General features: G+C 67.9%; 109 protein-coding genes and 1 pseudogene (2 of these 110 running past the window's edge). 66 read left to right on the top strand and 44 right to left on the bottom strand.

Annotated features, from left to right (window positions below; genetic code table 11):
* On the top strand, positions 1–892 hold the 3' portion of the coding sequence (locus FS787_RS10605; RefSeq protein ID WP_144672523.1) for a DMT family transporter. Its footprint begins 140 nt before the window's first position; the window shows 892 of its 1,032 coding nt (coding positions 141–1,032); the start codon falls outside the window, past its left edge; its stop codon occupies positions 890–892.
* 59 nt (positions 893–951) lie between these two features.
* Here the strand turns inward: FS787_RS10605 and FS787_RS10610 are convergent, their stop codons facing one another.
* Positions 952–1,215: a hypothetical protein gene (locus FS787_RS10610; protein WP_056432770.1), complete on the bottom strand. Its 264-nt coding sequence runs from the start codon at positions 1,213–1,215 to the stop codon at positions 952–954.
* Between the two features lie 174 nt (positions 1,216–1,389).
* Here FS787_RS10610 and FS787_RS10615 point away from each other — a divergent pair, with 174 nt between their 5' ends.
* The gene (locus FS787_RS10615) at positions 1,390–1,662 is read left to right on the top strand and encodes a DUF2277 domain-containing protein (RefSeq protein ID WP_144672378.1); all 273 of its coding nucleotides are present in this window, start codon (positions 1,390–1,392) and stop codon (positions 1,660–1,662) included.
* A gap of 21 nt (positions 1,663–1,683) precedes the next feature.
* Here FS787_RS10615 and FS787_RS10620 read toward each other — a convergent pair whose 3' ends face one another.
* The 7 genes from FS787_RS10620 to FS787_RS10650 all read right to left on the bottom strand — a co-directional run bounded on the left by FS787_RS10620 (position 1,684) and on the right by FS787_RS10650 (position 8,913).
* On the bottom strand, positions 1,684–4,191 hold the full coding sequence (locus FS787_RS10620) for a cation-translocating P-type ATPase (protein ID WP_144672379.1): 2,508 nt from the start codon (positions 4,189–4,191) through the stop codon (positions 1,684–1,686).
* A 69-nt stretch (positions 4,192–4,260) separates the two neighbouring features.
* Positions 4,261–4,491: a heavy-metal-associated domain-containing protein gene (locus FS787_RS10625; protein ID WP_144672380.1), complete on the bottom strand. Its 231-nt coding sequence runs from the start codon at positions 4,489–4,491 to the stop codon at positions 4,261–4,263.
* A gap of 64 nt (positions 4,492–4,555) precedes the next feature.
* Entirely contained in the window at positions 4,556–4,879 is a 324-nt protein-coding gene (locus FS787_RS10630) for a metal-sensitive transcriptional regulator (RefSeq protein ID WP_395940341.1), read from the bottom strand.
* Positions 4,880–5,134: 255 nt separating this feature from the next.
* Positions 5,135–5,692: a DinB family protein gene (locus FS787_RS10635; protein WP_260982499.1), complete on the bottom strand. Its 558-nt coding sequence runs from the start codon at positions 5,690–5,692 to the stop codon at positions 5,135–5,137.
* 18 nt (positions 5,693–5,710) lie between these two features.
* A complete protein-coding gene (locus FS787_RS10640) occupies positions 5,711–6,223 on the bottom strand; it encodes a universal stress protein (RefSeq protein WP_144672382.1) in 513 nt (170 codons plus the stop codon).
* A gap of 39 nt (positions 6,224–6,262) precedes the next feature.
* Positions 6,263–7,474, bottom strand: a complete 1,212-nt coding sequence (locus FS787_RS10645) for an MFS transporter (RefSeq protein WP_313959654.1) — start codon at positions 7,472–7,474, stop codon at positions 6,263–6,265.
* Positions 7,475–7,533: 59 nt separating this feature from the next.
* Complete coding sequence (locus FS787_RS10650) at positions 7,534–8,913, bottom strand: NAD(P)-binding domain-containing protein (protein WP_144672383.1); 1,380 nt, start codon at positions 8,911–8,913, stop codon at positions 7,534–7,536.
* 89 nt (positions 8,914–9,002) lie between these two features.
* On the opposite strand from FS787_RS10650, the gene FS787_RS10655 reads away from it, so the two are divergent.
* The 4 genes from FS787_RS10655 to FS787_RS10670 all read left to right on the top strand — a co-directional run bounded on the left by FS787_RS10655 (position 9,003) and on the right by FS787_RS10670 (position 11,175).
* Positions 9,003–9,353, top strand: a complete 351-nt coding sequence (locus FS787_RS10655; protein ID WP_144672384.1) for a metalloregulator ArsR/SmtB family transcription factor — start codon at positions 9,003–9,005, stop codon at positions 9,351–9,353.
* 77 nt (positions 9,354–9,430) lie between these two features.
* Positions 9,431–9,631, top strand: coding sequence for a hypothetical protein (locus tag FS787_RS10660; protein ID WP_144672385.1), 201 nt, complete (start codon positions 9,431–9,433; stop codon positions 9,629–9,631).
* Positions 9,632–9,691: 60 nt separating this feature from the next.
* Positions 9,692–10,882 carry a sialidase family protein gene (locus tag FS787_RS10665; RefSeq protein WP_260982500.1) on the top strand — a complete coding sequence of 397 codons (1,191 nt, stop codon included), beginning with the start codon at positions 9,692–9,694 and terminating at the stop codon, positions 10,880–10,882.
* A gap of 5 nt (positions 10,883–10,887) precedes the next feature.
* Positions 10,888–11,175 (top strand): MoaD/ThiS family protein, encoded by a 288-nt coding sequence (locus FS787_RS10670; RefSeq protein WP_144672386.1) that lies wholly within the window; start codon positions 10,888–10,890, stop codon positions 11,173–11,175.
* Between the two features lie 5 nt (positions 11,176–11,180).
* Here FS787_RS10670 and FS787_RS10675 read toward each other — a convergent pair whose 3' ends face one another.
* The 3 genes from FS787_RS10675 to FS787_RS10685 all read right to left on the bottom strand — a co-directional run bounded on the left by FS787_RS10675 (position 11,181) and on the right by FS787_RS10685 (position 14,285).
* The gene (locus FS787_RS10675) at positions 11,181–11,417 is read right to left on the bottom strand and encodes a hypothetical protein (RefSeq protein WP_056428911.1); all 237 of its coding nucleotides are present in this window, start codon (positions 11,415–11,417) and stop codon (positions 11,181–11,183) included.
* Between the two features lie 181 nt (positions 11,418–11,598).
* Positions 11,599–13,293 (bottom strand): alpha-amylase family protein, encoded by a 1,695-nt coding sequence (locus FS787_RS10680; RefSeq protein WP_144672387.1) that lies wholly within the window; start codon positions 13,291–13,293, stop codon positions 11,599–11,601.
* Positions 13,290–14,285 carry a TIGR03885 family FMN-dependent LLM class oxidoreductase gene (locus FS787_RS10685; RefSeq protein WP_144672388.1) on the bottom strand — a complete coding sequence of 332 codons (996 nt, stop codon included), beginning with the start codon at positions 14,283–14,285 and terminating at the stop codon, positions 13,290–13,292. The genes FS787_RS10680 and FS787_RS10685 overlap by 4 nt, the downstream gene beginning before the upstream one ends.
* Positions 14,286–14,379: 94 nt before the next feature.
* On the opposite strand from FS787_RS10685, the gene FS787_RS10690 reads away from it, so the two are divergent.
* Complete coding sequence (locus tag FS787_RS10690; protein WP_144672389.1) at positions 14,380–15,456, top strand: ATP-dependent DNA ligase; 1,077 nt, start codon at positions 14,380–14,382, stop codon at positions 15,454–15,456.
* A 102-nt stretch (positions 15,457–15,558) separates the two neighbouring features.
* Here FS787_RS10690 and FS787_RS10695 read toward each other — a convergent pair whose 3' ends face one another.
* Complete coding sequence (locus FS787_RS10695; protein WP_144672390.1) at positions 15,559–16,878, bottom strand: MFS transporter; 1,320 nt, start codon at positions 16,876–16,878, stop codon at positions 15,559–15,561.
* Between the two features lie 225 nt (positions 16,879–17,103).
* Between FS787_RS10695 and FS787_RS10700 the strand changes: the two genes are divergently transcribed.
* From FS787_RS10700 to FS787_RS10755, 12 genes are all read left to right on the top strand, one after another.
* Positions 17,104–17,970 carry an IclR family transcriptional regulator gene (locus FS787_RS10700; RefSeq protein ID WP_144672391.1) on the top strand — a complete coding sequence of 289 codons (867 nt, stop codon included), beginning with the start codon at positions 17,104–17,106 and terminating at the stop codon, positions 17,968–17,970.
* Positions 17,971–18,120: 150 nt separating this feature from the next.
* Positions 18,121–19,002 carry a shikimate dehydrogenase gene (locus tag FS787_RS10705; RefSeq protein ID WP_144672392.1) on the top strand — a complete coding sequence of 294 codons (882 nt, stop codon included), beginning with the start codon at positions 18,121–18,123 and terminating at the stop codon, positions 19,000–19,002.
* Complete coding sequence (locus FS787_RS10710; protein WP_144672393.1) at positions 19,002–20,972, top strand: bifunctional sugar phosphate isomerase/epimerase/4-hydroxyphenylpyruvate dioxygenase family protein; 1,971 nt, start codon at positions 19,002–19,004, stop codon at positions 20,970–20,972. Before FS787_RS10705 ends, FS787_RS10710 begins: the two co-directional genes overlap by 1 nt.
* A 47-nt stretch (positions 20,973–21,019) precedes the next feature.
* Complete coding sequence (gene pcaH / locus FS787_RS10715; RefSeq protein ID WP_395940337.1) at positions 21,020–21,916, top strand: protocatechuate 3,4-dioxygenase subunit beta; 897 nt, start codon at positions 21,020–21,022, stop codon at positions 21,914–21,916.
* Positions 21,909–22,499 carry a protocatechuate 3,4-dioxygenase subunit alpha gene (gene pcaG / locus FS787_RS10720; RefSeq protein ID WP_144672394.1) on the top strand — a complete coding sequence of 197 codons (591 nt, stop codon included), beginning with the start codon at positions 21,909–21,911 and terminating at the stop codon, positions 22,497–22,499. The genes pcaH and pcaG overlap by 8 nt, the downstream gene beginning before the upstream one ends.
* 77 nt (positions 22,500–22,576) lie before the next feature.
* Positions 22,577–24,100: a lyase family protein gene (locus FS787_RS10725; protein WP_144672527.1), complete on the top strand. Its 1,524-nt coding sequence runs from the start codon at positions 22,577–22,579 to the stop codon at positions 24,098–24,100.
* Positions 24,093–24,911, top strand: coding sequence for an alpha/beta fold hydrolase (locus tag FS787_RS10730; RefSeq protein WP_144672395.1), 819 nt, complete (start codon positions 24,093–24,095; stop codon positions 24,909–24,911). The genes FS787_RS10725 and FS787_RS10730 overlap by 8 nt, the downstream gene beginning before the upstream one ends.
* Complete coding sequence (pcaC, locus tag FS787_RS10735; RefSeq protein WP_144672396.1) at positions 24,908–25,405, top strand: 4-carboxymuconolactone decarboxylase; 498 nt, start codon at positions 24,908–24,910, stop codon at positions 25,403–25,405. Before FS787_RS10730 ends, pcaC begins: the two co-directional genes overlap by 4 nt.
* Positions 25,402–26,661, top strand: coding sequence for a thiolase family protein (locus FS787_RS10740; protein ID WP_144672397.1), 1,260 nt, complete (start codon positions 25,402–25,404; stop codon positions 26,659–26,661). The genes pcaC and FS787_RS10740 overlap by 4 nt, the downstream gene beginning before the upstream one ends.
* A gap of 3 nt (positions 26,662–26,664) precedes the next feature.
* Positions 26,665–27,324 carry a 3-oxoacid CoA-transferase subunit A gene (locus FS787_RS10745; RefSeq protein ID WP_144672398.1) on the top strand — a complete coding sequence of 220 codons (660 nt, stop codon included), beginning with the start codon at positions 26,665–26,667 and terminating at the stop codon, positions 27,322–27,324.
* Position 27,325: 1 nt separating this feature from the next.
* Positions 27,326–28,042 (top strand): 3-oxoacid CoA-transferase subunit B, encoded by a 717-nt coding sequence (locus FS787_RS10750; protein ID WP_144672399.1) that lies wholly within the window; start codon positions 27,326–27,328, stop codon positions 28,040–28,042.
* 48 nt (positions 28,043–28,090) lie between these two features.
* Positions 28,091–28,906, top strand: a complete 816-nt coding sequence (locus FS787_RS10755; protein WP_144672400.1) for an IclR family transcriptional regulator C-terminal domain-containing protein — start codon at positions 28,091–28,093, stop codon at positions 28,904–28,906.
* A 6-nt stretch (positions 28,907–28,912) separates the two neighbouring features.
* Here FS787_RS10755 and FS787_RS10760 read toward each other — a convergent pair whose 3' ends face one another.
* Complete coding sequence (locus FS787_RS10760; protein WP_144672401.1) at positions 28,913–29,155, bottom strand: hypothetical protein; 243 nt, start codon at positions 29,153–29,155, stop codon at positions 28,913–28,915.
* Positions 29,156–29,386: 231 nt separating this feature from the next.
* Here FS787_RS10760 and FS787_RS10765 point away from each other — a divergent pair, with 231 nt between their 5' ends.
* The gene (locus FS787_RS10765) at positions 29,387–30,370 is read left to right on the top strand and encodes a diacylglycerol kinase family protein (protein WP_144672402.1); all 984 of its coding nucleotides are present in this window, start codon (positions 29,387–29,389) and stop codon (positions 30,368–30,370) included.
* A gap of 51 nt (positions 30,371–30,421) precedes the next feature.
* On the opposite strand, the gene FS787_RS10770 is transcribed toward FS787_RS10765, so the two are convergent.
* Together FS787_RS10770 and mscL are read right to left on the bottom strand one after the other, a co-directional pair.
* The gene (locus tag FS787_RS10770; RefSeq protein ID WP_144672403.1) at positions 30,422–31,264 is read right to left on the bottom strand and encodes an amino acid-binding protein; all 843 of its coding nucleotides are present in this window, start codon (positions 31,262–31,264) and stop codon (positions 30,422–30,424) included.
* Between the two features lie 63 nt (positions 31,265–31,327).
* Positions 31,328–31,816: a large conductance mechanosensitive channel protein MscL gene (mscL, locus tag FS787_RS10775; RefSeq protein ID WP_144672404.1), complete on the bottom strand. Its 489-nt coding sequence runs from the start codon at positions 31,814–31,816 to the stop codon at positions 31,328–31,330.
* Between the two features lie 201 nt (positions 31,817–32,017).
* Between mscL and FS787_RS10780 the strand changes: the two genes are divergently transcribed.
* The 3 genes from FS787_RS10780 to FS787_RS10790 are packed head-to-tail and all read left to right on the top strand — an operon-like array spanning position 32,018 to position 35,311.
* A complete protein-coding gene (locus FS787_RS10780; protein ID WP_260982501.1) occupies positions 32,018–32,977 on the top strand; it encodes an ABC transporter ATP-binding protein in 960 nt (319 codons plus the stop codon).
* Positions 32,978–32,996: 19 nt separating this feature from the next.
* Complete coding sequence (locus tag FS787_RS10785; protein ID WP_144672405.1) at positions 32,997–34,151, top strand: ABC transporter permease; 1,155 nt, start codon at positions 32,997–32,999, stop codon at positions 34,149–34,151.
* Entirely contained in the window at positions 34,148–35,311 is a 1,164-nt protein-coding gene (locus tag FS787_RS10790; protein WP_144672406.1) for an ABC transporter permease, read from the top strand. The genes FS787_RS10785 and FS787_RS10790 overlap by 4 nt, the downstream gene beginning before the upstream one ends.
* 26 nt (positions 35,312–35,337) lie before the next feature.
* Here the strand turns inward: FS787_RS10790 and FS787_RS10795 are convergent, their stop codons facing one another.
* On the bottom strand, positions 35,338–36,588 hold the full coding sequence (locus FS787_RS10795) for an aromatic acid/H+ symport family MFS transporter (protein WP_186329156.1): 1,251 nt from the start codon (positions 36,586–36,588) through the stop codon (positions 35,338–35,340).
* A gap of 187 nt (positions 36,589–36,775) precedes the next feature.
* Here FS787_RS10795 and FS787_RS10800 point away from each other — a divergent pair, with 187 nt between their 5' ends.
* From FS787_RS10800 to FS787_RS10815, 4 genes are all read left to right on the top strand, one after another.
* Complete coding sequence (locus FS787_RS10800) at positions 36,776–37,555, top strand: IclR family transcriptional regulator (protein WP_144672407.1); 780 nt, start codon at positions 36,776–36,778, stop codon at positions 37,553–37,555.
* 90 nt (positions 37,556–37,645) lie between these two features.
* Positions 37,646–38,836: a 4-hydroxybenzoate 3-monooxygenase gene (locus FS787_RS10805; RefSeq protein WP_144672408.1), complete on the top strand. Its 1,191-nt coding sequence runs from the start codon at positions 37,646–37,648 to the stop codon at positions 38,834–38,836.
* A gap of 116 nt (positions 38,837–38,952) precedes the next feature.
* Positions 38,953–39,345, top strand: coding sequence for a nuclear transport factor 2 family protein (locus FS787_RS10810; RefSeq protein ID WP_144672409.1), 393 nt, complete (start codon positions 38,953–38,955; stop codon positions 39,343–39,345).
* A 56-nt stretch (positions 39,346–39,401) separates the two neighbouring features.
* Positions 39,402–40,448: an FAD-dependent monooxygenase gene (locus tag FS787_RS10815; RefSeq protein ID WP_186329157.1), complete on the top strand. Its 1,047-nt coding sequence runs from the start codon at positions 39,402–39,404 to the stop codon at positions 40,446–40,448.
* Between the two features lie 32 nt (positions 40,449–40,480).
* On the opposite strand, the gene FS787_RS10820 is transcribed toward FS787_RS10815, so the two are convergent.
* The 3 genes from FS787_RS10820 to purB all read right to left on the bottom strand — a co-directional run bounded on the left by FS787_RS10820 (position 40,481) and on the right by purB (position 43,201).
* Positions 40,481–40,984 (bottom strand): GNAT family N-acetyltransferase, encoded by a 504-nt coding sequence (locus FS787_RS10820; RefSeq protein WP_144672411.1) that lies wholly within the window; start codon positions 40,982–40,984, stop codon positions 40,481–40,483.
* Positions 40,985–41,078: 94 nt separating this feature from the next.
* Positions 41,079–41,762: a histidine phosphatase family protein gene (locus FS787_RS10825; protein ID WP_144672412.1), complete on the bottom strand. Its 684-nt coding sequence runs from the start codon at positions 41,760–41,762 to the stop codon at positions 41,079–41,081.
* Positions 41,759–43,201, bottom strand: a complete 1,443-nt coding sequence (gene purB / locus FS787_RS10830) for an adenylosuccinate lyase (RefSeq protein WP_144672413.1) — start codon at positions 43,199–43,201, stop codon at positions 41,759–41,761. Before purB ends, FS787_RS10825 begins: the two co-directional genes overlap by 4 nt.
* 161 nt (positions 43,202–43,362) lie before the next feature.
* On the opposite strand from purB, the gene FS787_RS10835 reads away from it, so the two are divergent.
* Entirely contained in the window at positions 43,363–43,755 is a 393-nt protein-coding gene (locus FS787_RS10835; RefSeq protein WP_260982502.1) for a hypothetical protein, read from the top strand.
* An 83-nt stretch (positions 43,756–43,838) separates the two neighbouring features.
* Positions 43,839–45,203 carry a hypothetical protein gene (locus FS787_RS10840; RefSeq protein WP_144672414.1) on the top strand — a complete coding sequence of 455 codons (1,365 nt, stop codon included), beginning with the start codon at positions 43,839–43,841 and terminating at the stop codon, positions 45,201–45,203.
* Between the two features lie 42 nt (positions 45,204–45,245).
* On the opposite strand, the gene FS787_RS10845 is transcribed toward FS787_RS10840, so the two are convergent.
* Positions 45,246–45,632 (bottom strand): phage holin family protein, encoded by a 387-nt coding sequence (locus tag FS787_RS10845; RefSeq protein WP_144672415.1) that lies wholly within the window; start codon positions 45,630–45,632, stop codon positions 45,246–45,248.
* Between the two features lie 117 nt (positions 45,633–45,749).
* Between FS787_RS10845 and FS787_RS10850 the strand changes: the two genes are divergently transcribed.
* The 5 genes from FS787_RS10850 to FS787_RS10870 all read left to right on the top strand — a co-directional run bounded on the left by FS787_RS10850 (position 45,750) and on the right by FS787_RS10870 (position 52,600).
* Positions 45,750–46,868 (top strand): histidinol-phosphate transaminase, encoded by a 1,119-nt coding sequence (locus tag FS787_RS10850; RefSeq protein ID WP_186329158.1) that lies wholly within the window; start codon positions 45,750–45,752, stop codon positions 46,866–46,868.
* A 148-nt stretch (positions 46,869–47,016) separates the two neighbouring features.
* On the top strand, positions 47,017–48,264 hold the full coding sequence (gene pdhA, locus FS787_RS10855; RefSeq protein ID WP_144672417.1) for a pyruvate dehydrogenase (acetyl-transferring) E1 component subunit alpha: 1,248 nt from the start codon (positions 47,017–47,019) through the stop codon (positions 48,262–48,264).
* Positions 48,264–49,244, top strand: coding sequence for an alpha-ketoacid dehydrogenase subunit beta (locus FS787_RS10860; protein WP_144672418.1), 981 nt, complete (start codon positions 48,264–48,266; stop codon positions 49,242–49,244). The genes pdhA and FS787_RS10860 overlap by 1 nt, the downstream gene beginning before the upstream one ends.
* Positions 49,245–49,321: 77 nt before the next feature.
* Entirely contained in the window at positions 49,322–50,893 is a 1,572-nt protein-coding gene (locus FS787_RS10865; protein ID WP_144672419.1) for a dihydrolipoamide acetyltransferase family protein, read from the top strand.
* Positions 50,894–51,001: 108 nt separating this feature from the next.
* Positions 51,002–52,600 carry an AMP-binding protein gene (locus FS787_RS10870; RefSeq protein WP_144672420.1) on the top strand — a complete coding sequence of 533 codons (1,599 nt, stop codon included), beginning with the start codon at positions 51,002–51,004 and terminating at the stop codon, positions 52,598–52,600.
* A 41-nt stretch (positions 52,601–52,641) separates the two neighbouring features.
* Here the strand turns inward: FS787_RS10870 and FS787_RS10875 are convergent, their stop codons facing one another.
* The 3 genes from FS787_RS10875 to FS787_RS10885 form a co-directional block, all read right to left on the bottom strand.
* Complete coding sequence (locus FS787_RS10875) at positions 52,642–53,073, bottom strand: universal stress protein (RefSeq protein ID WP_144672421.1); 432 nt, start codon at positions 53,071–53,073, stop codon at positions 52,642–52,644.
* Positions 53,074–53,122: 49 nt separating this feature from the next.
* The gene (locus tag FS787_RS10880; protein WP_144672422.1) at positions 53,123–54,415 is read right to left on the bottom strand and encodes a PLP-dependent aminotransferase family protein; all 1,293 of its coding nucleotides are present in this window, start codon (positions 54,413–54,415) and stop codon (positions 53,123–53,125) included.
* Between the two features lie 136 nt (positions 54,416–54,551).
* The gene (locus tag FS787_RS10885; protein ID WP_144672423.1) at positions 54,552–55,115 is read right to left on the bottom strand and encodes an NAD(P)H-dependent oxidoreductase; all 564 of its coding nucleotides are present in this window, start codon (positions 55,113–55,115) and stop codon (positions 54,552–54,554) included.
* Between the two features lie 124 nt (positions 55,116–55,239).
* Between FS787_RS10885 and FS787_RS10890 the strand changes: the two genes are divergently transcribed.
* The 6 genes from FS787_RS10890 to FS787_RS10915 all read left to right on the top strand — a co-directional run bounded on the left by FS787_RS10890 (position 55,240) and on the right by FS787_RS10915 (position 63,411).
* Positions 55,240–55,836 (top strand): TetR/AcrR family transcriptional regulator, encoded by a 597-nt coding sequence (locus FS787_RS10890; protein WP_186329159.1) that lies wholly within the window; start codon positions 55,240–55,242, stop codon positions 55,834–55,836.
* A 353-nt stretch (positions 55,837–56,189) separates the two neighbouring features.
* Positions 56,190–57,176 carry an ABC transporter permease gene (locus FS787_RS10895; protein ID WP_144672424.1) on the top strand — a complete coding sequence of 329 codons (987 nt, stop codon included), beginning with the start codon at positions 56,190–56,192 and terminating at the stop codon, positions 57,174–57,176.
* A gap of 2 nt (positions 57,177–57,178) precedes the next feature.
* On the top strand, positions 57,179–58,204 hold the full coding sequence (locus tag FS787_RS10900) for an ABC transporter permease (protein ID WP_144672425.1): 1,026 nt from the start codon (positions 57,179–57,181) through the stop codon (positions 58,202–58,204).
* A gap of 8 nt (positions 58,205–58,212) precedes the next feature.
* Positions 58,213–60,480, top strand: coding sequence for an ABC transporter ATP-binding protein (locus tag FS787_RS10905; protein ID WP_144672532.1), 2,268 nt, complete (start codon positions 58,213–58,215; stop codon positions 60,478–60,480).
* 53 nt (positions 60,481–60,533) lie between these two features.
* Entirely contained in the window at positions 60,534–62,228 is a 1,695-nt protein-coding gene (locus tag FS787_RS10910; protein ID WP_144672426.1) for an ABC transporter family substrate-binding protein, read from the top strand.
* A 127-nt stretch (positions 62,229–62,355) separates the two neighbouring features.
* Positions 62,356–63,411, top strand: a complete 1,056-nt coding sequence (locus FS787_RS10915; protein ID WP_144672427.1) for a Gfo/Idh/MocA family oxidoreductase — start codon at positions 62,356–62,358, stop codon at positions 63,409–63,411.
* A 92-nt stretch (positions 63,412–63,503) separates the two neighbouring features.
* On the opposite strand, the gene ald is transcribed toward FS787_RS10915, so the two are convergent.
* Positions 63,504–64,622 carry an alanine dehydrogenase gene (gene ald / locus FS787_RS10920; protein ID WP_144672428.1) on the bottom strand — a complete coding sequence of 373 codons (1,119 nt, stop codon included), beginning with the start codon at positions 64,620–64,622 and terminating at the stop codon, positions 63,504–63,506.
* Between the two features lie 256 nt (positions 64,623–64,878).
* Between ald and FS787_RS10925 the strand changes: the two genes are divergently transcribed.
* The gene (locus tag FS787_RS10925; protein ID WP_144672429.1) at positions 64,879–66,099 is read left to right on the top strand and encodes a CdaR family transcriptional regulator; all 1,221 of its coding nucleotides are present in this window, start codon (positions 64,879–64,881) and stop codon (positions 66,097–66,099) included.
* Here the strand turns inward: FS787_RS10925 and FS787_RS10930 are convergent.
* From FS787_RS10930 to ptsP, 3 genes are all read right to left on the bottom strand, one after another.
* Entirely contained in the window at positions 66,096–66,365 is a 270-nt protein-coding gene (locus tag FS787_RS10930; RefSeq protein ID WP_186329160.1) for a hypothetical protein, read from the bottom strand. The genes FS787_RS10925 and FS787_RS10930 overlap by 4 nt on opposite strands.
* 74 nt (positions 66,366–66,439) lie before the next feature.
* Positions 66,440–66,862: a helix-turn-helix domain-containing protein gene (locus FS787_RS10935; protein ID WP_144672430.1), complete on the bottom strand. Its 423-nt coding sequence runs from the start codon at positions 66,860–66,862 to the stop codon at positions 66,440–66,442.
* Positions 66,863–66,944: 82 nt separating this feature from the next.
* Positions 66,945–68,630: a phosphoenolpyruvate--protein phosphotransferase gene (ptsP, locus tag FS787_RS10940; protein ID WP_144672431.1), complete on the bottom strand. Its 1,686-nt coding sequence runs from the start codon at positions 68,628–68,630 to the stop codon at positions 66,945–66,947.
* A 204-nt stretch (positions 68,631–68,834) separates the two neighbouring features.
* On the opposite strand from ptsP, the gene FS787_RS10945 reads away from it, so the two are divergent.
* The 4 genes and pseudogenes from FS787_RS10945 to FS787_RS10960 form a co-directional block, all read left to right on the top strand.
* Entirely contained in the window at positions 68,835–69,563 is a 729-nt protein-coding gene (locus FS787_RS10945) for a TetR/AcrR family transcriptional regulator (protein ID WP_144672432.1), read from the top strand.
* Positions 69,564–69,622: 59 nt separating this feature from the next.
* Positions 69,623–71,614, top strand: coding sequence for a PTS mannitol transporter subunit IICBA (locus FS787_RS10950; protein ID WP_144672433.1), 1,992 nt, complete (start codon positions 69,623–69,625; stop codon positions 71,612–71,614).
* Entirely contained in the window at positions 71,614–72,762 is a 1,149-nt protein-coding gene (locus tag FS787_RS10955; protein ID WP_144672434.1) for a mannitol-1-phosphate 5-dehydrogenase, read from the top strand. The genes FS787_RS10950 and FS787_RS10955 overlap by 1 nt, the downstream gene beginning before the upstream one ends.
* A 186-nt stretch (positions 72,763–72,948) precedes the next feature.
* Positions 72,949–73,095, top strand: a pseudogene (locus FS787_RS10960) (GNAT family N-acetyltransferase); the annotation flags it as partial.
* A gap of 95 nt (positions 73,096–73,190) precedes the next feature.
* Here the strand turns inward: FS787_RS10960 and FS787_RS10965 are convergent.
* The 3 genes from FS787_RS10965 to FS787_RS10975 form a co-directional block, all read right to left on the bottom strand.
* Positions 73,191–74,642, bottom strand: coding sequence for a sugar porter family MFS transporter (locus FS787_RS10965; RefSeq protein ID WP_144672435.1), 1,452 nt, complete (start codon positions 74,640–74,642; stop codon positions 73,191–73,193).
* A 189-nt stretch (positions 74,643–74,831) separates the two neighbouring features.
* Positions 74,832–75,308: a ribonuclease E activity regulator RraA gene (gene rraA / locus FS787_RS10970; RefSeq protein ID WP_144672436.1), complete on the bottom strand. Its 477-nt coding sequence runs from the start codon at positions 75,306–75,308 to the stop codon at positions 74,832–74,834.
* 70 nt (positions 75,309–75,378) lie between these two features.
* Positions 75,379–76,653: a thermonuclease family protein gene (locus FS787_RS10975; RefSeq protein ID WP_144672437.1), complete on the bottom strand. Its 1,275-nt coding sequence runs from the start codon at positions 76,651–76,653 to the stop codon at positions 75,379–75,381.
* A gap of 48 nt (positions 76,654–76,701) precedes the next feature.
* Here FS787_RS10975 and FS787_RS10980 point away from each other — a divergent pair, with 48 nt between their 5' ends.
* The 6 genes from FS787_RS10980 (at position 76,702) to FS787_RS11005 (ending at position 82,356) form a co-directional block, all read left to right on the top strand.
* Complete coding sequence (locus FS787_RS10980; RefSeq protein ID WP_144672438.1) at positions 76,702–78,018, top strand: MFS transporter; 1,317 nt, start codon at positions 76,702–76,704, stop codon at positions 78,016–78,018.
* Between the two features lie 191 nt (positions 78,019–78,209).
* A complete protein-coding gene (locus FS787_RS10985; RefSeq protein WP_395940339.1) occupies positions 78,210–78,773 on the top strand; it encodes a TetR/AcrR family transcriptional regulator in 564 nt (187 codons plus the stop codon).
* A gap of 297 nt (positions 78,774–79,070) precedes the next feature.
* Entirely contained in the window at positions 79,071–80,282 is a 1,212-nt protein-coding gene (locus FS787_RS10990) for an NADP-dependent malic enzyme (RefSeq protein WP_186329161.1), read from the top strand.
* Positions 80,283–80,395: 113 nt separating this feature from the next.
* Entirely contained in the window at positions 80,396–80,896 is a 501-nt protein-coding gene (locus FS787_RS10995) for a DUF456 domain-containing protein (protein ID WP_056429113.1), read from the top strand.
* Between the two features lie 38 nt (positions 80,897–80,934).
* Positions 80,935–81,924, top strand: a complete 990-nt coding sequence (locus FS787_RS11000; protein ID WP_144672440.1) for a hypothetical protein — start codon at positions 80,935–80,937, stop codon at positions 81,922–81,924.
* Between the two features lie 75 nt (positions 81,925–81,999).
* Positions 82,000–82,356 carry a nuclear transport factor 2 family protein gene (locus FS787_RS11005; RefSeq protein WP_260982503.1) on the top strand — a complete coding sequence of 119 codons (357 nt, stop codon included), beginning with the start codon at positions 82,000–82,002 and terminating at the stop codon, positions 82,354–82,356.
* Between the two features lie 42 nt (positions 82,357–82,398).
* Here FS787_RS11005 and FS787_RS11010 read toward each other — a convergent pair whose 3' ends face one another.
* Complete coding sequence (locus tag FS787_RS11010; RefSeq protein ID WP_144672441.1) at positions 82,399–83,049, bottom strand: LysE family translocator; 651 nt, start codon at positions 83,047–83,049, stop codon at positions 82,399–82,401.
* Between the two features lie 103 nt (positions 83,050–83,152).
* On the opposite strand from FS787_RS11010, the gene FS787_RS11015 reads away from it, so the two are divergent.
* A complete protein-coding gene (locus tag FS787_RS11015) occupies positions 83,153–83,608 on the top strand; it encodes an Lrp/AsnC family transcriptional regulator (RefSeq protein WP_144672442.1) in 456 nt (151 codons plus the stop codon).
* 9 nt (positions 83,609–83,617) lie between these two features.
* Here the strand turns inward: FS787_RS11015 and FS787_RS11020 are convergent, their stop codons facing one another.
* A complete protein-coding gene (locus FS787_RS11020; protein WP_186329173.1) occupies positions 83,618–84,076 on the bottom strand; it encodes an Lrp/AsnC family transcriptional regulator in 459 nt (152 codons plus the stop codon).
* 401 nt (positions 84,077–84,477) lie between these two features.
* On the opposite strand from FS787_RS11020, the gene gluQRS reads away from it, so the two are divergent.
* Genes gluQRS through FS787_RS11035 form a run of 3 tightly spaced genes read left to right on the top strand, consistent with a single transcriptional unit; the run spans position 84,478 to position 87,062 of the window.
* Positions 84,478–85,374 carry a tRNA glutamyl-Q(34) synthetase GluQRS gene (gene gluQRS / locus FS787_RS11025; protein WP_144672443.1) on the top strand — a complete coding sequence of 299 codons (897 nt, stop codon included), beginning with the start codon at positions 84,478–84,480 and terminating at the stop codon, positions 85,372–85,374.
* 9 nt (positions 85,375–85,383) lie between these two features.
* Positions 85,384–86,058, top strand: a complete 675-nt coding sequence (locus FS787_RS11030) for an HD domain-containing protein (RefSeq protein WP_144672444.1) — start codon at positions 85,384–85,386, stop codon at positions 86,056–86,058.
* Between the two features lie 2 nt (positions 86,059–86,060).
* Entirely contained in the window at positions 86,061–87,062 is a 1,002-nt protein-coding gene (locus tag FS787_RS11035; RefSeq protein WP_144672445.1) for an NADP-dependent oxidoreductase, read from the top strand.
* Between the two features lie 11 nt (positions 87,063–87,073).
* Here FS787_RS11035 and FS787_RS11040 read toward each other — a convergent pair whose 3' ends face one another.
* The 10 genes from FS787_RS11040 to FS787_RS11085 form a co-directional block, all read right to left on the bottom strand.
* Positions 87,074–88,390, bottom strand: coding sequence for an ATP-binding protein (locus tag FS787_RS11040; RefSeq protein ID WP_144672446.1), 1,317 nt, complete (start codon positions 88,388–88,390; stop codon positions 87,074–87,076).
* A 121-nt stretch (positions 88,391–88,511) separates the two neighbouring features.
* Positions 88,512–90,095: an amino acid permease gene (locus tag FS787_RS11045; protein WP_186329162.1), complete on the bottom strand. Its 1,584-nt coding sequence runs from the start codon at positions 90,093–90,095 to the stop codon at positions 88,512–88,514.
* Between the two features lie 27 nt (positions 90,096–90,122).
* The gene (locus tag FS787_RS11050; RefSeq protein ID WP_144672447.1) at positions 90,123–91,538 is read right to left on the bottom strand and encodes an aspartate ammonia-lyase; all 1,416 of its coding nucleotides are present in this window, start codon (positions 91,536–91,538) and stop codon (positions 90,123–90,125) included.
* Positions 91,539–91,546: 8 nt separating this feature from the next.
* Positions 91,547–92,587: an asparaginase gene (locus FS787_RS11055; protein ID WP_144672448.1), complete on the bottom strand. Its 1,041-nt coding sequence runs from the start codon at positions 92,585–92,587 to the stop codon at positions 91,547–91,549.
* Between the two features lie 72 nt (positions 92,588–92,659).
* Positions 92,660–93,367: a FadR/GntR family transcriptional regulator gene (locus FS787_RS11060; RefSeq protein ID WP_144672449.1), complete on the bottom strand. Its 708-nt coding sequence runs from the start codon at positions 93,365–93,367 to the stop codon at positions 92,660–92,662.
* A gap of 92 nt (positions 93,368–93,459) precedes the next feature.
* On the bottom strand, positions 93,460–94,062 hold the full coding sequence (locus FS787_RS11065) for a DUF305 domain-containing protein (protein WP_144672450.1): 603 nt from the start codon (positions 94,060–94,062) through the stop codon (positions 93,460–93,462).
* Positions 94,063–94,184: 122 nt separating this feature from the next.
* On the bottom strand, positions 94,185–94,736 hold the full coding sequence (locus tag FS787_RS11070) for a hypothetical protein (protein ID WP_144672451.1): 552 nt from the start codon (positions 94,734–94,736) through the stop codon (positions 94,185–94,187).
* Between the two features lie 193 nt (positions 94,737–94,929).
* Positions 94,930–95,886: an L-lactate dehydrogenase gene (locus tag FS787_RS11075; RefSeq protein WP_144672452.1), complete on the bottom strand. Its 957-nt coding sequence runs from the start codon at positions 95,884–95,886 to the stop codon at positions 94,930–94,932.
* A gap of 16 nt (positions 95,887–95,902) precedes the next feature.
* Complete coding sequence (locus FS787_RS11080; protein WP_144672453.1) at positions 95,903–96,646, bottom strand: glucose 1-dehydrogenase; 744 nt, start codon at positions 96,644–96,646, stop codon at positions 95,903–95,905.
* A 259-nt stretch (positions 96,647–96,905) separates the two neighbouring features.
* Positions 96,906–97,523 (bottom strand): uracil-DNA glycosylase, encoded by a 618-nt coding sequence (locus tag FS787_RS11085; protein ID WP_056429157.1) that lies wholly within the window; start codon positions 97,521–97,523, stop codon positions 96,906–96,908.
* 207 nt (positions 97,524–97,730) lie between these two features.
* Between FS787_RS11085 and FS787_RS11090 the strand changes: the two genes are divergently transcribed.
* The 4 genes from FS787_RS11090 to FS787_RS11105 all read left to right on the top strand — a co-directional run bounded on the left by FS787_RS11090 (position 97,731) and on the right by FS787_RS11105 (position 102,383).
* On the top strand, positions 97,731–98,120 hold the full coding sequence (locus FS787_RS11090) for a GntR family transcriptional regulator (protein WP_260982504.1): 390 nt from the start codon (positions 97,731–97,733) through the stop codon (positions 98,118–98,120).
* Complete coding sequence (locus tag FS787_RS11095) at positions 98,117–99,067, top strand: ABC transporter ATP-binding protein (RefSeq protein ID WP_260982505.1); 951 nt, start codon at positions 98,117–98,119, stop codon at positions 99,065–99,067. Before FS787_RS11090 ends, FS787_RS11095 begins: the two co-directional genes overlap by 4 nt.
* Complete coding sequence (locus tag FS787_RS11100; RefSeq protein ID WP_186329163.1) at positions 99,064–99,753, top strand: hypothetical protein; 690 nt, start codon at positions 99,064–99,066, stop codon at positions 99,751–99,753. The genes FS787_RS11095 and FS787_RS11100 overlap by 4 nt, the downstream gene beginning before the upstream one ends.
* A gap of 542 nt (positions 99,754–100,295) precedes the next feature.
* Positions 100,296–102,383 (top strand): beta-glucosidase, encoded by a 2,088-nt coding sequence (locus FS787_RS11105; protein ID WP_144672455.1) that lies wholly within the window; start codon positions 100,296–100,298, stop codon positions 102,381–102,383.
* Between the two features lie 23 nt (positions 102,384–102,406).
* Here the strand turns inward: FS787_RS11105 and FS787_RS11110 are convergent, their stop codons facing one another.
* Entirely contained in the window at positions 102,407–103,873 is a 1,467-nt protein-coding gene (locus tag FS787_RS11110) for an HNH endonuclease signature motif containing protein (RefSeq protein WP_144672456.1), read from the bottom strand.
* Between the two features lie 99 nt (positions 103,874–103,972).
* Here FS787_RS11110 and FS787_RS11115 point away from each other — a divergent pair, with 99 nt between their 5' ends.
* The gene (locus FS787_RS11115; RefSeq protein WP_144672457.1) at positions 103,973–104,482 is read left to right on the top strand and encodes a hypothetical protein; all 510 of its coding nucleotides are present in this window, start codon (positions 103,973–103,975) and stop codon (positions 104,480–104,482) included.
* A gap of 10 nt (positions 104,483–104,492) precedes the next feature.
* Here the strand turns inward: FS787_RS11115 and FS787_RS11120 are convergent, their stop codons facing one another.
* A complete protein-coding gene (locus tag FS787_RS11120; RefSeq protein WP_144672458.1) occupies positions 104,493–105,989 on the bottom strand; it encodes an amidohydrolase in 1,497 nt (498 codons plus the stop codon).
* A 471-nt stretch (positions 105,990–106,460) separates the two neighbouring features.
* On the opposite strand from FS787_RS11120, the gene FS787_RS11125 reads away from it, so the two are divergent.
* From FS787_RS11125 to FS787_RS18145, 6 genes are all read left to right on the top strand, one after another.
* Entirely contained in the window at positions 106,461–106,763 is a 303-nt protein-coding gene (locus tag FS787_RS11125) for a hypothetical protein (RefSeq protein ID WP_144672459.1), read from the top strand.
* Entirely contained in the window at positions 106,760–107,815 is a 1,056-nt protein-coding gene (locus FS787_RS11130; RefSeq protein ID WP_144672460.1) for a zinc-dependent alcohol dehydrogenase family protein, read from the top strand. The genes FS787_RS11125 and FS787_RS11130 overlap by 4 nt, the downstream gene beginning before the upstream one ends.
* Positions 107,812–108,258, top strand: coding sequence for a flavodoxin family protein (locus FS787_RS11135; protein ID WP_144672461.1), 447 nt, complete (start codon positions 107,812–107,814; stop codon positions 108,256–108,258). The genes FS787_RS11130 and FS787_RS11135 overlap by 4 nt, the downstream gene beginning before the upstream one ends.
* A gap of 57 nt (positions 108,259–108,315) precedes the next feature.
* Positions 108,316–110,127, top strand: a complete 1,812-nt coding sequence (locus FS787_RS11140; RefSeq protein ID WP_144672462.1) for a DUF4389 domain-containing protein — start codon at positions 108,316–108,318, stop codon at positions 110,125–110,127.
* Between the two features lie 274 nt (positions 110,128–110,401).
* On the top strand, positions 110,402–111,238 hold the full coding sequence (locus tag FS787_RS11145; protein ID WP_144672463.1) for a DUF4397 domain-containing protein: 837 nt from the start codon (positions 110,402–110,404) through the stop codon (positions 111,236–111,238).
* A 552-nt stretch (positions 111,239–111,790) separates the two neighbouring features.
* Positions 111,791–112,113: the 5' portion of a class F sortase gene (locus tag FS787_RS18145; RefSeq protein WP_260982506.1), read on the top strand. It continues 76 nt past the right edge of the window; 323 of the gene's 399 nt are visible here — the first part of the coding sequence; it begins with the start codon at positions 111,791–111,793; its stop codon lies off the right edge, out of view.

Consider the following 112,113-nt stretch of genomic DNA (forward strand, 5'->3'; position numbering starts at 1 on the left):
CTGGACCCCCGGGGCGGCAGTCACCGCCCGCCTCACCGGCGCCGCGCTCATCCTTGCGGTTCCCGCCATTTCGGCACTACGGGGGCGCTGGCACCAACTCAGGGACAACTGGCTCACGGTCCTGCTCTTCGGCTTTATCGGCGTCGCGGCCTGCCAACTGTTCTACTTCAACGCCGTGGCCAGGCTCTCGGTAGGGGTGGCCCTGCTCCTGGAATATCTCGCTCCGGTGCTAATCGTGCTGTGGCTCTGGGCTGCCAGCCGCCGGCGCCCGCGGCCCCTGACTATCTCCGGAACCCTGCTGTCCCTGGGCGGGCTGATCCTGGTCCTGGACCTCACGGGAGCGGTGAAGATTGACCTTATCGGTGTGCTGTGGGGGATCGCGGCGGCTGTCTGCCTGGCCATCTATTTCTTCATCACGGCCAAGGAAAATGACACCCTCCCCCCGATCGTCCTTGCCTCCGGCGGGCTGATGGTGGGCGCCGTCACCATGTGGCTCGCCGCCGCGACCGGGCTGCTGCCGATGGCCTTCAGCACCGCCGACACGCGGCTGGGCCCCTGGGTCACCCCCTGGTGGGTGGCCCTGGGCGGGCTGGTGGTGCTGGCCACCGTGCTGGCTTATGTCTCGGGGATTGTGGCAGCACGGGCTCTCGGTTCCAAGGTGGCATCCTTTGTCTCGCTGACCGAAGTGCTGTTTGCCGTCATCTGGGCGTGGCTGCTGTTGGGTGAACTGCCCGGACCCATCCAGCTTCTGGGCGGGCTGCTGATTGTCGGCGGCGTTGTGCTGGTCCGGCTGGACGAGCTCCGGACGCGGACCGGCGCCGGTGCGGAAGCGGTGCCGTCAGCGCTCGACCATGCGAACGACGTCGAACCCGTGCCGTCAAAGGGGAACTGACACAGACCGGCCCGGACGCTGCTGCGTCCGGGCCGGTCCGATATCTGCGGGTTTCCTGCTTAGCGGGAAGCGCTTTCCTGCTCGGTGGCGTTGCGGCTGGCCTGCTTGCCGGCCTCCTGCAGCGCCTGGGACACCTTCGCCAGGGCGGCAACGTGCTGGCCGTTCCATTCGCTGCGGAACTTATCGGCGTCCGGGCCCTTCCAGTCGGTGCCCTCGAGCACCTTGGTCAGCAGCGACTTCTGCTTGTCGATCTCGGATGAACCGGCCTGCAGCTTCGTCCCAAGAGTCTTGAGCTGAGCAATGTCTGCACCCCAAATAGCCATTCGAAAAATCTCCTCAAGTGGTAGAAACGGACCCGGCGCCGCCGGCGTCCCCTCGGATTCCGGCTGCTCCGGAAGATCCAGTGCCCCCAAACTATCCTGCTGGCCGGAAAACTGTCGATGGGCAGCCCTCCCCATGCCCTCGATCCCCGACGCGAGGAGCCCTAGCATGGAGATATGTGCCGAAACATCCGGACCCTCCATAATTTTGAACCGCACGCCACCACCGCCGAGGTGGAAGCGGCAGCGCTGCAGTACGTGCGCAAGATCAGCGGCAGCACCAAGCCCTCCAAAGCGAACGAGGAGGCCTTCACCCGTGCCGTGGAGGAGATTGCCCACGCCACCCAGCACCTGCTCGACTCCCTGGTGACGCACGCCCCGGCCAAGGACCGCGGGGAGGAAGCTGCCAAGGCGAAAGCCCGGGCAGCTGTCCGCTACGGCGCGGCCTGAGGGCATCCCTCCGCAGGGCGCCTACTTGCCGAAGCTGCGCAGCCGCAGCGAGTTGGCCACCACCAGCACGGAGCTGGCCGCCATCGCCGCGCCCGCGATCATCGGGTTGAGCATGCCCAGGGCTGCCACCGGAATTCCCACCGCGTTGTAGAAGAAGGCCCAGAAGAGGTTCGTTTTGATGGTCCCCAGCGTCCGGCGGGACAGTTCAATCGCCTGCGCGACCTGGCCGAGATCGTTGCCCATCACCGTCAGGTCGGCCGCCTCGATTGCCACATCGGTGCCGGATCCCATCGCGATGCCGAGGTCCGCCTGCGCCAGCGCCGCGGCGTCGTTGACACCGTCGCCGGCCATGGCCACCGTGGCGCCGGCGGCCTGCAGCTTCCGCACGGCCTCGACCTTGCCCTCCGGCAGTACCCCGGCGAACACGTCCGCCGGAGCGATCCCGACGGCGGCGGCCACCTGTGCGGCCACCGCGGCGTTGTCCCCGGTCAGGAGGATCGGCCGCAGCCCGAGCCCGCGGAGCCGTGAGATCGCGGCCGCGGAGCCAGGCTTCACCGTGTCGCGCAGGCTGATGATTCCGGCCGGTTCCCCGTCCACGGCCAGCCAGACCGCGGTGGCCCCGGAGCTTTCAGCCCTGCTGAACGCCTCCAGCTGCTCGGTGTCCGGGACGATGCCGTTCGCCTGCAGCCATCCCGTGCGGCCGGCTGTTACGAGCCGGCCCTCGACGGTTCCCTGGACTCCGCCGCCGGGTGCGGAACGGAAGTTGACGACGGCCGGGAGGACCCCGGCGCCGGTGCCGGTCGCTGCGCCGGGGTGTTCGTCTCCGTGTTCGGCCGATCGGGCGGCGGCGGCAACGGCGCGCGCGATTGGGTGCTCGGAGGCATCCTCCACCGCTCCGGCCAGCCGCAGGACCTCCGCCGGGGTGGCGGTCCCGAACGCCGCGGTGCCGTCGACGGCGAGGTGGCCGGTGGTCACGGTGCCGGTCTTGTCCAGCAGGATGGTGTCAACGGTCCGGGTATCCTCGAGGACCTGCGGGCCCTTGATCAGGATGCCCAGCTGCGCGCCCCGGCCGGTTCCGGTGAGCAGCCCCACCGGGGTGGCCAGGCCCAGGGCGCAGGGGCAGGCGATGACCAGCACGGCGACGGCGGCCGTGAACGCGGCACGAAGGTCGGCGTCGCTGACCTCAGGTCCGGCCGCCAGCAGCCAGCCGCCGAAAGTCACTGCGGCGATGGCCAGGACCACGGGTACGAACACGGAACTGATCCGGTCCGCGAGGCGGGCGATCGGCGCCTTGCCGGACTGGGCCTGGGATACCAGCCGGCCCATCTGGGCCAGTGTCGTTTCGGCGCCGACACGCGTGGCCCGGACCAGCAGGCGGCCGGAAGTGTTGATGGTGGCGCCCGTGACCGGGCTCTCCGGGCCGACTTCCACGGGCACGGATTCGCCAGTGACCAGCGAGGCGTCGACGGCGGAGGAACCTTCGACGACGATGCCGTCCGTCGCGATCTTCTCGCCGGGGCGGACCACAATAACGTCGCCCACGGCCAGCCGATCGGCCGGCAGCCGCTGCTCCCGGCCGTCCCGAAGGACCGTGGCGTCCTTGGCGCCGAGGTTCAGCAGGGCCTTGAGGGCGTCTCCGGCCTTCTGCTTGGCATTGGCCTCCAGGTACCGGCCCAGCAGCAGGAAAGTGGTGACCACCGCGGCGACCTCGAAGTACAGCCCGCCGGAGGCGGCCATGCCTTCCATGCCCTCCATCCCGGGCGGGTGGTCCGTCATCCGCGGGTCCGTGAAGAGCTGCCAGGCCGAGAAGACGTAGGCGGCCGTCACGCCGATGGAGACGAGTGTGTCCATGGTGGAGGAGAAGTGGCGGGCGTTGATGGCGGCGGCCCGGTGGAAGGGCCACGCCGCCCAGGTGACCACGGGCAGGGCCAGGATTCCCGCCGCCCAGCCCCAGTTCGGAAACTGGAACGCCGGGAACATCGAAATGAGGAACACCGGGACGGTGAGGATGGCCGCGACCATCAGGCGCGGGCGGAGCTTGGCTGCTGCGGCCGACGCGGTGTGGTCACCAACCGCGGCTCCACCGGAGACACGCTCCGCGTGCTCGGTCGTTCCTCCCCACCGGCCCCCTGACCTCGCAAGCTCGGTCAGGGAACCCTGCCGGCGTGGCCCGACCTTAGACGCACGCTTCCGCGTGCCCCCGGCGGCGCCGCTCGGGGATGGGTCACCGATGCTTGCAGCCGACGTCTCTTCGCCGACAGGCGCTGGGGGCGGGCTTGGATACCTGGGCGGGCGGACTGTGGCCTTGTAGCCTGCTGCCTCCACCGTGGCCGTGATCTGGCTGTCTGTGATCCCTGCGGGGACTGTGACCTGGGCCGACTCCAGGGGCAGGTTGACTGAGGCCGTGACGCCGTCGAGTTTTCCGAGCTTGCGTTCGACGCGGCTGACGCAGGAGGCGCAGGTCATGCCGTCGATGTCGAGCTCGATCACCCGCGTTCCGGGCTGGTCCAAAAGCTGCTCTCTACTCACCGTGTTTTTCCCTGTCTGCTCTGGTCTTCCGCGCTGTGTGCTGCGGCTGTGTGTGCCTGCGGCGGGTGGTCAGGCCTCGTTGGCCACCACCAGGTAGCCCGCTTCGGCAACGGCTTCGCCGATCTCGGACTCGGACAGGGCTCCGGCCGATGTAATGGTGACGGTGGAAACGCCGCCCGAGTTGAGGTCGACGTCGACCTTCTCTACCCCGGCGAGGGCTTCGAGCTCCTCGCTGACGGAGGACACGCAGTGGCCGCAGGTCATGCCGGAAACGTTGACGGTGGTGGAAACGGTGCTCATGGCTTGCTCCTGGTTCGTGGGCGGCTGGTTCATCAGCCCGATGGTGTGGTGAGTGGTGTTGCCGCTACCGCAGCAGGCGCCCGATGGCATCGGTGGCCTCCTTGACCTTGAAGTCGATGGCCTCAGCCCGCAGTGCCGCGTCCGGTTCGGCCGCGGCCCCGACAACGCAGTGGCCGATGTGCTCCTCCACCAGCCCGAGGCTGACGGCGTGGAGGGCCTTGGTGACGGCGGCGACCTGGGTGAGGATGTCGATGCAGTACTTGTCTTCATCGACCATCCGGGCGATGCCGCGCACCTGGCCCTCGATCCGTTTCAGCCGCAGCAGGTACGCCTCCTTGTTGGGGGAGTAACCGTGCTGCTGATGCGGTGCGGCATCGGCGGCATCCATGACGGGGACTGGGGCTTCGGACTCGTTCATAAGGACAACATATACCCCAAGGGGGTATGCCGCAAGTACCCCATGGGGGTATTTGCGATCTGGTGCGGCGGGACGCCGGGCCACAAAAAAGCTCCGGAGTGCGTTATTGGGGGATACGCACTCCGGAGCAGTCTTTGGGCAGGCGCCCTATCGTTCGCGCCCACGAATTAAAGCTTACTTGGCGGTAGGCAGGGAAAGGAAGCGCCCCGAATAAGTACTTTCGCTTTATTTTCGGTCGGCCTCCGGCGCCCCCGGCCCGACGTTCCAGGACAGCTGGGTCGCATGGAAGTCGAAGTGCGCCACCGGGTACGCGTAGACGTCCGCGAGGGTCATGCTCTCCGTGAAGAACGGGTCCCAGCGGGTTGGGAAGTGCATCCGGCATGCCAGCCCGGCCTCCGTTTCCCGCCGCAGGCGCCGTTCCAGCGCCGAGCTCACCCGGCGCAACTTGGCGGCCATCCGCCGGTGGTTGAAGATTCGTGCGCCTCCCTTAGATCCCCAGTAGTTGATGATGTCGAACGCTACGGTCCCGGCATTCAGCAGCCAGGCGAAGCCCCGGTTGACGAAATCAGGCAGCCGTCCGAAGATCCGCACGAGCGGAAGCAGTGCCAACACCACGATGTAGCCGAACACCATGTGGTAGAGCAGCTCCTCGTTGGTCCATCGGGTGCCTGCGCTGCGGCGGTGGAGCGCTTCGGGCGGGATGAGCGCCAGGGTGGTCTCCAGCTCCGTGCAGTTGCGCCGATAGGCGGCAGTAACGGCCTCGGCGTCCAGGGGGCCGGTCACGCTGGGTCAGACATCATGTCAGGCGCCGTGCTTGGTCCGGTGGTGTATCGCGGTCCTGACCGGAACGATGAGGATGGGACGGTCCTGATGGTGGCTGAGCCACGCGGCCACTGAACCGTTAAGGGCGGCGGAAATCCGGTGACCCAGGCCGGGTTCAGGTGTGCCCACGATGATCATCGCGGCGCCGACTTCGGCGGCCAGCCTGCCCAGTGCCCTGGCCGGATCTCCGGCCAGCGTCCGCAGGGTCCACTGGATCCCCTGTGCATCGCAGGCCAGGCCTATGTTTCTCCGCAACTCCTGTGTGACGGCCCGGATTTCGGCGTTGTCCGTCTCCGGGTGCAGTGAGAGCCGGTGCGCGGACCGCGCGGGGTCCCACTCCACGAGATAGCTTGCCTCATCCACGTGGGCGCAGATCAGCGGGGCGGCGAGTTTCGAGGCCAACGAAGCGGCAGACTGCAGCACCTCTGGGCTTTGCCCCGGGAGCACGCCGACCACAAGGGGCGACGGACCACTTGGGCGTTCGGCAGACATACTCAATTGTGGCGCCGGTCCTGGGCCGGGAACAGGGACTTACTTCCCGGTCTTGCCGCCCGCCAGGGGTACCGAATCTGCCCGGTTAGGCCCCGGTGACCGGTTGGGGGACGCCGCCTCGGCGCGGGGCACGAATCCGGCGATGATGGCGGCGATGCCGGCGGCAGCAGCGGCGGCGTATGCCATGGCTGTGTAGCTGCCCAACAAGGCCGCCAGCGCGGGGCCCGCAACAGGCGCCAGCGCAGTCACCGCGGTCAGAGGCGCGGCGAACCGCCCCTGCAGGGCGCCCAGATTGGACATGCCCCACCGCTCGGCCACGATCGTTGCCTGCAGCAGCGTGTGGCAGCCACGGACCGCACCGGCAAGCACTCCCGCCGCGATCAACAGCCCCGGGGGGCCGGGGAGAACGGCGAGCGAGAGGACCGCACCGGCGCCGGCGCCGGCGATGGTGGCCAGCCGGGCGCGGACCGGAATGCGCGCGAACAGAAGGCGCCCGCCCACCTGCCCTGCCCCCACCAGACCCAGCCCCAGGGCGGCACCGGCATAGCCCGCACCTTTTTCCATAAGCAGCGGAATGATGTTCAGCGTCACCGTGTAAAGACCCAGGCACAACAGCACCATGAGGGCCTGGAGTCCCAGGAACTCGGGGCTCCGGGTGACGGCACGAATCCGGAGGCGGTCGCGTCCCGGCCGGGCGGGGGATGCTGCGGACGGCCAGGAGCGGTTGAGGAAGAGTGCGTGCAGCGGGACCGTAATGAGCCCCAGCAGCGCCGCGAGGACCAGGAAAGTGCTGCGCCAGCCGACGGCGGCGGTGAGTCCGGCGGTGAGCGGGGCGAAAATTGTCGAGGCAAAACCGGCCACCAGGGTCAGTGTGGTCAGTGGGCGGACCCTGTTGCGGCCGTACCAGCGGCTGATCACTGTGAAAGCAGGCTGGTAGAGGACGGCGGCCTGGGCCGTTCCGGCCAGGAGCCACGCAGCGGCGAACAGCGGCAGGTTTGGGGCCAGCCCGGCCAGCCCGAGCGCCATAACACCAATCAGCGAGCCGGTGACCATGAGGGTCCGCGGCCCGGTGCGGTCCAGGATCCGGCCCACCGGGATGCCGGCGAGGGCGGACACCAGCAGTCCGGCGGAAAACGATCCGGTGATGAGGACGGGATCCCAGCCGGTGTCCTCGCTGATGGGCCGCACGGCGGCGGGCAGGGAGTAGTAGAGCAGGCCCCACCCTGTGGTCTGGGTGATGCACAACGCCACCAGCCCGCCCCGGGGAGCCCCGGCAGCGGCAGGCCGCGGAGTCCCCGGGGCGGCCAAGGTCAGTCCGCCGAGCGGCCGTGCGCCAGACCGGTGGGGAACCCCACCAGCACGGGTTCCGGGGTGCCGCAGCAGCCTCCCGCCGTCTCCAGGATGGGATCGGCGGAAACGGCCGGGATGTCGCAGCTGGTGCCGGCATCGGAGGAGCAGACGCCGGTTTCCGGAAGTTCGAGCAGGACGGTGTCCGCGGCCTCGCGGTCGCCGGCCAGGGCGGCCGCGACGGAGCGCACCTGCTCGTAGCCGGTGGCCAGCAGGAAGGTGGGAGCCCGGCCGTAGGATTTCATCCCCACAATGTAGAAATCCTTGTCCGGGTGGGCCAGCAGCCTGGCGCCGTGCGGCGCCACTGTGCCGCAGGAGTGGAACTCCGGGTCGATCAGCGGACCCAGTTCACGCGGGGCCTCGACGGCCGGGTCCAGCTCCAGCCGGAGTTCCCGCAGGATGTCAAGGTCCGGGCGGAATCCGGTGCACGGCACTACGACGTCTGCCCCGAGGGTGCGGCCGTCGGCGGAGCTGACAGTGACGCCCGCAGCCGACGCTGTGAGGGCGGTGATCCCGAAGCCGGTGTGCAGCTCCACGGTGCCGGCCTCGACCAGGCGGCGGAGCCGGCTGCCCAGCTGCCCGCGCGCGGGAAGCCCGTCGGCGTCGCCGCCGCCATAGACTTTCTCGGCGGAGGCGCCCCGCACGGCCCAGAGGATCTTGGTGTCCGGCTCCTGCTTCGCCAGGTCCGCAAGGTTGATCAGGGTGTTGGCGGCGGAGTGTCCTGCGCCCACCACGAGGACCCGTTGTCCTGCAAACCGGGCGCGCTCGCGGCCCAGGACGTCCGGGAGCGCGGCGGAAATCCGCTCCGCGGCGGCAGCCTCGCCCGCCGCCGGCAGCCCGGAGGTGCCGAGCGGATTGCGGGTGCTCCACGTGCCGGAGGCATCAATGACGCCCGCGGCACGGTACTCGCGGACTTCTCCGCCCGCGTGTTCGACCCGGAGCAGGAACGGCGTGGTGTCGCGGCCGCGGCTGTGGGTCTTATCCATCCCGAGCCGCGTCACGGCCACGACGCGGGCGCCGGTGTGCAGCCGGCCGGCGATGGCCGGCAGTGCGGCGAGGGGTGCCAGGTACGAATCAACGAGTTCGCCGCCGAAGGGTAGCGCCGTGGGGCGCGGTGCCTCCCAGCCGGATGCAGTGAGCAGCCGCGCGGCAGCAGCATCGACGTTGAACCGCCAGGGCGAGAAGAGCCGGATGTGGCGCCATTGTTCGATCGCGGCCCCCGCCGTCGGGCCGGCCTCGAAGATCAGCGGCTCGATGCCGCGCTCCAAAAGGTGGGCTGCCGCGGCCAGGCCGATCGGGCCTGCTCCGATGACGGCAACGGGAAGGTTCGTGTTAGCAGCCATTGTGTCCCTCTCCAAATATTGATGATTATCGATATGCCGAGTATCGCCCCATATATCGACGCCTGTCAATATAGGTGCATAATGGATGTATGACAGCACTCCAGATTGTTGAGCCAGCGTCGGCGGCCGCGTGCTGCACCTCGTCCGGGTTGCCCGTCCTGGGCCCCGAGGAGGCGCAGGGCAAGGCCCAGCTCTTCAAGGCCCTGGCCGACCCGAACCGCCTGCGGCTGCTGTCCATCGTCAAAGCGTCCGACGGCGGAGAGGCCTGCGTCTGCGATCTCACCGAACCCCTGGACCTCGGTCAGCCGACGGTATCCCACCACCTCAAGATCCTGGTCGATGCCGGCCTGCTGCACCGCGAAAAGCGGGGGACCTGGGCCTACTACTCCCTGGTGCCCGGCGCGCTCGAGCGGACCGCGGGCGTGCTCGCTGAGCTGTAGGCCGCCAGAGCCGGGCGGCTCTTGAACAGCTGCGGTACGGGGCCTAACGTTGAAGAACTGAGGAAAGGGTGACCGCCGTGGAGATCTTCATGTGGTGGCTGGATCTGGATCTGGCGAGCAAGGAGTGGCTGCGGGAAAACCTGCGCGCCGAAGAGTTGCCGCTGCCCGTGCTGCAGGGGATTGCCGAGGCCGGCGGACCCCACCCGGATGATGTGTCCGGTGTCCTGACCGACGCCGACTGGGACTTCATCGAGACTCAGTCGGAATTCGTCGACTGACAAAAACGGACCCGATCCGGCGCGGGAAAACCATTGCGGCCATCTTCCCGGGGTGGTTGCATGGGGGGCATGGCTACCGCAGAGAGTTATGTCCTGGCGATCGGCACCAAAAAAGGCCTCTGGCTGGCGACGAGCCCGGACCGCAAAGACTGGTCCCTTTCCGGCCCGCATTTCCTGATGAGCGAAGTCCCCAGCATCGGCATCGACACCCGTGACGGCCGGACCCGGATCCTGGTCGGAGTCCGTTCCGAGCACTGGGGTCCCACCGTTTTCCACTCCGATGACCTGGGTGAAACGTGGAACGAGCCCGAACAGGGAGCCATCCGCTTCCCTGAGGGCACCGACGCGGCCCTGGAGCGCGTCTGGCAGATCCATCCCGACGCCGAGTCCCGTCCCGGCGTCGTCTGGGCCGGCTGCGAGCCGATCTCGGTCTGGAAGTCCACCGACGGCGGCGAACACTTCGAACTGAATCGCGGGCTCTGGGACCACCCGCACCGCGGCGAATGGGGGGCCGGTTACGGCGGCGCCGCGGCGCACTCGATTGTGGTTGACCACACCGGAGAGAAGGTCCACGTCGCGATGAGCACCGGCGGTGTCTACCGTTCCCTGGACGGCGGGAGCTCCTGGGAGCCGCGCAACAAGGGAATCTCGGCCTACTTCATGCCCGATCCCAACCCGGAATTCGGCCAGTGCGTGCACAAGATCGCGGCCGATTCCGCCGTCGAGGGCCGCCTCTACGCGCAGAACCACCACGGCGTCTACCGCAGTGACGACGACGCCGAGAACTGGGAATCCATCGCGGACGGCTTGCCGGCGGACTTCGGTTTCGTGATGCTCACCCACCCCGGGCGGGCCGGCACCGCCTGGGTGATCCCGCTCAAGGCTGACGGCGAGCGGATCCCCCCGGAGGGCAGACTCGCGGTCCACCGGACCGACGACGCCGGCGCCACCTGGAAGCGCTTGGATGCCGGACTCCCCGAAAAGGAATTCAATGCCGTCCTTCGGGACGCCGCCTGCGTTGACACGGCAGAGCCGGCCGGCGTGTACTTCGGGACCCGTGGCGGCAGCGTCTACGCCAGCGCCGACGAGGGCGAACACTTCGCCGAGGTGGCCTCGCACCTGCCGGACGTGCTGTGCGTTCGCGTCGCGGCCGTGTCCGGCGCCGGTTTGTCGGAGGCCGCCCTGTCGGATGCAGCCTTGTCTGGGGCGTCGTCCGGGTCCGCGTCGTCCGGGTCCGCGGCGGGCGCCTGAGTCGCGTGCCCGGAATCAGTGTGGTGCTGCCCAGTGTGCTCCAGCCGCTGGCCGGCGGGCAGTCCTTCCTGACTGCGCCCGCCGACTCGGCGGTGACGGTGGAGGGTGTGCTGGACGAGGTGACCGGGCAGTACCCGGCGCTGTCGAGGCGGCTGCGGGATGAGACCGGGGCGATCCGACGCTACGTGAATATATACGTCAACGGGAATGAAATCCGCCGCCTGCAGGGCCTGGCCACCGAGGTTCTACCCGGCGGGGAGGTCCTGATCATCCAGTCCGTCGCGGGAGGCTAGACGCCTCAGGCGACCCGCCAGAGGCTGCACTCGTCCGTGTTGATGGCTTTCCGCGTGCCGGACTGCCGGTCCATGATCCAGACGACGCCGATTCCCGGCGCGGTTTCCTGGACGCTGCCGCGGCGGATCACAACGTCGTCGTAATTCGGGCCGACCTTCAGCCGGGCCTCGATCTCGTCGCCGCGGTGCAGCTGATCCAGGGCACGGATACGGGTTACATGGGCGTTGGCTTCCTTCAACATGGCGGGGCCTCCTGGACTGGAGAGTGGTGCCTGCTCTTGCCGGCACTTCCAGTGTCCTGCGCCAATGTTGCCGCCGCGTTTCGGCCCGGTAAGACGTGGGTAAGCGTCCGACGCCGGGGGAGTTACCGGCGCCGGGCCGGGCGTGGATTATGACGGTCAAGGTGGCTGGGGGCCCGGCGGCTCAGGGCATGTAGCGTTCGCCCGGGTGCTGGACCCGGAACCACCGGTAGCCGTACCGGCCCAGCTCCAGCTCGAAACCGCCGTCGTCCGCCAGTTCGATGTCCTGGCCGTCCAGGAGGTCCCGCAGGTAGGCGCCCTCGAAACCGGACGCCGCGTCAGCAGCCGGGCTGACGTTCGCGGCCACCGAGGCTGGTTCCGCCCCGAAGTTGTGGGCCAGGACCACCGTGGAGCCGCCCCACGAACACCGGTGCAGAAGAACCTTCGCGGCGGGCTGTTTGATGAGCTCGTAGTCGCCCCACCCCAGTTCGGGGCTTTCCCGGTAGCGCTGGATCAGGGTTGCCATGAAGTTCCACAGCGACTCCGGGTCCCGCTTGGCAGCGGCGGCGTTGACGGTCTTCGGCCCGAAGTAGCCGTCCACCACCTGCGCCACGAGGTCCTTTTGGGCGGCGGTCGAGAATCCGCCGTTTTCGGTGTCATTCCATTGCATGGGGGAACGCACGGCCGAGCGGCCCTTCGCCGAGAGGTCCTCTCCCATGCCGATTTCCTCGCCGTAGAAGAGCACCGGCGTTCCGGGCAGCGCAAACAGCAGTGAATAGACCATCCGGATCCGGGCGGGGTCGCCGTCGAGCATGGTGGGCAGCCTGCGGCGCAGGCCGCGGCCGTACATCTGCATGTCCTCGTCCGGACCGAACGCGGCAAAAACCTCCTCGCGCTCGGCATCGCTGAGCTTGTCCAGGGTCAGTTCGTCGTGGTTCCGGACAAACATGGCCCACTGGTTGTCCGGATGGATCTTCGGGCGGGAACTGAGTGACTTGGCCAGCGGCCGGGCGTCCTCCCGGGCGAGGGACAAGTAAAGGTTTTGCATGGACAGGAAGTCGAACTGCATGTTCAGCTCGTTCCCGGCCGCGCCGCCGAAGTACTTCTGTTGCTCCTTGTAGGGCACGTTGACCTCGCCCAGCAGCAGACCGCTGCCGTTGCGGCGGTTGAGGAAGCTGCGGAGCGCACTGAGGTAGTCGTGCGGGTCGACCAGCGCCGAGTCTTCCTTGGACGTGCCCTGCAGCTCAAGGAAAAACGGGACCGCGTCCAGGCGGAAGCCGTCCAGTCCCAGCTGCAGCCAGAACCCCATGGACTTGGCGATCTCGTCCCGCACCTTCGGATTCGCCACGTTGAGGTCCGGCTGGTGCTTGGCGAACATGTGCAGGTACCACTCACCGGTGGCCTTGTCCTGGGTCCAGATGGACGTCTCCTCGCCGGGGAACACCACCTGCTCCGACGTGTCCGGGGGCGTGTCCTTGCGCCAGACGTAGTAGTCGCGGAACGGGTTGTCCACCGATTTGCGGGACTCGACGAACCAAGGGTGCTTGTCCGAGGTGTGGTTGAGGACGAAGTCCGCGATCACGCGCATCCCCCGGTCCTTCGCGGTCCGGATGAACTCCACCACGTCGCCCAAATTGCCCAGCCGCCGGTCCACGCCGTACAGGTCCGTGACGTCGTAGCCGTCGTCCTTGTCCGGAGTGGGGTAGAAGGGCATGAGCCAGATGCACGTCACGCCCAGGGCCGCGAGGTAGTCCACGCGCTGGATCAGCCCGCCGAAATCCCCGGTGCCGTCGCCGTCGCTGTCGAAGAACGTCTCCGGGTCCAGGCAGTAGATGACGGCGTTTTTCCACCAGAGGTCCGAGGTCTCAGCGATCCTCACAGCAGCACCTCCCGGCCCTGCCGCGGGCTCCCGGACGCGCGAAGCTGCGGGAGCACGTGTTCCGCGAACGTGTCGATGAACGGCGCCTGCTCCTGCCCCACGAAGTGCAGGTACAGCTCATCGAAGCCCAGGTCGATATATTCGGCGAGCCACTGCGCGTGCTGCCCGGTATCCGCGGAGATGTTCACCACCTTGCGGACCTGGTCCTCGCCGACGTCGGCGCTGACGCCGTCGAAGTGGGCCGCCGTCGGGAGGTCCCAGGGGATGGGCGGGGTAAAGACGTTGCTGCGCCACTGGTCCAGGGCCACCGCAACGGCTTGCTGTTCCGTGGGCGCCCACGACAGGTGCACCTGCAGCACGGCCTTGCCCCGGCCGCCGGCGTCGCGGTAGGCAGCGAGCATGTCCTTCAGCTTCGCGTGCGGCTGGTTGACCGTCACGAGCCCGTCCGCCCAGGCCGCCCCGCGACGCGCGGTTTCCACGCTGACGGCAGGAGCGATGAGCGGCGGCTTGATCTCCGGCACATCCCAGATCCTGGCCTGCTGGACGGTGACCAGGCCGTTCCGGGTCACTTCCTTGCCGTCGTGGAGTTCGCGGATGATCTGGACGGATTCCTCGAGGCGCTGCTGCCGGGTCGCCTTGTCCGGCCAGACCTCCCCGGTGACGTGCTCGTTCATGTACTCGCCGCTGCCCGGCGCCAGCCAGAACCGGCCGGGGAACATGTCCGCGAGCGTGGCGGACGCATGCGCGATGATCGCCGGGTGGTAGCGCTGCCCGGGCGCCGTGACCACACCGAAGCGCAACTTGGTGGTGGCCAGGGCTGCCCCCAGCCAGGACCAGGCAAAGCCGGAATGCCCCTGCCGGGCGGACCACGGCTCAATGTGGTCCGAGCACATGGCGGCGTCGAAGCCCGCCTGCTCGGCCAGCTGCACGTCCTTGAGGAGGCGGCCGGGGCTGATCTGTTCATGGGATGCGTGGAAACCGAGGGTAGCCATTGTTCATGTCTACCGTCGACCCGGCGGGTTGTCGAGGAAGGCCTGCCCGGCCGGCCTCTGGCGGACGGCGCCAGGCGGGACCAGAATGGGGCCTATGCAACTGCCCCTGATGCCCCCGGTAGCGCCCATGCTGGCAAAGGCTGTGCCGTCCCTGCCCGACGGCGCGCTGATGTTCGAGCCGAAGTGGGACGGGTTCCGGTCCATTATCTTCCGCGACGGCGGGGACGTGGAGATCGGCAGCCGCAACGGCAAGCCGCTGACCCGCTACTTCCCGGAACTGGTCGAGGCGCTGAAGGCCAACCTCCCGCCGCGCTGTGTGCTCGACGGCGAGATCATCATGGTCGGGGCCTCCGGTGACCGGCTCGACTTCGACGCCCTGCAGCAGCGGATCCACCCCGCCGCGAGCCGCGTCCGGCTGCTGGCCGACCAGACACCGGCGAGCTTTGTCGCGTTCGATCTGCTGGCCCTCGACGACGAGGACTTCACCGGGCGGCCCTTCGCCGAGCGGCGCGGGGCCCTGGAACGCGTGCTCGCCGGGAGCGCGGCGCCGATCCACCTAACCGCCGCGACCCGGGACCGGGAAACCGCCGGGGAATGGTTCCACCAGTTCGAGGGGGCCGGGCTGGACGGGATCGTCGCCAAACCACTGGACGGGCCCTACCTGCCGGACAAGCGCTCCATGTTCAAGATCAAGCATGAACGCACCGCCGACTGCGTCCTCGCCGGGTACCGGGTGCACACGTCCGGCCCGGACCGGGTGGGTTCGCTGCTGCTGGGACTTTATGACGACGCCGGACGACTCGCCAACGTGGGCGTGGTGGGGGCCTTCCCGCTGCAGCGCCGCAAGGAGCTTTTCGAGGAACTTCAGCCGCTGGTGACCAGCTTCGAGGACCACCCGTGGGACTGGGCCCGGCAGGAGGCCGGCAGCCGTACACCGCGCAACGCCGAGGGCAGCCGGTGGAGCGGCGGAAAGGACCTCTCCTTCACTCCCCTTCGGCCGGAGCGGGTGGTGGAGGTGAAGTACGACCACATGGAAGGCGAGCGGTTCCGCCACACAACGCAGTTTGTGCGGTGGCGGCCGGACCGGGACCCGCGTTCATGCACCTACGAACAGCTCGAGGAGCCGGTCAAATTCGATCTGGCCGCGGTGCTGGGTACCGCAGGGGACTGATCCGGCCCTCCGGGGACACGGAAAAGCCCGGCGTGTCCCGAGGAACACGCCGGGCTTCCGGAGGTGTGGCCCGGAGCAGCCGGGCCGGAACGCTGAATGCGGCTACTTGATGCCGAGCTTCTTGGTGGGAATCTTGAAGGATTCCTTGGCGGTCAGGGCCGAGACGGCCGAGATCAGGCAGATGACAGCGGTGAAGATGCTGATCTGGACCCAGCCCCCGGGCTTGGTGCCGCCCATGGCTGCCACGATCGCCGGGGCGAAGCCTGCCATCAGGAAACCGAGCTGGGTGCCGATGGCCAGGCCGGAGAAGCGGACCTTGGTGGTGAACATTTCGGCGTAGAACGCGGGCCAGACAGAGTTGGCGGCGGCGTAGCCGAAGGAGAAGAAGCCGATGGCGGCCAGGAACATCAGCGGCACGCTGCCGGACTCGAGGCTGAGCAGGAACACCGGCGTCAGGACGGCGCTGGCGACGGCGCCGTAGATGAAGACCGGCTTACGGCCGATCCGGTCCGCGAGCATACCGAAGAGCGGCTGGGTGCCGAGGGCCAGGAAGTTCGCGCCGACGACGAGCCACAGGGTGGTGGTGCCGTCCACGCCGGCGACGTTCTTGGCGTAGGCGATGGCCAGCGTACCGAACACGGTGGAGACGGCCGCGATGAAGGCGCAGGCGACGACGCGGAGGACATCGCGCCAGTGGTGCTTGAGCAGGTCCGCGACGGGGAGCTTGGAGATCTGGGCGTTCTTCTGCGCTTCCTCGAACGCCGGCGGTTCGTGCAGGGTGCGGCGGATGAAGAACGCAACAACTACCACGACCGCGCTGAGCCAGAACGGGATGCGCCAGCCGATGCCGTACTTGATCTCGTCCGGCAGGGCCAGGACGGGGATGAAGACGAGGGCCGCGAGGATCTGGCCGCCCTGGGTGCCCGTCAAGGTCCAGGAGGTGAAGAAGGCACGGCGGTTGTCCGGGGCGTGTTCCAGCGTCATGGACGAGGCACCCGCCTGCTCGCCGGCAGCGGAGAGGCCCTGGCAGAGCCGCGCCAGCACCAGCAGGGCCGGGGCCCACCAGCCGATGGTGTTGAAGTCCGGCAGGCAGCCGATCGCGAACGTTGAGGCGCCCATCAGCAGGAGGGTGAACATAAGGACCTTGCGGCGGCCCACCCGGTCACCGAAGTGACCCAGAATCACGGCGCCCACCGGCCGGGCGACGTAGGCGAAGCCGAAAGTCGCGAAGGACATGATCGCCGCGTTGGCGCCGGCGTCGGGGAAGAAGACCGTGGGGAAGATCAGCGCGGCGGCGGATCCGAAAATAAAGAAGTCGTAGTACTCGACGGCGCTCCCCAGGAAACTGGCGAGGGCTGCCTTCTTCGGCGTCCCGGCCGGTGCGTCCGTGCCCGGCGTCGTAGACGGGAGTGTCTGGCTCATGGTGTTCCTTTGTGTGACGACATTGTCGCGGATGGATCAGGAAGGTCTCGGCCGCCGCTGGCTTTAAGTGTGCGGCCGCAGAAGTTTCGTGGAAAGACCCGGACGAGTAGCCACATGGTGGGAGCTACTTGTGCGATATAGCAATCATCACTGTGAGGCCGGTCACCTGTCAAGAAAAATAATCACTATCTAGAAATAGCTCTCACCATGTGAGAGCATTGAGCTATGAGTGTGAATCAAGACACAGAATTGCCGGAGGCCGCCGCCGCCCCTCCAGCCCCTGCCGCCAAGGGCGCAAAAGCCCCGCGAAGTGGGTCCAAGGGAGGTTCGAAGGAAGATTCCCGGACGGACATGGTCGGCAAGGCCCTCGGTCTGCTGGTCCTGCTCGGCGACGAGCCCCGCGGTGCCAGCGCCGCGGAGCTGTCCCGCAGGGCGGAACTGCCCTTCAGCACCACGTACCGCCTGCTCGGCTCCCTGACCCGGGACGGTTTCGTGGACTACGAGCCGGACGGGCGCCGCTACCACCTGGGCCTGCGGATCTTCCAGCTGGGGCAGCGCGTGTCCAACCACCACGGGTTCGCCGGAACCGCCCTGCCGATCCTGCGGCGCGTCACGGAAGAGACGGGCGAGGCCACCATCCTCTCCGTGCGGGACGGCAATCACCACCTGACCGTCAACAAGGTGGACGGCCCGCAGACCTTCCGCGTCACGAGCGACCCGGGACACCTGGGCGCCCTGTACACCACCTCCGTCGGCAAGGCGCTCGTGGCCTTCGCCGACGACGCCACCCGCAGCCGGCTTGTAGACGAGCTTGAACTGGAGCCGCTGACCGAATTTTCCATCACGGACCGGGAGGCGTTCCGAGCGGAGATCGAACTGGTCCGCCAGCGCGGCTTTGCCGTGATGGACCAAGAGAACGAACTGGGCATGCGGGCTGTCGCCGTTCCGGTCTTCAACGCCCAGGGCACCGCCTTCGCCTCCCTGGCCACCGCCGTCCCGGTCTTCAGGATGAGCGTCGAGGCCCTGGTGGCCCTGGTTCCGTTGCTCCAGTCGGCTGCGGCCGAGCTGGCCGCCCGGCTGCCGCAGCAGTGAGGCGCCCATGAAATGTCCCCCGTTGTTCGCTAGTAGAACAACAGTGCAACATGCGAACACTTGCGGTACTGTAATTTCCAACACCCGGCCCGCGGCCGTCGCCCCCTGCGAACCCGCCCGCCGAGTGCCGTTGTCAAAGGAGCTATACGGATGAGCAACCGAGCAGAGTCCTTCCTCGTGGGCCTGATAGGCGACGGCGTGATGCCGTCCCTCACGCCCCCCATGCACGAACGCGAAGGCGATGTGCAGGGCCTCCGGTACCTCTACCGCCCCATCGACCTCACCGAACTGGGACTTCCCGGCCAGAGCGTCGGCGAGCTCCTGACCGGCGCCTACCGCCTGGGGTTCAACGGACTGAACATCACCCATCCATGCAAACAACTGGTGCTGGAGCATCTGGACGAGGTCACCCCCGACGCCCGGCGGCTCGGCGCAGTCAACACGGTGACCATCCGGGACGGCCGTTTCATCGGCCATAACACCGACTTCTCCGGGTTTGCCGCCGCCCTCGCCACCGGCCTGCCCGGAGCCAGGCTGAACCGTGTGGTGCAACTGGGCGCCGGGGGTGCCGGCTCCGCCGTCGCCTACGCCCTGCTCACCGCCGGCGTCCGGGAACTGGACCTGGTGGACACCGATCCCGCCCGCTGCGCGGCCCGTGCCACGGAACTGGCCGGATTCTTCCCGGACCAGCTGGTCACCGCCCGGTCGACGCCGGAGCTTCCGCAGCTGATGCCGCTGGCCGACGGCCTGGTGCACTGCACCCCGGTGGGCATGGCCGCCCACCCCGGCGTCCCGCTGGACATGTCCCTCGTGACACCCCGGCACTGGGTGGCGGACATTGTGTACCGGCCGATCGAGACCGAACTGGTCCGTGAAGCCCGCGCCAAGGGCTGCGAAGTGCTCGACGGCGGCCGGATGGCCGTGGGACAGGCGGCTGACGCCTTCCGGATCTTCACCGGCCGGGAGGCCGACGCGGACCGGATGCGCGCGCATTTCCTGGAACTCGTCGCCGCCGAAGAGGTGGCCGCCTGATGCGCACGGGAATCGCCACCGTCTGCCTCTCCGGCACCCTGCGGGAGAAGATGCAGGCCTGCGCCTCCGCGGGTTTCGACGGCATCGAAATCTTCGAACAGGACCTCGTCACCTCCCCGCTGAGCCCCGAGGACGTCCGCACGATGGCCGCGGACCTGGGCCTGACCCTGGATCTGTACCAGCCGTTCCGCGACTTCGACAGCGTGCCGGAGGATCTGCTGGCCGCCAACCTGCGCCGCGCGGACGCCAAGTTCCGCCTGATGTCCCGCCTGGGCATGGACACCATCCTGGTCTGCTCCAACGTTGCCACCGCCAGCATCGACGACGACGGGCTCCGGGCCGAACAGCTCGCGGCCCTCGCGGCCCTGGCCCGGGACCACGGCGTCAAAGTGGCCTACGAGGCACTGGCGTGGGGGAAATACGTCAACGACTACGAGCACGCGCACCGGCTCGTCGCAGCCGTGGACCACCCCAACCTGGGCACCTGCCTGGACTCGTTCCACATCCTGTCCCGGGACGCGGACACCGCCCCGATCGAATCCTTCAACCCGGAGAAGATCTTCTTCGTCCAAGTGGCCGACGCTCCCAAGCTGTCCATGGATGTGCTCTCCTGGAGCAGGCACTACCGGGTGTTCCCGGGCGAAGGCCAGTTCGAGCTCGCCAAGTTCATGGGACATGTGGTCCGGGCCGGCTACACCGGCCCGGTGTCCCTGGAGGTCTTCAACGATGTGTTCCGGCAGTCCGACGTCGAACGTACCGCCGTGGACGCGATGCGGTCGCTGATCTGGCTGGAGGAGCAAAGCGCCAAGTGGCTGGACGCGCAGCCGGCCGCCGGAAACGGCGCGGGGGGTGCCGGCACCGCTGCGACGGGCCGCCGCCGGTACGCGATGGAGCTCGCCACGCTTCCGCAGGTGGCCGAGCCCGCGGGCTTCAACTTCGCCGAAGTCAGGGCGGCGGACACCGCCGGCCTGGAAACCCTGCTGGGCCAGCTGGGATTCGATTTCAACGGGCGCCACCGGACGAAGAACGTGCAATTGTGGACCATGGGCCACGCCCGCGTGATCATCAACGAGGACCCCTCCCAGGAATCCCGCACCTCCGGGGCAGCGATCGCGCCCGCCATTTCCGCCCTGGGCTTCGACGTCGATTCCCCCGTCGTCGCCGCCGCCCGGGCCCAGCAGCTCAAGGCCCCGGCCGTGCCGCGCAAGAGCCAGGCCGACGAGGAAATATTCCAGGGCTTCGCCGCCCCGGACTCCACCGAGATCTTCCTGTGCCAGGGCAGCCCCGACGGGACCGCCGTGTGGACCCGCGAATTCGGCGAGGGGCGCGAAGCCCCCGCCGGCACGGCAGGGTCCCGGAATGCGGTCATCGACCACGTCAACCTCGCCCAGCCCTGGCAGCACTTCGACGAGGCTGTCCTTTTCTACACCAGCGCCCTGGCCCTGGAGCCGCAACCGTACGCGGAAGTCGCCAGCCCCACCGGTCTGGTCCGGTCCCAGGTGATGCTCACCCGCGACCGCGGCGTCCGCCTCGTGCTGAACCTGGCCCCGCTGATCCAGCGCGAAGGCGCCGCCCCGGACGGAACCGCCGGCCCCGGCCCGGAGGACACCGGCCAGCACCGCACCTACCAGGAACACATCGCCTTCGCGGTGGATGACCTCGTCGCGACCGCCCGCGCCGCCAAGGGACGCGGCCTGGACTTCCTCCGGATCCCGGCGAACTACTACGAGGACCTCGACGCCCGGTTCGGCCTGGACCCCGCCTTCCTGGCGACCCTCCGGGAGCTCAACCTCCTCTACGACCGCGACGCCGACGGCGAATTCCTGCACTTCTACACCGCCACCGTGGGCAGCGTCTTCTTCGAAATGGTGGAGCGCCGCGGAACCTATGACGGCTACGGCGCGCCCAACGCCCCGGTGCGGCACGCCGTGCAGTACGACCACCTGCATAAGCTGACCCCCACCCGCTGACCAGACTCCCTGACCGACAACACCCACACCCACGAAAGGAGGCTGCTGTGCCTGAAGAGTTCAACCTTGAAACCTATAACGCGGATCCGCTCACCGAGGACGTGTCCGACGCCGCCACGGAGGCCGCACCAAAGACCTACGCCCCGCTGGACGCCGCCGCTGAGTCGCAGGCCGATCTCAGCGCCGAAATGAAGGCCCTCGGCGACGCCTACGCCCAGGCCCTCAGGAACGGCGCCCCGGCAGAGATCCAGCCGCGGCTGGACTACGCACCGTACCGCAGCAGCGTCCTGCGCCACCCCACCAAGGACCTGCATCACGCGGACCCGGAGACCATCGAGCTGCACTCTCCCGCATTCGGGCACATGGACGTGCACGCGCTGGAGGCGGACCTCACCATCCAGCACGGCGGGGAACCGCTGGGCGAACGCATCGTCGTCTCCGGCCGGGTCCTCGACGGCGACGGCCGTCCGGTCGCAGGCCAGCTCGTCGAGATCTGGCAGGCGAACTCCGCCGGCCGCTACATCCACAAGCGGGACCAGCACCCCGCCCCGCTGGACCCCAACTTCACCGGCGTCGGCCGCTGCATCACCGGCGCCGACGGCTCCTACAGTTTCACCACCATCAAGCCCGGTGCCTACCCGTGGAAGAACCACCTGAACGCCTGGCGCCCGGCCCACATCCACTTCTCCCTGTTCGGCCAGGAGTTCACCCAGCGGATTGTCACCCAGATGTACTTCCCCGGTGACCAGCTCTTCCCGCTGGACCCGATTTACCAGTCGATCGTGGACCGGGACGCCCGCGACCGGCTCGTCGCCACCTACAACCACGAGCAGACTCAACCCGAATGGGCCCTGGCCTACAACTGGGACATCGTCCTGACCGGGTCCAAGCGGACCTGGACAGAGAACGAGGCCCTGGGCGCAGAAGGAGACGACCATGAGTAACCCCACCAAACTGATTCCGACCCCGGGCCAGACCGTGGGCCCGTTCTACGGCTACGCCCTGCCCTACGCCAAAGACCGCGAACTGCTGGCCCCCGGCTCCCCGGGCTCCATCCGCCTGCAGGGCACTGTCTACGACGGCGCCGGTCACCCCATCCCTGACGCGATCCTGGAAATCTGGCAGGCCGATGCCGACGGCAAGGTCCCCAACCGCACGGGCTCCCTGGTCCGCGACGGCTACACCTTCACCGGCTTCGGCCGCAGCGCGGTCGGCAACACCGGTGTCTTCACCTTCACCACGGTGAACCCCGGCCCCACCGAGGAAGGCGCGGCACCGTTCATCGCCGTGGCGGTTTTCGCCCGCGGCCTCATGAACCGGCTCTTCACCCGGATCTACCTGCCGGAGGACGAGGCCGCCCTGGCCGCCGACCCCCTGCTCCGCTCCCTTGACCCGGAGCGCCGCAGGACGCTGATCGCACGCCGCGACGCCGACGGCGGCCTGACCTGGGACATCCGGCTCCAGGGCGAGGGAGAAACCGTGTTCCTTGATTTTGAAGGTGCCGGCCCCGAGGGCGCCTCAAAGTGACCCCTCATGAAAGCAACGGAGACACGGCGGGCAACGCCGGCCTCCAGGGTGACTTTGGACTGCATGGTGACTTTGGACTGCACGGTGACTTTGGACTGCTGAGTCCCGTCTCGGCGTCGCCGCTCGTGGCGGCGCTGACCGGGGACCGGGCCGTCCTGGCCGCCATTCTCCGGGTGGAGGCTGCGTGGGCCACGGTCCTGGAAGGCGCGTCCCTGGCGCCCGCCGGATCCGCCGCAGTGGTGGCCGTGGCCGCCGATGTGAGCCGCTACGACCTCCCGGACCTTGCGGTGCGTGCCCAGGGCGGCGCCAACCCGGTGATCCCGCTGCTGGCGGACCTGCGCGGGCAGGTTGCGGCCCTTGATACCGCGGGGATCGGGGCGGGACAGGCCGTGCACACCTCGCTGACCAGCCAGGACGTGCTCGATTCAGCCCTGATCCTCCTCGCCAGGGACGCCGTCCGCGGTCTGCTCACCGAGCTGAAGGCAGCGACGGCGGCGCTGGCCGCCCTCGCGGAACAGCACGCGGACACGCTCTGCGTGGGCCGCAGCCTCACCCAGCACTCCCTGCCGTTCAGCTTCGGGCTCAAGGCGGCCCAATGGTTCCACGGCCTCGCCGCCGCCGCACGCCGCCTCGAGGCGCTCAAGTTCCCCGTGCAGACCGGAGGGGCTGCCGGGACACTGGCGGCCGGCACCGTCCTGACGGCGGGCTCGGACCTCAGCCCCTTTGATCTGTCCGACCGGCTGGCCGCAGAACTCGGCCTCGCCGCCGTGCCGGCCCCGTGGCACACCAACCGCCTCGCCGTCACATCCCTCGGCGATGCCCTGGCCGCCGTGACCGACGCGGCGGGAAAGGTCGCCTCCGACGTGCTGTTCCTGAGCCGCCCGGAGGTCGCCGAGCTCGCCGAGCCACGCGCCGCGGGACGGGGAGGGTCCTCGGCCATGCCGCAGAAGCAGAACCCGGTGCTGTCCGTGCTGGTCCGCAGCGCCGCCCTGCAGGCCCCCGGCCAGGCCGCCCAGCTGCACCTGGCTGCCGCCAACTTCAACGATGAACGCCCCGACGGCGCCTGGCACAGCGAATGGCCGGCCCTCCGCCAGCTCCTCCGCCTGGGCCTCGGAGCCTCCGTCCAGCTGCGGGAACTTGCCGAAGGCCTGCAGGTTTTCCCCGGGGCCATGCGGCGCAACCTGGACCTTGCCGGACCGCTGCTGCTCAGTGAAGCCGTCTCGGCCGCGGTCGCACCGCTCCTGGCCGGAAAGTCTGCGGCCGGACAGTCAGGGGCCGGACAGTCCGCCGCGGACGGCAAGCGGCTGCTGCAGTCCGTCGTGGACCAGACGCTTCAGGTCCCGGCCGCCGAACAGGCCGCCACCTACCGGCGGCTGCTCCGCGACGCTGTCCCGCCTGCGCTGCTCTCCGATGCCCGGCTCGAGGAACTGCTCGATCCGGCCAACTACCTCGGCCAGGCCGCCGACATCTCCCGCCGCATCCTCGCGGCCTACCCGGACTACAGCGCCAGCGCCAGCGCCAGCCACGCCGACGCCGACGCCGACGCCGGAGTCCACACGCCGTTACCGATCCCCGACCTGAACGGAGCCTCCCGTGGCTAGACCCACAGTCAAGGCAGTACTGCTCTCGCCCCAGCGCCCGCTGGGGGACAAACCCCTCCTCGTGGCCGGCCCCTCCCTGGGCACGTCCACGCTGCTGTGGGCCCAGGCCGGCGCCCTGCTCGGGGACGACGTCGACGTTGTCGCCTGGGACCTGCCCGGGCACGGCATCTCACCGGCCGCGGCGGAGCCGTTCACGGTGGCCGACCTGGCCGACGCCGTCGTCGAATTGGTCGATTCGATCGCTCCCGGCGCGCGGTTCCACTACGCCGGGGTCTCGCTGGGCGGTGCCACCGGGCTGCAGCTGGGCATCAAGCATGGACACCGCCTCAAGAGCCTGTCCGTGCAGTGCGCCGGGGCCAAACTGGGCACGCCGGAGGGCTGGCTGGAGCGTGCGGAGACCGTCCGCACGCAGGGAACGCCGGTGATGATCCAGGGATCGGCCCAGCGCTGGTTTGCACCCGGCTTTATGGAGCACCAGCCCGAACTCAGCAGCCGCCTGCTGCACAGCCTGCGCGACGCCGACCGCTTCAGCTACGCCTTCTGCTGCGAAGCCCTCGCCGGCTTCGACGTCCGGGACCAGCTGGGCAGCATCAGCGTCCCCACCCAGGCCCTCGCCGGGGCCCTGGACAATGTTGCCCCGCCGTCGATGGCCGCGGAGATCGTCGAAGGAATCACTTCCGGCGGCGGCACAGCGAACGCGGCGACCCTCGAGGGTGTGGCCCACCTGGCCCCCTTCGAGGCCCCAGGCCACGTGGCCGAACTGCTGCGCAGCCTGATCACCTGGACCGAATCCACCGGAGCAGGAAAATGACGGGCGCAGATCTCAGCGGCGCGGCGCGGACCGGGCCGGAACGGCATGGAGCAGTCCAGCCGGACGCCACCAGTCAGGAGATCTACGACGACGGCATGGTGGTCCGCCGCGAGGTGCTCGGCACCGAACACGTGGACCGCGCCAACGCCGCCAAGGATTCCTTCACCGAGGACTTCCAGGACATGATCACCCGGATCGCCTGGGGCGGCATCTGGACCAGACCGGGCCTGAGCCGCCAAATGCGCTCGGCGGTCACCCTTACCGCCATGGTGGCCCACGGGCACTGGGAAGAACTGGCCATGCATATCCGCGCCGCCATCAACAACGGCCTGAGCCGGGATGAGATCAAGGAAATCCTGCTCCAGACCGCGATCTACTGCGGCGTCCCCTCCGCCAACACCGCCTTCAAGACCGCCCAGCAGGTGTTCCAGTCGATGGACACCCCCGCCAGGGACACTACAGAAGTCGACACAGGATCGGACAAGACGCCGTGAACCAGGCCTACATCTACGATGCCGTCAGGACCCCCTTCGGCAAGTTCGGCGGCGGACTCGCCGGCGTCCGTCCGGACGACCTCGCCGCCCACGTGATCCGCGAAGCCGTGAAGCGTGCCCCGGACCTCGACGTCGAACGCATCGACGAGGTGGTCTTCGGCAACGCCAACGGCGCCGGCGAGGAGAACCGCAACATCGCCCGGATGGGCACCCTCCTGGCCGGGCTTCCCGTGTCGGTTCCCGGCACCACCGTCAACCGGCTCTGCGGCTCGTCCCTGGACGCGGCGATCATCGCCTCCCGCCAGATCAACACCGGCGACGCGGAGCTGATGCTGGCCGGCGGCGCCGAATCCATGTCCCGCGCCCCCTGGGTGCTGCCCAAGACCGAGAAGCCCTACCCGGCCGGGGACATGACCCTGGTCTCCACCACCCTGGGCTGGCGGCTGGTCAACAAGGCCATGCGGCCGGACTGGACCGTGTCCCTGGGCGAGGCCACCGAGCGGCTCCGCGAGAAGTACGGTGTCACCCGCGAGGCGCAGGATGAATTCTCGGCCAACTCGCACAACCTTGCCGCCGCTGCCTGGGACGAGGGGTTCTATGACGGGCTCGTCACCCCGGTCCCGGGCACGGACCTGGTCCGCGACGAAGGCATCCGCGCCGGATCCACGGCGGAGAAGCTCGCCGGCCTCAAAACCGTGTTCCGGACCGACGACGGCACCGTCACCGCCGGGAACGCCTCCCCGCTGTCCGACGGCGCCTCCGCGGCCTGGCTCGGCTCGGAAAACGCCGCGGGGATCCTGGGGATGGAGCCGCTGGCCCGCATCGCCGGCCGCGGCGCGCACGCCAACGATCCGCAGTTTTTCGGCTACGCCCCCGTGGAAGCCGCGAACAAAGCCCTCGCCAAAGCCGGCATCGGCTGGGACCAGGTGGGCGCCGTCGAACTCAACGAAGCCTTCGCCGCGCAGTCCCTGGCCTGCATCAATGCCTGGGACATCGACCACTCCATCGTGAACCGGCACGGCGGAGCCATCGCCATGGGCCACCCGCTGGGCGCCTCCGGCGGCCGCATCCTCGGCACGCTCGCCCGTTCCCTGCAGGCGTCCGGGCAGCGCTGGGGCGTCGCCGCGATCTGCATCGGCGTCGGCCAGGGCCTCGCCGTCGTGCTCGAAAACGTCACCTCATCCGCCGCCCCGGCAAAAACATCGTCGAAAACACCGGCAGAAACGCAGCCGCCGGCAAAACCAGTAAAGGGCTAGGACATGCTGAACTTTCCCGAGACCGTCAACGAGGCCGTCGCGGGCATCCGGGACGGCTCCACCGTGATGATCGGAGGATTCGGCAACGCCGGTCAGCCGTTCGAACTCATCGACGCCCTGATGGACTGCGGCGCCAGGGACCTCACCGTGGTCAACAACAACGCCGGCCAGGGCGACCAGGGCCTCGCGGTGCTGATCAAGGAAGGGCGGGTGAAGAAAATGATCTGCTCCTTCCCGCGGCAGTCCGACTCCTGGCACTTCGACGCGAAGTTCCGCGCCGGCGAGATCGAACTCGAACTCGTCCCGCAGGGCAACCTCGCCGAACGGATCCGCGCCGCGGGCGCCGGGATCGGCGGCTTCTTCACCCCCACCGGCTACGGCACCATGCTGGCCGAAGGAAAGGAAACCCGGATCCTGGACGGCCGCGGCCAGGTCTTCGAGACCGCCATCCACGCCGACGTCGCCCTCATCAAAGCGCTCACGGCCGACGGCAAGGGCAACCTCGTCTACCGGAAGACAGCCCGCAACTTCGGCCCGATCATGGCCGCCGCGGCCAAACACACCATCGTCCAGGTGTCCCGGATCGTCCCCACCGGAGACCTCGACCCGGAAACCATCGTGACCCCCGGCATCTACGTCAACAGCATTGTGAAGGTGGCCTGACATGAGCATCCAATCCAATGGCCAGGCAGGAATCCACGCAGGAATCCACGCCGGCATCCAGACCTCCGACAAGCCGCTGGGCCGCGATGACCTGGCCCGCCTGGTGGCCCGGGACATCACATCCGGGTCCTTCGTGAACCTCGGTATCGGCCAGCCCACCCTGGTCTCCAACTACCTCGAGCCGGAGCAGAACATCACGCTCCACACCGAGAACGGCATGCTCGGCATGGGCCCGGAGGCCACCGGCGGCCAGATCGACGGCGACCTCATCAACGCCGGCAAGATCCCCGTGACCGAACTGCCCGGGGCGTCCTACTTCCACCACGCCGACTCCTTCGCGATCATGCGCGGGGGGCATCTGGACATCTGCGTGCTGGGCGCCTTCCAGGTCTCCGCCACCGGCGACCTCGCCAACTGGCACACCGGCGCCCCGGACGCGATCCCGGCCGTCGGCGGAGCGATGGACCTCGCCACCGGCGCCAAGGATGTCTTCGTCATGATGACCCTCCTGACCCGCGAGGGCGTCTCCAAGCTCGTCGAAACGTGCACCTACCCGCTGACCGGCGTCGGCTGTGTGACCAGGATCTACACAGACAAGGCCGTCTTCCTGACCGGCCCCGACGGGGTGCAGGTCCGGGAAACGTTCGGCTGCACCCTCGAAGAGCTGCAGGCCATGGTTCCGGTGCCGCTCACGGCCGCGTCCGCCGCCGGAACCTGAGCACCTGTCCGCACGGATAAAGTGGGGCGGGACCGGGAGGCTAAGGAAATGATCGACGCAGCAAAGGGCGCGCGGACCGGTGACGGGCCGGCGGCCAGTGACCAGTACGTGCAGTCGCTGGCGCGCGGGCTGGCGGTGATCCGCGCCTTCGACACGGACCATCCGAAGATGACGCTGACCGAGGTGGCGGCGCGGACGGACCTTACCCGGGCCACCGCGCGGCGGTTCCTGCACACGCTCGTGGAGCTGGGTTACGTCCGCACCGACGGCAAGATCTTCGCCCTGACCGCCAAGGTGCTGCAGCTCGGCTACGCCTACCTGTCGGGGCTGTCGCTGCCGCAGCTCGCCCAGCCCCACCTCGAGGAGCTGTCGCTCCAACTGGGGGAGTCGACGTCGGCCGCGGTGCTGGAAGGCACGGACATCGCCTACATCGCCCGGGTGGCGACGCGCCGGATCATGACCGTGGGGATCACTGTCGGGACCCGCTTTCCGGCCTACGCGACGTCGATGGGCAGGGTGCTGCTGGCTGCCCTGCCGCCGGCCCGGCTGGAGGAGTACCTCGCCCACGCCGACATCCGGCCCCTGACCCCGCACGCCATTGGAACACGGGAGGGACTGCTCGCGGAGCTGGCCACCGTCAGGGCGCAGGGATGGTGCCTGCTTAACCAGGAGCTCGAACCCGGGCTGATGTCCGTCGCCGCTCCGGTCCATGACGGTCCCAAGGTGGTCGCCGCCATCAACGTGTCATTGCAGGCGCAGTCCGTTGCGGCCCGGCCTGACCCGGAGGCCTACCTGGACTCGGTTCGGACGGCGACCGTGGCCACCGCCGGACTCATTTCGGCCGACCTGTCCTCCGGACGCTGACGCGCTTCAGTTGGGACTCCCCGAGACCGGCGCGGTGGACACCGTGATGGTGACGCCGGCGGCGTCATCGTCACGGATCTTGAGGTGCAGGTCCCTGCCCACCAGCGAGGCATGGATGTCCTCACTGTCCGCGGGGGCGAGCTGCTCGGCCAGCCGTGTGACCGCCAGCGCCATGGCCCGGCCCCAGTCGTGGGGATCCGTGCTGGACGCCCCGGCCTCGGCCGAGTAGTTCTCCTGTGCTTCGGACATGTGCTCCCGCTTTCCGCCCTTGGAGCGCGGCCTGTCAGGCTGATCCGGACAGGCGGCCGGCCCGGCAGGTGGCGAAGGCCGGCAGGCTCCAGTACTTGAGCATGCCCAGTCTAGTGACCCCGGCGCGCGAACGTCCACGGTCCGCGCCCCGGGCTGCGGAAGTTACGGCCGGAAGCCCGCTAGGATTTCAATCCGGGACACTCCACGCCCCCACTTGCCTCGAAGGACGCCATGCCAGAGAAAAATCCCGCGGTCGATAGCAATCCTGCGGCCGCCAGCCAGACTGTGCGCGACAGCACAACCCCGGCCCGGCGCGCCGCCGTCGTCGTCAACCCCGCCAAATCAGGCGGTGAGGAACTGAAGGGCGCAATCCTCCGGCTGTGCGAGACGCAGGGCTGGGCCGAGCCGCTCTGGCTCGAAACCACGGTCGAGGACCCGGGAGCCGGCCAGGCCCGCGAGGCGCTGGAGGCCGGCGTCGACGTCGTGATTGCCGCCGGCGGCGACGGGACCGTGCGCTGCGTCGCGGAGGTGCTCGCCGGTACCGGAACGCCCATGGGCCTGGTGCCGCTGGGAACCGGAAACCTGCTGGCCCGCAACCTGGGTGTGGACATTACCGATCCGGTGTCCGCCTGCTACGACGTGTTCAACGGCAGCGACAAGGCCATCGACGTTGTTAAGGCCCGGCTGAACCGCTCCGACGACGAACAGGTGTTCCTGGTGATGGCCGGACTCGGCTACGACGCCGCCATTATGGCGGACACCGTCGATGTGCTCAAGGACCGCATGGGGTGGCTGGCGTACGTTGAGGCCGGCATCCGCAAACTCCCCGGCAAACCCGTAAAGGCAACCATCAGCGTCGACGGCGGCCATCCCGTCCGCCGCAGGATCCGCAGCGTAATGATCGGCAACTGCGGCCGGATCATGGGCGGGGTGGAGATTTTCCCGGACGCCAAGGTCGACGACGCCGTGCTGGATCTGTTGGTACTGGCCCCGCGGGGCCGGTTTGGCTGGCTAGGCGTTGTTGCCGGTATCTTCGGCCGGAACAAGAGTGAGACCGAATCCGTGGAGTACTTCCAGGGCAAATCGGCCGAAATCACCCTGGAACATGAGCAGGAGTTCCAGCTCGACGGCGACCACCTCGGCACCGGGACCCACCTTGTGGTGACCGTTGAGCCGGAGGCCTTGAAGATCCGGATGACCGCCGCAGCGGTGTAAGGCCACCCCCCCCCGGGCATCCCTGCCTGCTGGTCGTCCCGCGTCCTTCCGTCACCGGTCAGAGACGGCGGGACGGTGCGCGAGGATCTCGGCCAGCTCGGCCAGCCGGTGGGCCCGGGCGGATTCCGCCGGGGTGAAGGGCTCCCCGGCACGGCTGAAGGTGATGGGACCGTGCCAGGCGGTCGGGATCCGCAGCACGCTCCCGTCCACCGGTACCGGACCGGCAGGTTCGATCCGTGCGCGCAGCAGTTCCGCCACCGCCAGCGGCAGTTCCTCCGGGTTGGCGGCGATCCTGGCCGCGAGGCTCAGCGCCCCGGTTTGCCCGTCGGCCATTGCCAACGCCGTGGTGGGCCAGACATGCGGATCGCCTCCGCCGCCCTCGCGCAGGGCCTTGAGCAGTTCCGCTTCGCGCAGGTCGCCGGGCGCGGACAGCACAAACTCGTCCAGCACACCGCCGTGGACCGGGTGGACATGGATACTGAGGATGTTCGTGTCCAGCCGAGCCAGCGACTGCGTGAGTTTCTGCAGCGAACCGGGCCGGTCCTTCAGCACGGTGCGGGCCCGCCACAGGGCCGGAGCGGCGCCGAGCCGGCTGCGGTGCCGCAACGCCGGGGCATGCAGCCAGGTCCGGAGCATCCGCGTCGCGGAGGGTTCCGCCACCCAAATGACCAGGATGGTGGCGGTCAGCGTGAGGACCAGGACCTTGGCCGCATAAGGCAGGTGCGTTCCCACTACGGCCGCATGGACCATCAGCTCGATGGGCAGCATCACGGCGACATTGGCCAAGGTCAGCCGGGTTTTGGTGGGTTCGGGCATCTGGCCGCAGACTTCGCAGCTCAGCTCGGAGGTTGCCGGTGTTCTGCCGTGTTTGGTGCCGCGGGCGGAGGGCTTCATGGGTCCCATGATGTCCGCGCGCTGTTACGGGCCCATTGCCGGCCCGTGACAGTTTCGTTCGGCCTACCGGCTGCGTTCGCCAGCGGCCTCGACGACGCGGTCGACCGACCGTTCCGGGGCGGTGTGATCGCCCGTCCGGCCGTGCTCCGGGCCGGCGATCTGCGTCAGCAGGTCACGGATCTCGGCCAGCAGGGCCGTGTCCGCCGGGACCGGTTGCTCGTCCGGCTCCGCAGTGGCGAGGCGCTTCTTGACTCTGTGGTTGATCCGGTTCATCGGCGCCACGAAGATGAAGTACACGACGGCGGCCGTGATCATGAATGTGACGAACGCCGTGATGACTGCGCCGAAGTCGAGGAAGGTCTTGTCGTTCCCCGGCAGGATGGGGAAGCCCAGCCCGTTGGTTTCGACACCGCCGGCCGTCGCAATGATGGGGTTTACGATGTTGGCCGTGAACGCGCTGACCAGGGCGGTGAATGCGGTGCCGACCACCACGGCGATGGACAGTTCAATTACGTTGCCGCGCAGGATGAAGTCCTTGAATCCTCTGAGCATGGGGTCCTCCGTGTGCCTTGATGTAACTCGGTGTGCGGTGACCCCGGCGCGGGGGATCAACCGCTAGACGCTATCACTTCCGCGGCCTTCCGGGCTTAAAGTCGGGCGGGTCCAAGTGCCCTGTCCCGGCGGCGCCCCGCACGGAAGGCTAGTCTGGACACGACGGCGCAGGGGGACTGTGCAAGCCGACTGGGGGGTGCTGTGGAAGTTGCCGAGGTAACAACCAAGGACGTGCTGGATGTCCGGGGGCTGGTCAGGCGCTACGGGGACCTGACCGCCGTCGACGGTGTTTCCTTCCACATCCGTGCCGGGGAAACCTATGGCCTGCTGGGACCCAACGGGGCGGGAAAAACCACCATCATTTCCATGGTCGCCGGCCTGATTCCGGCCAACGAGGGCTCCGTCCGGGTGGCGGGCCTGGACATGACCCCGTCCGAGACGGAGGCCAAGCGGATCATCGGCCTGGTCCCGCAGGAGTTGGCCATCTACCCGGACCTGACGGCCCGGGAGAACCTGAAGTTCTTCGGCCGGCTGCAGGGACTCACAGGCAAGGACCTCACGCGGCGCACCAACGAGGTACTGGAACTGATCGGGCTGAGCGACCGTGCCGGCGACCTGACCAAAAAGTACTCCGGCGGTATGAAACGCCGGCTGAACATTGGCATCGGACTGCTGCACCGGCCCGCGCTGCTGATCCTGGACGAACCGACCGTCGGAGTGGATCCGCAGTCCCGCAACTCGATCCTCGAATCCGTGGAACGGCTTTCCGTCGAAGGCATGGCGGTCCTCTACACCACCCACTACATGGAGGAAGCCGAGCGGCTCTGCGACCGGATTGCCATCATCGACGAGGGCCGGTTCCAGGCCGAGGGCACCCGGGACCAGCTGATCACCCTGACCGGCGGGGTGGACCGGATCAACCTCCGCGGCGGCGGGAGCACGTCCCGGGCCGCGGAGGCCCTGAGCGCGCTGCCGGCCGTGCAGCACGTCGACAGCGACGGCGCCGGACTTATGCTCACCGTCAGCGACGGACCCACGGCACTCGCGGGGATCGTGACCGGCGCCGGTGACGCCGGGATGTCCGTCACGTCCGTGGAGATCGTCCGGCCGGACCTCGAATCCGTTTTCCTGCACCTCACCGGCAAAGCGCTGAGGGACTGAGATGTACGGCCTGTGGACCATGGTCGCGAACGACCTGCGGCAGCGCATCCGGGACAAGTCCGTCTTCATCTTCTCCCTCATCGTCCCACTCGCACTCATGGGAGTGCTGAGCCTCGTGTTCGGCGGCCTCGGCGACGACACCGTTGATCTGCAGCCGGCCACCGTTGTGGCCAGCGCGGACGACGCCGACCAGTTGGGTGCTGCGCTGCTCGGCGCCGTCGAATCCCTCGAGATCATGGACGTGACCATCAAGCGGGCCCCGGCTGCGGATGTCCGCGACGAGATGCAGGCCAGCGGCGCCGAGCTCGGCATCATCATTCCCGAGGAGTTTAGCGACGCCGTGCTGTCCGGGCAGGCCGCATCGGTGCAATTGGTCCAGGGCAGCGACGCGACGCTGGAATCCGGCGTGCTGATCTCCGTGGTCCAGGGGGCCGTGGACCAGATAGCCGCCGGCACGGTGACCGCCGCAGCCGGCGGCATTGCGGAGCTGCCGCACCAGGATCTCGCGACGCTTGCCCAGCAGGCCGCGGCCGGTCCGCCCCTGCTGACCCTGACGGAGGGCCAGGCTGCCGCCGAACAGCTCTCGCCCCGCGGCACGCTCGTCGCGGGCCAGGCCGGGCTGTTTCTGATGTTCACCGTTGGTTTCGGCGTGTTGGGCCTGCTCGCGGAGCGGGAACAGGGCACGCTGGCCCGGCTGCGGTCGATGCCGGTCACTGCCGGCACGGTGATCACGGCCAAGGCCTGTACCGGCTTCATCCTGGGCGTTGCTGCCACCACCGTCCTGCTGACGGCCGGCTCCCGGCTGTTCAACGTCTCCTTCGGCTCTCCGCTGGTGGTGGCAGCCCTGATCCTGTGCGTCGCCACCGCCGCGACCAGCCTCACGTTCGTGGTCGCCCGGCTGGTCCGGACGGCCGAGCAGGCGAACGTGGCACAGTCCATCCTGGCGATGGTGCTGGGGATCGCCGGCGGTGCCTTCTTCCCGGTCCAGGGCACCGGCTTCGCCGCAACGCTGCTGGACCTCAATCCGATCGGCGCATTCATCCGGGGATTGGGGATCTCAGCCGGCGGAGGAACCCTCAACGACGTGATGGGTCCGGTCGCGGTGATGCTGGCCTTTGCCGCAGTCGGGCTCGTCATTTCGCGCTTTCTGCCGGACTGGGGGGCGCAGGCATGAACACCCTGACCGCGATCGCCGCGGTGGAACTGCGGCGCTTCCTGCGGGACAAATCGAACATCTTCTTCGTCTTCATCTTCCCCCTCATGCTGATCCTGCTGCTCGGATCGCAGTTCGGTGCCGGCAGCGGCCAGGCCCGGGTGACCATCTCCGGACCCGGTTCCGCCCTGGCCCAGGCCCTGACCGCGGAGCTTGAGGCGTCGGGAGCCGACGTCACGGCTACCGGCGCGGACACGGCGCGGACGGACCTCAGCCGCGGACGCGCCGACGTCGGGCTATTCCTCGACGACGCCGATGCGGCGGCGTTCGACGCTGGGCGGCCGGCGGAGCTCGACGTCGTAATGGCGCCGGAATCCGCGGCGCAGGCCGTGCTGCAACAGGTCCGCACCGCCGTGCAGGCGGTGGGCCTGGAACGGGGCCAGCTTGCCGCCCTGAGCGGTGCCGGCATTCCCCAGGAACTGGCCGGCACGGCCCTCGACCAGGCCGCCGCGGAGGTGGCGGTGCCGACCGTGGAAATTGTGGACGCGAACGATGTCGAGCAGGAATTCCGGGGACTGGGCCGGTTCGACCTGGGCGCCTCGCAGCAACTGCTGCTCTTTGTGTTCCTCAGCTCGCTCACCGGTGCGGCGACGCTGATCCAGGCGCGGCGCTATGGTGTGGTGGGCCGGGTCATGTCGGCCCCGGTCTCCAGCGGCCAGGTGGTGGCCGGGCAGGCGCTGGGACGGTTCGCCATCGCCTTCGTCCAGGGCGGCTTCATCATGGTCGGCACGGCGCTGCTGTTCGGCGTGGACTGGGGCAATCTGTGGCTGTCCGGCCTGGTGCTGGTGCTCTTTTGCGCCGTCTCGGCTGCCGCCGCGATGATGATCGGCTCGGTGATGGACAACGACACCGCCGCAGCGGGCGTCGGCGTGGGCGGCGGGCTGGTGCTGGGCGGCCTGGGTGGCTGCATGGTGCCGCCCGAGTTTTTCCCGGAAACCCTCGCCGCGATCTCCCTCGCCACGCCGCACCGCTGGGCCTACGATGCGCTTGCCGACATCCAGCGGCACGAGGGTACCTTTGCGGATATCCTGCCCCAGCTGGGAGTCCTGGCGGGCATGGCCGCGGCGCTGCTCGTGCTGGGCGCCTGGCTCCTGCGGCGAAGCCTCAGCCGGGCCCTCTGATGGCCGGCGCGCCGCAGCCTGGCGGACTAGATTTCCGCGGGGGCGGACTCCCTGGTGACCTCAGCAGCTGCCGGCTCGCTGTGCGGGATCCGCTGCGGCACGATGGCCAGTGCGGCCACGGCAATCAGGGCCGCTGCGGCGAAGACGTAGAAACCCCAGGGGTAGGCGATGCCGGCGGCCACCAGGGTACCGGTGACGGCGGGACCCAGGATGGCGCCCAGGCGGCCGACGCCCGCGGAGTAGCCCAGGGCGGTGGCCCGCAGCCGGCTGGGGAAGAGCTGGCTCACCCAGGCGTAGACCAGGACCTGTGAGCTGAAGACGAAGACGCCGGTGACGAAGACAGCCGCGTTCAGGAGCAGCTCATTCTGCAGCTTGATGCTCAGCACGGCCAGGAGGACGGCCGAGAGGCCGAACCAGAGCAGGACCACTTTCTTGGCGCCGTGCTTGTCCGCGAGGACGCCCGCGATGACGAGCCCGACGACGGCGCCCACGTTGAGCACCAGCAGCTGCCCGATGCCGGCGGCGATGGAGTAGCCGGCGGAGGCCATCAGCTGCGGAAGCCAGGTGTTCAGGCCGTAGACGAGCAGCAGTCCCATGAAGGACGCGATCCCGATTCCGATGGCCACCACGGGGTAGGGCTTCCTGGCGAGGTCGCGGAAGCCCGCCGCCTTCTCCGGTTCAGCGGCCTGGCGGACCGGCGGCAGGGACTCGGGCAGTTTGAACCACAGGAACGGAAGCAGGGCCAGCCCGGCCGCGCCGCCGATGATGAACATCATCCGCCAGTTCGGGATCAGCACGAGGGCTAGGAGGGCCGTGAGGACAGCGCCGACGTGGTACCCGGTCATGGTCCTGGTGGTGGACCGGCCAGCCGACCCCTCCTTGGTGGCGTAGTCGTTCATGTAGGCCAGCGCCGCGGGCAGGCACGCGCCGAGGCCCACGCCGGCCAGCAGGCGGAAGATGCTGAACACCAGAACGTTGGGGGCGATCACGATGGCGAGCGTAAAGAGGGAGAACCAGGCAACGCAGGCGATCAGCAGCCGGCGGCGGCCCAACCGGTCCGAGAGCGGCGCGATGAAGAGCGCGCCCAGGCCCACGCCCACCAGGGAAATCGTGGCGGCCAACGTGGCTCCGACGGCGTCGAACCCGAGTTCCTGGGTTTTGATGAGTGTCGGAATGACGGTGCCCAGCACCACCAGGTCGAAACCGTCCAGCACCATGGCCAGCCAGCAGAGCCAGACAGGCCAGCGGGAAGTTCGGTCAGCGGACGTCATTGGCATGGCAACCTCGGAGATAGGGCTCGGCGTCGAGCGGGCACGAAGGCGAAGGGTTGGGCGGCGGGCTTCCGGTGCGCGGCAACGTGCATCCGGGCAGCATCCGACCTGAGAGTTCTATCACCGGCGGGTGTAACGTAGAACACCTCAAACCATTCAATGGAATGTGGGCTCCGCCCGGAAAGTAGGAAGCGTGGCCAATTCGGGCTCCGGGGACTCCGTGGTGGACCGCGTGGTGCGGGTCATCGCAGCTTTTCCGGAAGGCTCCAATGTCCTGCAGTGGACGGAACTGGCCACCCGGGCCGGGCTGCCCCTGACCACGGCGCACCGGTTGGTCCGGCAGCTTGCCGGGCATGGTCTGCTGGAGCTGGGAGCCGGCGGCTCCGTGCGTCTGGGGCTGCGCCTGTGGGAGCTCGTGAACCGGAATTCGCCCACCTTGGAGCTCCGGCAGGCGGCCCTGCCGTTTATGGAGGATATCCAGCAGGTGCTCAACCAGAATGTGAACCTGGCCGTGCTGGACGGCAGCGAGGTGCTCTTTGTGGAGCGGCTGTCCCGGCGGGGTTCGGTGGCGAACCGGGCGCAGGTGGCCGGACGCATGCCGGTGCACGTGTCCTCCGCCGGGCTGGTGCTCATGGCCCACCAGCCCAGGCAGGTGCAGGCCGGGTACGTCGAAGGCTTCGCGGATCCCACCGGAAGGCTGACGGTGGACGAACTCCGCCGCCTGCTCAGCGAAGCGGCCCACCAGGGCTATGCCCAGCTGGTCGGCGTGGTGGACCCAGACACCCGGGGCATCGCCGTTCCGGTGACGGACCGGAAGAAGCGCACGGTGGCCGCCATCGGCGTCGTGGTCCCTCTGGATGAGGCGCGCCTGCAGGCGCTGGTGCCCGCCCTGCAGACAGCGGCCCGGGGCATCGGACGCCGGCTGGGTGAAACACAAAGCGCCGCGGAATTCCGTTCAACGGAATTCCTGTAACGCGGGTCCTCCTTCCGGCGCCACACTGATAGCGAGCAGATCATCCGGCCCGGACACCAAGCCGCGGCCCCGCAACGGAGCGAGGACACCATGGCGAACCGCAAAGCCATCACTACCCAGGTCGCCATCATGGGGGCCGGCCCGGCAGGGCTGATGCTGTCCCACCTGCTGGCCCAGGCGGGGATCGAATCCACCGTGATCGAGCTCCGCAGCCGTCAGGAAATCTCGGAAACCGTCCGGGCCGGCATCCTGGAGCACGGCTCGGTGAACCTGCTGGTGGACAGCGGAGTCTCGGACCGGGTCCTGCGTGACGGCGACCGGCACGACGGGATCGAACTGCGCTTTGACGGCGAAAGCCATCGGATCGACTTCAAGGAACTCGTGGGGGAGTCGGTCTGGCTGTACCCGCAGACCGATGTCTTCATTGATCTCGCCGCACGACGCGAGGCCGACGGCGGCGACGTCCGGTACGGCGTCACGGACACCTCCCTCCATGACCTCGAGGGCGCGCCGAAGGTCTGGTTCACCGACGCGGACGGCGTGGACTACGAACTCCAGGCGGACTTCGTCGCCGGAGCCGACGGGTCCCGCAGCCAGGCCCGTTCCGCGATCCCCGAAAACCGGCGTCAACGGTACGTCCACGAATACCCGTTCGCCTGGTTCGGCATCCTCGCCGAGGCGCCGCGCAGCTCCGATGAACTGATCTATGCCAACTCCGCGAACGGCTTCGCCCTGATCAGCCAGCGGACCGAGACCGTCCAGCGGATGTACTTCCAGTGCGATCCGAACGAGGACGTCAACAACTGGAGCGATGACCGGATCTGGGAAACGTTCCGCAGCCGGGTCAACGGCAACGGCTTTGAACTCAAGGAAGGGCCCGTCATCGACAAGACGGTCCTGAAGTTCCGCAGTTCGGTCCTCGCCCCGATGCGGCACGGCAGGCTCTTCCTCGCCGGCGACGCGGCGCACACCGTCCCGCCGACCGGGGCGAAAGGCCTGAACCTGGCGCTGAACGACGTCAAGGTCCTGTTTGAAGGCCTCGACAGTTTCTACAAGACCGGAAACGCCGCGCTCCTGGATGGATACAGCGGCCGTGCCCTGGACCGGGTCTGGAAGGCGCAACAGTTCTCCTACTGGATGACGTCCATGCTGCACACCCCGGCCGGCGCGGACGGCTTCGCCCGCGCCCGCCAGCTTGGTGAACTCAACTCGGTGGTCTCCTCCCGCCACGGCCGGGCCTACCTCGCCGAGGCCTACACCGGCTGGCCGGCGCCGCACTAGGACGTCTGCCGGAACTCCGGAGGGAGTACATATTTCCATCGACACGCTCCGTGGCCAGGACTAGCCTTGAACCGTCCCAGCACGACCCGACAAGGACGACGGAGAGGTGTCCAATCATGGGAACCGCAGAAAATGTTGAATTGGTCCGGCGGGGGTACGAGGCCTTCAACGCAGGGGATATGGCGACCCTCAGCGAGATATTCGCGGAGGACGCAGTCTGGCACGCGGCCGGAGGCGGCGTGCTGTCGGGAACGAAGCAGGGCCGAGACGCCGTCCTGGCGTACTTCGGCGAGTTGGGAGCGCGCAGCCAGGGTTCATTCCAAGCAAACGTCCAGGACATTGTCGGCGGGGAAAAACACACAGTCGCAATTCAGCAGACCCACAGCGAGGGCAACGGCAAGACACTCGACTCCGGCACCGTCGTTGCGTTTGTGGTCCGCGACGGAAAAATTGCCGAGGGCCGCGAGTACTCCGAAGACACCGCCAAATGGGACGACTTCTGGGCGTAACAGCGCGCATGGCCACTGACGTCCGGCCGTGCCGGCGCTGGCCGTAGACTCTGGGCATGGAGGCTCTTTCGGTCGTGGGCGGCGGCATCGCAGGGCTGGCGCTGGCCGCACACGTTGACCCCCGCCGCTTTCAGGTGACTATCCACGAGCGGCGGGAAGAGCCGCCGTCGGTGGAGACGTCCCTGGCCATGTGGCCGGAGGCCCAGCGGGCCCTGCAGAAGGTGGGTATCCTCCCGGCGGTCCGTGCGGCCGGCCAGGACTTTGGCGGCATGGCTCTCCGGGACGGTTCCGGGAACGTCCTGCTCCGGGCCGGGGCGCCGGGCGTTATCGGAGTGTCGCGGGCGGACCTGCTCCGGCTGCTTGATGCTGCGGTGCCTGCCTCGGTGCTCAGGGCCTACGGGCCGGTCACGTCACTGCCGGGTCCGGGTCCCGTCGTCGGCGCCGACGGCGTGCACAGCATCGTCCGCCGGAGTGTCTGGGGTGAACGCGCCAGGGCCAGGCTGAGCCCGTATCTGGCGTTGCGCGGCATCATCGACGTGCCGGTTCCGCCGGGCGGCGGCGGTGAGTATTGGGGCCGCGGGCAGTTGTTTGGCATCACTCCCGCGTCCCGCGGCCGCACCTACTGGTACGCCTCGTACCGCTCGGGGCTGGGCCCCGGAGGGATCGACGTCGACGAAGCCCTGGCCCTGACCCGCGCGCGTTTTGTCGGCCGCGCTGACGGCATAGACCAGGTCCTGACGGCGGCGACGCCGGGGGAGACGCTGGCGCAACGGGTCTGGACGGTGCCCTATCCGGGCAGCTACCGGCGGGGAAATACGGTGCTGGTGGGGGACGCTGCACACGGCATGATGCCCAACCTGGGGCGCGGCGCCTGCGAGGCCCTGATCGACGCTGTCACCCTCGCGGAGTTGCTCAACACCCGCCCGTTCCCGGAGGCCCTGCAGGCGTACAACCGGCGGAGACTGCTGCGCAGCCAGGCGTTGCGCGTGGCGTCGACCGCCATGGCCCGGCTTGCACTCACCGAAAGTGCCCAGCCCCTGCGCGACGGGATCCTGCGGCTGGCCGGCAGGGGTCGGGGCGGCGCTGCCGGCGCCGAGCGTTGACGCTGACCGGTGACGCCGACCACCGGCACCGCTTAGGCCATGGCGGTGTGCGCTGCGCTGTGCGAGTCGATGGCCTTCGCGTAGCAATAGGAATGTTCCACCCCGACGTACGGCCCGAAATTCGGCACCGGCGTGAAACCGGAGTTCTCGTAAAACTGCCGGCCGTCGGCCTGCACGGAGCCCGCCTCCGCCCTGATGGACGTGATGCCCAGGGAATGGGCATGCGCCTCAAGCGCCGCCAGGATGGAGCTGGCCACCCCCGAGCCGCGGGTATACGGCAGTACGTAGAGCCTCTTGATCTCGGCCGTGTGCTGGTCCAGGATCCGCAGGCCGCCGCAGCCCACGGGCTGCCCGGACGCCTTGTCGTGGGCGACGAGGAACACTGCCGTGTCAGCCTCCGACGGCGGCGGGCCGGGTTCGTGGTCGCTGGTGCCGAAACGGGCATCGAGTTCGGCCTGCTGGGCCGCCCGGAGGTCCGCCCCGACCGGGTTGGCCCAGGTGACCTGCCGGATGTTGAGCCGCGGGTTGGTCTGCATGGCTGCCTCGCTTCGCCGAAGGGTTATGCAGATTAAGGCTAGGAGCCGCCGGTTTCGGCCGTGTTTCCTGTGCGTTAGGATCCGGAGAATTCGGCTACAGTGTGCCGCCGGTGGGGTCCTCCGCCGTCGGGTCCACCAGCGCCAGGCCGCCCACGGGACTGTCGTCCCAGTGGATGAGCCGCCAGCCGGCGTCGGGGTCCCCTTCCAGGGCCACGATGCCGGTGTTGGCGAGGACGTGGCGTGCCGCGAAGCCCGCCTCCATGTTGCTGGCCCGCAGGCCCGCCCAGACGCGGATCGCGGCGCCGTGGCTGACCACGGCCACCGTCCCGGCAGCACCGGACGCTGCTGTGCCGGATGCCGCTGCGGTGGCGATCCGCGCGATCGAGGCGTCGTAGCGTTCGAAGAAATCGTGTCCGCTGGGACCGCCAGGCATCCTGCGGTGCAGTTCCCCGTCCGCCCAGCCGAACACCGTCCCGAGGTAACGCAGGTGCGATTCCTTGTCGGTGAGCTTCTCCAGGGAGCCTGCTTCGATTTCGTGCAGGCCCTCCAGCACCTCGACCTCCAGGCCGCGGACGCTGGAGAGCGGCGCGGCCGTGATCTGGGTGCGGATCAGCGTGGACGCGTACAGGCGGTCGATCTGCTCATTCGCCAGCGACCGCGCCAGCGCGGCGGCCTGCCGTTCGCCGAGCTCGGTCAGTCCGGGCCCCGGGTGGGCGGTGTCCAGCTGGCCCAGTACGTTGCCGGGCGTCTGGCCGTGGCGGATGAGCAGGAGCCTCATGCGAGGTGGTCCACCAGCTTGTCCGCGATGCCGGTGTACTTGCCTGGGGTGAGCGCCAGCAGCCGGGCTTCGGCGTCCGCGGACAGGCCCAGGCTCTGGACGAACTCCTGCATCCTGGCCGCATCGACGCGCTGCCCGCGGGTCAGGTCCTTGAGCCGCTCGTAAGGGTTTTCCATGCCTTCGACGCCGGCGATGGCCTCGGCGCGCATGACCATCTGGATGGCCTCGCCCAGGACTTCCCAGTTGGTGTCGAGGTCCGCGGCCAGGACGTCCTCCGCGACCTTCAGGCGGTCCAGGCCCTTGGCCACGTTGGAGATGGCAAGCAGCGAGTGGCCGAAGGCCACACCGATGTTGCGCTGCGAGGAGGAGTCGGTGAGGTCGCGCTGCCAGCGGGAGGTGACCAAGGTGGAGCCCAGGACATCCAGGAGGCCCGAGGAGATCTCCAGGTTGGCCTCGGCATTTTCGAAGCGGATCGGGTTGACCTTGTGCGGCATGGTGGAGGAGCCGGTGGCGCCCGCGACCGGAATCTGCACGAAGTAGCCGATCGAGATGTAGCTCCAGATGTCCGTGCAGACGTTGTGGAGGATCCGGTTGAACCGCGCGACGTCGGCGTACAGCTCCGCCTGCCAGTCGTGGCTTTCGATCTGGGTGGTCAGCGGGTTCCAGCTCAGTCCCAGGCCTTCGACGAAGCCCTGGGCGACCTGCTGCCAGTCGGCGCCGGGAACCGAGGCCACGTGGGCGGCGTAGGTGCCGGTGGCGCCGTTGATCTTGCCGAGATATTCGGTCCGGGCGATGCGGTCCAGCTGGCGGGTCAGGCGGTGCGCGATGACGGCCAGTTCCTTGCCCAAGGTGGTGGGGGTGGCCGGCTGGCCGTGCGTGCGCGAGAGCATCGGCACGGCACGGTTGGCTTCGGCCATCGCGGTGATCTGCGCGACGAGCTTCCGCGCGGCGGGCAGCCAGACGTCCTCCACGGCGCCCTTGATGCCCAGGGCGTAGGACAGGTTGTTGATGTCCTCGGACGTGCAGCCGAAGTGGACCAGTGCGGTCAGGTGTTCGATGCCGATGCCGGGCAGCCGGCGGCCGATATAGTACTCGACGGCCTTGACGTCATGCACGGTGACGGCCTCGATGTCGGCCAGTTCAGACACCGATCCGGCGTCGAATTCAGTGACGATCGCGCGCAGTTTCTCCTGCTGGTCCGCGGTCAGGGGCCCGGCGCCGGGCAGCACGTTGTTGCCGGTCAGGTGGATAAGCCATTCAACCTCGACGGCGACCCGGTCCCGGTTGAGGGCGGCCTCCGAGAGGTAGTCGACCAGCGGCGCGACGGTGGACTGGTACCGGCCGTCCAGCGGACCGAGCGCGATCTGTTGTGAGGACGCGGCGAGGGCCAGGCGTCCGGACGGCGTGCGGGTATCAGCTGTGGCGGCAGTTTCAGGCATGCCACGATTCTTTCACGAAGTCCCGCCGGGCCTTAAGCGCGGCGGTCCATGTGACTTCCCGGCTGCGGGTGCCCGGTCCGCCCCGGGTCCCTGAGCGGAGTTGTCCACATGGCCGGGACGGGAACTTCAGGGGGCCAGCAGGAGTCCCTAATGTCGGTGGTATGTCCACGAGCGCCGCCAGGACCGGGAGAACAGGAAGCACAGCCGGCACGGTCAGTACCGCCAGCACCGCGAATTTCGGCAGCACGGCCGGCACCGCATCAGAGGGTGCCGTGATGGCCACCGACGCCGTGGCCTGCGCATCGCGCGGCCACGAGGTCCAGCAGCTTGCAGCCCGAACCGCCGCATGCGTGGACCACGTCGACGCCGCACTGGCCCGGCTGGTCAGTGTGGAACTGCAGAGCTGGCAGTCCCCGGCAGGCCGGGCCTACCGGACGTCGCTGTCATTTCAGGCAGCCTCCCTGCGCCGCAGCCGGGCGGCCCTGCAGGAGGCTGTCGCCGTAGTCCTCCGGCACGCCCAGAACGTGATGATGCCCCCGGGGCGTCCGGGCTGATGGCCGAATCCTCGCCGGCGGGCTCCGGGAGAGCACCCCTGCCGGTTGCGCCGGAGGACGGGGCGCTCAGAATCCGTGGCGGTGTGGGCGGACTCAGTTTCCAGTTCGAGGAGCTGCTGGCCGGCGCCGCGGCCCTGGACGGGATCGTCCGGGAGCTGGCGGCGGTCGAAGTGGAGGCCGACTCGGTGCGGCGTGCCCTGTTCCCCTACCAGACCGACGCGTATTCCAGCGGCAGCCAGGCGATTGTGGCAGTCGGGGAAGGAACCCGGGCCCTCCGCCGCGTCCGCACAGAGCTGGAGGGCCTCGCCAGCGAGGTCCGCGCCAGCCATCGGGAGTACGAGTTCACGGAGGCCCGGAATGCCCTGCTGCTGCGGATTGGCCGCACCGGTCCGGCGTACGGTCCCTTGTGGGGACTGTTCGGCCTGCCTCCGGTCACGGTGCGGGACACGGTGGAGGACGCCGTGGCCCAGGCGCCCGCGAGGCTGGCGCTGCTGCTTGGCCTGCCGGCCGGGTTGGCCGCGTTCGAGGGAGCGGACGGCGGAGTGCGGGCCGCGATCCGTGGAATGGCGGCCGCGCCGGGATTGGAGTTCCTCCGCCCCCGGCCGGTCCGGATCGCCGGCAGGGAAACCCGGACGGAGGAGGTTGACCCCTCACCCGCCGGGTTGCTGCTGCGCGCGGCGGCCGTCGGTCGGAACAGCGGGGAGATCGAGGTCCTCCAACTGGGGGAGCCCGGCAGCCGTGCCTGGGCCGTCATCATTCCCGGCACGCAGCTGGACGGACTGCCGCCGGGCACCAACCCCTTCGACGCCGGCGGCATCACCGAGGGACTCGGCTACGACTCGGCGGAGACCGCCGCCGCCATCCGCAGGGCCCTGACGGACGCCGGCGCCGAGGCGGGCGACCAGGTGGCCGCCGTCGGCTACAGCCAGGGCGGCATCCATGCCATGAACCTTGGCCGGGACAAGGCGTTCCTGGCCGAGTACGAGCTGAAGTTCGTCCTCACGGCGGGTTCCCCGGTGGGCGGGATCGAGCCCGTGGACGGCATTGGCAGCCTGCATCTGGAGCATGAAGCGGACTGGGTGCCCGGAGCGGACGGGCTGCCCAATCCGGACACCAGGGACCGCGTGACTGTCACCTTGACCGGGCCCATCCCCGGCCCTGAATGGCTGGAGCCGGGGATGGGCCCGGGCCACGCCATGGAACGCTACGCCGCCGGCGCCCGGGACATTGCGGCGAGCCGGGATCCGTCACTGCAGGCGTCGACCGCCGCGCTCGCGGCCGTACTCGGTGCGGGTGGCACAGCTACGGTGACGCGCTTCTCGCTCCGGCGCGACGCGATGCCGGCGCACCGTGGGGCTACGGTGGCTCCGGGTGCTCCTGTGGCTCCGGGGCCGCGGCGGAGGCCGGGAGGGAAGCCCACACCCAGCCCGCCGCAGCCCGCGGCTTAGCCAGGTTGAACGCAGTGGCTTACCCGGTTCCTCGCTGCTGTCTTACCGGTCGAGTGCCGGCAGAAAACTGGCCACGAGGGAGACGGCGCTAATGATGAGGGCTGCGAATACCGCGGTCCAGAAAAAGGTGTCAATGGTGAAATTCACCGTGGTGTAGCTGCTGATCCAAGACGTCAGGTAGAGCATTCCAGCATTGATGACAACCGTGAAGAGGCCCAGGGTGAGGATGGTGATCGGCAGCGATAACAGGCTGACAATGGGCTTGACGAAGGCATTGACCAGGCCGAAGATCAATCCGATGAACAAGTAGCCCAGAACAATCGCCACCGTGCTGTTGCTCTGGGTGGTGATATCGAGGCCGGTGAGAATCCAGCAGGCGATTGCCAGGGCCAGTCCGTTGATGATGACCCGCACGATGAATGAGCTCATGGGGCCATGCTGTCATATCTCTCTCTGCCGGCGGCAGGGACCATATCCCCCTCTTTCCCCTGTTCCGGCAGATTGAGGCAGACAAGTGCGGCGGGGACCCGAAGTAGGCTGGTTGGCATGACTTCATCAGAGAATACGGCCGGGGGCATCCGGCCCCGCCCGGTGGTAGACCTTCTTCCCCGCTACGCGGCCGGCAAACCGCCGGTCCCCGTAGAGGGCCTGGTCAGCTACAAGCTTTCCTCCAACGAAAACCCGCTCCCCCCGATCCCTGCAGTGCAGCAGGCCATCGCGGCGCAGACCGACTTCAACCGCTACCCGGATCCGCTGAGCAGCAAGCTCCGCGGATCGCTCGCACGGTTCCTGGACGTTCCGGCCGAGGACATCGTCACCGGCGCCGGGAGCCTGGGTGCACTCAACCAGCTGCTGGCCACCTTCGCGGGGCAGAACGACGACGGCAAACCCGACGAGGTGATCTACGCCTGGCGCTCCTTCGAGGCGTACCCGATTTGCGTCGGGCTTGCCGGCGCCGAGAGCATCCGGGTCCCGCTGACCGGAGACGGCCGCCACGACCTCGATGCCATGGCCGAAGCGGTGACCGCGCGCACCCGCATGATCCTCCTGTGCACCCCCAACAACCCCACCGGCCCGATCCTCACCACCGAGGAGACGGAACGCTTCATCAAGCGGGTTCCCGCCGACGTCGTGGTGGTCATCGATGAGGCCTACCAGGAGTTCGTCCGCGACGAACACGCCGTCGACGGCATCGAAATGTACCGGAAGTACCCCAACGTGGTGGTCCTGCGGACCTTCTCGAAAGCTCATGGCCTCGCCGGGCTGCGGGTCGGCTACAGCGTGTCCCAGCCCGACCTCACCCAGCACCTGCGCGTCGCGGCCACGCCGTTCGCGGTGTCCCAGATCGCCGAAACCGCGGCCGTGACCTCCCTGGAGCATTTCGAGGAGGTTGTAGAAAGGGTACAAAGCCTGGTGGACGAACGGGACCGCGTCACCGCCGGACTGCGGGACCTGGGCTGGTTCGTACCGGAGGCCCAGGGCAACTTCGTGTGGCTCAATCTGGGTGCCGACAGTGTGGAGTTCGCCGCCCTGGCGGGCGAGCGGGCACTCTCCGTTCGCGCCTTCGCCAACGAGGGCGTCCGGGTCAGCATCGGCGAGACCGAGGCCAACACCCGCTTCCTGGAACTCTGTGCGATCTATACAAAACCGCCGCGGCGTTCCTAGCGCTTAACATGACGGCCGCAGCCGGCCGGCTGCGGCTAAAGTAAGGGACGAGTAAGCCAAAATATATGCCGGCCCGGGAATGTATAACCGGTCCGGCATGTATCCCAGCGATTGCGGCGCATTCGGATGCGGCAAGCAAGGAGACGGTATGGGCGCCACACATCTGCCCTCTACCGAGTTCGACGGAACCGACATTGAGGACCGGCTCGAGGCGGAGGCCGAAGCCCGCCTGGGCGATCCTGCCGAGCCGATGGTGCAGCTCCTCGCTCCCGACGGCACCCTGGGCTCCGACCCCGTTTTCTCGGAATACGCCGAACGGCTGAACCCCGAGGATCTGCGCGGATTCTATGCCGACATGGCGAAAATCCGCCGCTTCGACGTCGAGGCCACCGCCCTGCAGCGGCAGGGCCAGCTTGCCTTGTGGGTTCCGCTCACCGGACAGGAAGCCGCCCAGATCGGCTCCGGCCGGGCCAGCCAGCCGCAGGACTACATCTTTCCCACCTACCGCGAGCATGGCGTCGCCCTGACCCGCAACGTGGACCTTGCCGAGTTGCTGCGCCAGTTCCGCGGGGTCTCCAACGGCGGCTGGAACCCCAAGGACACCAACTTCCACCTCTACACCCTGGTCCTCGCGGCCCAGACTCCGCACGCCGTGGGCTACGCGATGGGCATCCAGCGCGACCAGAAGTTCGCTGCGTCCGCCGCCATCACGGACGGAACTCCCGGCCAGACGGCAGAGCCCAAGGCCGCTGTGATGGTCTACTTCGGCGACGGCGCCAGTTCCGAAGGCGACGTCCATGAGTCCATGGTCTTCGCCTCCTCCTACAATGCCCCGGTGGTGTTCTTCTGCCAGAACAACCACTGGGCGATCTCCGTCCCCAGCTCCGTGCAGACCCGTGTCCCGCTGGCCAACCGGGCCAAGGGCTACGGCTTCCCGGGCATCCGGGTGGACGGAAACGACGTCGTCGCCGTCCATGCCGTCACCGAATGGGCCCTGGAGCGTGCCCGCCAGGGCGAGGGTCCCGTGCTGATCGAGGCCTTCACCTACCGCGTCGGCGCGCACACCACGGCTGACGACCCTACGAAATACCGGGAGTCCGCTGAGGAAGGCCGGTGGCGGGCCAAGGACCCGCTGGAGCGCCTGGAGAAGTACCTCCGCGCCCAGGGACTGGCCGACGATGACTTCTTCGAGCGGGTCAGGGCTGACGGCGACGAGCTCGCCGCGTACGTCCGCAAGACCACCCATGACCTGGAAACTCCGGACATCCGGACCGCCTTCGCCAACACTTACGTGGAGGCCCACCCCCTGGTGGCCGAAGAGCTGGCCTGGTTCGAGGAGTACAGCGCAGGATTCGTGGACGAGGCGGAACCTGCAGACACGGAGGCGGCCAACTGATGACCACCATGACCATTGCCAAGGCCATCAACGAAGGCCTCCGCGCCACGCTCACCAACAACCCCCGCGCCCTCCTGATGGGCGAGGACATCGGACCCCTGGGCGGTGTCTACCGGGTCACCGACGGCCTCATCGCGGAGTTCGGCGCCGACCGCGTCGTGGATACCCCGCTGGCGGAGTCCGGGATCATCGGCACCGCCATCGGCTTGTCCCTGCGCGGCTACCTGCCTGTGTGTGAAATCCAGTTCGACGGCTTTGTGTTCCCGGGCTTTAACCAGATCACCACCCAGCTGGCCAAAATGCACTCCCGCAGCAACGGCAACCTCACCGTGCCGGTGGTCATCCGGATCCCCTATGGCGGCGGCATCGGCTCGATCGAACACCACTCGGAGTCCCCGGAAGCGCTGTTCGCCCACACGGCCGGCCTGCGCATCATCACCCCGTCCAACCCGCACGATGCCTACTGGATGATCCAGCAGGCCGCCGACTGCCAGGACCCCGTGATCGTCTTCGAGCCCAAGCGGCGCTACTGGCTCAAGGGCGAGGTGGACACCGAAACCCCCGGAACCTCCGCGGACCCGTTCAAGGCCCACGTGCTCCGCGAGGGCACGGACGCCACCGTGGTGGTCTACGGTCCGCTGGTGCCGGTGGCCCTGGCCGCGGCCAACGCCGCCGCCGAGGACGGCCGGAGCGTCGAGGTGATCGACCTGCGGTCCATCTCGCCGATCGATTTCGACACCGTCACGGAATCCGTCAAGAAGACGGGCCGGCTGATCGTGGCCCACGAGGCCCCGACGTTTGGTGGGATCGGCGGCGAAATCGCGGCGCGGATCAGCGAGCGTGCCTTCCACTCACTGGAGGCACCCGTCATCCGCGTGGGCGGCTTCCACATGCCCTACCCGGTGGCGAAGGTGGAGGAAGACTACCTGCCGGACATCGACCGCATTCTTGAGGCACTGGACCGTGCGTTCTCCTATTAATTGCGCCTTTTCCTACTGACTGCGCCCTTTCCTGCTGACCGGTTCCCCCTGAGGCGCCTTTCCCCAACAAGGACAACATGACTCTCCACAAGTTCAACCTCCCCGACGTGGGCGAAGGGCTGACCGAGGCCGAGATCGTCGCCTGGAAGGTCAAACCCGGCGACACGGTGGCCATCAATGATGTCCTGTGCGAAATCGAGACCGCGAAGTCCCTCGTGGAACTGCCTTCGCCGTTCGCCGGCACCGTTACCGAGCTGCTCGTGCCCGAGGGCCTGACGGTCGACGTCGGGACCGCGATCATCAGCGTCAGCGACGCGGCCCCTGCCGCGGCGGACGCCGCCGTCGAGCCTGCCCCCGCCGCGGAGGCTCCTGATGTTCCGCTGTACGGGAAGCTGGAGGCGGATACGTCCGACGCCGGTGACTCGGCCGGGCGCCCGGCCGGCGGCCCCCTGGTGGGCTCCGGTCCGAAGGCTGACGCCGTCAAACGCCGCCGGCGGGTTGCCGCGCCGACGGCGACGCCGGCTGTGTCGGCCGCCACCGCCGAGCCGGCCCCGCTCGCCGAGCCTGTGCCGACGCCTGCCGGGTTCCCTGGCCGAGCTGGCGAGGTTGGGGAGCAGGTGGGGGTCGAGGCGCACGACATCTGGATCAGCCCGGAGGCCGTCGCACACGCGGAGCGTCCGGAAGCCCCCGGTTCCGCCGAAGCCATTGACCAGCGCCCCACCCTCGGCGGCGCCATCAGCGGACTCGTCAACAGGGTCCTGGCCAAGCCTCCCGTGCGTAAGATCGCCCGGGACCTCGGCATCGACCTGTCCGACGTCGTCCCCACCGGCGCCCGAGGGGAAGTGACGCGCGAGGACCTGGTCAGCTACCAGGCCCAGCGTGACGCGGAAGTGGACAAGGCGGACACGTTCTGGGGCAAGACCGGCCGCCCGCAGGAACAGCGGATCGAACGGATCCCGGTCAAGGGCGTCCGCAAGGCCACCGCGAGGGCCATGGTCGAGTCTGCCTTCGCGGCGCCGCACGTGAGCATCTTCGTCGACGTCGATGCCAGCCGGACCATGGAGTTCGTCAAGCGGCTCAAGACCTCCCGCGATTTCGAGGGCATCAAGGTTTCCCCGCTGCTGATCCTGGCCAAGGCTGTCATCTGGGCCGCGGCCCGCAACCCCAGCGTCAACGCGACCTGGGTGCACAACCCGGACGGCAGTGACTCCGCCGAGATCCACGTCAAGCACTTCATGAACCTCGGAATCGCCGCCGCAACCCCCCGCGGGCTGATGGTCCCCAACATCAAAAACGCCCAGGATCTCTCGCTCAAGGAGCTGGCCCTGGCCTTGAACGACCTCGCGACAACCGCCCGCGCGGGCAAGACCCAGCCGGCCCAGATGCAGGGCGGCACCCTGACGGTCACCAACATCGGCGCCCTCGGCATCGACACCGGCACGCCGATCATCAACCCCGGCGAGGTCGCCATCGTGGCCTTCGGCACCATCAAGCAGAAGCCCTGGGTCCTTGACGGAGAGGTGATTCCGCGCTGGATCACCACCCTCGGCGGCTCCTTCGACCACCGGGTGGTGGACGGCGACCTCTCGGCACGTTTCATGGCAGACGTTGCGTCGATCCTGGAGGAGCCCGCGCTGCTGCTCGACTGAGCGCGCTGGTGACACGCGTCAAGGCCGGCCTGTCCCGGACGGTCCGCCGGCACTAGAGTGGCACCAGCCGCCGCCAGCCCGGCGGACGCGGATCAAAGGAGATGTTGCGTGTTTTCGAGCCCGTTCCCCGATGTGGAAATTCCCGATGTCAGCCTCTACGACTACCTCTTCGGCGGCCTGGCGGAGGCGGACCTGGACCGGATCGCCGTCGTGGACGGCACGAGCGGCGCGGAGACCAGCTACCGGACCCTGGTGGGGCAGATCGACGCCGTTTCCGGAGCCGTGTCGGCGCGGGGCCTGGGCGTCCACGGCGTCGCGGCAATCCTGTGCCCCAACATTCCGGCCTTCGCCGTGGTTTTCCACGGACTCCTGCGGGCCGGCGCGACGGTCACCACCGTCAACTCCCTGTACACGGCGGATGAGATCGCCCACCAGCTCCACGACGCCGGAGCCGAGTGGATGTTTACTGTCTCGGCCCTCCTCCCCGCCGCCCGGGACGCCGCCACGCGTGCCGGAATCCCGGCGGACAGGATCGTCGTGCTCGACGGCGCCGCCGGCCACCCCTCGCTGCGGGACCTGCTGGCAGCCGGCGCCCCGGCGCCCGACGTCGCGTTCGATCCCGCCACCCACGTGGCCGTCCTGCCGTACTCCTCCGGGACCACCGGCCGGCCCAAGGGGGTGATGCTCAGTCACCGTAACCTTGTGGCGAACGCCGAGCAGTCCCGCGGGCTGCTCAAGGTCACCGCGGAGGACCGGCTGCTGGCCCTGCTGCCGTTTTTCCACATCTACGGACTGACCGTGCTGCTGAACCTCGCCCTGCGCCAGCGCGCCTGCCTCGTGACGATGCCGAAGTTTGATCTGGCCGAGTTCCTGCGGATCATCCAGGACCACCGGTGCAGCTACCTCTTTATTGCCCCGCCGGTGGCCGTGGCCCTGACAAAGCACCCGATGGTGGCCGACTACGATCTCAGCTCGGTGCACACAGCACTGTCCGGCGCGGCGCCCCTCGACGGGGAACTGGGCGGCAGGCTGGCCGAACGCCTTGGTTGCCGGGTACTCCAGGGCTACGGCATGACCGAGATGAGCCCGGTGTCCCACCTGATTCCCGCTGACGCCGCGGAGCTGCCCGTCAGCTCGGTCGGATACACCGTCCCCAACATGGACTGCCGGCTGCTGGATCCCGCCACCGGGGACGAGATCGACATGCCGGCCGAGGGCACCAGCGCGCCCGGCCACCTTCTCTGCCGGGGACCGAACGTGATGCTCGGCTACCTGAACCGGCCCGGGGAAACGGCGGACACGCTCGACGCCGACGGCTTCCTGCGCACCGGGGACATCGCCACCGTGAACGCCGATGGCGTGGTCACCATCGTCGACCGGCTCAAGGAACTGATCAAGTACAAGGGCTACCAGATCGCTCCGGCGGAGCTGGAAGCGCTGCTCCTCACGCACCCCGGTATCGCCGACGCCGCGGTGATCGGAACGTCCGACGCCGACGGCCAGGAGGTGCCTATGGCGTTTGTGGTGCGCCAGCCCGGAGCCGACGGCGAGCGGCTCGACGAGGCCGCCGTGATGGACTTCGTGGCGGCCAAGGTGGCGCCCTTCAAGAAGATCCGCCGGGTGGACTTCATCGACGCCGTGCCAAAGTCCGCCTCCGGCAAAATCCTGCGCCGGAAGCTCAAGACGGCTGACGCCGCAGCAGGATAGTCCGGCCGCTGCCCGGCTGGCGGTCCAGCGGCCCTGGACCGCTAGTCGGGCACGTCTGTCTTGGCGATGTAAACGTCGCAGGGGGCGTTGTGGGCCACGGAGTTGGCAACGCTCCCGAGGACACGCCCCAGCCCTTTCATCCGGCGGTTGCCGACCACGATCAGCTGTGCCTCGGAGCGGGCCGCTTCTTCGATGAGAGCTTCGGCCGGCTTGCCTCGGGCGGCCGCGTACGTGACATGGACTGCAGGAGTGCGCAGGCTGTCGGCGACGCTCCGGGCCACCTTCTCCGCGTCCCCGGCGTCGGAGACAATCCACTTGTCGCCGCCGCTGCGGTAGACCTCTGTCCTGTCGCTGTCGAACGCGCTGACCACGTGAAGGGTGGCCCCGAGCGAAGCGGCCAGATCGCGTGCGGTCTGCGCGGCCCTCAGCGCAGTCTCGCTGCCATCGACGCCGACAACAATAATTCCGGTCATGAAGTGCTCCTTGGGATCAACGAACGGCTGGCCGTAACAATGCTTCAGGCTACAGCGCGGCGATGGCTTCCCGCAGGACTGGAGCCAGCCGGCGGACCCCTTCGCGGATAATTTCCGGCGGGACGGCACTGAACGCCAGCCGGATCTTGTTGGAGGGCTCATCGGAATGGGTGAAGGCCGCGCCCGGAATGAAGACCACCCCGGCGTCGATGGCCTTCTTCAGCAAGGGGTAGGTGTCAACACCGTCGGGCAGGGTGACCCAGATGAAGAATCCACCTTCCGGCCGGGTCCAGCTCAGGCCCGGCGGCATGTACTCGTCGAGGGCCGCCAGCATCGCGTCGCACCGTTCCTTGTACAGCCCCCGGTAGGTCTCGATCTGGCCGCGCCAGTCGTAGTCGCGCAGATAGGCGGAGACCAGCATCTGGTTGAGGGTCGGCGGGCACAGGGTGACCGCTTCGGACGCGAGGTAATAACGGCGCTGCAGGTGCGCCGGGACCAGGGCCCAGCCGATCCGCAGGCCGGGAGCGAAGATCTTGGAGAAGGACCCCATGTAGATGACGTCGTCCGGGTTGGCGGCCCGCAGCGGCGTGAGCGGCTTGCCGTCAAACCGCAGTAGTCCGTAGGGATTGTCCTCCAGCACCAGAATATTCGCATTGCGGCATGTATCAACAACCTGCTGCCGCCGCTCCGCGGACAGGGTGACGCCGGAGGGGTTGTTGAAGCTGGGGATGGTGTACAGGAACTTGATGTTCTTGCCGGCCGTTTGCAGGGCGGCGATTTTTGCCTCAAGGAGGTCCGGAATAATGCCGTCACCGTCCATCGGCACGGTGGCGACCTCCACCTGGTAGGCCTCGAAGGTGTTGAGTGCGCCGACATAGGTGGGATCCTCCACCAGCACCACGTCGCCCGGGTTGCAGAAGACCTTGGTGGCGACATCCTGCGCCGACTGCGAACCCGCGGTGATCACCACGTTCTCCGGTTTGGCGTCCAGGATCCCTTCCGCGGCCATGACTTCGCAGATCTGGGTGCGGAGCTCCTCGGTGCCTTGGCCCCCGCCGTACTGCAGGGCGGTCATGCCCTGTTCCGCGATGATCTTCGCGGCTGTCTGGCCGAGCCGTTCCAGCGGCAGGGACTGGAGGTACGGGCTTCCGCCGGCCAGGGACACGAGGCCGGGGCGCAGCGAGATGTCGAAGACATCGCGGACTGCCGATTGCTTGATATTTGCTGCGCGCTCCGAGAACAGATCCTCGTGGCGGTGGGCGGACGTAGCCGCACGTTCGATTGCGTCAATTGCCTCGGCCGGAAGTACTTCTGCGGCGGCATCAAGTGTTTCGTGGGTCACATCTCCCAGAATACAACCCTTGTTGTTGCATGGGAAACTTTTGTTTTCCCACCACCGCGGATTGGCTACGTAAACGGACAGCCGCCACGTGGATCCACGTGGCGGCTGTCAGAAATCGGCGCGAAATCGCCGGGGCTTATGCCGCGGTGGCCGTGCGGGATTCTTCCAGCGCGTCGAAGACACCCTTGATCTGCTCCACGACCTCGGCGTCGTCCTTGGGGTGGACCTCGGCGAAGCGGACCATGGAACCCGGGACGGCCAGCTTGACGTCCTCGAGGACGCGGGCGCCGGCGATGCCGACGGCCTTGCGGGCCTCGTCCTGGGCCCAGACTCCGCCGAACTGGCCGAAGGCGGTGCCGACGACGGCGGTCGGCTTGCCGTTCAGGGCGCCGGCGCCGAACGGGCGGGACAGCCAGTCGATGGCGTTCTTGAGCGAGGCGGGGACCGTGCCGTTGTGCTCCGGAGTGACCAGGAGCAGGGTGTCGGCGTCATTCGCGGCGGCGCGCAGGGCGGCGGCGGCGGCCGGGACCCGGCCCTCGACGTCGATGTCCTCGTTGTAGAACGGGATGTTGCCGAGGCTGTCGTGGATGAGCACCTTAACCTGCTCCGGCGCGTTCAGCTGGATGGCCTCGGCCAGCTTCTGGTTGGTGGAATCGGCGCGCAGGCTGCCGACCAGGGTGAGTACGGTGTTCTTGGTCATGTGAACTCCTTGGTATCGCGCCGCGGGTGATCCTGCGGCTGGCTGATCGTGGAGGCTTTGCCGGCCTTCACTGATCAAAACGGACTGCGGTCCGCTTCTATTCCCCGGGGCTAGACTGTGCGGTGTGAGCTCAATCCCAATGCGCCCGGGCCTGGAGCCAGAGCGCCGCGACGCCGCCCGGAACCGCGAGCTGCTCCTCCGTGCCGCCCGCGAACTTATTGAGGAGTGCGGGGCCGACGGCCTGACCATGGGAACGCTGGCGCAGCGGGCCGGCGTGGGCAAGGGGACGGTGTTCCGGCGGTTCGGCAGCCGGGCCGGGCTCATGATGAGCCTTTTGAGCGACGCGGAGGCCCACTTCCAGGGGCGCTTTATGTTCGGTCCGCCCCCGCTCGGCCCCGGCGCGCCGCCGCTGGAGCGGCTTATTGCCTTTGGCGAGGAGCGGATCACCTGGGTGCTGGAATTCGGCGAGCTGGCCCGGGCCGCGGACGTGTCGGCCTACAACCGGTTCGACGTGCCGGCGGCCGTGCTCTGGCACCGGCACCTGGAGATGCTGCTGCGGGAAGCGGGAGTCACCACGGATCCCTGGCTCATGGCCACGTCGCTAAGCGCCGTCCTGGAGCCGGAGCGGATCCTGCATGCCGTCCGCGTGCACCACGTAGCCCCGGAACGGCTCGCCGCGTCATGGCGCGAGCTCGTCTCGCGCGTAGTGCGCGGCGCCTAAGCAGGTGCGGATCGCCGGCTCGCGAGGATCAAATCAATTCACCTGAATTATTCATAACGATCTGATACCTGACTGCCGGAACGCCGGTCCGACGTCGCCTGATGGCGATATCGATGTGATAGTTTCCTCTGGAATGTGACCTGCAACATAGCCCCCCAGGGCCCGCCGAAAGGCCTGCAGGCGGCCAGATACCCGCTGGCCCAGATCCCGGATCGGCGGCGGTAATCCCCTGCCGGACGGGGACTACGGAAGGATCAGGTAGTGAATCTTGTCAGCAATCCCGCGCGCGGCGAGGCTGTTTCAGCCGGCCCGGCGGGCACCGCACAGGCACCGGCGATCCAGAACTAGTCCCCATGCTCCGATACCTCGCCAAGCGCGCCCTCACCTATGCCTTCATGATCTTCCTGACCACCACCGCCGGGTACTTCCTGGCCGTGAACACCCTGCAGCCGGCGCTGCTGGAGCAGGAGCGGATCCCGCGGCCCACCCCCGAGCAGGTGGCCAACTCCTTCCGGCTCAAGGGCCTCGATCCGGAGCTCAGCCCGTGGGAACGCTACGTCGAGTGGCTCACGGCGATCGTCACCCGCTGGGACTGGGGGCGCAGCCCCAGCGGCGCGTTCATCAACGCCGAATTCGGCGATCGGGTCTGGATCTCCACCCGGCTGTTCCTGGCCTCCATCATCCTGACCCTCATCATCGGCATCGCCCTGGGCGTCTACACGGCGGCCCGGCAGTACAAAGCCTCGGACCGGGTCATCACCTCCTACAGCTACCTCGTCTATATCGTGCCCGCACCGATCGCCTACTTCCTGGTGCAGCTCGGAGCCATCAACATCAACGAGACGGTCGGAGAACGCATCTTCTTTGTCACCGGCATTTCCACGCCCGGGCTGGAGGGGGACGGCTGGGCGCAGTTCGTGGACATGCTGGCCCACTACGCGGTACCGACCTTCGCGATCACGATCGTGGGCTGGGGGGCCTACCAGATCGCCCAGCGCCAATACCTCCTGGACAACGTCAACGCCGACTTCGTCCGGACCGCGCGGGCCAAGGGACTCACCCGCAACCAGGCCATCAGCCGGCATGCCCTTCGCGTGTCCTTCATCCCCGTGGCACAAAGCATCGCCTTCACGATCCCAGCCATCTTCGCCGGCGGATTCTTCGCTGAAAAGATCTTCGCCTGGCACGGCGTCGGCTCCTGGAGCATCGACGCGATCGCCCTGCAGGACGTCAACGCCGCGACGGCGACCCTCGCCTACGGCTCCGTAATCTTCGCGATCGGTGCGATCCTCGCGGACTTCGCCACCACGCTGGTCGACCCGAGAGTGCGGGTGCAGTAACCATGACAAACCTCAACACCATCGACCCGGCCGCCGTCGCCGGCGAAGCCAAGATCGAGAACAACGACGTCGTCATCGCCAAGTCGACGATCATCCTCCGCCGCTTCCTGCGCAACAAGACAGCCGTCGTCGGCCTCGTCATCTTCGCGGCGCTGACCCTGTTCTCCCTCATCGGCGGCTTCTTCTCCAGCTGGGACAAGGAGACGATCGACCCCTTCAGCATCGGCATGCCGCCGTCGGCCGAGCACCTGCTGGGCACCTCGCAGGCCGGCATTGACCTGTACGCCCTCACTGTCGAGGGCGCCCGGGTCTCGATCCTGATCGGCCTCGTCGTCGGCCTCGTCTCCGTGCTGATCGCGGCGGTGTACGGCTGCACCATGGCCTACTTCGGCGGGAAGGTGGACAAGGTCATGCTGTTCATCCTCGAGGCCCTGATCATGATGCCGGCACTGCTGGTGGTGGCCGTGGCCACGAGCGGCGGCGGCAACGGCCTGCAGGAGAGCCTGCCCAGCTGGCTGCTGCTGATCATCGTCCTGCTGGTCTTCAGCTGGATGGGCACGGCCCGCCTCATCCGTTCGCTGTCGATGTCCCTGATGTCGCGCGACTTCGTCAAGGCGGCCCAGTACATGGGAATCCCGCCGCGGCGCATCGTCTGGCGGCACCTCGTCCCGAATATCGGCTCGCTCCTGGTCCTTGACATCACCCGCGGAGTCACCGGCGCGATCCTGGCCGAGGTTGCGTTCTCCTTCATCGGTATCGGCATCAAGGTCCCGGATGTGAGCCTGGGCGTGCTGATTGGCCAGGCCACGTCCCAGGTCTCCACGTTCCCGTGGATGTTCTGGGTGCCGCTGACCGTCATGTTCCTGCTCACCGGTTCGCTGGCCATGATGAACGACGGCCTGAGGGACGCGTTCGACCCCAGCTCCAGCTCCATCGGCAGCGCCGGGAAACGCGCCCGCGGCCAGGGGAGGACCGGCAGGAACCAGAAGAACGCCAGGACTGGCAAGACACAGGAGAAGGCCTCATGAGCCACGAAATGACTGCCAGCGCCGAATCCTCCGAGCTCTCCGCCGCCGGCCTCTCCACTGCCGAGCGCCTTCACGTCGCCGGCCTGCACGCGCCGGGTGATGCCCCCACGGATGCCGTGCTGTCCGTCCGTGACCTGAACGTCCGCTTCAACACGGAGAACGGTGTGGTCCACGCCGTCCGCGGTATCGACTTCGACCTCCGTGCCGGCAGGACGCTGGGCATCGTAGGCGAATCGGGGTCCGGGAAGTCCGTTACCTCCATGGCCATCCTGGGCCTGCTGCCGGACACCGCCGAAATCACCGGTTCGGTCCGGCTCCAGGGCAAGGAGCTGCTGGGCCTCAGCGACAAGGCGATGTGCCGGCACCGCGGCCACGACATCGCCATGGTCTTCCAGGATCCGCTGTCGTCCCTGACCCCGGTCTACACCGTGGGCGCCCAGATCATCGAGGCGCTCACGGTCCACAACGCCAACATGAGCAAGCAGGCAAAGGAAGCGCGCGCCGTCGAACTCCTCGGCATGGTGGGCATTCCCAGCCCGAAAGACCGGCTCAAGGCCTTCCCGCACGAATTCTCCGGCGGCATGCGCCAGCGCGTGATGATCGCCATCGCGATCGCCAACAACCCGCGTGTGCTGATCGCGGACGAGCCGACGACGGCGCTCGACGTCACCATCCAGGCGCAGGTCCTTGAGGTGCTGCACACCGCGCAGGAGGAAACCGGCGCCGCCGTCGTCATGATCACCCACGATCTGGGCGTCGTCGCCGGTATGGCGGACGACATCATGGTGATGTACGCCGGCAAGCCCGTGGAGACCGGCAGCGTGGATGACATCTACTACAACCCGCGAATGCCGTACACGATGGGCCTGCTGGGCGCGGTGCCGCGCGTCGATGTGGCCGAGAAGACCTCGCTGGTACCGATCGAGGGCCTCCCGCCGAATCTTGTCCACACACCGACAGGCTGTTCCTTCGCGCCGCGCTGCCCGCTGGCTGGCGACGCCTGCCTCGAGGGTGAGCCGGAGCTGTGGCCCGTCGCCGGGGCCGGCCTGGACGGCGGCCTGCAGCACAAGGCTGCCTGCATCAAGACGGATTCCCTCGGCGGTGACGTGGACGTCCGCGAGATCTTCCGGGCCCCGGCCGTTCCGGTGTCAGACTTTGACGCGGTCCCGCGCGCCGAACGCCGGACCGTGCTGGAGCTCCGCGACGTGCGGAAACACTTCCCGCTGATGAAGGGCGCCCTGATCAAGCGCCGGATCGGCACCGTCAAGGCCGTGGATGGGCTGAGCTTCGATATCCGCGAAGGTGAGTGCTTCTCGATTGTGGGCGAGTCCGGCTGCGGCAAGACCACCACCCTCCTGGAAATCATGGAGTTCCACAAGGACCAGGACGGCGAGGTGGTGATCGGCGGGCTCAGCAACAAGCAGGCCGCGGACGCCAGGACGAAGGGCGCCATGCGCAAGGAACTCCAGATGGTGTTCCAGGACCCCACCGGCGCCCTCGACCCGCGTTTCACCGTGTTTGAGGTGCTGTCCGAGCCGCTCGAGAACGCGGGCATGGCCAAGCCCCAGATCCGCGCGCGGATCATGGAGCTGATGGAACTCGTGGGCCTCCAGCCGGACCACGTGAACCGCTTCCCCAACCAGTTCTCCGGCGGCCAGCGCCAGCGCATCGGCATCGCCCGTGCCCTCGCCGTGAACCCCAGACTGGTGGTCCTGGACGAGCCGGTATCCGCCCTGGACGTGTCCGTGCAGGCCGGCGTGATCAACCTCCTGGACAAGCTCCGCGCCGAACTCGGGCTGAGCTACCTGATGGTGGCCCATGACCTCTCCGTGGTGCGACACATCTCCAACCGTGTAGCGGTGATGTACCTGGGCAAGATTGTGGAGATCGGCGACGTCGACGCCGTCTTCGACAATCCGCGCCATCCCTACACCCGGGCCCTGCTCTCCGCGATTCCGGTCCCGGACCCCGTCCTGGAACGCACCCGCGAACGGATCATCCTGCAGGGGGATCTACCTTCCCCGCTCGAGGCGCCCAAGGGTTGCAACTTCGCCACCCGCTGCCCGGTCTTCGCCGCGCTGCCGCCGGCCAAGCAGGAGAAATGCCTCACCCTCGAGCCGCCGTTGGAAGCGGCGACGGCTCCCGCCACGGCCGCCGGTCACCGGACCGCCGGACTCCCGGCCGCACCCGCGGCCCCCACAGACCAGCACTTCGCCTGTTTCTACCCGGACGGCGAACTGGACGCGGACATGTTGGTTGTCCACGAGTCCCTCTGACGCACCAAACCGCACCTGCATCACAACTCGCACAAGGAATGAAGGGGATCATTATGAAGAATCTGACCAGGATCGGCGGGGTGGCCGCCGTCGCGGCAGCACTCGCGCTGACCGGCTGCGGCGGAGGCGGCGCCACCACTTCCGCCGAGAGCGCCAAGGCTCAGGACGCCTCCGGCGACATCAACAAGCTCATCAGCGTCAACGCCAAGAAAGCCGATGAGCTGAAGCAGGGCGGCACCGTGACGCTGCCGGTCGGAAACATCGGCCCGGACTTCAACGGCTTCTCCAATGCGGGCAACTCCGCGGACAACACGGAACTGCACTACCCCATCGACGAAGCCGGCTACGTGGGCTGCTGGAAGCTCGACTTCGACGGCAGCACCAAGCTGAACACCAACTTCTGCGAAGACTTCCAGAGCGAGGTCAAAGACGGCAAGCAGACCATCACCATCAAGATCAACCCGAAGGCCGTATACAACGATGGCACCCCCATCAACGCCGAGACCTTTGTGAACACCTGGACCATGCTCAACGGCAAGAACAAGGACATCGACATCGTGTCCTCCGGTGCCTACGAGTTCATCGACTCCGTGAAGGCCGGAAGCAGTGACAAGGAAGTCATCGCAACCACCACCCAGCCGGTCTACCCGCTGAGCGACATCTTCGGCGGCTTCATCCCACAGGCAGTCAACACGCCGGAGCTCTTCAACACCGGTTTCTCCGGGGAGATGCACCCCGAGTGGATGGCCGGCCCGTTCAAGGTCGAAAAGTACGACTCCGCGGCCAAGACCGTCTCCATGGTTCCGAACGAGAAGTGGTGGGGCGAGAAGCCGGTCCTGGAAAAGGTGATCTTCCGCCAGCTCGAGGCAAGCGCCGAGATCGCCGCCTTCAAGAACGGCGAAATCGACATGGCCGACGGCCGCACGCTGACCAAGTACAAGCAGCTTGAAGGCACCAAGAACTCCGAGGTCCGCCGCGGCCAGCGCCTATTCGCGGGCGGCCTGAACCTCAACGCCATGAAGGCCCCGTTGACTGACGTCGCGGTCCGCCAGGCGATCTTCACCGCCGTCGACCGTCCGGCCGTCCGCGCCGTGCGTTTCGGCGGGCTGAACTGGGAAGAGGAAAGCTCGGGATCGATGATGCTGATGCCGTTCTCCAAGTACTACCAGGACAACTACCCGGTCAAGGAAGCGGGCACGGACGCGGCCAAGAAGGTCCTGACCGACGCCGGCTACGCGCCGAACGCCAAGGGCACCATGGAGAAGGACGGCAAGGCCGTTTCCTTCAAGATCACGAACTTCGGTGACGACCCGACGTCCCTCGCCACCGTGCAGACCCTGCAGAAGCAGCTTCAGGCCGCCGGCATGGAGGTTGGCATCGATCAGCGCGGCGACGCGGACTTCGGCAAGGTCCTGGGCAGCCGCGACTTCCAGCTCACCATCAGCGGCTACACCGTCGGCGCGGATGCAACCGCGGGCGTGAAGCAGTTCTACGATTCCAAGACCAACGAGAACGAACTCGGCGACGCCGAACTGGACAAGGCCATCAAGGACCTCGCCTCCATCGAGGACGACACCGAGCGCAACAAGGCCGCCATGGAGGTCGAAAAGAAGCACATGGCCAAGTACTACTCCATGGGCGTCCTCATGAACGGCCCGCAGATCTACTTCGCCCGCACCGGCCTCGCCAACTACGGCGCGTCCCTGTTCCAGACTCCGGACTGGAGCGTCGTCGGCTGGCAGAAGTAACCCCTCCGACGCTCCCTCACCTTTAGCAGCTTTTCGGGCGACGCTCCCTCACCTTGAGGGGGCGTCGCCTGTTTTGTTGCGAGATCTGAGGGAGCGTCGGTTGGGCGCGCGGGGGTAGCGTGGGACCATGACAACAGACTCCAACCGGCCCATCCGCACGTCCGTCGCCGGCTTTGGCCTCTCGGGCAGCGTCTTCCACGCCCCGCTGCTCGCCGCCGACCCCGCCTTCTCCCTGGAGATGATCTCCACGTCCGACGCCGGCCGGCAGTCCGCCGCGTCCGCCCGGTATCCCGGCGCCCGGATTGTGGACACCCCGGCGGACATCCTGGAGCGCGCCGATGAGCTGGACCTGCTGGTCCTGGGCACCCCACCGGCCACGCACTACCCGCTCGCGAAGGCCGCGCTGGAAGCCGGGCTGGACGTCGTCGTCGACAAGCCGTTTACGGTGCGCAGCGCCGAAGGCGAGGAGCTCATCCGGCTTGCGGAGCGGCTGGGCCGCGTCCTCACCGTCTTCCAGAACCGGCGCTGGGACGGCGACTACCTCACCGTCCGCGGGCTGCTGGACAGCGGTGCCCTGGGCGGCGTCACACGGTTTGAATCCCGCTTTGAACGTTGGTCCCCGACGGTCGCCAAGGCCTGGAAAGCGGAAGCGACTGCGGACGACGGCGGCGGGGTGCTGTTCGACCTCGGGACCCACCTGCTGGACCAGGCCGTGCAGCTCTTCGGCCCCGCCACGGTCACTCACGCGGAACTCGCTGCGCGCCGGGCAGGGGAGAAGACCGACGACGACGTGTTCCTGGCCCTGCGGCACGATTCCGGCGTGACGACCCACCTGTGGATGAACATGCTCTGCGCCCAGCAGGGCCCGCGCTTCCGGCTGCTGGGCAGCGACGGCGCCTTCACCAAGCACGGCGTCGACCCGCAGGAGCCCTTTATCGTCGCCGGCGGCAGCCCGCTGGATCCGGACTACGGGGTGGAGGACCGGGACTGGGCCGGGCTGCTGGGCCGCGACGGGCACCTGGACCGGCTGCCCACCGAGCGTGGCGCCTACCCGGAGTTCTACCGGATCCTCGCGGAGAAGATCAACGGCGGCGGGGCGGCGTCGGCACTGCCGGTCCCGGTGGACCCGAAGGACGCGGTCGAGGTTCTCAAGCTCATCGAACAGGCCCGCGCACTGGCTTAACGCGGGCTTAAACAGCAAACGACTGCTCCGTAGACGCCGTTCTGAGGACTCAGAAGGGCATCTACGGAGCAGCCGACGCTAACTCCGGGGTGTTACGCGGAGACCAGCTCGTGCCAGTCGGCGACGAGGGGCAGGTTGTGCGCCTCGGAGACCGAGCGGTGCGCCACCTTTCCGCCGGCGATGTTGAGGCCGGCGGCCAGGGCGGCGTCGCGTTCGAAGGCGGCCTTGACGCCCAGGTTGGCCAGGGCGACGGCGTAACGCAGGGTGACGTTGGTCAGTGCGTAGGTGGAGGTGTTCGGGACGGCGCCGGGCATGTTGGCAACGCAGTAGAAGATCGTGTTGTGGACCTTGTACGTCGGTTCCTGGTGCGTGGTGGGGTGGGTGTCCTCGAAGCAGCCGCCCTGGTCAACGGCGATGTCCACCAGTACGGAGCCGGGCTTCATGCGGGAGACGAGCTCGTTGGCGACCAGCTTCGGGGCCTTGGCGCCCGGGATCAGGACGGAGCCGATCACGAGGTCGGCGTCGATAACAGACTTCTCGATCTCGTAGGCGTTGGAGGCAACGGTTTTCAGGCGGCCCTGGTACTGGGCGTCCAGTTCGCGCAGCCGGTTGATGTTGATGTCCAGGATGGTGACATCGGCGCCGAGGCCCAAGGCCATGGCGGCGGCGTTGGTCCCGGCAACACCGGCGCCAAGGACAACCACCTTGGCCGGGCGGACGCCCGGTACGCCGCCGAGCAGCACGCCCTTGCCGCCGGCCGGAGCCATCAGCGAGGTGGCGCCCACCTGGACGGACAGGCGGCCGGCGACCTCGGACATCGGGGCGAGCAGCGGCAGGGCGCGGCCTTCCTGGACGGTCTCGTAGGCGATGGCGGTGACGCCGCTGTTAATGAGCGCCTGCGTCAGCTCCGGCTCGGCCGCGAGGTGCAGGTAGGTGAAGAGGATCAGGCCCTTGCGGAACCGGTGGTATTCGGCCTTGACAGGCTCCTTGACCTTCAGGATCATGTCGGCGCGTGCCCAGACGTCATCTGCTTCGGTGACGATCTCGGCGCCAGCGATCGCGTATTCCTCATCCGTGATGCCTGAGCCCAGGCCCGCGCCGCGCTCCACCAGGACCGAGTGGCCGTGGGTGCGGAATTCGTGGACACCGGCAGCTGTGATGGCGACGCGGAATTCGTTGTTCTTGATCTCTTTGGGGACACCGATGATCATTTGGGGACTCCATTGCTGGCGGCTTTATGGGCCTGGGTGTGTGGGGGAAGTTGTACTTCCAGAATAAATCCGGCTGTGAGGCAAGCGACAGGCCCGGCCGCGCGGCAGCGTCCGGCTTCCGCGGAATTCCGCGCTTTTCCAAATAGCACACTGGACATTTGTCGAACCCGCGAGCGTCAGGTGTCGCCTGCTGTCCGTTGGGTGACACCCGCCGCCGCATTCCCGGCGCGGGGCCGATCGGCAGTAATGTGGCAGCATGCAGCAGCAGGACGTCGAACAGCTCGTGGAGCAGGTCGCACTGAAACTGGGCCGCGGCCTCTCACTCGAGGATCTGGACGGCCTGCTGCTGGCCTACAGCTCCAACCAGTCGCACGCGGACCGGGTGCGGGTAAATTTCCTGCTCAGCAAACGCGTCCCGGTGGACGTCAGCGCCTGGCAGCTCTCGCACGGGATCGCGACGGCGGTGCGCCCGGTGGTTGTGCCGGCCAACGAGGACCTGGGCATGCTGGGCCGTGTCTGCGTTCCCCTGCTGCTGCGCGGTTTCCGGGTGGGCTACCTCTGGGTCCAGCTCGATTCCGAGGAACCGAACGCGACGGCGGTCCTCGGCCAGCTGCCCGGGGTGGCCCGCGAGCTCGAGCAGCTTTCCGCCCTGCTGCTGGAATCCAACACGGCCGAATCCGAGTTCCGCCGCCGCCGCGAGCAGGAATTCCTGGCCGCCTGCCGGGGCGAGTCCAACGCCGTCGCGGCTGTGGGCGGCTGGAAGGAAGTGCAGGGGCGCGGGCCCTGGCAGCTCGTGACGGTCCTGGATGCGGACGGCTGGGCCGAAGGATCGGACCCGATCGCCTCCACGCTGATCCACCGTTCCGCAGCGCTGCAGGCCACCATCGGGGTGGACGCCGCCCTGTTCAGCGCGGGCACGGAAACGCACTCTGTGGTCTTGTTCAAGGAATCCACAGGCCGGGCGGACCACGCCCAGGTGCTGGTCCACTACCAGCTGGAGCTGGCCAAACGCTCCGGCAGGGCCGTCCACCGGATCATCCTGGGGACCTCGGAGGGCTTCGCGCGGCCGCGGGAACTGGCGGACGCTTACCGCCAATCCCGGCAGGCCGCCCAGGCAGCGGCGGTGGATCCCCAGCTGGGGGAGCTGGTCGACTGCCGCGCCACCGGAATCTACCAGCTGCTGGCCTCGGCGGGCGGCGGAGCGGGGGCATGGGCGGACGCGGGTTCGGTCTATTTCCGGATCCTGGAGGACCATGACCGGAACCACGAGCTGCTGCCGGTGCTGGAGCTCTTCTACGACAACGACGGTTCGGTCCAGGAAGTGGCGGACAAGCTCCACCTGCACCGGAGCAGCATCTACAACCGGCTGGGCAGGATCCGGCAGCTGCTGGGCGTGGACCCGCTCAAGGGGATGGTGCGGCTGGAGCTCCATGCGGCGTTGAAGGCGCGGCGCTGGGCCGGCCGGCCCAGGATTTAGCGCTCGCGCTTGGAGGCGTCGGAGTCGACTGCCGCGCCGGGGTCCAAAGTAGGGTCCAAAGCGGGGTCCCGCGCTCCATCCAGCGCCGACTCCTCGCGCCTGCGGCGGGTAATCCTGCCGTCCATCCACATCGCCACAGCCACAAACGCCACACAGCTGGACATAAAGGCCGCCGTATTGTTCAGCCCCATCGCGGTTCCGAGGATGCCGGTGAGCACCATGGCGGCAATGCCCGCCACAATGTGCCACCCTCTGAACTTACCCACAATCCAAGCGTAACCCCGGCCTTCCCCACGTTTCCGCGCAGGACCGGGATCGTTGTTTGATCCTTATCACGCCGTCACGAAGCATCCGCGGCACCGTCATTTCCGTGGTCCCGGGCGCCGTCGGCGGTACTGTTCTTTTTCTGCTTCTCAAGCCAGGCCATGATGTCCGCGAGTCTGATCCGCCGGTGCGTGCCCCGGTATTCCACCGGGATTTCACCACGGTCCGTCATGTTCCGCAGGTAGGTGTGCGAGATTCCCGCCAGCTCCGCGGCCCGCGACGTGGTGAGCATTTCCTCCACGCTGCTGACCGTGACCGCCTCGCCCCGGCTGAACCGGGCCAGCAGGTCGACGACGGCGTCCCGCGCCTGGGACGGCAGCCGGTGGACGGTGCCGTCCACGAACACCGTGATGTCGTCGCTGCCGTGGAGTGCGTACTGGAGTTTCTGCGCCTCGTCGGCCGGAAGGGCGGCCGCCACGCGGGGAGCAATCAGTGTCATGGAGTGCATCCTAGCGTCCGCGGTTCCGCCGCACACTGCCGCCTCCCGTCCTGTCCTGCCCAGCGGCTGCCCTGCCGCGCCGCTACAGCCCCAGCTCCTCGAGGATCGGAAGCTTAGCCCGGACCCAGGCGCGGGCCTCGGTGGCGCTCGGCGCGGAGAGCGCCAGCTTGGCCAGCTCCTGCGCCTCGGCCAGGGTGACCGTCTTCAGCACTGCCGCCACCGCGGCGAGCGACCGGGCCGTCATGGACAGCGTGGAGACGCCCAGCCCGGTCAGGACGACGGCGAGGGCGGGATCCGCGGCGGCCTCGCCGCAGACGCCGACGGGTTTGTTGTGGCCCTCCGCGGCGGACCCCTCCACGGTCAGCCCGACCAGCCGAAGAACGGCGGGTTGCCAGGGTGTGTTGAGGGCGGCGAGCGGGCCGAGCTGGCGGTCAGCGGCCATGGCGTACTGGGTGAGGTCGTTGGTGCCCAGGCTCGCGAACCCCACTTCCCGGAGGATGGCCTCGGCGGTGAGCGCCGCGGACGGGACTTCCACCATCACGCCGGGGGTCTTGATTCCGGCCTCGGCGCACAGGGTGGCGAAGCGGGCGGCCTCCTCCGCGGTGGAAATCATCGGCGCCATCACCCAGACATCCGCCTCGGATTCCTGCTCGGCCCGGGCGATGGCCTGCAGCTGGCGTTCCAGCACGCCCGGCGTCGTGAAATCGGTGCGGTACCCGCGGACGCCGAGGGCCGGGTTCGGTTCGGTGGCATCGGTGAGGAACGGCAACGGCTTGTCCGCGCCGGCGTCGAGCGTCCGGAGCACCACCTTCTTACCCGGGAAAGCGTCGAAAACACCCTTGTACGCAGCGGCCTGTTCGTCCACGGTGGGCTCGGTGTCCCGCTCCAGGAAGCAGAACTCGGTCCGGAACAGCCCCACCCCCTGCGCGTTGAGCTTCGCGGCGGCCACGGCGTCCTTGGCCCCGCCGACGTTGGCGAGCAGCGGCACCAGGTGGCCGTCCGCCGTCGAACCGGTGCCGTCAAAGTCGGCCAGCAGCGAGGCGGTGGCCGCCCAGTGTTCGGCCGCGGCACGCTGGGAGTCATCCGGGTCCGCCGTAATCAGGCCGGCGGCGCCGTCCACGTACACCTCCGTGCCGTCCGGCAGCTGGTCGACGCCGGTTGCGGCGACCACGGCGGGAAGGCCCAGCGAGCGGGCGATGATAGCGGTGTGGGACTGCGGGCCGCCGCCTGCCGTGAGCAGCGCGAGGATTTTTTCCGGATCCAGGGTGGCGGTGTCCGCCGGGGCCAGGTCCTCGGCGATCAGGATGAACGGAGTGGGGGAGGACGGGATGCCCGGTGCCGGCACGCCGCGCAGTTCGGCCACGATCCGGGCCCGGACGTCCAGGACGTCGGTGGCGCGTTCGGCCATGTAGCCGCCCAGGTTGTGCAGCATTTCCGAGACCGAGCCGCCGGCTTCCCAGATGGCACGCTGGCTGGACGTGCCGCGGCCGATCAGTTTGGCGGCCGATTTCAGGAGCATGGTGTCCGTCGCCATCAGCGCAGTGGCCTCCAGGACCGCCTTGCCGTCGCCGCTGACCGTCTCCGCCCGGGCCTTCAGCTCATCGTGGACGGCCTTGGCAGCGGCCTTCAGCGCCGCCGTCGCATCCTCGGCGGTGACGCCGGCCGGCAGCTGCTCCCCGGCCGGCGGTTCGCTGACGGGTTTGGGCATCTGGCGGATCGTTCCGATGATGCGGCCGGGGCTGACGCCTACTCCTGGGAAGTTCTGCACTGAAGGTCCTCATTCTCTGCCGTGGGCCCGTAAGCCGGTGAGTCAGGTAGCACCGGAGCCGGCCGCCCGATCCGGCGGGAGACTCCGCGCAGGATCGTCCGGGTGGGCCCTCCGACAGCTACGTCGGCGGGCGGATCCGCTACCTGAAAAAATTGTATGTGATGCACTTCATATAGCGTTGCTATAGGTGCTAGGGTAGCGGTTATGAGTTTCGATGGCCAGCTTCCGCCAAAGACGCGGCTGCTCCGTGCAGCCGCCGAGCTGCTGGCCAAATCCGCCGGTGGTGCGGTTTCCACCCGCCAGATCACACAGCTGGCAGGCGTCACGGCGCCCACGCTCTACCACCACTTCGGTGACAAGGAAGGGCTGTTCGACGCCGTCGTCGCGGCAGGTTTCGAAGAGTACGTGGCGGGCGAACGCGACTTCGCGCCGTCCGGGCAGCCGCTGGAAGACATCCGGCGGATGTGGGACAACCATGTGCAGTTCGGGCTCAAACAGCCGGAACTGTACCTCGTTATGTTCGGCAATATCCGCCCCGAGAGCCGCCCGGCGGTCGTCGCCGACGCCGAGGGCCTCATGGAGGAGATGCTGAACAAGGCCGCCGTCACCGGCCAACTGAACGTTCCGCCGCGGGAAGCCGCCAGAAGTATCCTGGCTGCCAACGTGGGGGTGACGCTGATGCTGATCACGGAAAAGGCGCCCGAGCGCAACCTCGAGCTGTCCACCATGACCCGCGACGCCATGATCTTCGCGGTGTCCTCGGACCAGGCCAAGAGCAGCAGTCCTGACTCGTCCGGGAAATCCTCGGTGGTTGTGGCGGCTATCGCCCTGAACGCGGCACTGCAGGCATCGCACTCGGACCAGCTGTCCAGCTCGGAACTCAAGCTCTTCCTCGAATGGCTCCACCGGATCTCCACCAGCTCCACCAGCTAGCTTTCGCGAAATTATCGGACGATCCTGCGATGCAGCAGGAATGACGGTTAGGAAATCACATGGCAACAGAGACAGTTGCGAAACCCCGCACCAGCATGCGGGTGCATGTCCAGAAATTCGGGACGTTCCTGTCCGGAATGATCATGCCCAACATCGGCGCGTTCATCGCCTGGGGCATCATCACGGCGCTGTTCATCCCGGCGGGATTCCTGCCGAACGAGGAGCTCGCCAAGCTTGTCGGACCAATGATCACCTACCTGCTGCCGCTCCTGATCGGCTACACCGGCGGCCGGATGGTCTACGGCGTGCGCGGCGGCGTCGTCGGCGCTGTGGCCACCACGGGTGTCATCGTCGGCACGGACATCCCCATGTTCATCGGCGCCATGATCCTCGGCCCCCTCACGGCCTGGCTCATGATGAAGGTGGACAAGATCTGGGAAGGCCGGGTCAAGCCCGGCTTCGAAATGCTCATCGACAACTTCTCGGCCGGCATCCTGGCGGCCGGCATGGCCGTCGTCGGCATGCTGGTGGTCGGCCCGGTGGTGAAGGCCTTCAGCAACGGCGCCAGCGCCGTCGTCGAATTCCTTGTTCTCAACGGACTCCTGCCGTTCACCAGCATCTTCATCGAACCCGCCAAGGTCCTGTTCCTGAACAACGCGGTCAACCACGGCATCCTTACGCCGCTGGGAACGCAGCAGGCCCTTGAGGAGGGCAAGTCCCTCCTGTTCCTGCTCGAAGCCAACCCCGGTCCCGGCTTCGGCATCCTGCTCGCCTACTCGATCTTCGGCACGGGGCTCGCCAGGGCGTCCGCGCCGGGCGCAGCGGTCATCCAGTTCGTCGGCGGCATCCACGAGATCTACTTCCCGTATGTGCTGATGAAGCCCATCATGATCCTTGCCGCCATCGGCGGCGGCATGACCGGCATCTTCACCCTGGTGGTCACCGGCGCCGGGCTCCGCTCACCGGCAGCCCCGGGCAGCATCCTTGCCGTCTACGCAGCGACCGCACGCGACAGCTACGTCGGCGTGACACTCTCCGTGCTGTTCGCCACCATCGTGTCCTTCCTGATCGCTTCGGTGATCCTGAAGGCCAGCAAGGCAACCGCGGAGGACGACCTGGACGAAGCCACCCACCGGATGGAAGCCCTCAAGGGCAAGAAGAGTTCGATTTCCTCCGCCCTGACCGGCGCGGGCATGAACGCCGGCGGCGTCGCCGTCCTCGCCGGACCGGTCAAGAACATCGTCTTTGCGTGCGACGCCGGAATGGGCTCCAGCGCGATGGGCGCCTCGGTGTTGCGGAACAAGATCAAGGCGGCCGGCTTCCCGGACGTCAAGGTCACCAATTCCGCGATCGCCAACCTCACGGACACGTACGACGTCGTCATCACGCACCAGGACCTGACGGAGCGGGCCAAGCCCGTCACCGCCAGCGCCGTCCACGTGTCGGTGGACAACTTCATGAACAGCCCGCGCTACGACGAGATCGTGGAACTCGTCCAGGCCAGCAACACGGACGGGGGAACCGGCGTCGCCGCCGCCCCGGCGGCTGGTGCTGCTCCCGCCGTCGGCGTCCCTGCATCGGCCGCAGCCGCGCCGGAAGCTCCCGCGGAGGCCGGTCCCGCCGGCATCCTGGTGGCCGAAAGCGTCGTCCTCCACGGTACCGCCACCACACGGGACGCTGCCATTGACGAGGCCGGCCGGCTCCTGCTGGACCGCGGCGCCGTCGACTCCGGCTACCTGGACGCCATGCACGAACGCGAGGAGTCCGTCTCCACTTACATGGGCAGCTACCTCGCCATCCCGCACGGGACCAACGCCGCGAAGGACCACATCATGAAATCCGCGGTCTCCGTGGTCCGCTACCCTGACGGCATTGAATGGAACGGCAAGGAAGTGAAGTTCGTGGTTGGCGTCGCCGGCATCAACAACGAACACCTGCAGATCCTGTCCTCGATCGCCAAGGTCTTCACCAACAAGGCGCAGGTGGCACAGCTTGAGGCGGCCACCACTGTCGAGGAAGTCCTTGACCTGTTCGGAAAGGTCAATTCATAGTGAAGGCCGTTCATTTTGGAGCCGGGAACATCGGGCGCGGGTTCGTGGGCCTGCTGCTGCACGAGGCGGGGTATGAGGTGGTGTTCGCGGATGTCGCGGAGGACCTCATCAACCAGCTGGCGGCGGCGGACAGCTACCAGGTCCACGAGGTGGGGGACAACCCCGCCGTCCGCACCGTGGAGAACTTCCGGGCGCTGAACTCCAGCACCCAGGAGGCGGACGTCATCGCGGAGATCGCGACGGCGGACATCGTCACCACCGCCGTGGGGCCGCACATCCTCAAGTTCCTGGCGCCCGTGATCGCCAAGGGGATCACCGCCCGCGCCGCCGGGCTGGCGCCTCTGCAGGTGATGGCGTGCGAGAACGCCATCAACGCCACGGACATCCTGAAGGCCGAAGTTGCTGCGCAGTGGGATCCGGCCGCCGGTTCCCTGGACGCTGCCGCCGTGTTCGCGAACACGGCGGTGGACCGGATCGTGCCCAACCAGGAGCCCGGGCAGGGCCTGGACGTCACGGTGGAGACCTTCTACGAATGGGTCATCGACCGGACCCCGTTCGCGGGCAAGGAGCCGGTGATTCCGGGAGCAACGTTCGTGGACGACCTGGAGCCGTACATCGAGCGGAAACTGTTCACCGTGAACACCGGGCATGCCGCGGCGGCCTATTTCGGTTTTGAAGCCGGCCTGGGCAAGATTTCCGAGGCCATGGCCGATCAGGATGTCGCCGCGGATGTGCGCGCCGTCCTGGACGAAACCAAGGAACTGCTGGTGGCCAAGCACGGCTTCAACCGTGACGAGCAGGAGGCCTACGTCCAGAAGATCCTGGGCCGTTTCTCCAACCCGCACCTGCCGGACACCGTGAACCGGGTGGGACGGGCGCCGCTGCGCAAGCTCAGTCGGCACGAACGTTTCATCGGGCCCGCAGCGGAGCTGGCCGAACGCGGGATCGTCCCGGAGGCCCTGCTCGGTGCGATCGCCGCCGCCCTGCGGTTCAACGATCCGGCCGACGCCGAAGCCGTGGAGCTCGGGAAGATCCTCGCTTCCTCGGGCGCGGACGAGGCCACAGCGACCATTACCGGCCTGGCGCCGGACCACCCGCTGTTCAAGGCCGTCTCCGCCATGGTCGAGGAGGCCAAAGCCGCCGTCTAGTCTGATTCCCATCGCGAAAGCAAGCCGCCGACGCCGGAACTCACCCGAGTTCCGGCGTCGGCGTTTTTGGTTGCGGCCGCCCCGGTTGCGCTATCAGATGGTGCGCTTAAACCGCGGGTTTAAGCACCTAAAGTGATAGGGCAATGCCGCTGCATGGGACCCTCATGGTCTGGCACTGTGGCGGCGATGGTGGAATGGGCCATCAACGAGTCGCGGCGCCGGGGATGCTCGCTCATGCAGCTCACCACGGACAAATCGCGCACCGCCGCCCACCGCTTTTACGAACGTCTCGGCTTCGCCGCCAGCCACGAGGGCATGAAGCTCGATCTTTAGGGCCCACCCGCCGAGGTGACAGTTAATGCCCATGCTTCGCGGAAACATGGGCATTAACTGTCACCTCGTGAGGCGGCGGTGCAGGGGAGCGCGGCTCAGGCTCTCGCCGACTCCTTCGCGGAACCCTTGGGCACAAAGAGGGTCTCGGCCTGTTCCAAAGACATTCCGTTGGTCTCCGGCACCTTGAACTTCACGAAGAAGAACGACGCTGCGGCGAACATCGCGTACATGGCGTACGTCAGGGGCAGTGAGGCAGCCGCCATGACCGGGAAGCTCAGGGTGATGGCGAAGTTGGCAATCCACTGCGCTGCCGCGGCGAGGCCCAGGGCGCGGGCACGGATCCGGGACGGGAAGATCTCGCCCAGCAGCACCCAGACGAGCGGGCCCCAGGATGCACCAAAACTGATGACAAACACGTTGGCGGCCACCAGGGCGGCAGGGCCCCACGCTCCGGGCAACGAAATCGCGTCGCCGGTTCCGGTGGCGGACCCGAAGGCCAGGGCCATGGTGCCCAGCGATGCGGCCATGCCGATGGAACCCGCCAGCATGATGGGATGGCGGCCGATCCGGTCCACCAGGGCGATCGCCACAAGGGTCACCAGGATGTTGGTGACGGCCGTGGCCACGGAGATCGTCAGGGAGTCCTTCTCCTGGAATCCGACAGCCTTCCAGAGGGTGGTGGAGTAGTAGAAGATCACGTTGATGCCGACAAACTGCTGCAGCACCGACAGGATGATGCCGATCCACACCACGGGCTGCAGGCCGAACGCCTTGCCGCGCAGGGACCCCTTCTGGCCTGCCACCTTGTCCTCCTCGATGGCGGTCTTGATGTCGCGCAGGTGGCGGTCCGTGTCCTCATCCGGGGCGATGGACTGGAAGACCTTGAGGGCTTCTTCGTCCTTGCCCTGGAACACCAGGAACCGCGGCGACTCGGGCAGGGTGTAGGCAATCCAGCCGTACACGACGGCGGGGACCGCGCCGGCGAGGAACATCCAGCGCCAGGCCTCGATGCCGAACCAGAGATCCTGGTCGGCGCCGCCGGCGAAGTTCGCGAAGAGGGCGTCCGAGAGCAGGGCGGCGAAGATACCGGTGGTGATGGCGAGCTGCTGGAGCGAGGCCAGGCGTCCCCGGACGTGGCGCGGGGAGATCTCGGAGATGTAGGCCGGGGCAATCACGGAGGCCAGGCCGATGCCCAGGCCGCCGACGAGGCGCCAGAAGATAAGGTCCCACACGCTGAAGGCGAAGCCCGTGCCGATCGCGCTGACCAGGAACAGCAGCGCACCGATCTTCATGGCCGGGATGCGGCCGTAGCGGTCGGCCACCTTGCCGGCCAGGTAGGCGCCCGCCGCGCAGCCGAGGAGGGCGACGGCCACGGCGAAGCCGGTTACGGCCTCGCTGAGCGCGAACTCATCCTTGATGGCGTCGACGGCGCCGTTGACCACCGAGGAGTCGAAGCCGAAGAGGAAGCCGCCCACGGCGCCCGCCACGGCCAGCCAAATGACCCGCTTGGGGATCTTGGCGGCGGTCTGGTCTTGGGTGGTTGTCATTCGGCTCCCTCGGCATTTCACGTTCCACGGCCTGCGCCGCAGCTACCAAGTCTTACACCAGAGCCGGAGCGACCCCTGTCACACGCCGAAAAAAGTGAGACGAAACATACAGTTGGTTCGGGAGGGGCGCAGCCGTCGAGCACGCCGAAACGCTGCCTGCCTTGACTCCGTGGACCGCGGGAGGAAAACTCAGCGCTCGACCAGGATCCCGTCCGGATCGCACCAGATCATCGCGCCGGGCCGGAGGACGACGCCGTCGATCTCCAGTTCCACGTCGCTCTCGCCGGCACCGGTTTTGGCGCTCTTGCGCGGGTTGCTGCCCAACGCCTTCACACCGAGAGGCAGCCCCGCAATGGCAGTCCGGTCGCGGATGGCGCCGTTGATCACGACGCCGGCCCAGCCGTTCGCGACAGCGCTTGCCGCGATCAGGTCCCCCATGAGAGCCGTGCGCAGCGATCCGCCCCCATCCACCACCAGGACCGCGCCGTCGCCGGGTGTGGCGAGCGTCGACTTCACCAGGGCGTTGTCCTCGAAGCAGCGGATGGTCCGGACCGGGCCGCTGAAATGCGTATGGCCGCCGAGCGACTGGAACTGCAGGGCCAGGGAGTCAAGCTCCTCGCCCCGCTCGTCGAACAGATCGGCAGTATTAACAGCGGATGCGGCCATCAGGTCTCCTGTACGTGGGAACGAACGGTGTCCCGGCACTCGCGGACTCCGCGAGTGCCGGGACGTCTGACTACTTCTTACTACACGGTGTCCAGGATTGGCCCCCGGGGGCATAGCAGCGAGGGCCGTTGTATCCCGGGTAGGGGTTCGGGGCGGGAGCCGGGGCTGCCGGAGGTACGTATGCCGGAGGTACGTATGCCGGCGGGACATACGGCGCCGGCGCCGGCGGCAGGTTTCGAAGCCGTTCAGCCTCCGCAGCCGCGGCTACAGCCGCTTGGCGAGCAGCGGCTGCTGCAGCTTCCGCGAGTTTCTTCTTTTTCGCGGCTGCAGCGGCTTCGGCCAGTTTCTTCTTTTTAGCGGCCGCTGCGGCAGCCACGAGATCCTTCTTCTTCGCGCCAATGGCCGCTTGGTGGGCCGACGCTGCTTTGGCAGCAGAATCCAGCCGGTTCTCCATCGCCGTCAGCTGAGCTGCGTCGTACGCGGCCCAATGGACATGCTTCTTCGCAGTCGCGGCAGTCTTGAGCGCGGCAACCGTGGCCAGTGCGGCGACGAGACCGGTATGGCTCCTATCCAAGTCGGCGGCAGCCGTAGCAAGCGGCGCGGCCACGATCTCTTCAATAACCTCGGCTGCTCGATCGACCCGTTGGGCGGGAAGGCAGGCGATGTCGCTCGAGTTGAGACCGGCACCTTTCGTGCGGGCTTCGTCGAACGCCGCGGCCACGGGAGGATAGAACTTCGTGTTGGGTTCGAACACGACAGGAACTCCGAATCCCATCCGCGCGACTTCAGCGTTGACCAAACTTTCACTTGAGTCGAAGACGCCCGCCAGGGTTCGGCCGTATTTGTCCAGCGGTTCCTTGTCCAGCTCCAGCCTGACGCTGGAGCCGACCGGCAGCAGCTGCTCAAGAGCTTTCGTGGCTTCCGGACCCATACACTCCACCGGCTTACCCGGATCCTTGGTCTCCGGAGTGTCTACGTTGAGCAGCCGGACGGTCTTCTGCTCGCCGTTGACGGAGGCCTCGAAGGTATCGCCGTCAATGACTCGGACTACAACGGCCTGGTCGCCTGCCGAAGTGACTTCCGGTCGGGCGTCCTTCTTCTCAGTGGTGGCCGATCCCGCAGAGCAGGCAGTGAGTGCCATGGCGACGGCAATGGCCAGTCCCGCGGCCTTGGTACGGGCAGCACTGCCCGATGAATCTAAAAGCAAAATGTATTCCCCAGGAATGAGTGATGTGGGCTTCTCCAGCTTGGAGTTTCGCAAATGACATTGACAATACTTTGTCGAGGGGGAAACAACCTTTTCATCTGACGCATTAGCGTCATCCCCACGATAGTCTGGCCCCACACTGATATTCAGTCTGCGTCATTCCGTTTCCGGGGGGAACCGAACCACATGAGCCTGTCCGATACGCCCGGAGCAGCTCCGGACCCTGCCCGTGGCCGCCTCGCCGCCGACGGCCCGACGGCGGTGGCGCTCGCCGAACCCGACCGGGCCGTCCGCCCGGTCTGGATTGCCGGCGTCGTGCTCGTTAACCTGGGCATTAACGCGGCCTTCTTCGGGCCGATCCAGGTGCTCCTCGGCCAGCAGGCAGAAGCGTTCAGCGAGGGCGACAAGGAATCCATCCTCGCCCTCGTCACCGGAGCGGGTGCCGCGGTCTCACTCGTGGCCAACCCCTTGTTCGGCGCCTTCAGCGACCGCACCACCTCGCGCCTGGGCCGAAGGGTCCCCTGGGTCCTCTTCGGCGCCATCCTCGGCGCCGCGGCCCTGATCGCGCTCGCGGGGGCGCCCAACGTGGCCGTTATGACGCTGCTGTGGTGCCTGGTGCAGGCCGGGTGCAACGGTGCCTATGCGGCCATCACGGCCGCCATCCCGGACCGTGTGCCTGTGGCCCAGCGCGGCACGGTGGGGGGCCTCGCCGCCATGGGACAGACGGTGGGCATCCTCGTGGGTGCCGTGATCGCCGCCGCGGTGACGGGGAACTTCGCCGTCGGCTATCTGGTCTGCGCCGTGGCGCTGCTCGCCGGCGTCGTGCTGTATTTCTTCAGGAACGACGACGTCCCGCTCCCCGCGGGCGCCCGTCCGCCGTTCAGCCTGGCCGGTTTCGCACGGGGCTTCTGGATTTCCCCGGCGCTCTACCCGGACTTCGCCTGGGCCTGGCTGACCCGGCTCCTGGTGAACATCGGCAACCACATGGTGACCCTCTACCTGCTCTTCTTCCTCAAGGACGCGGTCCGCCTTGAAGAGACCCAGGGCATCGCGCCGGAGCTCGGCGTGCTGATCCTGACCGGGCTTTACGCCGTAATGGTGATCATCACCAGCGTGATCGGCGGGCGGCTGAGCGACCGGATGGGCAAGCGGAAGCCGCTGGTGATCATCTCGTCCGTCATCATTGCGGCGGCCTCGCTGATCCTCGCATTCGCGCCGAACTGGGCCGGCGCCCTCCTGGGCGCCTCGGTGCTGGGCATCGGCTTCGGCTGCTACCTCGCGGTGGACTTCGCCCTCATCACCCAGGTCCTCCCGGCCGCGCTGAGCCGCGGAAAGGATCTGGGTGTCCTCAACATCGCCAATTCCCTGCCCCAGGTACTCGCTCCGCTCATCGCCTTCCCCTTCGTGACGCTGTGGGGCGGCTACGTGTCCCTGTACGTGGCGGCCGCCGTGATCGGTCTGCTCGGGGCCGTCTTTGTGGTCAAAATCAAGGGCGTTGACTAGGCCCGGACCCGCCGCCGGGGAGGCCCTGCCGGGGTGTCTGCGGCACCGCCTGTGACTCGCTAAGGGCCCGGAATCGTGGCGTATAGTGGACGGAATTGCCGCGGCAGTGCTGTGGGGGATCCCTCCGGGCTGCCGAGAAAACCGACCCCGGAACGCTGCTGATGCCTGAATTTCACTCAGAACTTCCACCGATGGCTCCTCCACCCACCCTGCCCCGGCAACGGCTCCGCTACACCCGGATCCTCGATGTCGCCGCCGGGTTCGCCCGCAAGGGCCTGGACTCCGTGGTCCTTTCCGAAGTCGCTGCCAAGGCCGACGTTCCGCTGGGCACCCTGTACCGCTACTTTCCCTCCGCCACCCAGCTCATGCTGGCGCTCTACCGCAAGCAGCTCACGGAACTGCACGCCAACTCGCCGGCCGGTGTAACCGAAGGAGACGTTCCGGCCCTGGCGCTCGTCGGGGTTGTCATGGAAATTTTCCACATGCGCCTGATGCAGCCCGCCGTGGAGCAATGCCTGAACAAAGCCGTTTACACCAAAGGCACTGACACCACGAAGCTGCTCCGTGAGATCGACTCCGCGGCCGAGACAGCCGTCACTGAAGTGAGCGGCGACGCCGCCACGTCCCGGGTCCTGCTGCTGACCGTCACCGGACTGGTCCAGTCCGTCCGCTGCCGCCGCCTCTCGCTCTTCGAAGCCGAGGGAGACCTCAAGAAGGCCTGTTTCCTGCTGACATCCAACCGTCCCGCCGCGTAACTGGTCTAGACCAGTCAGGCTTTCTACCGGGCAGTAGGGGCTGTTTTGCGTGATCCGGCTCACGAAAAACGCCGGATAAACGTTTCACCGCGGCCGGGGTGTGTCGTGTGACACCTTGGGCCCGGAATGTTGTGTTTACCATTGCAGCACCGGACCGGCCCCGCCTGCAGTACCCGGAGCGTCACCGCAGACCCATCACCTCGGGTCACTGCCGACGTTCCCCAGACCATCTTGAGCATGCCTGTGCTTAAGCTTCCATGTGCCGTACGCCCACGGTGAGCCCCAGGAGACAACGACGTGTCCACTGAAACGATCAATCCCACCGACGCCACCTCCCCCGCTGAGCCCGTAGCCGTGCTCACCGACGAGGAAATTTTCGCATCCCACCAGGGCGGCAAGCTTTCCATCTCCAGCACCGTCCCGCTCGCCAGCAAACGCGACCTGTCCATCGCTTACACGCCCGGCGTTGCCCAGGTCAGCCGCGCCATCGCCGCCACCCCGGAGCTCGCCAAGACGCTCACGTGGGCCCAGCGCCTCGTTGTCGTCGTGAGCGACGGCACCGCCGTCCTGGGCCTCGGCGACATCGGCGCCAGCGCCTCGCTGCCCGTGATGGAGGGCAAGTCGGCCCTGTTCAAGGCCTTCGGCGAGCTCGACTCCATCCCGCTGGTCCTGAACACGACCAACGTCGACGAGATCGTGGAGACCCTGGTCCGCCTGCGCCCGAGCTTTGGCGCCGTCAACCTCGAGGACGTCTCCGCGCCGCGCTGCTTCGAACTCGAGGACAAACTCATCGAAGCCCTCGACTGCCCCGTTATGCACGACGACCAGCACGGCACCGCCGTCGTGGTCCTCGCGGCCCTGACCGGCGCCGCGAAGGTGACCGGCCGCGGGCTCGAAAAGCTCCGCGTTGTGGTCTCCGGCGCCGGCGCCGCCGGAATCGCCGTCGCGCAGATGCTGCTCGCCGCCGGGATCACCGACGTGGTGCTGCTGGACTCCCGCGGCGTCATCAACGGCGACCGCGCTGACATCGCAGCCGACCCCGCCAGCAAGAAGGCGCAGCTGGCTGCGAGCGGCAACCCGCGAGGAGTATCCGGCGGCCCGGCCGAGGCCCTGCTGGACGCCGACGTCTTCATCGGCGTCTCGTCCTCCAAGCTGGCCGAGGAGCACCTCCAGCTCATGAGTCAGGACGCGATCGTGTTTGCCCTGTCCAACCCGGACCCCGAAGTCCTGCCGGAGGTCGCACGCCGGTATGCGGCCGTCGTCGCCACGGGCCGCAGCGACTTCCCGAACCAGATCAACAACGTCCTCGCGTTCCCCGGCATCTTCCGCGGAGCCCTCGACGCCGGTGCCCGCCGGATCACGCCGGCCATGAAGCTGGCCGCGGCCCGCGCCATCGCCGAACTGGCCGACGAGGACCTGTCCGCCGACTACATCGTCCCCAGCCCGCTGGACCCGCGGGTGGCGCCGGCGGTTGCCGCCGCCGTGGCCGCGGCGGTTGACGCCGAGTAGCCACAGCCGAACAGACGACGACGGCGGCGCGTCCTTGGGGGATGCGCCGCCGTTGACGCCGTGCCGGTCTCCGGCCGCGCTCCGGGGCCCGGCCGGGCCCATAGACTGGGGCCATGAATCCCGAGACTGTTGTGACGATCCTGTGCGGCCTGGCCATCCTGGTGGGCGTGGCCGGAACCGTCATCCCCGTGCTGCCCGGCAGCATCCTGATCGGGCTGAGCCTGCTGGCGTGGGCCATCTGGGGCGGCGCCGGAACTACCGGCTGGGTGGTGTTCGCGATCGGCATGGTCTTCGTCCTGGCGGGGATGGCCGCCAGCGCGGTCCTGACCGGCCGGAAACTCAAACAGCACAGCATCCCGGGCCGCTCGGTAGTCACCGGGCTGGTGTTCGGCGTGGTGGGGATGTTTATCATCCCGGTGGTGGGCCTGTTCGTTGGTTTCGCCGCGGGCCTGCTGCTGAGCGAGCTGCACCGCACGCGGGTTTTCGGCACCGCCGTGGCCTCCAGTTGGGCCGCCCTGAAGGCGACCGGGCTGGGAATGATCGTCGAATTCGGACTCGCCTGCCTCGCCGGCAGCACCTGGGTGATCGGCCTGTGGGTTTCGGCCGCGGCCTAGTCTGCCGCCGGTCTCCCCGCGCCCATTAACATAGATACATGAGCTCCGGACCGGGAGAATCCGCACCCCTTTCCGCACTGTACCGCGACCACCGCGACCTCACTCCGTTCCGCACTCCGGTCATACGGACACCTGTCCGCGGCCTCGCCGACGGTGTGGGAGGAGCGGTCTCGGGAGTCCTGGCCGGGCGGATCCGCGGCGCCTTGCCCGTGGAGGGCGGCGCGCCCCGGCTCGGCAAGGTGGGCGGGAGAGCGCCGGCCAAGGCGGCGAAGGCTGTCCACGCCGCCATTTTCGGCAGCTCCGATCCGGACCGGCTGATCGCGCTGGCGCACACATACCCCGGCTGGGCAGGGCTGTGCTACCTGATGGCGGGGCTGCAGAGCTACGCCCAGGGCGGGTACCTGCGAGCCTCCGAACTGCTCCAGCGCGGACTGCTGATCAGGAACGACGACGACGCCAACCGTTACGCCTTCACGTACCTGGCCCGCGTCATCACCCGCGTGTCCGTGGCGGACCGCGTCGAGGTCCCGGTCCTGTTCAGCGAGGAAGCCGTGTTCCTGGCCTTGTCCCACTCGCTGCGCGAGACCGGCCAGCGGGAGACCGCCCTTGCGGTCCTGAACGGACTGCCGCCGTCGTTGCCCATGGCCCTGGCGCGCTGCTCGCTGGCCGCTTCGCTGGGACGTGATGCGGACGTGGTGGAGGATACGGAAGGACTGCTTAACGGGGATGACCTTTCGGCGGCGTTGCTGCTGGTCCGGGCGCGCTCACTGCGGAAATTCGGTGCCAACGCGGCCGCCCGCGCCGCCCTGCAGGAGGTCCTGCGCCGACGCGGCACCGACTTCACGCTCCGCAGCGACGCCCTGACGGACCGGGCACTCCTCCTGCTGGACAACGGGAGGAAAGCGCTCAGCCGCCGTGAGTGGCAGCCCCGCCCGCCCGCCGATCTGGAGCCGGTCCGGGCAGTCCGGAAGGACGCCGAATTGCATGAGCTCTGGGACCGCGAATACGGCAGGGCCGACGACGACTGAATCCCTGGCGCGGTGAGGTTCGTTCCGGATCACTGGCCCTTGCGGGCGTGCGAAAGCAGGGAGTACAAACGAGGGATGAGAGATGCGGCAGCACGCTGGATGCAGCACTACGTCACGGCCTGGAAGTCGAACGAGCCGGAGGACATCAGAGCGCTCTTCACGGAAGGCGCGGTTTACGCCACCAGGCCGGACGATCCCGAGCCTTGGACCGGGCGTGAGCAGATCGTGGAGCGCTGGATCGCCGCGGGGGATGCGCCGGGGGATTGGACGTTCGAGTGGAAACTCCTCGGCGTCGACGGCGGGAGGGCCTTCGTGCAGGGCCGCACCGACTACGGCGGGGACAGCCGCAGTTATGACAATCTCTGGGTCATCCAGCTCACCGGGGACGGCCGGGCCACGGAATTCACCGAATGGTATATGCCGCGCAAGTGACCTCAGGTGAGGTTCGCCGGGCCCGGTCCCAGGCACGCGGGCTCAGCCGCGCGACAGGGCATGGCCCAGGAGGGGCAGCAGCTGTTCGGACAGCAGTACACCGCCCAGCGCTACCATGATCACGCCGCTGGCCAGCGTCACGTTCCGTGCCGCTCCCGGCCGCGAGTGCAGCAGCTTGCGTGCCAGCAACGCGACGCAGGTGTAGACCACGGCGACCAGGAGGACAAAGGTCAGGCCGAGGAGGCCGGACTGCACGGGCACGGGGAGGGGTGCCTCCGGGGTGACAAACTGCGGCACCAGGGCCACATAGAACAGCAGTCCCTTCGGGTTGATGCCGCTGGTTCCCATGCCCCGCAGGAACGTCCGGAACTGGTTCGCCGGTGCCCGCACGTCCGGGCTGCCGAAACTTGCTCCGCGCCAGGACCGGATGGTGGTGAGTCCGAGCCAAAGAAGGTAGGCCGCCCCGGCCACCGTCAGCCACCCCAGCACGCCGGGAATCCCCGTGAGCAGTGCCGCCAGGCCCGCGACCAGCAGTACGGTGTGCAGCACATAGCCGCCGCAGAGTCCGGCGACCGCGGGCACGAAGCTGCGCTGCTTCAGCCCCGCGGTGATGGAATACGCCCAGTCCACCCCGGGAGTGCAGGCCAGGGCGCCGGCAACCACCAGAAAGGCGAAAAACAGCTGGGGGTTCATGGTGATCTCCTGACGCGTGGGTACAGGAAAAGTCTAGGAAATCCGGCGCCGGAAGTGTTCCCTCTTTTCGCGCAGAAACCCTTGGTCCGGGTAAAATTATTGCGTGATTGACCATTTGGACAGAAGTATCTTGCGCTACCTCAAAGAGGATGGCCGCATGACGGCCACGGCCCTCGCGGCCAAGGTGGGACTGACCGTGGCTCCCTGCCACCGGCGGCTCCGTGACCTGGAGGCCTCCGGGGTCATCCGCGGCTACCGGGCGGACATCGATCCGGCCGCCGTGGGGCTCGGGTTCGAAGCGATCGTGTTCGTCACCCTGCGCCAGGTGGACCGGGCCACCATGGAGATTTTCGAAAACCGCGTGGCGGACAACGCGAATATCGTCGAGGCCCAGCGGCTGTTCGGTTCCCCTGACTACCTGCTGAAGGTCATCGCCGAGGACCTGCCGGCGTACCAGCGCTTTTACGATGCCGAGCTGAGCTCGCTGCCCGGCGTCGAACGGCTCACGTCGACGCTGGTGATGAAGAACCTGAAGCCCAATACCGGTCCGCCCGTGTAGGCCATTGGCTCAGGCGCCCAGCAGCCCCGTGGTCCGGTAGGGGATGACCTCACGCAGGAACATGCTGGTGGACGTCCGCACGATCCCGGGGCACAGCCGGATTTCCTCGGAGACGCGGTACAGATCGTCGGGACTCTTCGCCACCACGCGGATCAGCAGGTCGGTCTCGCCGGCAGGAGCGTGGCATTCCAGCACCTCCGGGATGTTCCGCAGCGCAGCGATGGCCTCGTTCAGGTGGCTCTGGTCCAGTTCGGCACTGACCGACGCCGCCACGCCCCGGCCCAGCGCGGAAGGCAGGACCCGGCTGCTGTTGGACCGCAGGGCCCCCGACGCCGTCATCCGCTCCAGGCGCGACTGCACGGTGCCGCGGGCCAAGCCGAGTTTCTGGGCCAGCACCATGATCGGCAACCGGGGGTCGTCGTCGAGGGCGAGGAGGATCCGCCGGTCCGTCGCGTCGAGTTCCTGCAACGTGACCACTTCCTGCGCGTTGTTGCATTCCTGTTTGATCAGATTGACCAGTGTAGTCGATGTCCGTTGCACCAACTGCAGGACTTCTGTTGAAATAATGACAACGAAGGGACGCCGGCCACCGCCGGATCCCAACAGGCTACAAGTACCCCGGCACACCACCCGGACCTTGGATGAGGCTTCCCGCAAGGAACCCGCCCGCTGATTGACTCTTGTTCACACCATCGTCATTCCGCATCGTTCAATTCTCCATTTCGCAGTGCCATGGCCCGGAGCAACGCCGGGCCCGGCACGGCAAGAGCCCCTGAGCCACCGACGTCGGTTGTCCCGAAGTCATCGGTAGCTGAGGGGCTCTTGTGCTGTTGCAGGGACCACGGGGTGGCTGCGCATAGGCTGGTGACATGACGTCAGCCGGCCGCTTCGCCCCCAGCCCCTCCGGCGAACTCCATGTCGGCAACCTCCGCACCGCCATCCTCGCCTGGCTCTTCGCCCGGTCCACCGGCAGGCGGTTCCTGATGCGGGTTGAGGACCTGGACCGGGCCCGGGCCGGCGCCGACGCGGAGCAGCTCCGGGACCTGGCCGCGATCGGTATTACGTGGGACGGCGATGTGGTCCGCCAGACCGACCGCGGAACCCTGTACGCGGAAGCGATCGGCCGGCTGACCGCGGCGGGTCTCACGTACGAGTGCTTCTGCACCCGCCGGGAAATCCAGGAGGCCCCCTCCGCGCCGCATGCCCCGCAGGGAGCCTACCCGGGCACGTGCCGGGAATTGTCCGCGGGGGAACGGGAGGCGAAGCGAGCCGTCCGGCCCGCGGCGGTCCGGCTCCGGTCGGCCGTCCCGGAGGCGACCGTCCAAGACGTGCTGCACGGCAGCTACACCGGCGTTGTGGATGACTTTGTGCTCCGCCGCAACGACGGTGTGACGGCGTACAACCTCGCCGTTGTGGTGGACGACGCCGCCCAGGGGATCGACCAGGTGGTCCGCGGCGATGACCTGCTTCCCTCCACACCCCGGCAGGTCTACCTCGCCTCGCTGCTGAGTATTCCCGTTCCGGAATATGCCCACGTTCCGCTCGTCCTGAACGCCGACGGCGCCCGGCTGGCCAAACGCGACGGCGCCGTCACCCTCACCGACCTTGCAGCGGCCGGGGCACCCGTGGACGAGGTGCGCGATGCACTGCTGGCGTCCCTGGGACTCCCGGCCGGGCCGCTGGCGGACGCACTCGCCGTGTTTGACCCGGCCGCGCTGCCGCGGCAGCCGTGGATCTGGCCCGGAATGGCAGGGCCGGACGCGTAGGCTGGAAGCATGTCAGAACCAGAGTTCAGGGAATCGCGCAGCCCGCAGCCGAGTTTTACCGTCGAGACGGCCAAGGTTCTCGCCGAAGTGGCCCACAACCGGCAGAAGGACAAGCTCAAGCGGCCCTACCGCGAGCACGTGATCGCTGTCGGGGATGCCCTGGCGGACTTCGACGACGACATCCGGATTGCCGGGTATCTGCACGACATCGCCGAGGACACCCCGATGACCCGGCAGGCCCTGCTGGACATGGGTGTTTCCGAGCGCGCCGTGGACATCATCGAGCGCGTCACCAAGCGCCTGCACGAGAACCCGGACGACTACCAGGCCGGCATCCGGTACATCGCCGAGGACCACGACGCCACCCTCGTGAAGATCGCGGACAATGCGCACAATTCGCTGCCGGAGCGCGTCAAGGCGCTGGCTGAGAAGTGGCCGGATAAGCCCCCGGTAACCCGGTACAACGACGCCCGCCCGGTGCTCTACGCCGCGGTTCCGGTGGAGGAAACCCGGAAAATCCTGGCCCGCATCAACCCGTGGCTGCGGGAGGAACTCGACGATCTGCTCGACGAGGCGGATGACACCGACTACGAGAACCTCTCCTACGACGACGCCCCGAGGGATGAACCGACGGCGGCCGCCGCCGAGCCTGCCGCCGCCGAGGCCGAGTCGCACCGGAACTGACAATGCGCGGCTACGTCCTCACCCGTTACGGCGGGCCGGAGGCCATGGAGCTCCGTGATCTTCCCCAGCCGCAGCCCGGGCCCGGCGACGTCCGGATCCGGGTCGCCGCAGCAGGCCTGAACCCGGTGGACATCAAAATGCGCCAGGGCGCGCTCCGTCCCATCAGCCCGTTCCGGCTGCCGGTTGTCGCCGGCTGCGAGGTCGCCGGAACGGTCGACGCCGTCGGACCCGGGCCGAGTCGTTTCGCGGTGGGGGACCGTGTCTACGCGCGGGTGGACAAACGCAGGCTGGGCGCCTTCGCCGAATTCGTGTGCGTGCAGCAGGAACTCGTAGCCGCCATGCCGGCGTCGATTGGGTTCGGCGAGGCGGCCGGACTTCCGCTGGCCGGGTTGACTGCGTTGCAGGCGCTCCGCGACGAACTCGACGTCGGCCCCGGCACCCGGCTCTTCATCTCCGGCGGGGCCGGGGGCGTGGGAACGCTCGCGATCCAGCTCGCGAAACACTTCGGCGCGGAGGTCACCACCACCGCCTCGGCCCGCGGCGATGCGCTGGTGCGGCGGCTGGGGGCGGACCGCGTTATCGATTACACGAGGGAGGACTTCGCCGGTGTGCTGCACGATTTCGACGCCGTGCTGGACCTGGTGGGCGGCGCGACGCTCGAGGAATCCTTCCGCATCCTCCGTCCGGGCGGGCGCGTAGTTTCCATCGCAGGGGTTCCGGAGCCGCTCACCGCGACGAAGGACCTTGACGCTCCGGCGTGGCTCACCGCCGCATTCTGGGTGATGAGCCTGGGCATCCGCAGGCGGGCCCGCAAGGCGAAGACCAGCTACCGCTACCTGTTTATGCGCCCGAGCGGGGACGGACTGCGCTTCCTGGCATCGCTCGTCGACGCCGGCCAGCTGCAGCCGGTGGTGGACAGCAGCTATCCGTTCGACCGGATCGCCGAGGCCTTTGCCGCGCTGGAACAGGGCCACGCCAAGGGCAAAATCGTCATCACCTTCTGACAAACGTGCGGCTACACCCGGCCCAGGGCGTCGATGTCCTCCAGGAACTGCTGGTGGACCTCGTCGCTCACCGTGGTCCGGGTCTCCGCAATCGCGTCGAGGTAGTCCTGCGTCGCGGGGCCCTTCCGGACGGCCTCGCGGATGGAGGCGTTGCCGCTGGAAGCCAGGCCGCCGTCGTCGTACACCGCTTTCTCCAGTGCCCGCTGGGACGCGCTCCGGGCGGCGTACTCGATGTCGGCGGGGGAGAATCCCTCGGTGCGGTCCACCAGCAGCTCCACGTCCACGTCGTCCACCACCGTGGCGGGAATGAACCGCTGCCACATGGCCTCGCGGGCCTGGCGGTCGGGCAGGCCGATGGGGATGACGTAGTCGAAGCGGCCGTGGCGCAGGAAGGCCGAATCCAGGGCGCGGATGAAGTTCGTGGCGCAGACCAGCAGGCGGCCGGGCTGCTCCCGGAAGGCCGGGATGATTTTCAGGAGTTCGTTGGTGACACCCTGCAGCGGCGACGGCGGTTCGCCGGAACGCTGCGCGGCGATCTCCTCCACCTCATCGATGAACACCACGGCGTGTTCCAGCTCGGCGATCTCCAGGAACGTCTCGCGCAGGGCGCCCGCCAGGCCCTTGGGATCGGAGGCCAGCCGGGAGGGGAAGACCTCCACGAACGGCCACTCGAGCCGGGATGCAATCGCCTTCGCGAACGTGGTCTTGCCGGTGCCGGGCGGGCCGAAAAGGACGACGGCGCGCGGCGGCACCACCCCGTACTCGTCGGCGAGGTCGGCCTCGGCCAGGGGCAGGACCAGGCGGCGTTCCAGCAGTTCCTTCTCATTCCGCATGCCGGCGACATTTTCCCAGAGGTCGCGGGCCAGGATCCGGCCGCCCAGCAGGCTGAGGGGTTCGAGTTCCTGGCGCTGCACCGGAATCTTCCGCTCGAAGTAGCGAAGGTTCTTCTTCAGCACAAACCCGCGTCCCAGGAACGCCTCCACCCGGGTCTCGGATTCCGGCATAAGCGCGGATAGCTTGTTCAGGCCGTGCGGTGCCATCCGGTTTTCGACGGCGGCCAGCAGCGACGTGCCGATGCCGCGGCCGCGGTACTCGGGGAGGGTGGCGAGGAACACGATCCAGCCCTGGTCATGGGCGGCGCGTCCGACGGCGGCGCCCACCACCTGATCCCCCAGCACCGCGACGACGGCGTGGTCCTTTTCGCACGAGGCCAGTACCTCGGACAGTGCATAGACCGGCTCCACGTTGGTGGCCTTGAGGGTCTCCCAGAGGTGCAGGATGCCGTCAAGGTCGGCCGAGTGGAAATCCCTGATTCGCCAGGTGGTCATGAGGTGTCTCCCGGGTGGTTCGTCGCTGAGCCAGTGTGAGTCTGTCTGCTGAGCATATGCGACCTGGATCCGGGAGGGGTTGCGGGGACGTTGCGTTACGGGGAGGCGGAACGCCGGAAGACTACTCCGAATCTCCGTCGGCGGACCCGTCCATGCCGCGCGCGGGACGGGCGGCCACGAGCGGATACGGGCCGGTGAAACCGTCGCGGACCGCGGCAATTTCCAGGATGCGGTGCCGGCTGAGGCGCCAGCCGAGCATCAGGAGCGGAACGATGACCACGATGGACGCGATGGTCCACGTTCCCACCGGCGAGTCGAATGCCATGAGGATCAGTACCGCCAGGAGGAAGGCCAGCGTGACCCAGCCCGTGACGGGGGCGCCGGGCATCCGGAAGGCGGGCCGGAGCAGTTCCCCGCGGGCTGCGAGCCGGGCAAGCTGCATCTGGCACAGGACGATCATGGCCCAGGTACAGATGATGCCCAGCGATGCGACGTTCAGGACGATCTCGAAGGCCTCGGCCGGGACCAGGGCGTTCAGGATGACCCCCAGGACCGCCACAACGGCGGTAAGGGCGATGCCGCCGTAGGGGACACCGGACTTGTTCATTCGTCCGGCGAATTTCGGCGCAGAACCAGCAACGGACATCGACCGCATGATCCGGCCGGTGGAGTAGAGGCCGGCGTTGAGCGAGGACAGGGCCGCGGTCAGGACCACAAGGTTCATGATGGCGTCCACACCGTCGACGCCGATGGAGCCGAAGAACGTCACGAAGGGGCTTTCGCCGGCCTTGTAGGCGTTATAGGGCAAAAGCAGCGAGAGCAGTACCAGCGAGCCGACGTAGAACACCGCGATACGGACGATCACTGTGTTGATGGCCCGCGGCATGATCTTTTCCGGGTTTTCCGTCTCGCCGGCGGCGGTGCCGATCAGCTCGATCGAGGCGTAGGCGAACACGACGCCCTGCATCACCACGACTGCGGGCAACAGACCGTTGGGGAACATGCCGCCGTTGTCCGCGATGAGGCTGAAGCCGACCTCCTGGCCTGCGACGGGGGTGCCGAAGATGACGAAGTAGGTGCCGATGAGCAGGAAGGACACGAGCGCCACCACCTTGATCAGCGCGAACCAGAATTCGAGCTCGCCGAACACCTTGACGCTGATGAGGTTGAGGCCCAGGACCAGGATCAGGGCGGCCAGGGCCCAAGCCCACTGCGGTACGTCCGCGATCGGCGCCCAGTACTTCTTGAAGAAGTTCATGTACAGCGCGACGGCGGTGATGTCCACGATCGCCGTCATGGCCCAGTTCAGCCAGTACAGCCAGCCGGTGACGAACGCGGCCTTCTCGCCGAAGAATTCGCGGGCATAAGAGACGAACGAGCCCGACGACGGCCGGTGCATGACGAGTTCGCCGAGGGCGCGCAGGATCATGAAGGCGAAGAACCCGCAGACTGCATAGCTGATGATGAGGGCGGGTCCGGCAGTGGCGAGGCGGCCGCCCGCGCCCATGAACAGGCCGGTGCCGATGGCGCCGCCGATCGCGATCATCTGCACCTGCCGGGGTTTCAGGCCCTTGTGGTAGCCCTGGTCCTCGGCGTGGAGCGCTGCCTCGGAGGCATGGGCATGCGCGGGAATGGTGTGGTCGGAGATGGCAGGCTGCTGCTGGGCCGTCTGTTTTTGGGCGCGGGCAGTTTCGGGATAAGTCATGAGGGTCCTTCGGGGTTCGAGGGTGCGCTATTTGCTCAGGTTGGCCAGGCGCTGCGGGCTGAGGAGGTCGGTGAGTTGCTCGGCGGTGAGCAGCCCGTGTTCGAGTACGAGTTCCGCGACGCCCTTGCCGGTGGCGAGGGCTTCCTGTGCGATGGCCGTGGCCGTGGCGTAGCCCAGGTGCGGGTTGAGTGCGGTGACGAGGCCGATCGACTGTTCCACCGTGAGGCGGAGGTGTTCGGTGTTGGCGGTGATGCCGCGGACGCAGCGGGCCGTAAGGGTGCGGCAGGCGGCTTCCAGGTGGGAGATGCTCTTGTGGAGGCTGTGGACGATGATGGGTTCGAAGGCGTTGAGCTGGAGCTGCCCGGCTTCGGCCGCCATGGTGATGGTGACGTCGTTGCCGATCACCTCATAGGCCACTTGGCTGACCACTTCGGGGATGACGGGGTTGATCTTGCCCGGCATGATCGAGGAACCGGACTGCACGGCGGGGAGGTTGATTTCGCCGAAGCCGGCGCGCGGGCCGGAGGAGAGCAGCCGGAGGTCGTTGCAGATCTTTGACAGTTTCACGGCGACCCGCTTGAGCACGCCGGAGAGGTGCACGAAGGCGCCGACGTCCTGGGTGGCCTCGATCAGGTCCACCGCCGTGACGAGCGGCAGGCCCGTGATTTCGGCCAGGTGCCGGCAGGCGGCCGCGGCGTACCCTGCCGGTGCGTTGAGCCCGGTGCCGATCGCAGTGGCGCCCAGGTTGATTTCGTGGATCAGCAGGTCGGCTTCGGCCAGGCGGAGCCGGTCCTCGCCGATCGTGACGGCGTAGGTACCGAATTCCTGGCCGAGGGTCATGGGGACGGCGTCCTGCAGCTGGGTGCGGCCCATCTTCACCACCGTGCGGAATTCGAGGGCTTTGGCCGCGAAGGCGTCTTCGAGCTCGGTGAGGGCATCGAGCAGTTCCCGGGCGGCGAAGATCGTGCCGAGCTTGACCGCGGTGGGGTAAACGTCGTTGGTGGACTGGCTGAGGTTGACGTGGTCGTTGGGGTGCAGCCGCGCGTAGTCGCTCTTCGGGTGGCCGAGAATTTCCAGGGCGCGGTTGGCGATGACCTCGTTGGCGTTCATGTTCGATGACGTCCCGGCACCGCCCTGGATGACGTCCACCACGAACTGCTCGCTGAGCTTGCCGTTCATGACGTCGGCGCAGGCCTCCTCGATGGCACCGGCGCGCCCGGCGTCGAGCAGCCCGAGCTCGTGGTTGGTGCGGGCGGCGGCCAGTTTGACGGCTGCCAGCCCGCGGACCAGGTACATGTTGGAGGCGAGCGGCTGGCCGGTGATGGGGAAGTTCTCCACGGCCCGGAGGGTGTGGACACCCCAGTAGGCGTCGGCGGGGATGTCCCGGTCGCCCAGGAGGTCGTGTTCGGAGCGGAAGTCTGAACGTTCGTCGAGGGATGTCATGGCGGTCCTTACAGGGCGTCGGGGGAGTTGGCGGTTTCGGGCGAAGCGAGGAAATCGACGGCTTGCAGCAGCCCGACGGGCCGGCCGCCGCCGAGCACGGGTGCCGCGGCAATGCCCGCCAAGGGAGACGTATCGACGTCGAGAGCGGCCAGCAGGTGCACCGTGACGGGCATCCGGGCGCGGTCTCCGCCGTCGGAGATCTTCACGGCGACGGCACGGCCGTCCGGCAGTCCCACCAGCTGGACGCCTTCGAAGCCGTCCTTGGCCAGGAGTCCGGGCACCAGGCGCATCAGTGCGGTGACATCACGGTCCTCGCCCGCCGCCATCCCGGGGTGGCGGCGCATGGCTCCGGCGACCGCGGCTTCCGCGCTGCCGGATCCCGTTGCCGAGGCCAGCCTGCCGAAGGCCCGGGCCATGCCTCGCAGGGTAAGGGCGAAGAGCGGGGTGCCACAGCCGTCAGTGGACGTGCGCTCCGGTTCCTCGCCGGTGAGGTCCGCGACGGTCCGGGCCACGAGCTGCTGGAGCGGGTGCGCCGGGTCCATGTATCCCGGGACCCGCCAGCCGTTGACGACGCAGGTGGCTGCCATGGCCGCGTGCTTTCCGGAGCAGTTCTGCGCCAGCCGGGTGGCCTTCCTGCCGCCGCCGACCCATTCCTCCCGCTCGCGGAAGCCGTAAGGGAGGTCGGTGCTGTTCTCGAGGTCGGCAGGGGTCAGCCCATGCATGTCCAGGATGCGCAGCGCGCCGTCGCGGTGGGCGGCGGCCCCGGAGTGGCTGGCGGATGCGAGGGCGAGGAGTTCGTCCGGGAGTTCCAGGCCGGCGCGGACCATGGCGACGGCCTGCAGGGGCTTGAGGGCAGATCGCGGGTAAAACGGGGCGAGGGGCTCGCCGGCGGTCAGGAGGGCCCGGCCGTCCGCCGCGATGGCGATTACCGAGCCGCAGTGGACGCTCTCGACCAGGCCGTCGCGGGTCTGGACCGCAAGCGGAACGTGCTCCGGGAGCCTCTCCGGAGCCAGCGGAGTCGGGATGTGCGCGGTGGCAGGAGAAAACATTACGTCCTTTGGCGGTGGTGTTGGTTGTCGCTGGTCAAGCCGCTGCTGAATCTGCACTTCCTGGCGCAGGGGTCAGGCGCCTTCGGCGGCGTGGAGAATCGAATCGAGGGCAACGCCAACAGCATGCAGGTGCTGGCTCATGGCGATGCCCGCCGTTGCAGCGTCGCCGGCCTCGATGGCGGCCAGGATGCGCCGGTGCTCCTCGTTGGACGCGTGCCGCCGGTCCGTCACCATGTTCAGGGTCTCGGACTGGTGGGCAAGGGCCTCCCGGATGTCGGAGACAACATTTTCGAAGACCTTGTTCCGGCTGGCCCTGGCGATCAACGCGTGGAAGCTCGAGTCCAGGCCCACCCACACTTCGGGGTCGTCCTCGGCGGTCATCGCGGCAACGATGTCCCGCATGGTGTCCAGTTCCTCGGGCGAACGGCGTTCTGCCGCCAGCGCGGCGGCAGGAACCTCGATGTGGGGACGCGCCTCGGTGAGGTCGCGTGCCGAGTATTGGCCAAGGACCAGGTCCTTGGCCACGTGGTCGGCGACGACGAACGTGCCCCGCCCGGTCCTGGTGACGGTCAGTCCCAATGCGGTGCAGGAACGCAAGGCCTCGCGGACCACAGAGCGGCTCACTCCGTACTGCTGGGCAAGCGTGGCCTCGGAGCTCAGCTTGGCGCCGACGACGAGCTTGCCGGATTCGATTTCGGAGCGGAGGACATTAAAGACCGCTTCGGCTGCGCTAAGGCGGGCCAGTGGCTGTCCTGCTGTCCGGCTGTCTGACAGGTTCATGCTTGAAATATGGCAGAGGTCACACCGGGGTGTCAACTGTGACGGCGGCCTAAGGGCCGGAGGCCGCCGTCACAGAGAGCTTCGATCTCCGCCTACAGCAGGGCGAGCAGGTCCTTCATTTCCTTGATCTCGCCCGTCTGGGAGGCCGCGATGTCCTTGGCCAGCTGGACGGCTTCGGCGTTCTTGCCGGAGCGGACCTCGGCGTTCGCCATCTCGACGGCGCCTTCGTGGTGCGCGATCATCTGGCTGAGGAAGAGCTTCGCTGCGTCGGTGCCCTGGGCGGCGTCGAGCTTTGTGAGGTCATCGCCGCTCATCATGCCGGTCATCGAGTGGCCGCCGGGCGCCTGGGTGGGTTCGTCCCAGTCCCCGAGCCAGCCGGTCATCTTGTCGATCTCGGGCGCCTGGCCGGCCTTGATCTTCGTGGCCAGCGCGGTGATCCGGGCGTCGATGCCCTGCTTCTTCAGGATGATGTCGCTCATCTCCACGGCCTGGGCGTGATGCGGGATCATGGCCTGGGCGAACATCGTGTCCGAGCCGTTGTGGTCCGCGGCGGCGCTCGAGCCCGGCATGGCACTGCCCGTGCTGTGGTCCATGCCGGGCATGCTGCTTCCGGGGCTGCTGCCGCCCGCGGAGCAGCCGGAGAGTGCAATCATGGCGGCCATGGCCGCGGCGGAAATCGTGAGGGTTTTCTTCATGGCAGATCGTGTCTTTCGTGGATCCGGCGGACTAGCCGGGTGGCGGGCACGCAGCAGCCAGGGTGTGGCTGCCGGGCGCGGGTGGCAGGGGTGGGCCGGCGGTGTCACGGCGCAGCCCTGCCTTACGTGCGACTGATGGATAAATCGCTGGGGGATGGCGTCGCGGGCCGGTAGGCATAGCCGGACGGGTGGTCCGCCCGCCCCGCGGTCCACGGCCGGGCCGCCGGCAGGGCGGCGCCGGGCTGCGGTGCGCTCAAGGTGGCGCCCGCCGGGGAGGGCGTGCAGCCGACGTGCATCGCAGGCTTCTCGGCGCAGCCGCCCTGGCAGACGCACGACGGCGGCACCCCGGTTCCTCCCGCGGTCACCGACGCGGGGATCACGTCAGCGATTGGCGGCGGAGCCGGTGAGTCGGCCTCAGGGCCAGCCTCAGGCGGTGAGCCGGCTTGGTGGCTGGAGTGCGTGTCGTGGCTGGAGTGTGTGACGTGGGCCGGTGCCGCGGGGTGTTCCGCCGCGGTGTCTCCGGTGGCGCCCGCAGGCGGCGCCTGGGAGTGCATCCCGTGGGGCCCCGAGAGGATGTGCATGCCGAGGAAGCCCGCGATGACGGCGAGGAGTGCGGCCAGCAGCACGGCCTGGCGGAGCCAGGCCGTGGCTCGGGCCGGGGTGGCGGCGGGCATGGCGGTTCTCCTCTCCGGGGCCGGCTTGGTGGTCACTAGGCTACCGGTGTCCAACGCCGGCGCCGCCCATTCGGTTCCGTCCACTGTTCCCGCCATTGGGGTCCGGCCGCGGCCATGCCGCACCTGGAGGCCCGCGCCGCCGCAGCCCCCGTCAGCTCGCCGGGGTTGGATTCCCGGCGTCGGATTCCCGGCGTCAGATTCCCAGGGTCGCCAGGCTCTGCCGCAGCGTCTCGGCGGAGTGGTGCAGGGAGGCCAGTTCGCCGTCGTCCATGGGCGTGTCCAGCACCGAACGGACACCGCCGTTCCCCACGACACTGGGCAGGGACAGCGCCACCCCGGAGATTCCGTACTGACCGTCCAGCACGGTGGAGACGGGAAGGACGGCGTTCTCCGAGCGCAGCAGGGCCTCCACGATGCGGGCTCCGGAGAGTCCGATGGCGTAGTTCGTCGCGCCCTTGCCAGCGATCACCTTGTACGCCGCGTGCGTCACTTCCCGCGCGGTGTCGGCGAGGTACTCGGGCGTAAAGACACGTTCACCGTCGACCGTCCACTGGCGGATCGGGACCGGACCGATCGTGGCGCCGGACCAGATGGGGAACTCGGTGTCGCCGTGCTCGCCCACCATGCTCGCATGCACGCTGGTCAGGGAGACTCCGGCCTTGTGCGCCAGCACCCAGCGCAGCCGTGACGTATCGAGCACCGTGCCGGAGGAGAAGATGCGCGACGACGGCAGGCCGGAGATCTTCTGCGCCGCGACGGTCAACACGTCGCAGGGATTGGTCACCAGGACGTATACGGCGTCGGGGGCGTGCGTGAGGAGTTGCGGCATGAGCTGCTCGAGGATCCGGACGTTGGTCCCGGCCAGGTCCAGGCGCGTCTGGCCCGGCGCCTGTTTGGCCCCGGCGGTGATAACAACGACGTCGGCCCCTTCCGTCGCGGTGATGTCCCCGCCGCCGGTGACGGTCGACGCGGCGGCGGCGAACTGGGTGCCGTGCGCGAGGTCAAGCACTTCGGCTTCGGCCTTGGTGGCGTTGACGTCGAAGAGGGCCACGTTGCTGGCGGAGCCGCGGATCAGGGCGGCGTAGGCCAGGGACGTGCCCACGCTGCCGGCGCCGACAATCGCCAGTTTGGAACCGGGATTCTGGGACATGGGCTTCTGCTTTCGTTCAGGTGGAGGGTGGCGCCACGGTGCCGGCCGTCTCGCCGCCGTCGATCACGAACTCGGCGCCCGTGACGAACGAGGACTCATCGGCTGCCAGGTACACCGCCAGGTCCGCGATCTCCGTCGGCTGGCCGGTCCGGTGCAGGGGGACATGTCCAGTGTCGAAGGTCATGCCCGCGGTCATGGGTGTTTCGATGACGCCGGGGTGCACCGAGTTCACGCGGATTCCGGACCCGCCGAGGTCCAGGGCAGCGGCCTTGGTCAGGCCCCGGACGCCGAACTTCGACGCCGTATAACCGGCCAGGGACTCGTAGCCGCGGATTCCCGCGATCGAGGAGATGTTGATGATGGACGCGGCGCCGGCGCGCGCCAAGGCCGGCGCCCCAGCCTTGATGCCGTTGAAGACGCCGGTCAGGTTAACATCGATGATCCGGGCCCAGTCCCCGTGCGAGTACTCGTCGATCCGGCCGAAGTTCACAATGCCGGCGTTGTTGACCAGAATACTGAGGCTGCCGAAGGCGGCCACGGCCTCGTTCACCGCCGCTTCCCAGTCCGCCGGCTGTGTCACGTCCAGGTGGACATAGCGGACGCCGTCCCCGAGGTCGGTGGCCAACTGCCTCCCGTCCTCGTCCAGGACATCGCCAGCCACGACTTTCGCGCCTTCGTCGAGGAACCGCCGGGCGATGGCCGCGCCGATCCCCCGGGCGCCGCCGCTGACAAGGGCCACTTTGCCGTCCAACCGTCCCATCGCTGAGTCCTTTTCGGGAGCGAGCCACCCCAGGGACGTGGCCGTCCGGGCTCCGCTTCAAGCTCACCAAGGACCGTCCGGCTTGGGCAGGGCCGTTGGACCCTACGCGCGCCGGGCTGCCGGACGGTGGAAACAGACGACGATGGACCGGGCGGCAGAGACGGGCGGCGGGCGGCCGCCGTCGTGCCGTCCCGGCAGTGTTAGATCAGTGGTGCCAGACCGGTGGTGCCAGATCAACGGTGCCGGATCGGGTGCCTGATCAGAGGTGCTGGATGCCTGCCCGCTGCATGGCGTCGCGGTACACCTCGACGTTCTTGCTCAGGAGTTCCTCCTGCTTGGCGGCGGAGACGGCAAAGGCGCGGCCGCCAAGGGCCGTGGCCTTGTAGATCTTGACGCCGCGGTTCTTCAGCGAGGAGTGGTACGTCTTCTCGAACAGCGTCAGGAAGGCGTGGGCGTCGGCGCCGTGGGCGATGACTGCGGAGACGCGCTTGTTGATCTTGAGGAACTGGCGGAAGGGCCGCAGGCCGTCGGTCTTCTCCTGGACGTTCAGCGCGGAAGGGAGCTCGGGGTCGCGGACCCACGGGTAGGCGTTCCACGGCATGACGTAGCGCGGGTCCAGCTCGACGGCCTCGTAGATGGAGGTGGCGCGGCGGGCGGCCTCGTCATCGTTGAAGTGGGAGACAAAGCCCGATTCGGTGCCCTTGCCCGGTGCTATGTGGAGGCTGACGATCCGGCACTCGTCCTCGTCATGGACAGGATCGATGTACGGGACGACCGACCCCGGCTTCTTTTCCATCAGTTCGTCGCAAAGCTGCGTTACGGCGGCGATGTTCGGTTCCTGCAGCAGGGTCTTCTTTTCGTCCCAGTCAATCGTCACGATTTCTCCCTCAGCACTTGGCGTCCAGAATCAGGCGTCGCCTTCCACTCTACGCTTCCGCGCCGGGCGCCGTTTTTGTGGTGCCGAACGACAGTGTTTACGGGCAGTTCCCTCAACCCTTGCGCAGATCACGCCTCTGTGGTTAGCTACATGAGTAATGAACCAACAGACCGAGTCTTCCGAGGCTCCGTGAAAGGACGGTCGGCAGTGCTTGACGACTCACGTCCGATCTTCCTCCAGATCGCCGAACTGATCGAAGGCGACATCGTTGCCGGCGCCCTCGCGGAAGAGGCCCAGGCGCCGTCCACCAATGAATTCGCCGCGTTCTACCGGATCAATCCCGCCACCGCGGCCAAAGGGATTAACAAGCTCGTCGATGAGGGAATTCTGTACAAGAAAAGGGGGATAGGCATGTTTGTTGCCACCGGAGCGCGGACCCGGTTGCTGGAGCGGCGGCGGGAGGAGTTCTTCCACGACTTCGTCCAACCGCTCACCCGGGAGGCGCGCAGGCTCGGCATCAGCGTTGATGCGCTGACCGACATGATCAACCGCAGCAATTCAGATCCCGTACTAACGGAAAGGAGCGCGGGACGGTGAATACGCCAACGCAGCCGCCGGTGATCGAACTGAACAACGTCACCAAACGCTACAAGGACACAAAAGCAGTGGACGGAGTGACCCTCCGCATCGACGGCGGCAGGATCTACGGGCTGTTGGGCCGCAACGGCGCCGGCAAAACCACCCTGATGTCCATCCTCACGGCCCAGGATCCGGAAACGTCCGGCGACGTCAAGGTCTTCGGCCAGCACCCCTACGAAAACGACGCCGTCCTCTCCCGGATGTGCTTCATCCGCGAATCCCAGAAGTATCCGGAGGATTTCTCGCCCGCCCAGGCCTTCAAGTCGGCGGCGTTGTTCTTCCGGAACTGGGACCAGGACTTCGCCGACCGCCTCGCCGAGGAGTTCGCGCTGCCGCTCAAACGCCGCATCAAGAAGCTCTCGCGCGGTCAGCTGTCCGCCGTCGGCGTGATCATCGGGCTCGCCGCACGCGCCGAGCTCACCTTTTTCGATGAGCCGTACCTGGGGCTCGACGCCGTCGCCCGGCAGATCTTCTACGACCGGCTCGTCGAGGACTACTCCCTCCACCCGCGGACCATCATCCTCTCCTCGCACCTCATCGACGAGGTGGCCAATCTGCTCGAACACGTCCTCCTGATCGATAACGGACGCATCATCCTGGACGACGACGCCGAGAACATCCGCGGTTCCGCTGCCACCGTCACCGGCGAGGACTCGAAAGTCACTGATTTCACCGCCGGCCTGCCGATCCTGCACCGGGAGCGGCTGGGATCCCTGACGTCCGTCACCATTGAGGCGCGGCTCGGCACCGCGGACCGTGCCCGGGCCGCGGAACTCGGGCTGGAAATCGCCCCGGTATCCCTGCAGCAGCTGGTGGTCCGGAAGACGATGGCAGCCCCGGCCGGGGGAGCCGGCGTCGATCCCCGCACCGCAACGGATCCATCAGAACTGGAGGTGGCGCCATGAACCGCGCCGTGAGTGTTGCCCGCATGCAGCTGATCAACAAGTGGACCTTCCTGGGCATCCCCGCGCTCATCATTGCCGCCAGTTTTGCCCTCACGTATGCCATCTGGCTCATGGTTCCGAACAACGTGGAAACCCGCTACTCCGGCGCATCGCAGGCGGTGGTCTGGTACTTCCTGGCCCTGGGGATCCAGTCCCTGACCTACACCTTCCCGTTCTCGCAGGCCATGAGCGTCAGCCGGCGCACCTTCTACATCGGGACCACCGGGCTTTTCGCCGTCGTTGCCCTGGCGGTCAGCCTGCTCTACTTCGTGCTGGGACGTATCGAGGTAGCCACCAACGGCTGGGGCCTGAACGGTCAGCTGTACTTCCTGGGCTGGGCGGCGGACAGCCCGGCGGCCGTCCAGATCATGTTCAACTTCCTTGTGATGCTGGCCCTGTACATGACCGGGTTCTGGTTCGCCACCGTTTACAAGAGGTGGCGGGCCACCGGAATGCTGGTGGTCTGGATCCTCATCGCGGTGGCGCTGGTCGGCCTGATGGCACTCGCCGGATGGCAGGGGTGGTGGCCGCAGATCGGGGCATGGTTTGCAGCCCAGACGCCGCTGAGCGTCAGCGGCTGGACCGCGCTCTTCTGCGCGGTGCTCGGAGTGGGCTCCTACCTGACGCTGCGCCGGGCAACACCCTGAAGCGCCTCACCCTGAAGCGCTGCCCGAGTGCAGCGGGGTCGTGGCGGGCAAGCGCCGTGGAGGGCAAAGGCACCGGAAACCGGGGCCTTTGCCCTACCCATGTCCGCGGACCGGGCGTAGGCTTAAAGCGCCTGCAGGTAACCATCTGATTAAGCCGGGTCGTTCTGGACGTGAAAATGTCCGAGCCAGCTCATAGCGAGATCGCGAAGGTACCTGCAGGCCTTGTGTTTAAGGGGAAGTACTTGACGAAGCCGCCCGGAATCCAGGGCGCCCCGTCGACCTTGGAAGCCGTGCTTTAGCCGCCGGCTTCCCGATGTCTTCATTGCCGTGACCGCCGTCGGACGTGAATCCGAGCGGATTCCGCCCGACCCCACCTAGGATCCGGCGAACCTCTGGCCCCTCCCCGCCGCCAAAGGCATGATGGAACCCAAAACCGCAGGTCCCCAACCCGGCGCGGCGCCAAAATGCCCGCGGGCTGACCCCTAAGGCAGGCAAGTGTGAACCCAGAAGCGATGGAACGGGCCCGGGAGGTGGAGGCGCGGATGACTGATGAGGAGCGCTTCTCACTCCTCATCAGCGTCATGGGCACCAACGCGACGCTCACGGACAAGGACCCGCGCATCCCTGAGGATGTCCCGATGAGCGCCGGCTACACCCCCGGGGTCCCGCGGCTGGGCATCCCCGCCTTGCTTATGAGCGACGCAAGCCTAGGCGTCACCAACCCGGGCTACCGGGAGGGCGACACCGCCACGGCCCTCCCTGCATCGATTGCCCTCGGGGCCAGCTTCAACCCGGAACTCGCCCGCCGATCCGGGCAAATGGTGGGCAGGGAGGCCCGCAGCAAAGGCCTCAACGTTCAGCTGGCCGGCGGCCTCAACCTGCACCGCGATCCGCGCAACGGCCGGAACTTTGAGTACCTGTCCGAGGACCCCTGGCTTACCGGCGTCCTCGGCGCGGAATCGGTGAGGGGCATCCAGGGCGAGCAGGTCATCTCCACGGTCAAGCACTTTTCGCTGAACTGCAATGAAACCAACCGGCACTGGCTGGATGCGATCATCGACCCCGCCGCGCACCGCGAGTCCGATCTTCTCGCGTTCGAGATCGCCATCGAGCGCGCCGGTCCCGGCTCGGTCATGACCGGCTACAACAAGGTCAACGGCACTTACGCCGGCGGCAACGAGACGCTGCTTCAGGGCATCCTGAAAGGCGCGTGGGGCTTCCCGGGCTGGGTGATGTCCGACTGGGGCGCGACGCCCAGCTGGGACTTCGCGCTGCGCGGCCAGGACCAGGAATCCGGCGTGCAGATCGACGTGATGATGTGGGGGCAGGAAGCGTTCACCGGATCGCTTCGCGAGGCCTACGCGGCGGGTGACTTCCCGAAGGAAAGGCTGTCCGAGATGGTGCAGCGCATCCTCTACGCCGTGTTCGACGTCGGAATCGACCGATGGGAGGAAACTCCCGACGTCGACCTTGCCGCTCACGCGGAGATCGCCCTGGAGACGGCGCGGCAGGGGATTGTGCTGCTCAAAAACGACGGCGTCCTCCCGCTGGACGCGCTGTCCGCCAGCGGCGGGCCGCTCAAGATCGCGGTCATCGGGGGACATGCCCAGCTGGGCGTACCGATCGGTGCCGGGTCCAGTGCGGTGGTGCCGCCCGGCGGCTACGCCGAAAGCCACACCATCGGCGGCCCCGGCATCATGGGCAGCATGCGGAACCTGTACCTGCTTCCCTCCTCGCCGCTGGCGGAACTGCAGAAGCTGTTGCCCGGCGCCGCGATCGAATACGATCCCGGAATGAGCCCCGCCGAGGCGGCGCTGCTGGCCCGCCGTTCCGACGTCGCCGTCGTCTTCGGCATCCGGGTGGAGGGCGAAGGCTACGACAACGCTGACCTGTCCCTGCCGTGGGGGCAGGACGCCGTGATTGAAGCCGTCGCGGACGCCAACCCGGCCACCGTCGTCGTCCTCGAAACCGGCAACCCCGTGGCGATGCCGTGGCTCGGGAAGGTCCGGGCCGTCCTGGCGGCCTGGTACCCCGGCCAGTGCGGCGGGCAGGCGATCGCCGAGATCCTCACCGGCGTCACCAATCCTTCCGGGAAACTCCCGCTGACCTTCCCCGCGGGCCTGGACCAGACTCCGCGGCCGGAGCTGCCGGGCCTCGGCACGCCGTGGGGGACGCCGACGACCATCCACTACAACGAAGGATCCGACGTCGGCTACCGTTGGTTCGCCAGAACCGGACAGCGGCCGCTGTTCCCCTTCGGCCATGGGCTCAGCTACACCCGGTTCGACTATGCGGGACTGACAGTGTCGGACGGGGGCGGGGTGCGGGCGAAATTCACTGTCACCAATAGTGGGCCGCGCCGCGGGGCCGATGTCCCCCAGCTCTACCTGCTAGACGATCCTGCCGGCACCCGCATGCGGCTGCTCGGCTTTGAACGCGTGGATCTCGACGTCGGCGAATCACGGACCGTTTCCCTGGATGTTGACCCGCGGCTGCTGGCAACCTATGACACCGATCGCGGGCAGTGGCACACCGCCGGTGGCAGCTACCGCGTGGCGCTCGGGCACGCGGCCGGCGACTCCGCATTGGAAGCTGACGTGTTACTCGCCGAGTCGTGGTTCGGGCGCTAGCCAGGCGACCGAATCAGGAGGGTTCAAGCCGCTGCCGGCGTTTTTGACCCAAGTTTCCGTGCCCCACATCTGCGAAGTGTGAGCGACTTGGCGCGGTGTCGGAGTTTGCGGCGGTGGTGGTCGGTGTCGGTGGCCGGTCCGGCTGTGTTGGGCAGCGGTGGCGGCCCGGTCAGTTGGGTGCCGGGCAGTGGGGGTGCGGTGGAGTGGTAGGTGTGGCCGGTGGGGGTTTGGACTTCGAGGGTGTGTCTGGGGCCTTGCCGGGGCCGGACTCTCCAGCCGGGGGTTTCTTTGGTGTGGTTGCAGGCTTCGCAGAGTCCGGCGCCGTTGGCTTGGGTGGTGGGTCCGCCGCGGTGCCAGGGGATGATGTGGTCGAGGTGGCGGATCGGGGCGTCGCAGTATGGGGTGCGGCAGGTGTCGTCGCGGGCTTGGATGAGGCGGCGCAGTCCGGGCGGGAAGGGCCGGGCTCGGGAGTCCAGGGCGGTGAGTTCGCCGGTGCCGGGAGCGGTGTAGAGCCGGCGGAGCCAGACGTTGAAGGCTTCATCCCCGTCGGTGTCAGTGTCCCCGGCCGCTCCATGTTGGAGGAGGTCCCGGGCCCAGGTGGCGGGGACGATGCCGTAGCCGGGGAGGCGGGCGGGTTCGCTGTCGCTTTGGAGGAGGGTGCGGTCGGTCATGACGAGTTGGAGTTCGATGCCGGTGATCCCGCCGGGGGTGCCGGTGGTGCGTTCGACGAGGGTGTCGGTCATGAGTTGGCCGCGGGTGCGGGGGTCCCCGTTGTTGTGGAGGGTGTCGGCGTGCCGGGTCAGGGCGGCGTACATCGCGACGCCCTGGCCGGCGGGGAGCAGGGCGGTGAGGTAGCACATGGTGTCCGGGGCCGGGCGGATGCTGACGTGCCGGTCGGTGGCGGCGTGGCTGGCCCGCTGGGTGACGGTGCGTGGGTCCCGGCGGTAGGCCGCGGCCCGGGCCGCGGCGATGATGGCGCGGTCTCCGGCGCCGTCGAACGCTCCGGTGTCGGCGGCGAGCTCTTCGTCGACGGCGGTGCGGTCCTCCGCGGTCAGGCCCGCGGTCTCCTTCACCAATTGGGTGGCGCGCCATTCGTTGAGCTGCCCGGCCTCCAGCGCAGCCAGGGCGTGGGGCATTTCGGTGACCAGGGCTTTCGCCAGGCCCAGGAGCCGGCCGCCCTTGGCGGGGGATTCACGCCGGGCCAAGGCGATCTGCGCGCCGACCCCGGCCCCGAGCTGCGCCGCGGGCACCCCGGCGTCGGCCTGTTCACGGCGCTGGAGCAGATCGAACGCGACCGTCAGCCGGGCCTGACGGGCAGCCAGGGCGGATTTCGCGTCTTCCAGCTCACGGATCTCGCTGATCAGTCCGGCACTGTCCCGGGCGGGCCGGACAGCCGCCAGCGCCCGGGCCACCCCCGCTGCAACCGACACGCCTGCCGGCTCAACTGCGCCTGCCGGTTCAAATGCGTCGGGCCCCTGCTTGCCGTTCATGAATACACGCTATCGGGCACCACCGACAATTAAAGGCCACCTCCGCACCGGCGCTTCCGTAAGGTTGGAGGACCGCCCGCGCCCCGATCCAAGGAACCCATGCCCATCAACAAACAGTCACTGAAGCAGGACGGGTTCACCGGCTTCCGGCAGTTGACGGATCTTGAGATCAACCGGATCCCGCAGAAACCCGGGATCTTCGTGGTGCTCCAGCCTGAAGGCTTCCGGCCGCAGTTCCTGGCCAGGAGCACGGCCGGCATTTTCAAGAAGAAGGACCCCACCCTGAAGGTGGACGCGCTCACTGCCGAATGGATCGACGGCGCAGAGGTCCTGTACGTGGGCAAGGCCGGGCCCGGCAGCAAGGGCAACCGGGGGCTCCGCCGTCAGCTCCAGGAATTCGTCGACTTCGGCAAGGGCAAACCGCCCGGCCACTGGGACGGCCGGCTGATCTGGCAGCTCGCCGCCGTCGGCAACCTGATCATCGCGTGGAAAGAGCTGCCCGCCGAGGAGCTCAGCGCAGCCGAAGCGGGATATCACGCCGCGTTCGCGGAGGAGTACGGCCGGCTCCCGTTTGCCAACCTGGTCCGGGCGCGGGTCAAGGGCAGCTAGCCGCAGCCACTCAGAAAGTGCCGTACGTGAACCGCCCGGCCACCAGCGTCGCGGCCACCGGCATTGCCGCGAACTCCGCGTCGGACACCGCCAGCGGGTCGACGTCGAGCACCGCAAGATCCGCCGGATCGCCCGCCCGGACTGTGCCCCGCCCGCGTGTTGACGCGGCCAGGGCCTCCTGCCGCGTGAGGGCCTGCTCCGGGTGCCAAGGCCCGCGGCCGTCCGGCCGGGATCGGGTGGTGGCCGCCGACATCGCGGTCCACGGCTCCAGCGCCGACACCGGCGCGTCCGACCCCAGCGCCAGGGTGGCCCCGGCAGCGAGCAGCGACCGCAGCGGGAATGCCCGGTCCGTGCGCCCGGCCCAGTTGGAATCGGCGGCGTCCCGGTCATCCAGCGCGTGGGCGGGCTGGACGCTCGCCGTCAGCCCCAGTCCGCCGAAACGCGCGAAGTCCTGGCTGCGGACAAACTGGGCATGCTCAATCCGGCCCGTGATCCCTGCGGCCGCGAATGCATCCAGGGCCACCTCGTTGGCGGCGTCGCCGATCGCGTGCACGGCGGGGACGAATCCGGATTCCCGGGCCCGGACCAGCAGGTCCAGCAGTTCCGCCGCGCTCACTGTGAGCAGTCCGTGGCCGCCGTGCGGATACGGGTCCACGCAGTATGCCGTGCGGGTGTTCAGCGAGCCGTCGATCAGCACCTTGAGCGGACCCACGCGCAGCAGGCCTGCCCCGCCGGACACGTCCAAACCGGTCCGCATCCCCGCCGCGATGGCCCGGTCAAGGTCCTGCGGATAGACGCCGGCGTCCACCCTGAAGGCATCGAAACCGCCTGCCATGCGGCGCAGCCAGACGTCCCGGTTCCACGTCATTTCGAAATCGACAATCCCCACGATCCCGCGTGCGGCCGCGGCTTCGGCGGACTCCCGCACCCAGGCATCCACCACTGCGTCCGGCAGTTTGCCCAGCTCACGGGTCAGTTCAAAGGCCGGCTCCTCGCGCAACAGCCCGGAGGAGTCCACCGCCACACCGTAACGGGAAGCCGCCGCGCTGTTGAGCCAGACGCAGTGCAGATCATGGCTCAGCAGCGCCGTCGGCACGCCCCGGGTGGCGCCGTCGAGCAGCTCCAGGCTGGGAACATCCGCCCAGACAGCGTCCCGGAAACCCACGCCTACCGCCGTCACGGCGTTGTCCCCTTCATGCCCGCGGCCGGACAGCGCGGAACGCACGACGTCGGCCGCCTCACCCGCCGAGATGGCGCCGGAAAGGTCGATCCGATTGGCGGCGAGGGCCCATTGCGTCATGTGGACATGTTCATCCCACAGCCCCGGGATGAGGTAACGCCCGTCCAGGTCCACCACTCTCGCCGCGGGGTTGCCCGTGTCCCCCGCGGGAGCCAGCTGCGAAACCGCGCCGTCGACCACGTGCACGTCGTACAGCGCTGTCCCGCCGGGGAGCCGCGCGGACGCGAGCACGAGGTCATTTACGGCGGGGGCAAGTCTTTCAGGCATACGAAACAGGCTATGGGCCGGCGCGCGCAGCGCCAATCCGGACGCGCCGCAGCGCCAATCCGGACGCGCCGCAGCGCCAACCAGGACGTGCCGATGCCGCTCAGGATCCTTGGGATCCCACGGGGACCCGGGCTCTCCACCGCACACGGGACTTTCGCCCCTTGCCCTGGATAGACGTACCCTCCATGCTGAATTTGGGGCGGTTCCTGCACGGCCATTGGGGGATGAACCGCCTGCTACAACAGTTGTTCGGTCTCGCTCGAACCTTGGGGAAGGAAAAGGCGTTCTGCGCTGGTCCGTGTCTGCGGGACCAAGGCAGGAGGCCGCGGCCAACATGACTGTCACCAACGATTTTCGCTTATTTGTACTAGTTCAGGGACAGCCCGGGAGCTCTGATGCCCCGTGACCCACAGGCAACACGGCACCAGAAGTAGCGCCTACTACGCGCACCCTTCCCATGGGGATCCACGCATGAAAGTCCTTATCCGGATCGACTCCGTTGCGGAATCGGCGCGGGTGGACGTGCGGGGCGTCGTCACGCCGGCTAATATCCGCGCCCTCTATGTCGTCTGCCGCCGTGTGGCAGCCAAACTTCCCGGGTACGAAATCGTCATCAACCTCGCCCACGCCCGCGTGACCGCCGATGCCATCGAAGAACTTCACGAGCACGCCCGCCGCTCGGTCGTGTCATCCGGCATCGACGCGTCCGTGACGCCGTGCCGGTTGCGCATTGTGGACCCGCCGAACATCCTCAGAATCAAGGAGAACGCATGAAAGCCCTCGTCTATGGTGGTCCCGGGGAAAAGTCCTGGACGGACGTTCCCGATCCTAAGATCCAGAATCCCAGCGACGTGATCGTGAAAGTGGAAACCACCACGATCTGCGGAACGGACCTCCATATTCTCAAGGGGGACGTTCCTGCCGTGACCAAAGGCAGGATCCTGGGCCATGAAGGCGTCGGAACCATCACCGAAGTGGGTTCCTCGGTCACCAGCCTCAAGGTGGGGGACCGCGTGATCATCTCCTGCATCAAGTCCTGCGGCCACTGCGCCAACTGCAAGACCGGCCTCTATTCGCACTGCATGGGCGAGGAAGGCGCATCCGGCATCGGCTGGGTCTTCGGCCACCTGATCGACGGCACGCAGGCCGAGTACGTCCGCGTCCCGTACGCCGAAAACTCACTCCACCTGCTTCCTGAGGGCGTCACCGACGAACGGGCCGTGATGCTCTCCGACATCCTCCCCACCGGTTTCGAAATCGGTGTGCAGTACGGCCGGGTCAAGCCCGGTGATACGGTCGCCGTCGTCGGTGCCGGACCGGTGGGCCTCGCCGCGATCGCCACCGCCGGGCTTTACGGGGCCGCCACCATCATCGCCGTCGACCTTGACGCGAACCGGCTGGAGAAGTCCCGGGAGTTCGGCGCCACCAACGTTGTCCTCTCCAGCGACGCCGACTGGAAGGAGCAGGTGCTCGCGCTGACGGACGGGCAGGGGGTGGACGTGGCCATCGAGGCGGTCGGGATTCCTGCGACCTTCACCATGTGCGCCGATATTGTGCGTCCCGGCGGCAACGTGGCCAACGTGGGTGTGCACGGCAAGTCCGTGGAGCTGCATGTGGAAAACCTTTGGATCCAAAACATCAACATCAGCATGGGCCTGGTCAATGCCAACACCACGCCGATGCTGCTCAAGCTTGTCGCGCAGAACAAGGTGCCGGCGGAAAAATTCGCCACCCACCATTTCAGCTTCGACCAGTTCCTGGAGGCCTACGACACCTTCGCCCGCGCCGCCGAAACGAAGGCGCTTAAGGTAGTGATCACGGCGTGAAAGCCCTGGTTGTCTACGATTCGGCGTACGGCAACACCAGATCTGTGGCCGAGGCGATCGCCGGCTCGCTCGACGGGGTGCAGGCGAGTTCCGTCCCGGTGGGGGAGTTCAAACCCGAAGCCCTCGTGGCGGGTGACCTCCTCGTGGTCGGCAGCCCGATCAACGGATGGCGTCCGACGCCGAAAATCACCTCGCTGCTGGCTGCCCTGGCAGACGGTTCCCTCAAGGGCGTGAACGCCGCGGCGTTCGATACGCGCGTCCGGATGTTTATCCACGGCGATGCCGCCAAGAAAATATCCCATGCCCTCAAAGCCGGCGGTGCAGACATCATCGCCGAACCCATGCCCTTCTACGTGAAAGGCAGTGAAGGGCCGCTGCGTGACGGTGAAATCGAGAAGGCCCGGGGCTGGGCGCGGCGCCTGCTGACCTCGCTGGGGCGCTGACCGGCGTCCATGCTGAACCGGAGGTCCTGACAAGGACCATGTGAAAGGACGGCGCTCATGCGACCAGGCCGGATTGTCATGCTCGTGCTGGGTACGCTCAGCGCTCTCCTGGGCCTGGGTCTGCTGGCTGGTGCCGGCGCCGTCGGGTGGGCCAACTACCAGCAGCGCGACAACGGGTTCTTCACCACGCCGGTGGAGCGTTTTGCTGCCGATTCGTACGCCCTCACTTCGCCACGCCTCGACATCATGACGGAAAGCAGCTACCCGGAAACATCCCCTGTGGTCCCGGGAAGCATCATGATCCGTGGCTCCGCCGCCGATCCGGCGAAGGCGATTTTCATCGGCATCGCTCCGCAGGCCGATGTGTCCGCCTACCTGGCTGGCGTCAACCACTCCGAAATCGTTGACGTCAGATTTACCCCCTTCCGGGCACAGTACCGCGAGGTGCCCGGCACTAGTGTTCCGGCGCTGCCCGCGGATCAGACCTTCTGGACCGCACTGGCCACCGGGCCGGGGACCCAGGAGCTCCAGTGGGACCTGCGGCCGGGAACCTGGGCCGTGGTCATCATGAACGCTGACGCCACCGCTCCGGTAGCCGTGGACCTTCGGGCCGGCGCCCGCTCTGACCTCTTGTGGCCCGTTTTCGTCGGCCTGTTGATCGGCGGAATCCTGTTCCTGCTCATCGGTGTGCCACTGATCGTGTTTGGCGCCGCCGGGCTGGGCAAGGGCGTACCGCCCGCCGGCGGTGGCACTCCGGCGCCGGCGTATGCAGGCCAGCCCGTCCCGGGACAGAAGGCATATGCCGTCCAGCCGTACGCGGCCGGAGCGCCGCCGGGCTTCCCGCCGCCCACCCCGCCGGATGCCGGCGCCGTATATCCGGCCCGGCTCAGCGGCTATCTGGACCCGAACCTGTCCCGGTGGAAGTGGCTGTTCAAGTGGTTCCTGGCGATCCCGCACTTCATCGTGCTCTTTTTCCTCTGGTTTGCCTTCGGTGTGGTCACCATCGTGGCGTGGTTCGCGATCCTCTTCACCGGGCACTACCCGCGCTCGCTGTTCAACTTCAACGTCGGGGTGATCCGCTGGAGTTGGCGGGTGGCCTTCTACTGCTACGGGGCGCTTGGCACGGACCGCTACCCGCCATTCACCTTGGAACGCACCGACTACCCGGCCGACTTCGACGTCGACTATCCGGAGAAGCTCTCCCACGGCCTGGTGCTCGTGAAGTCCTGGCTGCTGGCCTTCCCACACCTGCTGATCATCTCGCTGTTGACCGGCACCGCCCAGACCTGGGTGTACCGCGACGGCGAATGGTTGCAGGTCAGCACGGGGATGTCCCTGTTCGGGTTGCTGGTCTTCATCGCCGGAGTCATCCTGCTTTTCACCGGGGTGTACTCGAGGGGCCTTTTCGACTTCCTGCTGGGCCTGAACCGCTGGATTTACCGCGTCACCACCTATGTCGCGCTGATGCGTGACGAATACCCGCCGTTCCGCCTGGACATGGGTCCCCGGGACCCCGGAGAGGCCGCGGCGATTCCTCCCGCCGTGACTCCTCCGGGCCCCGGGTATGCGCCGCTCCCCGCGGGGCCAGGCACGCCCGTTGGCCCGGGTGGCCAGCCGCCTGGCTACGGTCAGTCTGGTCCCGAGGGGACAGGCCAGCCCGGACCAGGTGGGACAAGCCAGCCCGGCCAAGGTTGGCCAGGCCAACCTGGACCGGGTCCGGCGGCCGGACCGGCCGAGGGCCAACCGGGCTACTACGGTATCGGCGGGCCCGCGGCCACCCGGCCGGATCAGCCGGACGCCTCCTCAGCCGCGAAAAACCCCGCCGGCCCGGAAAACCCCACCGGCCAGGACAACCCGCCGCGCGCCTAGCACCTCCGGACCACCGCGGCTGCGGCCGGGCGGCTCACCAGAGCCGCCCGGCCGCATTGGTGTGCCTACGGTGGTGTGGCCGCGTTACTCTGCCTGCCCGCTGCTGCGGGCGTCAACGCTTCGCGGCCCTGCGACCCTCTTTGCCCTGTCAGCACTGCCTTTCTACCCCTTCAAAAAAGATTTACATGCGTGTGCATCCAAACAGCCTCCAACGCCGGTAGTAGGGGTGTAAGCAATAAATCGCCCGCGTGGCGGGCCGTTGAAGGAGATGTAAATGCGTACCAGCCTTTTCACAGCAGGCGCCGTGGCAGTCGCGGCAGCTCTCGCCCTTGCCGGCCCCGCCCAGGCGGCCGAATCCGACGCCCAACTGTCCGTTCTCCACGGCGTGCCGGGGCTGACCGTTGACGTCTGGGTCAACGGCGAACTCACCCTGGACGATTTCACGCCCGGCACCCTCGCCGGCCCGCTCGCCCTGCCGCCCGGCGATTACGACCTGGCTATCACCGCCGCCGACGCCGCCGACGCCTCCGCCGCTGTGATCGGGCCCGTCACGGTCAGCCTCGCTGCCAACGGCAACTACACAGCCGTGGCCAACCTCGACGCAGAGGGCAACCCGACGGCCAACTTCTTCACAAACGACGTCTCGCAAATCGATCCCGGCAAGGGCAAGCTCACCGTCCGCCACACAGCGGCGGCACCGGCCGTGGACGTCCTCGCCGGCGGCACTGCCGTGATCTCCGGCCTGGCCAACCCCAACGAGGAGACACTCACGCTGGATCCCGGCACCCTCTCCGTTTCGGTGGCCGCCGCCGGCACCACGGAACCGGTGATCGGCCCGGCCGATGTGACTGTCGCGGAAGGCACCCACACAGTGGTCTATGCGTGGGGCAGCCTCGCTGACAACAACCTGCAGGTGGCCGTGCAGAACATTGAGGGTCTGCACTCCGCCCCGGCCGGCGTTCCCGGCGGACGCTCCGGCGCCGCTGAGGCCGCAACCGGATCCACCGGCCAGGTAGCCACCACGGTGGGCATCGGCGCCGCGGCCCTCCTGCTTCTGGCCGGCGGGTTTGCCGTGTCCCGGAAGCAGCCGGCGTTCCGCCGCATCCGCTAGGCACCAACCACGCACCGGCCGCCCGGTCACCCCGGGCGGCCGGCGCCTGACATCCAATCCGGCAAGGGGAGGCCTGAGATGAACCGCACGACGGCGGCAGAGCCCACCGGGGTCCCCCCGGCTTCCGGCCGGCGGTCCGTAGCGCAGCGGACAGCAGCGCGTGGCCCGGCCGCACATTCGTCGGCTGCCCACCGGACTGTCGGACAGAGAGCGGCGGCGCGGATCGCGGCCGCCGTCGTGACGGTTTCCCTGTTGATTGTCGGTTCCGCAGCGTCCCAGGGCACGGACGCTCCACCCCCGGCCACGGAAAGAACCGCCACGGAGGCAACAGCTGCGGAGAGATCTGTTGCTGAGAGACCAGCAGCGGAGGGAACCCCCACACAGGCAGCCGGCGCTGACGGGCAACGACCCGGCGCCCGGCAGTCCCAGCCGCGGGCTGCCGCAGCTCTAGCCCCCGGATCAGCCGTCCCGGTGCGTCCGGCGGCCCCACCGGCCACGGCGCCCAAGGATCCGGCCCCGCGCGCCCTCACCGTGGAGGGCACCACTATCAATATGGCTGTCGTGGAGGTGGGCGTCAGTCCGAACGGGGCCATGGAGATCCCCGAACCCTTCGACGAGGCGGGCTGGTACCGCTTCGGCCCGGCCCCCGGAGCCACAACCGGAACAGCGGTGATCGCGGCACACGTCGACACGACCTCCGATTCGGCACCCTTTTCCCAGCTCAAGTCGCTCACTCCGGGAACCCTGGTAACCGTCCGGCGTGACGGGGCCCCGCCCGTGACGTTCCGGGTGACCGGTGTGGAGCTTATGGCAAAGGACGCGTTCGACGGTGCGTCCATTTTTCGCCGCGACGGCCCGCCGCAGCTGAAGCTGGT

Source organism: Arthrobacter sp. U41, from assembly GCF_007679325.1.
GTDB lineage: Bacteria > Actinomycetota > Actinomycetes > Actinomycetales > Micrococcaceae > Arthrobacter.

What these genes read in the sequence shown, in the direction of transcription:
- FS787_RS10755 (WP_144672400.1), top strand. Translation starts at nt 28,091, where the DNA reads ATGATCGACGCAGCAAAGGGCGCGCGGACCGGTGACGGGCCGGCGGCC.
- FS787_RS10980 (WP_144672438.1), top strand. Translation starts at nt 76,702, where the DNA reads ATGAGCCTGTCCGATACGCCCGGAGCAGCTCCGGACCCTGCCCGTGGC.
- FS787_RS10950 (WP_144672433.1), top strand. Translation starts at nt 69,623, where the DNA reads ATGGCAACAGAGACAGTTGCGAAACCCCGCACCAGCATGCGGGTGCAT.
- FS787_RS11005 (WP_260982503.1), top strand. Translation starts at nt 82,000, where the DNA reads ATGAGAGATGCGGCAGCACGCTGGATGCAGCACTACGTCACGGCCTGG.
- FS787_RS11050 (WP_144672447.1), bottom strand. Translation starts at nt 91,538, where the DNA reads ATGACATCCCTCGACGAACGTTCAGACTTCCGCTCCGAACACGACCTC.
- FS787_RS10640 (WP_144672382.1), bottom strand. Translation starts at nt 6,223, where the DNA reads ATGTCTGCCGAACGCCCAAGTGGTCCGTCGCCCCTTGTGGTCGGCGTG.
- FS787_RS10665 (WP_260982500.1), top strand. Translation starts at nt 9,692, where the DNA reads ATGGGGGGCATGGCTACCGCAGAGAGTTATGTCCTGGCGATCGGCACC.
- FS787_RS10655 (WP_144672384.1), top strand. Translation starts at nt 9,003, where the DNA reads ATGACAGCACTCCAGATTGTTGAGCCAGCGTCGGCGGCCGCGTGCTGC.
- FS787_RS10945 (WP_144672432.1), top strand. Translation starts at nt 68,835, where the DNA reads ATGAGTTTCGATGGCCAGCTTCCGCCAAAGACGCGGCTGCTCCGTGCA.
- FS787_RS10760 (WP_144672401.1), bottom strand. Translation starts at nt 29,155, where the DNA reads ATGTCCGAAGCACAGGAGAACTACTCGGCCGAGGCCGGGGCGTCCAGC.
- FS787_RS10900 (WP_144672425.1), top strand. Translation starts at nt 57,179, where the DNA reads ATGACAAACCTCAACACCATCGACCCGGCCGCCGTCGCCGGCGAAGCC.
- FS787_RS10820 (WP_144672411.1), bottom strand. Translation starts at nt 40,984, where the DNA reads ATGCAGACCAACCCGCGGCTCAACATCCGGCAGGTCACCTGGGCCAAC.
- FS787_RS10895 (WP_144672424.1), top strand. Translation starts at nt 56,190, where the DNA reads ATGCTCCGATACCTCGCCAAGCGCGCCCTCACCTATGCCTTCATGATC.
- FS787_RS11115 (WP_144672457.1), top strand. Translation starts at nt 103,973, where the DNA reads ATGCCCATCAACAAACAGTCACTGAAGCAGGACGGGTTCACCGGCTTC.
- FS787_RS10845 (WP_144672415.1), bottom strand. Translation starts at nt 45,632, where the DNA reads ATGAGCTCATTCATCGTGCGGGTCATCATCAACGGACTGGCCCTGGCA.
- FS787_RS11000 (WP_144672440.1), top strand. Translation starts at nt 80,935, where the DNA reads ATGAGCTCCGGACCGGGAGAATCCGCACCCCTTTCCGCACTGTACCGC.
- FS787_RS10910 (WP_144672426.1), top strand. Translation starts at nt 60,534, where the DNA reads ATGAAGAATCTGACCAGGATCGGCGGGGTGGCCGCCGTCGCGGCAGCA.
- FS787_RS10825 (WP_144672412.1), bottom strand. Translation starts at nt 41,762, where the DNA reads ATGAGGCTCCTGCTCATCCGCCACGGCCAGACGCCCGGCAACGTACTG.
- FS787_RS10965 (WP_144672435.1), bottom strand. Translation starts at nt 74,642, where the DNA reads ATGACAACCACCCAAGACCAGACCGCCGCCAAGATCCCCAAGCGGGTC.
- FS787_RS10690 (WP_144672389.1), top strand. Translation starts at nt 14,380, where the DNA reads ATGCAACTGCCCCTGATGCCCCCGGTAGCGCCCATGCTGGCAAAGGCT.
- FS787_RS10745 (WP_144672398.1), top strand. Translation starts at nt 26,665, where the DNA reads ATGCTGAACTTTCCCGAGACCGTCAACGAGGCCGTCGCGGGCATCCGG.
- FS787_RS10705 (WP_144672392.1), top strand. Translation starts at nt 18,121, where the DNA reads ATGAGCAACCGAGCAGAGTCCTTCCTCGTGGGCCTGATAGGCGACGGC.
- FS787_RS11120 (WP_144672458.1), bottom strand. Translation starts at nt 105,989, where the DNA reads ATGCCTGAAAGACTTGCCCCCGCCGTAAATGACCTCGTGCTCGCGTCC.
- FS787_RS10650 (WP_144672383.1), bottom strand. Translation starts at nt 8,913, where the DNA reads ATGGCTGCTAACACGAACCTTCCCGTTGCCGTCATCGGAGCAGGCCCG.
- FS787_RS10625 (WP_144672380.1), bottom strand. Translation starts at nt 4,491, where the DNA reads ATGAGCACCGTTTCCACCACCGTCAACGTTTCCGGCATGACCTGCGGC.
- FS787_RS10785 (WP_144672405.1), top strand. Translation starts at nt 32,997, where the DNA reads ATGGTCGCGAACGACCTGCGGCAGCGCATCCGGGACAAGTCCGTCTTC.
- rraA (WP_144672436.1), bottom strand. Translation starts at nt 75,308, where the DNA reads ATGGCCGCATCCGCTGTTAATACTGCCGATCTGTTCGACGAGCGGGGC.
- ald (WP_144672428.1), bottom strand. Translation starts at nt 64,622, where the DNA reads ATGATCATCGGTGTCCCCAAAGAGATCAAGAACAACGAATTCCGCGTC.
- gluQRS (WP_144672443.1), top strand. Translation starts at nt 84,478, where the DNA reads ATGACGTCAGCCGGCCGCTTCGCCCCCAGCCCCTCCGGCGAACTCCAT.
- FS787_RS11140 (WP_144672462.1), top strand. Translation starts at nt 108,316, where the DNA reads ATGCGACCAGGCCGGATTGTCATGCTCGTGCTGGGTACGCTCAGCGCT.
- FS787_RS11035 (WP_144672445.1), top strand. Translation starts at nt 86,061, where the DNA reads ATGCGCGGCTACGTCCTCACCCGTTACGGCGGGCCGGAGGCCATGGAG.
- FS787_RS10850 (WP_186329158.1), top strand. Translation starts at nt 45,750, where the DNA reads ATGACTTCATCAGAGAATACGGCCGGGGGCATCCGGCCCCGCCCGGTG.
- FS787_RS11060 (WP_144672449.1), bottom strand. Translation starts at nt 93,367, where the DNA reads ATGAACCTGTCAGACAGCCGGACAGCAGGACAGCCACTGGCCCGCCTT.
- FS787_RS11125 (WP_144672459.1), top strand. Translation starts at nt 106,461, where the DNA reads ATGAAAGTCCTTATCCGGATCGACTCCGTTGCGGAATCGGCGCGGGTG.
- FS787_RS10815 (WP_186329157.1), top strand. Translation starts at nt 39,402, where the DNA reads ATGGAGGCTCTTTCGGTCGTGGGCGGCGGCATCGCAGGGCTGGCGCTG.
- FS787_RS11110 (WP_144672456.1), bottom strand. Translation starts at nt 103,873, where the DNA reads ATGAACGGCAAGCAGGGGCCCGACGCATTTGAACCGGCAGGCGCAGTT.
- FS787_RS10770 (WP_144672403.1), bottom strand. Translation starts at nt 31,264, where the DNA reads ATGAAGCCCTCCGCCCGCGGCACCAAACACGGCAGAACACCGGCAACC.
- FS787_RS10810 (WP_144672409.1), top strand. Translation starts at nt 38,953, where the DNA reads ATGGGAACCGCAGAAAATGTTGAATTGGTCCGGCGGGGGTACGAGGCC.
- FS787_RS11070 (WP_144672451.1), bottom strand. Translation starts at nt 94,736, where the DNA reads ATGCCCGCCGCCACCCCGGCCCGAGCCACGGCCTGGCTCCGCCAGGCC.
- FS787_RS10835 (WP_260982502.1), top strand. Translation starts at nt 43,363, where the DNA reads ATGTCCACGAGCGCCGCCAGGACCGGGAGAACAGGAAGCACAGCCGGC.
- FS787_RS11105 (WP_144672455.1), top strand. Translation starts at nt 100,296, where the DNA reads ATGACTGATGAGGAGCGCTTCTCACTCCTCATCAGCGTCATGGGCACC.
- FS787_RS11145 (WP_144672463.1), top strand. Translation starts at nt 110,402, where the DNA reads ATGCGTACCAGCCTTTTCACAGCAGGCGCCGTGGCAGTCGCGGCAGCT.
- FS787_RS10805 (WP_144672408.1), top strand. Translation starts at nt 37,646, where the DNA reads ATGGCGAACCGCAAAGCCATCACTACCCAGGTCGCCATCATGGGGGCC.
- FS787_RS10710 (WP_144672393.1), top strand. Translation starts at nt 19,002, where the DNA reads ATGCGCACGGGAATCGCCACCGTCTGCCTCTCCGGCACCCTGCGGGAG.
- FS787_RS11040 (WP_144672446.1), bottom strand. Translation starts at nt 88,390, where the DNA reads ATGACCACCTGGCGAATCAGGGATTTCCACTCGGCCGACCTTGACGGC.
- FS787_RS10750 (WP_144672399.1), top strand. Translation starts at nt 27,326, where the DNA reads ATGAGCATCCAATCCAATGGCCAGGCAGGAATCCACGCAGGAATCCAC.
- FS787_RS11010 (WP_144672441.1), bottom strand. Translation starts at nt 83,049, where the DNA reads ATGAACCCCCAGCTGTTTTTCGCCTTTCTGGTGGTTGCCGGCGCCCTG.
- FS787_RS10695 (WP_144672390.1), bottom strand. Translation starts at nt 16,878, where the DNA reads ATGAGCCAGACACTCCCGTCTACGACGCCGGGCACGGACGCACCGGCC.
- FS787_RS11030 (WP_144672444.1), top strand. Translation starts at nt 85,384, where the DNA reads ATGTCAGAACCAGAGTTCAGGGAATCGCGCAGCCCGCAGCCGAGTTTT.
- FS787_RS10875 (WP_144672421.1), bottom strand. Translation starts at nt 53,073, where the DNA reads ATGACCGGAATTATTGTTGTCGGCGTCGATGGCAGCGAGACTGCGCTG.
- FS787_RS10685 (WP_144672388.1), bottom strand. Translation starts at nt 14,285, where the DNA reads ATGGCTACCCTCGGTTTCCACGCATCCCATGAACAGATCAGCCCCGGC.
- FS787_RS11100 (WP_186329163.1), top strand. Translation starts at nt 99,064, where the DNA reads ATGAACCGCGCCGTGAGTGTTGCCCGCATGCAGCTGATCAACAAGTGG.
- FS787_RS11080 (WP_144672453.1), bottom strand. Translation starts at nt 96,646, where the DNA reads ATGGGACGGTTGGACGGCAAAGTGGCCCTTGTCAGCGGCGGCGCCCGG.
- FS787_RS10790 (WP_144672406.1), top strand. Translation starts at nt 34,148, where the DNA reads ATGAACACCCTGACCGCGATCGCCGCGGTGGAACTGCGGCGCTTCCTG.
- FS787_RS11130 (WP_144672460.1), top strand. Translation starts at nt 106,760, where the DNA reads ATGAAAGCCCTCGTCTATGGTGGTCCCGGGGAAAAGTCCTGGACGGAC.
- FS787_RS11065 (WP_144672450.1), bottom strand. Translation starts at nt 94,062, where the DNA reads ATGAAGAAAACCCTCACGATTTCCGCCGCGGCCATGGCCGCCATGATT.
- FS787_RS10925 (WP_144672429.1), top strand. Translation starts at nt 64,879, where the DNA reads ATGCAGCAGCAGGACGTCGAACAGCTCGTGGAGCAGGTCGCACTGAAA.
- FS787_RS10630 (WP_395940341.1), bottom strand. Translation starts at nt 4,879, where the DNA reads ATGGATGCCGCCGATGCCGCACCGCATCAGCAGCACGGTTACTCCCCC.
- FS787_RS10985 (WP_395940339.1), top strand. Translation starts at nt 78,210, where the DNA reads ATGGCTCCTCCACCCACCCTGCCCCGGCAACGGCTCCGCTACACCCGG.
- FS787_RS10935 (WP_144672430.1), bottom strand. Translation starts at nt 66,862, where the DNA reads ATGACACTGATTGCTCCCCGCGTGGCGGCCGCCCTTCCGGCCGACGAG.
- FS787_RS10995 (WP_056429113.1), top strand. Translation starts at nt 80,396, where the DNA reads ATGAATCCCGAGACTGTTGTGACGATCCTGTGCGGCCTGGCCATCCTG.
- FS787_RS11075 (WP_144672452.1), bottom strand. Translation starts at nt 95,886, where the DNA reads ATGTCCCAGAATCCCGGTTCCAAACTGGCGATTGTCGGCGCCGGCAGC.
- pdhA (WP_144672417.1), top strand. Translation starts at nt 47,017, where the DNA reads ATGGGCGCCACACATCTGCCCTCTACCGAGTTCGACGGAACCGACATT.
- mscL (WP_144672404.1), bottom strand. Translation starts at nt 31,816, where the DNA reads ATGCTCAGAGGATTCAAGGACTTCATCCTGCGCGGCAACGTAATTGAA.
- FS787_RS10915 (WP_144672427.1), top strand. Translation starts at nt 62,356, where the DNA reads ATGACAACAGACTCCAACCGGCCCATCCGCACGTCCGTCGCCGGCTTT.
- FS787_RS10700 (WP_144672391.1), top strand. Translation starts at nt 17,104, where the DNA reads ATGAGTGTGAATCAAGACACAGAATTGCCGGAGGCCGCCGCCGCCCCT.
- FS787_RS10675 (WP_056428911.1), bottom strand. Translation starts at nt 11,417, where the DNA reads ATGTTGAAGGAAGCCAACGCCCATGTAACCCGTATCCGTGCCCTGGAT.
- FS787_RS10765 (WP_144672402.1), top strand. Translation starts at nt 29,387, where the DNA reads ATGCCAGAGAAAAATCCCGCGGTCGATAGCAATCCTGCGGCCGCCAGC.
- FS787_RS10905 (WP_144672532.1), top strand. Translation starts at nt 58,213, where the DNA reads ATGACTGCCAGCGCCGAATCCTCCGAGCTCTCCGCCGCCGGCCTCTCC.
- FS787_RS10865 (WP_144672419.1), top strand. Translation starts at nt 49,322, where the DNA reads ATGACTCTCCACAAGTTCAACCTCCCCGACGTGGGCGAAGGGCTGACC.
- FS787_RS10885 (WP_144672423.1), bottom strand. Translation starts at nt 55,115, where the DNA reads ATGACCAAGAACACCGTACTCACCCTGGTCGGCAGCCTGCGCGCCGAT.
- purB (WP_144672413.1), bottom strand. Translation starts at nt 43,201, where the DNA reads ATGCCTGAAACTGCCGCCACAGCTGATACCCGCACGCCGTCCGGACGC.
- pcaG (WP_144672394.1), top strand. Translation starts at nt 21,909, where the DNA reads ATGAGTAACCCCACCAAACTGATTCCGACCCCGGGCCAGACCGTGGGC.
- pcaC (WP_144672396.1), top strand. Translation starts at nt 24,908, where the DNA reads ATGACGGGCGCAGATCTCAGCGGCGCGGCGCGGACCGGGCCGGAACGG.
- FS787_RS10615 (WP_144672378.1), top strand. Translation starts at nt 1,390, where the DNA reads ATGTGCCGAAACATCCGGACCCTCCATAATTTTGAACCGCACGCCACC.
- FS787_RS11045 (WP_186329162.1), bottom strand. Translation starts at nt 90,095, where the DNA reads ATGACTTATCCCGAAACTGCCCGCGCCCAAAAACAGACGGCCCAGCAG.
- FS787_RS10610 (WP_056432770.1), bottom strand. Translation starts at nt 1,215, where the DNA reads ATGGCTATTTGGGGTGCAGACATTGCTCAGCTCAAGACTCTTGGGACG.
- FS787_RS11055 (WP_144672448.1), bottom strand. Translation starts at nt 92,587, where the DNA reads ATGTTTTCTCCTGCCACCGCGCACATCCCGACTCCGCTGGCTCCGGAG.
- FS787_RS10795 (WP_186329156.1), bottom strand. Translation starts at nt 36,588, where the DNA reads ATGCCAATGACGTCCGCTGACCGAACTTCCCGCTGGCCTGTCTGGCTC.
- FS787_RS10860 (WP_144672418.1), top strand. Translation starts at nt 48,264, where the DNA reads ATGACCACCATGACCATTGCCAAGGCCATCAACGAAGGCCTCCGCGCC.